The sequence below is a fragment of the Alkalihalobacterium chitinilyticum genome (assembly GCF_029028005.1).
GTDB lineage: Bacteria > Bacillota > Bacilli > Bacillales > Bacillaceae_F > Alkalihalobacterium > Alkalihalobacterium chitinilyticum.
The window spans coordinates 58447-144183 of sequence record NZ_JAOTPO010000014.1 but is presented as its reverse complement, the minus strand read 5'-3'; the positions used below and the strand labels follow the sequence as shown (position 1 = coordinate 144183).

General features: G+C 37.5%; 69 protein-coding genes, 1 rRNA gene and 3 pseudogenes. 11 read left to right on the top strand and 62 right to left on the bottom strand.

Features of this window, described 5'->3' with window-relative positions:
- The 3 genes from N7Z68_RS18190 to N7Z68_RS18180 form a co-directional block, all read right to left on the bottom strand.
- Positions 1-312, bottom strand: a 16S ribosomal RNA gene (locus N7Z68_RS18190); the annotation flags it as partial.
- 367 nt (positions 313-679) lie between these two features.
- Complete coding sequence (locus N7Z68_RS18185) at positions 680-1291, bottom strand: YitT family protein (protein ID WP_275119900.1); 612 nt, start codon at positions 1289-1291, stop codon at positions 680-682.
- Positions 1288-1674, bottom strand: coding sequence for an OsmC family protein (locus tag N7Z68_RS18180; protein WP_275119899.1), 387 nt, complete (start codon positions 1672-1674; stop codon positions 1288-1290). Before N7Z68_RS18180 ends, N7Z68_RS18185 begins: the two co-directional genes overlap by 4 nt.
- A gap of 173 nt (positions 1675-1847) precedes the next feature.
- On the opposite strand from N7Z68_RS18180, the gene N7Z68_RS18175 reads away from it, so the two are divergent.
- Positions 1848-3053 carry an MFS transporter gene (locus N7Z68_RS18175; protein WP_275119898.1) on the top strand — a complete coding sequence of 402 codons (1206 nt, stop codon included), beginning with the start codon at positions 1848-1850 and terminating at the stop codon, positions 3051-3053.
- A 125-nt stretch (positions 3054-3178) separates the two neighbouring features.
- On the opposite strand, the gene N7Z68_RS18170 is transcribed toward N7Z68_RS18175, so the two are convergent.
- The 6 genes from N7Z68_RS18170 to N7Z68_RS18145 form a co-directional block, all read right to left on the bottom strand.
- Positions 3179-3955, bottom strand: coding sequence for a VLRF1 family aeRF1-type release factor (locus N7Z68_RS18170; protein ID WP_275119897.1), 777 nt, complete (start codon positions 3953-3955; stop codon positions 3179-3181).
- Positions 3956-4889: 934 nt separating this feature from the next.
- The gene (locus tag N7Z68_RS18165; RefSeq protein WP_275119896.1) at positions 4890-5264 is read right to left on the bottom strand and encodes a YtxH domain-containing protein; all 375 of its coding nucleotides are present in this window, start codon (positions 5262-5264) and stop codon (positions 4890-4892) included.
- Between the two features lie 90 nt (positions 5265-5354).
- The gene (locus N7Z68_RS18160) at positions 5355-6326 is read right to left on the bottom strand and encodes an MBL fold metallo-hydrolase (RefSeq protein ID WP_275119895.1); all 972 of its coding nucleotides are present in this window, start codon (positions 6324-6326) and stop codon (positions 5355-5357) included.
- A complete protein-coding gene (locus tag N7Z68_RS18155) occupies positions 6313-7491 on the bottom strand; it encodes a CaiB/BaiF CoA transferase family protein (protein ID WP_275119894.1) in 1179 nt (392 codons plus the stop codon). Before N7Z68_RS18155 ends, N7Z68_RS18160 begins: the two co-directional genes overlap by 14 nt.
- Before the next feature lie 184 nt (positions 7492-7675).
- Positions 7676-7822 (bottom strand): hypothetical protein, encoded by a 147-nt coding sequence (locus N7Z68_RS18150; protein ID WP_275119893.1) that lies wholly within the window; start codon positions 7820-7822, stop codon positions 7676-7678.
- A gap of 367 nt (positions 7823-8189) precedes the next feature.
- Complete coding sequence (locus N7Z68_RS18145; RefSeq protein WP_275119892.1) at positions 8190-8609, bottom strand: hypothetical protein; 420 nt, start codon at positions 8607-8609, stop codon at positions 8190-8192.
- A gap of 375 nt (positions 8610-8984) precedes the next feature.
- Here N7Z68_RS18145 and N7Z68_RS18140 point away from each other — a divergent pair, with 375 nt between their 5' ends.
- Positions 8985-9140, top strand: a complete 156-nt coding sequence (locus N7Z68_RS18140; RefSeq protein WP_275119891.1) for an FbpB family small basic protein — start codon at positions 8985-8987, stop codon at positions 9138-9140.
- A 57-nt stretch (positions 9141-9197) separates the two neighbouring features.
- On the opposite strand, the gene N7Z68_RS18135 is transcribed toward N7Z68_RS18140, so the two are convergent.
- Positions 9198-9527: an SCP2 sterol-binding domain-containing protein gene (locus tag N7Z68_RS18135; protein WP_275119890.1), complete on the bottom strand. Its 330-nt coding sequence runs from the start codon at positions 9525-9527 to the stop codon at positions 9198-9200.
- An 89-nt stretch (positions 9528-9616) separates the two neighbouring features.
- Positions 9617-10561 (bottom strand): alpha/beta hydrolase, encoded by a 945-nt coding sequence (locus N7Z68_RS18130; protein WP_275119889.1) that lies wholly within the window; start codon positions 10559-10561, stop codon positions 9617-9619.
- A 297-nt stretch (positions 10562-10858) separates the two neighbouring features.
- Here N7Z68_RS18130 and N7Z68_RS18125 point away from each other — a divergent pair, with 297 nt between their 5' ends.
- A complete protein-coding gene (locus tag N7Z68_RS18125) occupies positions 10859-12187 on the top strand; it encodes a cytochrome ubiquinol oxidase subunit I (protein ID WP_275119888.1) in 1329 nt (442 codons plus the stop codon).
- Between the two features lie 14 nt (positions 12188-12201).
- Positions 12202-13239: a cytochrome d ubiquinol oxidase subunit II gene (locus tag N7Z68_RS18120; protein ID WP_275119887.1), complete on the top strand. Its 1038-nt coding sequence runs from the start codon at positions 12202-12204 to the stop codon at positions 13237-13239.
- Between the two features lie 119 nt (positions 13240-13358).
- Here N7Z68_RS18120 and N7Z68_RS18115 read toward each other — a convergent pair whose 3' ends face one another.
- Positions 13359-13736 carry a hypothetical protein gene (locus tag N7Z68_RS18115; protein WP_275119886.1) on the bottom strand — a complete coding sequence of 126 codons (378 nt, stop codon included), beginning with the start codon at positions 13734-13736 and terminating at the stop codon, positions 13359-13361.
- 694 nt (positions 13737-14430) lie between these two features.
- On the opposite strand from N7Z68_RS18115, the gene N7Z68_RS18110 reads away from it, so the two are divergent.
- On the top strand, positions 14431-15069 hold the full coding sequence (locus N7Z68_RS18110) for a vitamin K epoxide reductase family protein (RefSeq protein WP_275119903.1): 639 nt from the start codon (positions 14431-14433) through the stop codon (positions 15067-15069).
- 239 nt (positions 15070-15308) lie between these two features.
- Here N7Z68_RS18110 and N7Z68_RS18105 read toward each other — a convergent pair whose 3' ends face one another.
- The 9 genes from N7Z68_RS18105 to N7Z68_RS18065 all read right to left on the bottom strand — a co-directional run bounded on the left by N7Z68_RS18105 (position 15309) and on the right by N7Z68_RS18065 (position 27202).
- Positions 15309-16781: a type II CAAX endopeptidase family protein gene (locus N7Z68_RS18105; RefSeq protein ID WP_275119885.1), complete on the bottom strand. Its 1473-nt coding sequence runs from the start codon at positions 16779-16781 to the stop codon at positions 15309-15311.
- 204 nt (positions 16782-16985) lie between these two features.
- Positions 16986-17702, bottom strand: a complete 717-nt coding sequence (gene treR, locus N7Z68_RS18100) for a trehalose operon repressor (protein WP_275119884.1) — start codon at positions 17700-17702, stop codon at positions 16986-16988.
- 23 nt (positions 17703-17725) lie between these two features.
- The gene (treC, locus tag N7Z68_RS18095; protein WP_275119883.1) at positions 17726-19408 is read right to left on the bottom strand and encodes an alpha,alpha-phosphotrehalase; all 1683 of its coding nucleotides are present in this window, start codon (positions 19406-19408) and stop codon (positions 17726-17728) included.
- Positions 19409-19421: 13 nt separating this feature from the next.
- Positions 19422-21086, bottom strand: a complete 1665-nt coding sequence (locus N7Z68_RS18090; protein ID WP_275119882.1) for a glycoside hydrolase family 13 protein — start codon at positions 21084-21086, stop codon at positions 19422-19424.
- Positions 21087-21256: 170 nt separating this feature from the next.
- Positions 21257-22672: a PTS system trehalose-specific EIIBC component gene (gene treP, locus N7Z68_RS18085; protein ID WP_275119881.1), complete on the bottom strand. Its 1416-nt coding sequence runs from the start codon at positions 22670-22672 to the stop codon at positions 21257-21259.
- 461 nt (positions 22673-23133) lie between these two features.
- On the bottom strand, positions 23134-23517 hold the full coding sequence (locus N7Z68_RS18080; RefSeq protein WP_275119880.1) for a hypothetical protein: 384 nt from the start codon (positions 23515-23517) through the stop codon (positions 23134-23136).
- A 112-nt stretch (positions 23518-23629) separates the two neighbouring features.
- The gene (locus N7Z68_RS18075) at positions 23630-24253 is read right to left on the bottom strand and encodes a hypothetical protein (RefSeq protein ID WP_275119879.1); all 624 of its coding nucleotides are present in this window, start codon (positions 24251-24253) and stop codon (positions 23630-23632) included.
- Positions 24254-24438: 185 nt separating this feature from the next.
- The gene (locus N7Z68_RS18070; RefSeq protein ID WP_275119878.1) at positions 24439-26052 is read right to left on the bottom strand and encodes a long-chain fatty acid--CoA ligase; all 1614 of its coding nucleotides are present in this window, start codon (positions 26050-26052) and stop codon (positions 24439-24441) included.
- 256 nt (positions 26053-26308) lie between these two features.
- On the bottom strand, positions 26309-27202 hold the full coding sequence (locus N7Z68_RS18065; protein WP_275119877.1) for a DNA-3-methyladenine glycosylase family protein: 894 nt from the start codon (positions 27200-27202) through the stop codon (positions 26309-26311).
- A 280-nt stretch (positions 27203-27482) separates the two neighbouring features.
- On the opposite strand from N7Z68_RS18065, the gene N7Z68_RS18060 reads away from it, so the two are divergent.
- On the top strand, positions 27483-28853 hold the full coding sequence (locus tag N7Z68_RS18060; protein ID WP_275119876.1) for a hypothetical protein: 1371 nt from the start codon (positions 27483-27485) through the stop codon (positions 28851-28853).
- A gap of 315 nt (positions 28854-29168) precedes the next feature.
- On the opposite strand, the gene N7Z68_RS18055 is transcribed toward N7Z68_RS18060, so the two are convergent.
- The 7 genes from N7Z68_RS18055 to N7Z68_RS18025 all read right to left on the bottom strand — a co-directional run bounded on the left by N7Z68_RS18055 (position 29169) and on the right by N7Z68_RS18025 (position 42560).
- Complete coding sequence (locus N7Z68_RS18055; RefSeq protein ID WP_275119875.1) at positions 29169-30542, bottom strand: aldehyde dehydrogenase; 1374 nt, start codon at positions 30540-30542, stop codon at positions 29169-29171.
- Between the two features lie 90 nt (positions 30543-30632).
- Entirely contained in the window at positions 30633-31271 is a 639-nt protein-coding gene (rnhA, locus tag N7Z68_RS18050) for a ribonuclease H (RefSeq protein WP_275119874.1), read from the bottom strand.
- Positions 31272-31320: 49 nt separating this feature from the next.
- A complete protein-coding gene (locus tag N7Z68_RS18045) occupies positions 31321-32679 on the bottom strand; it encodes an MATE family efflux transporter (protein WP_275119873.1) in 1359 nt (452 codons plus the stop codon).
- Between the two features lie 155 nt (positions 32680-32834).
- Complete coding sequence (locus N7Z68_RS18040; protein ID WP_275119872.1) at positions 32835-33554, bottom strand: lysophospholipid acyltransferase family protein; 720 nt, start codon at positions 33552-33554, stop codon at positions 32835-32837.
- 88 nt (positions 33555-33642) lie between these two features.
- Positions 33643-36048 carry a penicillin acylase family protein gene (locus N7Z68_RS18035; protein ID WP_275119871.1) on the bottom strand — a complete coding sequence of 802 codons (2406 nt, stop codon included), beginning with the start codon at positions 36046-36048 and terminating at the stop codon, positions 33643-33645.
- A gap of 286 nt (positions 36049-36334) precedes the next feature.
- Positions 36335-39535 (bottom strand): UvrD-helicase domain-containing protein, encoded by a 3201-nt coding sequence (locus N7Z68_RS18030; protein ID WP_275119870.1) that lies wholly within the window; start codon positions 39533-39535, stop codon positions 36335-36337.
- Positions 39528-42560: a PD-(D/E)XK nuclease family protein gene (locus N7Z68_RS18025; protein ID WP_275119869.1), complete on the bottom strand. Its 3033-nt coding sequence runs from the start codon at positions 42558-42560 to the stop codon at positions 39528-39530. The genes N7Z68_RS18030 and N7Z68_RS18025 overlap by 8 nt, the downstream gene beginning before the upstream one ends.
- Positions 42561-42777: 217 nt before the next feature.
- Here N7Z68_RS18025 and N7Z68_RS18020 point away from each other — a divergent pair, with 217 nt between their 5' ends.
- The 3 genes from N7Z68_RS18020 (at position 42778) to N7Z68_RS18010 (ending at position 46632) form a co-directional block, all read left to right on the top strand.
- A complete protein-coding gene (locus tag N7Z68_RS18020) occupies positions 42778-43593 on the top strand; it encodes a methyl-accepting chemotaxis protein (protein WP_275119868.1) in 816 nt (271 codons plus the stop codon).
- Positions 43594-44139: 546 nt separating this feature from the next.
- The gene (locus N7Z68_RS18015) at positions 44140-45021 is read left to right on the top strand and encodes a hypothetical protein (RefSeq protein WP_275119867.1); all 882 of its coding nucleotides are present in this window, start codon (positions 44140-44142) and stop codon (positions 45019-45021) included.
- 276 nt (positions 45022-45297) lie between these two features.
- Positions 45298-46632, top strand: coding sequence for a hypothetical protein (locus tag N7Z68_RS18010; RefSeq protein ID WP_275119866.1), 1335 nt, complete (start codon positions 45298-45300; stop codon positions 46630-46632).
- Between the two features lie 88 nt (positions 46633-46720).
- On the opposite strand, the gene N7Z68_RS18005 is transcribed toward N7Z68_RS18010, so the two are convergent.
- The 20 genes and pseudogenes from N7Z68_RS18005 to N7Z68_RS17910 all read right to left on the bottom strand — a co-directional run bounded on the left by N7Z68_RS18005 (position 46721) and on the right by N7Z68_RS17910 (position 70239).
- Positions 46721-47203: a DinB family protein gene (locus N7Z68_RS18005; RefSeq protein WP_275119865.1), complete on the bottom strand. Its 483-nt coding sequence runs from the start codon at positions 47201-47203 to the stop codon at positions 46721-46723.
- 126 nt (positions 47204-47329) lie between these two features.
- Positions 47330-47764 (bottom strand): hypothetical protein, encoded by a 435-nt coding sequence (locus N7Z68_RS18000; protein WP_275119864.1) that lies wholly within the window; start codon positions 47762-47764, stop codon positions 47330-47332.
- Positions 47748-48155 carry a hypothetical protein gene (locus N7Z68_RS17995; RefSeq protein ID WP_275119863.1) on the bottom strand — a complete coding sequence of 136 codons (408 nt, stop codon included), beginning with the start codon at positions 48153-48155 and terminating at the stop codon, positions 47748-47750. The genes N7Z68_RS18000 and N7Z68_RS17995 overlap by 17 nt, the downstream gene beginning before the upstream one ends.
- Before the next feature lie 66 nt (positions 48156-48221).
- Entirely contained in the window at positions 48222-48650 is a 429-nt protein-coding gene (locus N7Z68_RS17990; protein ID WP_275119862.1) for a hypothetical protein, read from the bottom strand.
- Between the two features lie 72 nt (positions 48651-48722).
- Positions 48723-49058, bottom strand: coding sequence for a hypothetical protein (locus N7Z68_RS17985; protein WP_275119861.1), 336 nt, complete (start codon positions 49056-49058; stop codon positions 48723-48725).
- Between the two features lie 80 nt (positions 49059-49138).
- Positions 49139-49537 (bottom strand): hypothetical protein, encoded by a 399-nt coding sequence (locus N7Z68_RS17980; RefSeq protein WP_275119860.1) that lies wholly within the window; start codon positions 49535-49537, stop codon positions 49139-49141.
- Positions 49538-49913: 376 nt separating this feature from the next.
- Complete coding sequence (locus N7Z68_RS17975) at positions 49914-50468, bottom strand: aspartyl-tRNA synthetase (protein WP_275119859.1); 555 nt, start codon at positions 50466-50468, stop codon at positions 49914-49916.
- Positions 50469-50683: 215 nt separating this feature from the next.
- Complete coding sequence (locus tag N7Z68_RS17970) at positions 50684-51454, bottom strand: nucleotidyltransferase domain-containing protein (protein WP_275119858.1); 771 nt, start codon at positions 51452-51454, stop codon at positions 50684-50686.
- Between the two features lie 11 nt (positions 51455-51465).
- Positions 51466-53373, bottom strand: a complete 1908-nt coding sequence (locus N7Z68_RS17965) for an ABC-F family ATP-binding cassette domain-containing protein (protein ID WP_275119857.1) — start codon at positions 53371-53373, stop codon at positions 51466-51468.
- Positions 53374-53987: 614 nt separating this feature from the next.
- Complete coding sequence (locus N7Z68_RS17960) at positions 53988-54890, bottom strand: aldo/keto reductase (protein ID WP_275119856.1); 903 nt, start codon at positions 54888-54890, stop codon at positions 53988-53990.
- Between the two features lie 398 nt (positions 54891-55288).
- The gene (locus N7Z68_RS17955) at positions 55289-57367 is read right to left on the bottom strand and encodes a sigma 54-interacting transcriptional regulator (RefSeq protein WP_275119855.1); all 2079 of its coding nucleotides are present in this window, start codon (positions 57365-57367) and stop codon (positions 55289-55291) included.
- A 254-nt stretch (positions 57368-57621) separates the two neighbouring features.
- A pseudogene (iadA, locus tag N7Z68_RS17950) lies at positions 57622-58790 on the bottom strand (beta-aspartyl-peptidase).
- A 39-nt stretch (positions 58791-58829) separates the two neighbouring features.
- Positions 58830-61553 carry a cadherin-like beta sandwich domain-containing protein gene (locus N7Z68_RS17945; RefSeq protein WP_275119854.1) on the bottom strand — a complete coding sequence of 908 codons (2724 nt, stop codon included), beginning with the start codon at positions 61551-61553 and terminating at the stop codon, positions 58830-58832.
- Positions 61522-62550: an ABC transporter ATP-binding protein gene (locus N7Z68_RS17940; RefSeq protein ID WP_275119853.1), complete on the bottom strand. Its 1029-nt coding sequence runs from the start codon at positions 62548-62550 to the stop codon at positions 61522-61524. Before N7Z68_RS17940 ends, N7Z68_RS17945 begins: the two co-directional genes overlap by 32 nt.
- Positions 62547-63533 (bottom strand): ABC transporter ATP-binding protein, encoded by a 987-nt coding sequence (locus N7Z68_RS17935; RefSeq protein WP_275119852.1) that lies wholly within the window; start codon positions 63531-63533, stop codon positions 62547-62549. The genes N7Z68_RS17940 and N7Z68_RS17935 overlap by 4 nt, the downstream gene beginning before the upstream one ends.
- Before the next feature lie 15 nt (positions 63534-63548).
- On the bottom strand, positions 63549-65111 hold the full coding sequence (locus tag N7Z68_RS17930) for an ABC transporter permease (RefSeq protein WP_275119851.1): 1563 nt from the start codon (positions 65109-65111) through the stop codon (positions 63549-63551).
- Between the two features lie 20 nt (positions 65112-65131).
- A complete protein-coding gene (gene nikB, locus N7Z68_RS17925) occupies positions 65132-66055 on the bottom strand; it encodes a nickel ABC transporter permease (protein ID WP_275119850.1) in 924 nt (307 codons plus the stop codon).
- A gap of 168 nt (positions 66056-66223) precedes the next feature.
- Positions 66224-67834 (bottom strand): glutathione ABC transporter substrate-binding protein, encoded by a 1611-nt coding sequence (locus N7Z68_RS17920; RefSeq protein WP_275119849.1) that lies wholly within the window; start codon positions 67832-67834, stop codon positions 66224-66226.
- A 308-nt stretch (positions 67835-68142) separates the two neighbouring features.
- The gene (locus N7Z68_RS17915; protein ID WP_275119848.1) at positions 68143-68850 is read right to left on the bottom strand and encodes a hypothetical protein; all 708 of its coding nucleotides are present in this window, start codon (positions 68848-68850) and stop codon (positions 68143-68145) included.
- Positions 68851-68910: 60 nt separating this feature from the next.
- Positions 68911-70239, bottom strand: a complete 1329-nt coding sequence (locus tag N7Z68_RS17910; RefSeq protein ID WP_275119847.1) for a polysaccharide biosynthesis protein — start codon at positions 70237-70239, stop codon at positions 68911-68913.
- A 184-nt stretch (positions 70240-70423) separates the two neighbouring features.
- Here N7Z68_RS17910 and N7Z68_RS17905 point away from each other — a divergent pair, with 184 nt between their 5' ends.
- On the top strand, positions 70424-71725 hold the full coding sequence (locus tag N7Z68_RS17905) for a globin-coupled sensor protein (RefSeq protein WP_275119846.1): 1302 nt from the start codon (positions 70424-70426) through the stop codon (positions 71723-71725).
- 51 nt (positions 71726-71776) lie between these two features.
- Here N7Z68_RS17905 and N7Z68_RS17900 read toward each other — a convergent pair whose 3' ends face one another.
- Together N7Z68_RS17900 and pgmB are read right to left on the bottom strand one after the other, a co-directional pair.
- Complete coding sequence (locus N7Z68_RS17900) at positions 71777-73120, bottom strand: aspartate aminotransferase family protein (protein WP_275119845.1); 1344 nt, start codon at positions 73118-73120, stop codon at positions 71777-71779.
- Positions 73121-73237: 117 nt separating this feature from the next.
- Positions 73238-73915, bottom strand: coding sequence for a beta-phosphoglucomutase (pgmB, locus tag N7Z68_RS17895; protein ID WP_275119844.1), 678 nt, complete (start codon positions 73913-73915; stop codon positions 73238-73240).
- Between the two features lie 93 nt (positions 73916-74008).
- On the opposite strand from pgmB, the gene N7Z68_RS17890 reads away from it, so the two are divergent.
- A complete protein-coding gene (locus tag N7Z68_RS17890; RefSeq protein ID WP_275119843.1) occupies positions 74009-74428 on the top strand; it encodes a VOC family protein in 420 nt (139 codons plus the stop codon).
- Positions 74429-74481: 53 nt separating this feature from the next.
- On the opposite strand, the gene N7Z68_RS17885 is transcribed toward N7Z68_RS17890, so the two are convergent.
- From N7Z68_RS17885 to N7Z68_RS17830, 12 genes and pseudogenes are all read right to left on the bottom strand, one after another.
- Entirely contained in the window at positions 74482-75681 is a 1200-nt protein-coding gene (locus N7Z68_RS17885) for a class I SAM-dependent rRNA methyltransferase (RefSeq protein ID WP_275119842.1), read from the bottom strand.
- A 274-nt stretch (positions 75682-75955) separates the two neighbouring features.
- The gene (locus N7Z68_RS17880; protein ID WP_275119841.1) at positions 75956-76399 is read right to left on the bottom strand and encodes a DUF5085 family protein; all 444 of its coding nucleotides are present in this window, start codon (positions 76397-76399) and stop codon (positions 75956-75958) included.
- Positions 76396-76854, bottom strand: coding sequence for a hypothetical protein (locus N7Z68_RS17875; RefSeq protein WP_275119840.1), 459 nt, complete (start codon positions 76852-76854; stop codon positions 76396-76398). Before N7Z68_RS17875 ends, N7Z68_RS17880 begins: the two co-directional genes overlap by 4 nt.
- 20 nt (positions 76855-76874) lie before the next feature.
- A complete protein-coding gene (locus N7Z68_RS17870) occupies positions 76875-77678 on the bottom strand; it encodes a hypothetical protein (RefSeq protein ID WP_275119839.1) in 804 nt (267 codons plus the stop codon).
- Between the two features lie 197 nt (positions 77679-77875).
- The gene (locus N7Z68_RS17865; RefSeq protein ID WP_275119838.1) at positions 77876-78697 is read right to left on the bottom strand and encodes a hypothetical protein; all 822 of its coding nucleotides are present in this window, start codon (positions 78695-78697) and stop codon (positions 77876-77878) included.
- 23 nt (positions 78698-78720) lie between these two features.
- Positions 78721-78903, bottom strand: a complete 183-nt coding sequence (locus N7Z68_RS17860) for a hypothetical protein (RefSeq protein ID WP_275119837.1) — start codon at positions 78901-78903, stop codon at positions 78721-78723.
- Positions 78904-80433: 1530 nt separating this feature from the next.
- Positions 80434-81234 carry a hypothetical protein gene (locus N7Z68_RS17855; RefSeq protein ID WP_275119836.1) on the bottom strand — a complete coding sequence of 267 codons (801 nt, stop codon included), beginning with the start codon at positions 81232-81234 and terminating at the stop codon, positions 80434-80436.
- 269 nt (positions 81235-81503) lie between these two features.
- Positions 81504-81806, bottom strand: a complete 303-nt coding sequence (locus N7Z68_RS17850) for a DUF4176 domain-containing protein (protein WP_275119835.1) — start codon at positions 81804-81806, stop codon at positions 81504-81506.
- A gap of 94 nt (positions 81807-81900) precedes the next feature.
- The gene (locus tag N7Z68_RS17845) at positions 81901-82542 is read right to left on the bottom strand and encodes a DUF443 family protein (RefSeq protein ID WP_275119834.1); all 642 of its coding nucleotides are present in this window, start codon (positions 82540-82542) and stop codon (positions 81901-81903) included.
- Positions 82543-82547: 5 nt separating this feature from the next.
- Positions 82548-83843: pseudogene (locus N7Z68_RS17840) on the bottom strand (T7SS effector LXG polymorphic toxin); the annotation flags it as partial.
- A 23-nt stretch (positions 83844-83866) separates the two neighbouring features.
- Positions 83867-84511: a DUF443 family protein gene (locus tag N7Z68_RS17835; protein ID WP_275119833.1), complete on the bottom strand. Its 645-nt coding sequence runs from the start codon at positions 84509-84511 to the stop codon at positions 83867-83869.
- Positions 84512-84516: 5 nt separating this feature from the next.
- Positions 84517-85737, bottom strand: a pseudogene (locus tag N7Z68_RS17830) (hypothetical protein); the annotation flags it as partial.

Here is an 85737-nt window from a genome sequence, read left to right as displayed (position 1 = left end):
TCACCCTCTCAGGTCGGCTACGCATCGTCGCCTTGGTGAGCCGTTACCTCACCAACTAGCTAATGCGCCGCGGGCCCATCCTGTAGTGTTAGTATCCCAACTTTTACAATGACACCATGTGGTGTCATTGATTATCCGGTATTAGCTCCGGTTTCCCGAAGTTATCCCAGTCTACAGGGCAGGTTGCCCACGTGTTACTCACCCGTCCGCCGCTAACCTTATAAGAGCAAGCTCTTATAAGGTCCGCTCGACTTGCATGTATTAGGCACGCCGCCAGCGTTCGTCCTGAGCCAGGATCAAACTCTCCATAAAAGTGTTTGATATAGCTCACTTCCACAGGATGTGGTGGCTTCGATGTTGGCGATTGTCATCGCGTTCTTAATCGAAGATCATTCATCACTGTGACGTTTTAAAACATTGACGAGATATCATGTATCTCATTTATTTCGCTTGGCTTTTTGTTCAGTTTTCAAAGAACTTTATGACTGCTGTTTGAACAGCGACAAGATTAATCTTACCAAACTTAGAATTCAAAAGCAAGTCTTTTTTAAAACTTTTTTTGAAATCATATTTGATAAGTAGTTATCGCCTTAGCGACAAAAATTATTATATAACTTATTAATCGTTACGTCAACTATAAATTATATAAAGTAAAATTCAAAGCTACTCCTCCATCATACTACTTTGAAACAGCAGCTTGTCCATCCAATATATAATAATGAAACAATTTATAGAAAAGGTCAATAATCTTCGCAGAAATAAATTGTGTGATCAGCGCATAGAGCAAAATTACCCAGTCAATTGTAATTGCCAATGACAGAAAAATAGCTGAATTAAAAAGAAATAATAACTTCCCCGGCATGACATTGATCTGCTTATGAAGAATATGCACGATAATAGCAATTCCACCTGAAGAAGCTCCACTAATAAATAATAGACTAACACCAAACCCAAATATTAATGCACCTAACAACATATCAATATATACGGAAGATAAAGGACCAAGCGATAAAGAACTCATCAACCCAATTGTCAATGAAGTGACACTTACTGAGTATAACGTTTTGATTACACTAAACCAACCGATCCACTTATAAGCGATAGCAAGCAAAAGAAAATTAAAGGTCCATAATGATAATTCATACTTAATAGAAAAAAGATGTTCAAATAAAATGGCTATTCCGGCTGCTCCACCTGAAGGGATTGCATGCGGAAATAAAAAGAGGGACATCGCTAACCCTTGCAAGATCGATCCAATGGTTAACGATGCCCCTACAAATCCTTTACTCACCCTTCAATGATCTCAAAGGATTCAGTAATTTCAATACTATCTTTCACCGATTGCACCATTGAACAATTTTTTCTAGTAACAGCTAAGGATTTTTCTATTTTCTCTTCGCTAATATTAGAGCCCGTAATAATAAAATGCATATGAACTTTTTGGATTTCCTGCGCTCCCTCTGGATTTCTAGTCACGTCAGCAGTTACTTTAACATCTTTATAAACGATTCGTTTCTTTTCTAATACTTTACGTAATACTCCGCCACTGCAAACCGCAATCGAAGATACTAATAATTGATACGGCCTGAAACCAAATTCTTCATTCCCTGAGATATGTAATGTTCCATATTCAAAATTTGCTGTAAATCCATTTTCCTTCATTATAAATTCCATACCTTCACATCCCTTACCTATTTATTAGTTTAATTGTACAAAGGTTTCAACTTTACGTCACCTTTTATGTTAGAAATATTATTTCCACCTAAAACATTTTTCTTGAATATCTATTGTTGAGCATTACAATAAGTAGGGTATGAGTTTTAAAATCTCTTCTCTGGAGGACGCTTATGAATACAAACATAGAAAATAAGCAGAATCACCCTGGTTACCGATTTGCTGTTTTAATACTAATGGTTTTAATTGCTGGTTTTTCGCAAGGAATGTTACTTCCCTTGTTAGCCATAATGTTAGAGCAAGCAGGTACTTCATCTTCATTAAATGGGTTAAATGCTGCTGCATTATATATCGGAATACTTTTAGCATCCCCCTTTATCGAGAAACCGGTTCGCAAATACGGATATAAGCCTGTTATTACGATTGGCCTTATATTAATTATTTTTTCATTATTTCTGTTTCCTTTTTGGCAAGTTTTTTGGTTTTGGTTTATTTTACGGATGATTGTCGGAATTGGAGATAACATGGTTCACTTCGCAACACAAGTTTGGATTACATCGACAAGTCCTGTCCATAAAAGAGGACGAAATATTTCATTATACGGTTTGGCATTTAGTCTTGGATTTAGCGCCGGTCCTTTTATGACAAGGTTATTAGCTATTAATGAATACTTCCCTTTTATTATCGCTGCTTTATTTAGTTTAGTTTCCTACGGATTTGTGCTTTTTCTTAAAAACGAATGGCCAGAAAATGATCTCGAAACGGCAAAGCAAACCGGAACATGGGGGCGTTATAAACAAGTAATTAAATTAGCTTGGTTTGCTTTATTGCCTGGCTTTTGTTATGGATTTCTCGAAGCTTCAATTCACGGAAATTATCCTGTTTATGCATTACGATCTGGATTTACGATAGAGTGGGTATCAATCCTATTACCAGCGTTTGTTATTGGTGGACTTATCACCCAACTTCCCCTTGGATTATTGAGCGACAAATGGGGGCGGAAAAAGATACTTCTTACTGTCACATTCCTTGGCTCCCTTTCTTTTTTTAGTATGATTTTTGTAGAACAGTCGCATTTACTGCTTCTATTCATTTTTACTATAGCAGGAGCATTAGTTGGTTCTTTATATTCTCTAGGTGTAATGTATCTAGCCGATTTATTGCCGAGAAATTTACTTCCGACCGGAAATGTAATGACTGCAGTAAGTTTTGGCTTAGGAAGTATTCTAGGTCCACTCACTGGCGGAATACTAATTGATGTTATGGAGCGCGGGAGTATCTACTTTGCTGTTGGAGGAATTTTGTTTATCGTTTTCATTTTAGGAGTTGTTTTTAAGGAGAAAGCACCTGCGAATGTAAAAAAAGCAGCAACAGCATAACGATTTTAAAAAGGAGGCTGACATTTATAATTCAGCCCCCTTACATAATCCCTCAGGTGTTACCTTCATTTTCAAATCAACACTTCTGTTAGCGGCCGTTCAAATATAGCCAAACCAAAAGATTTTTATCCGATCACTTCCCCTACTACCCTATGGCTTGGGAGTGAAGCTAAATTTTTCGGTATTACTCTTATAATTTTCGTTTGTAAGTATTTCCCTAATTCTTTTGCCAGTTCCTGTGAACCAACAATATAAACTCCCTGCCACTGAAACTCCTTGGATTCCCGGTCAATTAACGGTGCCAACCTTCTTAACCAACGTTGCTGATTAACTTCTAGCCTTTCTTGATACTGGTCCTTATGATTAGCACTCGATGCCATTCGTTCTCCAGCGGCCGTTCCCTCATACTTTCTCCAATTGTCATCTTCTATGTTTAGTGTGTAACGGATTTGTTGCGTTACTTCTCCAAGACGTGTGTCTAAAGCAAGCATTTCCATTTGTTGCAATACTAATACACCACTGGCTGGATACTGCTGTTGGATCGCCTCCAGTTGATCAAGCACTGGTTCTTTTTCCCAGCAAAAGCTATTTTCTACAGAAAGCTGCAGATGGTGGAACTCCCATATGTTTTGATCCGGTGAAGCAAAGATCACTACAGCTTTTAACATATCATGTTGCCTTTCCATGAGTTGCTTTGTAACTTTCTTTTTTACATCCCGAAAACTTTTTAGTTCCTCTTTGTCTTTTCTTGCCATTACATATTGCTCTAATTTCTTCAAACCATTCTTAAATTGTAGCTTCCAATCATCTTGACCACTACGCAGTGTGTTTAAATAAATAGTTAATACACCCTTGTCACACCGGGCTTCCTTTAATTCCTTGATCCGTTTTGTAAAAGCCAAAAAAATTCCCCCTTTAGGACAAGATATATATCCCTATTACCATTTATATTCTTCATTAAACTAAAAAAAGAAGCACTTTTTTAGTGCTTCTCAAGAAATTAATGATAACCGTTTGATTTATTTGCTGAACTGCTCGTTTTATGGTTGTTTGAATGTTTATGGCTTGTATTGTTTTTATTCTTTTTATTGTGTTTTTTGTTACTCATCGTTTACACCTCTCCTTTTTTAAAAAAGAAGAAGGCGACCAACGATAGTGGCCACCTTCCCTTTCAAGTCCCACATCGTTATTCGAAAAAATTACACTCTGGGGCCGTAACGATTTTTGTCCTTCATAGACACCTCTTTCAACGAACTTGTTGGATTAACGAATTACACTTTCCGCATAATTGTTCAACGCAATTCACCTCTGAGGTAGTACTGACAAAATGTTATTACCGTAATTTTAATCTTCTTTGATGTGGACTTGTTGGTTGAGGATAGCAACCGCCGTCCTCGTTTATTATGATGTCCCGCTTACAAAAAAGTATGTACGCTTATTTTAATTTTTTTCGCTGTTCATCTTAAATATGTTATGAACCCTAATTAAATTAAGACAATGCATATGAATTCACTCGAGACTCCACCAAATCTTTCAAAAAAATTGTACTTCAACCTAAAAAAGGTGACCCCTAAAGGTCACCTTTTTTGAAAGCTTCACCATTAAATGCTTCTGGGGCCGTAACGATATTTGTCTTTCGGTAACACCTCTTTCAATGAAGTTACTAACAAATTGCACTTTCTGCATACTTGTTCAACGCAACCACCTCTTGAGGTACTGATCAACAATCGTTATTTCCTTCAGCTTGGGTGAAAACTTATTTAGAGGATTGCAACTGCCTTCCTCACTAATTATGATGTCACAACTTCGTTAAGATATGCAGATCTTTTTTAGGAATTATATTCCTTCGAACGGATCTTCTTTTTTGGGTTCCTTGATCTTTTTTATATCCTCTACTACTTCACGAGCTGCATCAATGACTTCAACCGAGCTCGTTTTAATGTGCTGCGCACTTTCTGATATTTGTTTTACATCATGACTAACAGATTTTAGTGCATCAGAAATTTGTGTACTCGTATCCCTGATCTTCTCAATTAGTTCTTCCCGATTTTCTTTAATATACGATGTAGCACCTTGTGCTGCATGCCTCATTTCTTCAGCACCTTCAACGATTTTCTTTCGCGTTTTGGGGTACGTTAATAATGCAGCAACAGTAACAGCACTTCCTATAATGATCCCTTTGCAAACTGAATTGCATTGTTTTTTCTCCATTGGTGCCCCTCCTCTGGAAATACTTTCATACTTATAGTTTAACAATAATCTTTAAAGGAAAAAAGGACAACCTTCTGAATGAACGCCCAGTCAGTTTGCTTTATAAAAAATTGTTTCCCCAGCATTTATGCATTTGACATGCCCTTTACTTTCAAGTAAATCTATATGTCCTAACGTTTCTGAAAAAGTAAGTTCGGGTTGTTTTTCATACATTTTCGGGAACAGTCGTTGCGTTATTTCAACAGCAGTAAGAGTTTCACTTCCGAGCAATTCCTCAATATGAGTAGCTCGAAGGTCTTGTTCTTTTATTCGTTCGTCCACTAATGATGGTATATCAACAACTGGGAGCCCATGCCCAGAATATGACACTTTTAAATGATAATTTTTTAACATCTTGAGGGATTCGCGGTATTGCAATAACGATCTTGAACGTTCTTCCCCTTCATTGTACGGCGCTTCGATAATCGCGTTGGAGGAAATGTGCTTAATAAGGTGGTCACCTGAAATGGCCTTTTGTTCTTCCTCATGCATAATCATGATTTGAGTTTGTGCATGTCCCGGTGTTTCAAGTACTTTCCAACCCGTAAGCCCAGGAATTTCATTACCATGACCGACAATATAATCGATGCTGGCTTTACTCGTAAACTGGCGATAGTTAGAACTACGTTGATGAATTTCCAATATCACATGTTCATCCATTCCATGTTTCTTATAAAAACTAGAAAGGAAATCACTGCTTTTCCTTAAAAACACAGCATCCTGTTCAATCCACGGTACAGCTTTTACATGACCCGTCCTTTTTGCATTCACAAACCGATCCAATAGACCAACATGATCAGGGTGATGATGAGTGATAATGATTTGCTCAATATCACTCGGTACATACCCTCTTGCTTTTAATTCATGAGTCAGTACATTCCAGCCTTCTTCTGTTTTGGGTCCAGTGTCTACGAGGGTAAGTGCTTCATTTCCTTCTATTAAATAGACGTTTACTGGACCTACTAAAAAAGGAGTCGGAAGCGTAATGGCAGTTATTTTTTGCTCACATTTAAGATACGCCATGATAAACCCCTTCCGTTTTAATCACTTTTGTCGTCCTTAATCTGCTAACCTTTTCATTTGGATATTTCAGCACGTCTTTCAAAATCATTTCGGTATGTTCTCCTAAACGTGGTGCCGGGTGTAAATCAGGGAACGTATGGCTGTCTTTATCATATGTAGTTGCCACCTCGGGGTACCCCTCGAAAGGAGTAAAAATCAAACGGCGTTCCTCTACATACTTAGATGAAGTTAACTCACCCGGTTCTAGCACAGGCGCCATACAACAATCCACTTTTTGTGAAAAACTCATCCATTCATGCATCGAGTACGATTGAAATAGTTCTTTCATTTCTCTGTAAATTGGATTTTGATCAGTTGTTTCAGACATATGCGCAGGTACCCACTCATCCTTCCCAACTGCATTACAGAAATTAATCCAAAACTTAGGTTCTAGTGCACCTAAACTCATATAACGATTATCTTTCGTTTTATATACATGATACGATATCATCGCTCCTGTCAGCTCCGCAACCCCTTGTTGCCGCCCTTTTTCACTGGCTATCAACACGTGATTGTTCATAAGAGATACCATGACATCTGTTAATGATAAATCAATATAGCTTCCCTCTTTTTTAATCGACCGTTGAACGAGCGCAGCTAATATTGCTTCTGATGCAGCCATTCCACCGGCTAAATCAGCTAGAGTGATCGTTGGGTGAACCGGTTCAGATCTCTTATCCTTTAACTGACTTAACATGCCACTTAACGCAATGTAGTTAATATCATGACTGCCAAAATGACTCAAAGCTGTATCTTGCCCGTAACCCGTGAGAGAACAGTAAATGATATCCTTATTCTCTTTTTTTACTACTTCATAATCTAAACCCAGACGCTCCATTACCCCTGGTCTGAAGCTTTCAATAACAACATCGGACTGTCTCATTAGATCAAGAGCTATTTGTTTTCCTTCATCCTCTTTTAGATTGAGCGCAATACTTTTTTTATTACGGTTATTCGCTAAGAAAATCAACCCTGTGCCCTCACGCTTATCTCCAAGCGCACGGGCAGGATCACCCGTTAACGGTTCCACCTTTATAACCTCTGCTCCCATATCTCCAAGCCTTAAGCTGGCATAGGGTCCTGGCAAATACTGCGAAAAATCTAAAATACGTATTCCCTCAAGCATATTATTCTCTCCCTGCTTCGTTTTTTCTCTGATGTTTACCGACAAAAAAGCTGACTTAGACAGCGCTTTTCCCTCCTAACTTTCGATATAATGGGCTTCGAAATCCGCAGCAACTATATCTGTAGTTGAGGTGTTAGACACTTTACTCTAAAAGTCAGCCTTATAGCAGTAAGTTTAATGATAATTAGTTATAGACTTCTGTTAAAAACATATCTGTCTCTAATGGTTCAAACCCATTTTCAACTTTTCGTAATTCTCGGATCTCCATCGTTAATCTTTCAATCTTCTTTTCCATCTCTTCTAATACTCTCATTTCAACTGTTACTGTCATAATTAACTCCCCCTAAATAAAATTAAATGAATATTCTGATAATTAATTACATAAACAAGGTTGCTCTCAAGTCTCCACTAACAACAATCACTTGACATCAGTTACGATCTGTCTCTCTTTACTGTAACGCTTTAAATCGTTTTAAATCGTTTTAAATTTATGAATATTCTATCAACGTATTTGGTGTTTGTAAACCTCTTTTTAAAATGTAATCGCTTACAGTTGTAAAATAATTTTTTTGGACTTTTCCACAGAACTTATCCACAGATTGTGAACAATGTTAGTAACTTCTAAAACTCCATTTTTACTAATTAACACATATAGTTCAATTGTGGATAAACTTGTGGATAATAATAGATAACTATTTTTATCTCTTTACGTACTGAAGCACTTCGTAGACCCAATCTTCTTCTACAATAATATTTTCAACGACCGTTTGGAGTCTATTTCCTGTTAATTCGGAATGCAACTGTCTTAAACGAGTTATTCTTCGTTGTTGTCGTTCAACCTTTTTTTGAATGCCTTCTTGGTAGGTATATGGACGTTCAAATACATCTTGATCGACGGCGACCATTTGTCCTGTTAATTGAAAATACACCCTTTTGAGCTGCTCATCACTTCTTCGTCGAATTTGAATAACTTGTCTTAGTAATTGCTTATTTTCTTCTGCTTCAGCAATAACCATTAAATAATCATAGGTGATAATCGAAGTACTCTCCCTTGTTAGCAACTGTTCTATAACCGTTGCAGCAGCAGTGCTCCTATACCAGTTTTCATAGTAATTCATGATGCGCCCCCCTGCTTTGCCTTTATTCATCTTTTATAAATATGAATTGACAGCTTGCTCTATACGGGAGGTACATTTCACCTCTTCTTACAAACTTCACCAGAAATAAAATAATTATTTGAAAAATTGTAACAATTTATTAATATATCCCTAATAAAAACAGATTATAATAAATTTATAAATAGGTTTTGCTAATGCTAATGTTGTTAAGTATTAAGACTTAAGCACAGAAACAGTAAACCGCAAATAAAAAATTGGACTTCCCATAAAATATAGCCAAAACCATTCATCTGAATAACCCTTCGATGGCGATGAAAAACAGCAGCATTAACCATTAACATATCCTATAAATAAAATATAAAGGTATGATGAGAGATGAGAAAACACGCACCATCGTTTGAAGAGTTAGTTCTTGAAAACAAAAAGCAACTACTTCAGGATCAGGACGCATTAAATATAATAGAAAAGCGTATTGAAGAAAGAAAAGCAAAAGAGTTTGACCTCGTAACTACAAATAAAAAATCAAACTGAAATATTTGATTTATACAGCAAACAGGGGACCGCTTTAGCGGTCCCCTGTTTTTTCTATTATTGATAGTTTTTTAGAACGTTTTGTAATTTTAATGCTAATCCCATTTCACCTTTGATCTTTAACTTACCACCCATAAAAGCCATTGTTGGGTTTAACTTACCAGCTACTAGCTTTAAAAAGTTAGCATCTGATAACGCCAGTGTACATTTTGGCTCGTAGGTTTCACCTAAAACATATTCTACTTGACCATCTTCAAATTTAATTTGATAGATTCCTTCATCAGTGCCTGTTAAATCAAACTGATACGTTGTATTTAGCCCTTGAATTCCTTCAGGATTACTGTTCATTTTTTCTTTTAAAGTTTCTAATGTTTCTTTTACTGCCATTTTCATTCGCTCCTTTGCTTTAACTATTCAAAGTGTACCACAGAATGAATGGCCATTCATTATTTATTTTATAATTTTCATATAATTGTTTATTTTAATTCATTCAGAATTTTTTCATATACATTTGAACGAATCCCATCCACTTCATTCAGTAAATGGTGTCTGCCTTCATCAAATAAAATAACTTCACTATTGTAGAATAGTCTAGCAAGAAACTGACAATTATATTTCCAGTCCACTGTTTCATCTTTAACTCCCTGCAGGACAAGGATACGATGTTCTTTTTCTTGCATTGCATGAACTTCAGCGTTCCAATCTATTAATGCTTTCAACCATTTTAGAGGAACCGTCGATGATTGAAACGGATCATTTTTTAAGAATTGAACAAACTGCTCATCTCCACTACTCTCACGAACAACCCGCTTTACTCTTTTTAAGACAGGTTTCATAAAATAGTATCCGAACGTTGTAATGGTCCACATATTTGAACGAATTAAAGGGGCAATTAAAATAATAGATTTACACACTTGTTGATTTCTTGTGAGTAAATCATTGATAACGACAGCAGCGCCTGTACTGTGGGCGATTACATGAGGTATACAACCACATTGCTCTTTTATTTCACGAAGTACTGTTTCGTACACCTGTTGATATTCTTCAAAGTGATTAATTTCTGCCTGTTTCCCACTTGATAAACCATGTCCAGGCCAGTCAAACGTAACAACTGAGTATCCTTTGTTTGTTAAGAAGCGAATCGTAGAACTTAATATTCCCACATGATCTAGATAACCATGGAGTAATAAGATGATATCTCTTTTTTTCATTAGGTGTGACGCTTCAAACATTTGAACTTTAATAGTATAGCTGTCTACATATAAGTTACCAAAATGGTAGCTTCCATTTTCAACTGGCAGTTTATAAATTTCCAAGTATTTTTTCAGCTCATTGGTTTGATCTGTAGGTGTCTTCATATCTAAACGATCGGTTTTGTTTCTTAAATAATTGATCATCTTTTGGAGTTCAGTTTTTCTCATCGTCTTCTCTCCTACTAGAGTTACTCACTACTTTATGTACCATTATAATTCCATTAAACACGCTGATATAGTCTTATTCCTTGTTTTTCATTATTGACTCCACATTAAACAACAGGTAAGTCCTAACTAAAGAAAAGAAACTATTTTTTGAAAGAGTTATAGCCTTGTCATTATCCTAATTAAAGATACTCTCCTAATAATCCATTTCGATCGCATATTATTACATTTCCTAACAAATAGTAAGAGAGGTTGGAAAAGCCTTTATTAATGGTAATTATATGGAAAGGGAGAAAATCAATGGATAACGTACTACTGGCAAGAATGCTTTTTGGTTCGTCTATGGCTTTTCACATTATTTTTGCAACACTTGGTGTCGGAATTACACTCATGATATTAATCGCAGAAATTGTTCGTGCAATAACAAAAGACAATGATTACGGTCTATTGGCCAAACGCTGGACAAAAGGTGTAGCGATTTTATTAGGTGTGGCTATTCCGTCTGGAACAATCGTTGGTGTTATGCTCTCCTTGTTGTGGCCTGGTTTTATGGAGATGGTCGGTCAAGTTATTGCCCTGCCTTTCCAAGTCGAAATTTTTGCATTTTTTATTGAAGCTGTATTTTTATCGATTTATATTTATGCTGCTGACAGACTCTCGAGCACAATGCGCCTGATCAGTGTATTTTTTGTTGCCTTTGGAGCCACGGCATCTGCGGTGCTCATTACAGATGCTCATGCTTGGATGAATACGCCGCGTGGTTTTGATATTGTCGGCGGTCAAGTTGTGAACGTTAGACCTTGGGAAGCTGTTTTTAACCCAAGTATTTATGTTACAGCTTTGCATGTAGTGAGCACCGCTTATCTAGCTGGCGCTTTTGCTATTGCTGCTGTAGCTGCCTATCGCCTCCTTCGCGGGGGACTCTCCGACCGTGAACGGATGTATCACCGCAAAGGCATGATCCTTTCACTAATCGTTGCTGCAATTACATCAGTATATACTTCCGTTAATGGTCACGATGTTGCCGTAATGCTTCATAATTATTTACCTGTTAAGCTAGCTGCTGCTGAAGGATTGTTTGAAACCCAATCCAATGCTCCACTCGCCATTTTTGGTGAACCAGATCCTGAAGCCGGGCGTGTTGTTGGTGGAATTGAAATACCTGGTATGCTCAGTTGGCTAGCAACAGGTTCTACTGACGGCGTAGTCGTAGGTCTGTATGACTTCCCAGAAGAAGAGTGGCCCCCATTATTTGTTCATACGCTATTTAATATAATGGTCGGAATTGGCACGATGTTAATCGGTATATCATTCCTCGCTTTAGCTTACCGGATATTTAGGAAGGATAGGCCCTTTCCCGCTTGGATTTTAGTTCCGGTCATTGCCGGTGGTCCGCTGGCCATGATTGGCATTGAAACTGGGTGGATATTTAGTTGTACCGCTAGACAACCTTGGACCATACATCAAGTGATGACTACGGCTGATGCCGCTACACAATCCGGAAATCTCGGCATGTTGTTTTTCTTGTTTATCACACTTTACGTTATGCTTCTCGTCTTAACATATTTAGTGATGAACTTCTACTTTAAACGAAATCCGGTTTCTAAAGATCTCGAAGTGACTCCTTAAGGAGGGAATGTTCCTTGAATGAAGCATATATTGCAATTGTAATAATTTGGGTGTTTTTATTTGTCTACTCTATTGGAGGATCTATTGATTTTGGAGCTGGATTTTGGGCGATGTATTATTACGGTCGAAAAGATACGAAGGCTTCAAGTATCGCCAATCGGTATCTTTCCCCGTCTTGGGAAGTAACGAATGTTTTCCTCGTCTTATTAGTCGTTGCTCTCGTTGGCTTTTTTCCAGGTGCGGCGTTTTCACTAGGTACCATTATGATTGTTCCTGTAAGCTTTGTTTTGCTTTTGTTAACGATCCGCAGTGCCTTTATGGTCTATTCCTATACCGTCCAAAAGTATACGAAAATGTTGACCGTTATTTCTGGTATTACAGGTCTTTTAATCCCTGCGCTAATGGTCAGTATGCTACCTATCGCCATTGGCGGTTTTATTGAAACGGTTGGAACGCGCCAATATATACTATATAACGAGTTACTAACGAGCCCTACTCTATACGCTCATCTAGGATTTGGGTTAAGTACAGAGTTATTTCTCTCTTCGCTCTTATTAAGTGACTATGCACGGGAAGCGAATTCAGAAAGTACATATCATGTCTATCGAAGAAATGCGATCATACTTGGTCCGATTACGTTGTGCTTTGCTGTCGCAGCTACTTTGACACTGATACCAGAGGCACAGTGGATGGTAGAAAATATGGCAAGAGAATGGGAGCTTTTTGCCCTATCGTTAATTGCTTTTGCCGTTGGTTACAGCGCACTATGGTGGCCATCAAAGAAAGTCGATATTGGACAACCTCGTGTAGCCGTACTTGCGATCGTAACTCAATTTGGTTTAGCAAGCTTTGCCTACGGTATGGCTCATATGCCTTATATTTTATATCCGGATTTAACTATTTTTGATGCGTTTACCAATGAGACGATGTTCTACTCATTATTAATTGGATACGGGATCGGTTTAGCTATCTTAGTGCCTGCTTTTTACTTCTTCTGGCGACTGTTCATGAAAGATAAGCGTTATTTGCAGGCAGAGAAATCATCCAAGTAACAGCTTGTGTCTATCTATTTTTGAGATCGTAGTTAAATGAAAATGGAGAATGAACTCTTTACGAATTCGTTCTCCATTTTGTAGCATATTTGTAAGCTCAGCATGATAGTACCATTTAATCATTCGCTTATTTCAGTTATTGAAAATACACCATCTTCTATAATAAACCACACTTTTTTGTCTTCTTTTTTAAAGACATTCTTTACTCCAAACCTTTCTTCTTCAAGCTCTATCCAGCCCCAAGCTTCTATTTCTTCTAAGTAACGCTGCGGCAGGATCAACTCTTGCCTTCCACTAGTTAATTTATATAACTCATACTTTTCAATCTTTGGATTCGTAGGTGTTCGATTCGTTGTCATCTCAGCATTCTCTGGTATTGGAAAGTTCTCTATTGTTGAAGACTCTATGAATGTAACGTTTTCATGGTAACCATAATTACAAGCTGTTAGAGCAATAATTGATATAAATATAACAAAGTAAATTCTACTGGTCTTCAAAATTCTCCCTCCAAACTTTCGCCTATCATAATACTGGTAAAACAGACTATACTTTAATACTTCTTTTTTCGTTATGTTACAAAAAGTAAAATCCAACGTTGTTGTGGTGATCGAATAAGAATACTAAAAATGGTGTAATCAAATTCATCATATTAATAATATTCGACAATTGCATTGTTTGTAAGTGAAATTCGTACCTTTTCTTCAATATCCGCCATAATTTGACTTGACTGTATATATGGTTGATTTCCCCAATAAATCCACGCTTGTTCTTTGTTTTTTCAAATTCCTGATAAGATAACATTTAGACAAAAGTCCCTGTATCTTTCTCACTATTGTTCTCTATTATAGTTGTCTGCCCTAACTACCTCACATGTAAAAGGGTCAACTTCAAAGTGACATGTATCTACTAGCACTGAAATCAGAGGATGGTAGAAAATATGGCGAGAGAATAGGAGCCTTTTGCCCTATCTTTAATTGCTTTTGCCGTTGGTTACAGCGCACTATGGTGACCATCAAAGAAAGTAGATAGTAACATCCGTTAACATAATAGATTTAGTTAATGATGGGCGCACTATCCTCCTTATTTTATTTTCTTTTTTTGAACCCCCTTGACATACCCCCTACCCTATACTATAATTCAAATATACCTTGTAGGGTATCTAAATTGGATGGAGGGATTACTTTGAAAGAGATGTTACATGAAAGAACGATAAATTTTAAAAGTCAAGAAACAACAGTTACTTCCGCGCATTCGTATGGATCGGCTGTACCGAAATTATTTGCGGCCTTTACGGCCATTGCCGTAATTGGTTGGGCTGTGAGTATTTTCTTAACGGGAGTTCATTTCTGGGTACTTCCATTACCTGCAGACTTTGATGTAACCGGAACACCATGGGCGGTTATGACGAGTGAATGGGCGTATGTGATGGGGATTCCACTTGCTTTAATGGGAGGATTTTATTACCTTACAACTCTCGTACTTTCTGGATTGTGGTTTCAAACACGTCATCCTTTAGTACTTAAAGTGTTAACACCATTAACAATCATTGGTGTGATGTCTTCTGCATTCTTTGTATATTTACAATTATTTGTCATTGAAGCGATTTGTCCTTTCTGTCTCGTATCTGCGGTCGCTACAGTACTACTTTTAGTGCTCGAACTTGTAATGCTACGCATGAGTAAATTACCACCACTTCGCGAACTTGTTCGTGATGCTCGTTCTGCATTGGACCGTAAAGGCTTAACTTGGATGTTCCTTCTGTTTATCATAGCCTTACTTCCTGTGATCAGCTTCTGGTTCGCGACAATCATCCCAGCACCAGGTTCATAATAATTATACACGGATCAAAAAGGCGACCGAAATCGGTCGCCTTTCTTATATTTAATGTTGCCTCAATATTAATTACTCCAATTAGTAATTCCCATCTTCAGCTATTTGCTCTTTAGCATAAGAAAGAAATGAGGGTTTGACCATCCAACCTTCTATAACATAATTATCCCTTACTGTCAGACCGTTTAACTACAAAAATATAATTACCCGTAGCACAATATGTTACTTAATTTTATTTACTAACTCACCGACCGAAACAACAAATGGCCTCTTTTTTCAGGTGATCGTTTCAAGAAGACAAGAAATGGAACTAATGTTAAAACAACTGACAATACGCCAACTGGCCAGTAAATTGAGATAAGGAAGATCGAACCAAATAAGCTGTTGTAGAAGTAATGACAGAAGATCGCTGTCACGAATCCATACCTTTTGTACACATAATAAAAGAATGGTCCGACAATAATCATAAACTCAAATATACGAATATGCCATGGAACCATATGATAGCCCATATGACCAATCCCCCATAAGAAAGAGGTTGCTATCACTGAGAAAATTACACCCCAGCGGTCAAACGCAGGTATTAAATAACGCCTGAAAATGGTCTCTTCACTAATTGATGCACAAATTCCTAACGATAAAGCAAACACAGGTAAAGCCCATAGCGGTGTATTTAAAAAGATGGAGTAATCCATAACAGGTGACGTCCATGCCCCAAACTGTGCCCAAATCCCATAAAAAATGGTGACTAAAACCGTTGAGACGAGCATGAGCAGAAATCCATTCCAGACGGCAGGTTGAAGCTTAATGGCTATTTGGCTGAACGGCTGCACGTAGTCTGCTTTCTTCGCCGTTATCAAAAGGATGATAAATGTCGTATATGTGAGTACACCTGTAAATAGTAAACTAAACACATCAACGGTACCCATTGCTAAATATAGCCCAAAAAACCATCCGATCCCTGCTAAAAGAGAAATCAAAAAGGGACCTAAAAAGGTTTCTATTTCGTTTTTGTTCAGCCTTTTAATCAGTTGAACAGTTGCAACAATCGCAATAATGACTATCGTAACCATAAAGATAAGGATTAAGAGTATTTCCCAAAAGTTAAATAATGATGTTGATAGCTGGAATTCACGAACTTCGCCATACTTATGAAATCCAATAATTGCATGATCGGTAAGAGTAATACTTAGCTTTTCCTCAATATCTCCGATCACTTCACCACGGCTGTAAATTTGCTCTACCTCTCCAAAAAAGGTTTGCTCCTCATCTACTTTTTCAAAGCCAGCTCCAAATACCGTCTCAATAAATTCACTCACTTCTTTTTCACTATTAATCTCGTAGAAGATATTACTAGCACGAACCACTTCGGCTGTGAAAGGGTCGACTTCAAAATGTTCCATATCAACTAGCACAGAAATCGTATAGATCGGTATTTCACTTGTCAGATTTTCGATTTCTTCAGGAGTCCATTTGTGTTTAGCAATATATTGACCAATACTTTCATTGGCTCTGGTTTCATAAGTTGGCGCTTTTGATTTAATGTCGGTATTCAGGTCAAATTGTTTACTGAGCTGCTCAATCGACTCGGTTATGTCTGCTTTAGTTACGGTTTGGAGCGGGTAAACGGGTTCTGTATTTACAGAATAATAGATGATTAGAAAAACGACAGAAACGATCGATAAAAGTACTAACGGTCTAAGCCTGTTCAATGACGTCACCTCTTTATATGTAGTTATTCATTTATATACGAACAACGACTGATTTAGTTTCACTCTCTCCATAGTTGCGGAAATGCACTCTTCAAAAGCCAGTTCCCCCCACTCTCTAAAACCACTGATAAAACCAAACCTAACCGTTGAAAAACAAAAAAACACCCCTGCTTCTAACACATTTAGCAAGAGTGCACGGTTTTTTTAATTAATTTTTCGTCTCGCAAAATCGACGAACCGAAATTTATCCGGTCTGTGTCGGGACTCTGTATATTGAAATAAACTCGCATCATCTAAATACACAAAGTTTTTAACAACAACGATATTAACAAAACCGTCCAGATCAAGATAACGTCGATCTTCTTCAGTCGGTTCTTCAACCGTAATTTCTTTTTTTGCAAAGCTAATCGTTAACCCTAGATCGTTTTCAATGTATTCATAAATCGAGTTTTCACAAATTGATCTTGTAAGGTTAGGGACATATTTTTCTAATAAATAGTCTTTGTCTAAAATAATCTTCTCTTTTGAGATTTCTCGGACACGAAGGACCTTCCAAACCTTATCTTCATCAGCTGCCTTCAATTGTTCCTTTAAAAAAGCATCTGGTATTATTTCAGCAAAGTCTTCTACAGTCGTACTTGCACGACCGCCCATTTTTTTTGCCAGTTCCTTGAAACTGACAAGCCCTGAAATCGGAAAGTTGAACTTCTGGACATCCAGCACAATGGAACCTTTTCCTTGCACCTTTTGAATATACCCATGCTCAGACAGTAACTTTAGCGCTTTACGAATTGTTTCCCGTGACGTCGCATAAAGGTCAACTAGTTCGTTTTCTGAAGGAAGAAGACTATTGACCGGATAGTCTCCTTCTTCAATTTTTATTGATAGTTCTTCGTATATTTTCACGTACTTATTTTTCACGGATATCACCAATTACAATTGTATCACTTTTTCGTAAGGTGATAAACGACCGATTCATAAGGACGCATGGTTACGGCATTGGCTATAGATACAGAGTCATTGTAATTTGAAATAAGTAATTCAGAATTGAACGAATCAACTTCAATAGATGACGGTAGTTCATACGCCACTTCGTTTGCAGAGAAGTTATTGATTACAAGGAGCTTCTCATTATTATAAGCTCGAACATAAACAAAGAGCTCGTCATGGTCGCGGTCTAACAACTCATAATCTCCATACGTAATAATGTCATATTCTTTTCGCAGCTGGGTTAGCTTTTGATAATGATAAAAAATTGAGTTTTCATCTTGTACCGCTTTTTCTGCATTGATTTCCTTATAATTGCTTGCTACATCGATCCAAGGAGTTGCCGTTGTAAACCCTGCATTTTTTTCATCATTCCATTGAACTGGAGTTCTTGAGTTATCACGGGATTTCCGCTTAATGATTTCCATGATTTCCTCTTCTGCCATCCCTTTTTCCTTCATGATTTCATAATAGTTCAAAGTTTCCACATCACGATATTCCTTAATGTTTTCAAACTTAGGGTCAGTCATGCCAAACTCTTCACCTTGGTAAATGTACGGTGTACCTTGCATCATATGGATCGTTGTTGCCAGCATTTTCGCTGATTCATTATGGTATTTTTCATCATTTCCATAACGAGTAACGACACGAGGCTGATCATGATTACACCAGAACAGCGCATTCCAGCCGCCTCCTTTATGCATTTCCACTTGCCATTTCGAGAGAATGTCCTTTAGCGCATGGAAGTCCATATCACCGATTGCCCACTTTTCTCCGTTTGGATAATCGACTTTTAAATGATGAAAGTTGAATGTCATACTTAACTCATTACTGTCCGGGTTCGTATATTGAATACAGTGATCAATTGTCGTTGAAGACATTTCACCAACCGTCATACTGTCATATTTCGAAAACACTTCGTTATTCATTTCCTTCATATATTCATGAACACGCGGTCCATCTGTGTAAAATTTACGACCGTCTCCCGGTGCTACAGATCCATCATCATCCGGGAAACGTTGATCTTTTGAAATTAAATTAATTACATCTAAGCGGAAACCGTCTACCCCTTTTTTAAACCAGAAGTGCATCATGTCATAAACTTGTTTACGTACTTCTTCGTTTTCCCAGTTGAGATCGGCTTGAGTTACATCAAAAAGATGTAAATAATATTGACCTGTCTGTTCATCTAACTTCCACGCGGAACCCCCAAATTTAGAAACCCAATTCGTTGGTTCTTTTCCTTCCACCGGATCTTTCCAAATATAAAAATCACGGTATGGATTATCCTTCGATTGCTGTGATTTTTTAAACCACTCGTGTTCAGTGGACGTATGATTAACGACAATATCCATAATAATTTTAATGTCGCGGTTATGAGCTTCCGTTAACAATCGGTCAAAGTCTTCCATCGTTCCGTACTCTTCATGAATTGAGAAATAGTCACTAATATCATAGCCATTATCAATCTGTGGCGATTTGTAGATTGGTGTTAGCCAAACCACATCAATACCGAGTTTTTTTAAATAATCTAGTTTATTAATAATGCCTTGAATATCACCTACACCATTTCCGGTCGTATCATTAAAACTCTTTGGGTAAATTTGATAAACTGTTGATTTTCTCCACCATTCATTCATTGCTGCACCATCCTCAACGTTGATTTTCTACCAAATAGACTCTAGCTTCATATGGTCTTAATTCCTTAGTTTCTGTTTCTTTATAATTACTGATTAGCAACTGGCCTCCGCTTACTTTATCGAGATCAATTGTCGCAGGTTTACCATAAAAGTTACAAATGACATATAACTCTTGATGACCTAGCGTTCGTTTGTAAGCAAAAACCTCAGGATGATCTTCAAGAAGTAAATGATATGAGCCGTAAACGACAACCTCATATTGCTTTCTTAGCTGAATTAATTTTCTATAAAAATGAAAGATTGAACCTGGATCTTCCATCGCTTGTTTGGCATTCACTTTTTTATAATTAGGATTTACTTGTATCCATGGTTCTCCTGAAGTAAAACCCGCGTTATCACTATCGTCCCACTGAACCGGGGTTCTTGCATTGTCACGGCTTTTTTCATAAATACTAGCCATGATTTGCTCTTCCGACTGGCCCTGTTCTTTTGCCTCAGCGTAAAAATTTAACGTTTCAATATCCCGGTAATCATCAATCGAGGCAAAGGAAACATTCGTCATTCCAAATTCTTCGCCTTGATAGATATAGGGTGTCCCTTTCATCATATGTAGTAAAGTGGCAAGCATCGTTGCAGATTCACGGTGATATTGTTTATCATCTCCAAACCGAGAAACGGACCTAGGCTGATCGTGATTGTTAAAATATAAGCTGTTCCATCCACTATGCTCGAGTTCCGTTTGCCATTTGGACAAGTTGGCCTTTAAGTCCTTCAGGTGAAGTTCTTTTAAATCCCACTTGCCGTTTGCACCATTGTCGAGTCCCATATGCTCAAATTGGAAGATCATATTCAATTCGTGTCGATCATCATCCGTATAAAGCTTAGCTAACTCGGGTGTTACTCCTGGCATTTCCCCGACCGTCATGATGTCATACTGCGAGAGCACTTCCTTATTCATTTCTTGTAAGTAGTCGTGAATTTTCGGACCGTTCCGATAGTATTTACTACCTGAAGCATATTTTTTACCTGGTTTTACTTCGTCATCCGGCAACCCTTCCACTTTACTAATAAAATTAATAACGTCCATTCGGAAGCCGTCAATTCCCTTTTCTAGCCACCACGTCATCATTTGATAAATCTCTTTTCGCACTACAGGATTTTCCCAGTTTAAATCAGGCTGCTTTTTAGAGAAAAGATGTAAAAAGTAATCATCCGTCTGTTCATCATATTCCCAAGCCGAACCACCAAAGTTGGAACCCCAGTTATTTGGTTCCTTTCCATCTTTTCCAGATCTCCATATATAATAATCTCGATATTTATTCGCTTTTGAAGACCTTGCTTCAACAAACCATTTATGCTCATCTGAACTATGATTAACAACAAGGTCCATAATTAATTTCATGCCACGATTATGTACTTCTTTTAAAAGTTGTTCCCAATCTTTCATCGTTCCAAATTCATCCATAATGTCTTGATAATCGCTAATATCATAACCATTATCATCATTTGGTGACCGATAGACAGGTGAGAGCCAAATCACATCAATGCCAAGTTCTTTTAAATAATCAAGCTTCGAAATCATTCCTTGAAGATCGCCGATTCCATCACCATTCGAATCCATAAAGCTTCGAGGATACACTTGATAAACAACACTTTCTTTCCACCATGCTTTTTGCATCACTAACCTCCACCACCTTAACTTCTGCGCAAGTGCTAATCTTCATTTTGTCTGTCTAAAAAAATTGCTCATATGTTGAAAAATACCATTGGCTGCAGTGTGGCAAACCAATGGTATTTTTTTGTATTTAGTAAATGTGATACGAGGTTTCCTATTTTTATTTGACCCTACTACTGTAGCTTTTTATATTTTGCATAAAAATACGTTAATGTAAACGGAATGATGATTGCAATTCCCATACCGATAAAGAAAGGTACCCATTTATCAGCAACAATAGAGAAGAATGCAGGCAGACCACCTACACCGATAGACGGTGCAATAACGTTACTAATCGTAATAAACATACCTGCCGTGGCGGCACCGATAATTGCGCAAATGAATGGATACCTAAATCGTAAGTTAACCCCAAACATCGCCGGTTCGGTAATTCCTAAGTATGCTGATATGGATGATGATAATGATAACCCTTTTAATTTATCTTCTTTTGTTGCAAAGTACATCGCTAATGCCGCTGAACCTTGTGCGATATTAGAAAGAGCAACAATCGGCCATAAGAATGTTCCACCAATGCTGCCGATTAACTGTAAATCAACGGCTAAGAACGTATGGTGCATACCTGTAATAACTAGCGGTGCGTAAATTGCCCCGTAGAGTAAACCACCAATGGCTGCAAAGTTTCCAAAAGTCCAAACAAAAAGATCTGTTATCCAGTTACCAATTGTAAAAGTAACAGGTCCAATCGCAACGAATGCAATAAAACCAGTAACAAGCAAGGCAACAGGTGCTACGACTAAAAGCTTGATGGTATCAGGAACCCGTTTGTTTAGTGCTAATTCCATTTTGGCCAACACGTAGGATGCAACAAGGATCGGAAGTACCTGCCCTTGATAACCTAACTTCGCAATTTCTAATCCAAACAAGTTCCAGTACGGAATTTCGCCCGCTTCTAAAGCTGCCCCGTATGCCCATGCATTCAATAAATCAGGGTGAACGAGCATTAATCCTAGAACAATACCGAGTAATGGATTACCGCCGAAACGTTTTACAGCGGACCAACCAATCAAACCTGGGAGGAACACGAAGGCGGTATTTGCAATTAAATTAATTATTCCAGCAAAATCGGCCCATTGTTCATGAACATCAACAATTCCTTGTCCAGTATAGAAAATGTCTGGAGCCGTAAGAACATTGTTAAGCCCCATTAATAAACCAGCTGTAACGATGGCCGGTAGAATAGGAATAAAAATGTCAGCTAACGTTTTAATTGCACGTTGAAGCGGATTTAAGTTTTTCTCCGCGGCACTCTTCGTATCATCCTTTGACGCTTCTCCAATCCCCGTTATATTGACGAGCTCTTTATACACTTTGTCTACAAGACCTTGTCCAATAATAACTTGGAATTGGCCGTTTGTTGAGAATGACCCTTTTACCATATCAATATTACTTAACTTTTCTTGATCGACTTTACTTTCGTCGTTTAACGCAAATCGTAAACGGGTTACACAATGACTGGCAGAAGCAATGTTTTCTTTTCCGCCAATGGCTTCAATTATTTCTTCGACGGCTTGTCTGTTAACATCGGCCATAACCAACTCTCCTTTAGATTGATATCGTTTTCATTTCGAAATTAAAAATGAGGATCTATCCTATTATTCCTACCATTTAATGTTTCACCACAACAGTATCTTATTCTAGTTTTGAGGTACTTTATGTAATATGGATAAATCACCCAAAAATACGCTTTCATGAAACTTGTATATACAAGATAGCTATAACGAAATAGTAGCTTGTATATACAAATGTGTCAATTGTTTTTTAGGTGCTATATTAAATCCAGAAAAGTGTAGCAATTCCCCATCCGACGCACCTTAAACGGACATTGATTGAACAATAAAAAAACTGCACCTCAACTGTCAGTGAGTACTAACAATTAAGGTGCAGTTTAAGAAGGGCTGCGTTTTTATTTTACTACTAGGGAAAGTATACTTTTGTCTTTCGTCATATCCTTCCAACAACTATTTTTATTTAGCTGAGCCATAGTACCTTTCTATATTCTCCATCTTCGTCTGCGTTTTAACACTACCAAATTTGATCCCTTTACTTTTACATAGGGACGGACAAAATTCCGGTACGTGACAGCTGCTAGAACATAAGTAATCGCAATAAAAGGAATTGGGAACACGAGCGCCTCTAATAAAACACGAGCAAAACCACCGTGGTCACTGTATGTTGAAACGGATCCATACAATGCTAATTGTGACGTGCTGTAAAACATAAGCATGACGAGTGCATTAATACAATGAAAGAAAAGTGACAGCTTCCGTTCTTTCGTTTCCTTTTCAATATTCCATTGCAGGAGCAACACAAGGATCATCGATATTAAAGCAGCCGATACTGAAATTGTGTTAATTACACCGTTTGATAGTAACATTACTAATCCCTCTTTATTAAAGATTTTCCTGTTATTATGTGCAATTTTTAATTTCTATGAGTGATTTTGCAATTATTTAATAAATTTCTTTCCGAACCTATTAAATAAACGTTTAATTAACTAGAAGTAAAAACGTCATTAACGCCGTTAAACCCGTGACTACACCGGCAATTTGAAGCCATACTTTTGTTGAAAAGGACCTGTCCCCTAAGTCTAAACGTAACTGTTCAACAATATCTTCTCTTAAAACTTCAGCATCTGGGTATTTCCAAGCTTTTTTAAAATGAACCTTCACCGTTGTAAAAACACTTTCTGATTCCGTCCATTCTACACTAATCATTAATTGGTTGTCAGGTAATGTAAATGTAATTTCACAGTAATCAATGGTATGCTCTTTTTCAGTGAAGCTGATATGTCTAGCTTGTAAAACTTTCCGAATGACATCTGCTGTTCGATGCCCAGTTGATTTATAAATTGTAATATAGCCAATATTAGCTATTTTCATTAATAAAAACAAAAGTGAAACACCAATAACCACAATATACATGGTTAAAAGAAACTGATCATCCAGCCCTTCTTGTAGAGGAAAAACAAGTAACGTAGGCAGGATCGAGAGCCATATTGAAAACTTCGATTGAACAAATACCCCGTTATTTTTATTCAAACTGATCGACTTTATAAATTCTCCAATTAATAGTAAGACTAATACTCCTAAATAAACATAGACCGCTATCAACTAAACACACTCCATGATCCAAAATTATGGGTTGGATAATTTTACAAACCTTTACTTTTATTTTACCAATTGTACACAAATGGTAAAGAAATAAATTAATTATTTCTTCGCAAACCACTAAGAGCCAAGCATGTGCTTGGCTCCGTGAACGGTTTATGGTCCGAATTTTTTCTAATTTTACAGTCTTATTGAATTTGATAATGCTCTTTCAGCTGATCACGCAATGCTCTTTTTAGGAATTTACCAACTGAAGTCTTCGGAATTTCATCTAAAAAGACCACATCGTCTGGCAACCACCATTTGGCAAATTGCGGACGTAAGAAGTCCATAATATCATCTTTAGATACTTTATCTTTGAATTGGTCATGAAGAACAACGCATGCTAGCGGTCGCTCTTGCCATTCTTGGTGTGGGATCGCAATTACTGCAGCTTCAAATACAGCTTCATGCGCCATAATACCATTTTCTAAATCTACAGAAGAGATCCACTCTCCACCACTTTTAATTAAATCCTTTGTACGGTCAACGAGCTTGATGACCCCTTCTTCATCCATTGTTGCTACATCACCTGTATGCAGCCATCCGTCATAAAAGGCATCTTTACTCCTTTCATCGTTGTAATACTCGCTGGCAATCCAAGGTCCACGAATGAGAAGTTCACCCATCTCTTCTCCATCCATTTTCACTTCACCGTCTTTACCGACGATTTTTACCTCAAGTCCTGGCACGACAAGACCTTGTTTTGCACGAATAGATAACTTTTCTTCTTCCGGTAAATCCGTTTCATAGCTTTTTAACCTAGAAACGCTGACGAGCGGGCTCGTTTCCGTCATTCCATAGGCATGTAAGAACGGAATTCCGTACTTCACTTCAAACGCCTTAATCATAGAAGGAGGTGCTGCTGAACCACCGCAAAGAACTGCTCTTAAGCTGCTCGTATCGTATTCACCCGTCTCAAGCTCCTTAAGGAGACCGAGCCAAATTGTTGGAACACCTGCGGTTACTGTTATTTTTTCACTCTCTATAAGCTCTGCTAGAACTTTCGGAGTAAACTGTGCACCTGGCATCACTTGAGTCGAACCTAGCCAAGTAGCGATAAAAGGCATTCCCCAAGCATTAGCGTGGAACATAGGAACGACAGCCATACAACGATCTGACTCTGACAGACCTCCTGTATCGGCCATTCCTAGTGCCATACTGTGGAGAAAAATACCACGGTGACTATATACGACCCCTTTTGGATTTCCTGTTGTTGCTGATGTATAACAAATACCTGCTGGAGAATTTTCATCAATATCTTTCACAAACTCAAACTCTGGATCTCCCTCAGCTAATAATTCTTCATACGAATACACTGGAGATAAACTCGTTTCCGGCAATTCTCCATCGGTCATTACGACATAGGCTTGAACGGTTTTAAAACTATCTTTCACACGTTCTACCAATGGCAGGAGGTCACTATCGATGAGAAGTACTTTATCTTCAGCGTGGTTTACAATGTAAGAAATATGCTCTGGAGCTAAACGAATATTGATCGTATGTAGTACCGCCCCTATTCCTGGAATACCAAAGTACGCTTCTAAATGACGATTAGAGTTCCATGCAAATGTCCCTACTCGGTCACCTTGCTCTACACCTAGCTTCTGTAACGCACTTGATAATCGTCTCGTTCTTTGAGCAATTTCACGGTACGTATGTCGTTTGTTTCCTGCTGGTGTTCTCGTAACCACTTCTTTTTTCGGAAAATACTTTTCTGCTCTTTCCATCATAGAAGAAATGTTTAATGGTACATTCATCATAAAAAACGCCTCCTAAATAACCTAAAATATTTATAATTCGGCTAGAGCCGTATTACACGTATGAAAGAATAGTTTCTGAGATTAGGCTGCTTCTAGTAGCTTTTATTTTCTAAACTAGTAATCACTAAAAAACGAATGAAGTTGTAATCAGTAGGTCTATTTGTAAGCGCTTACTTTTTATATAAAACTAGAGTCAAACTAAATGTTTTACTTCTAGTTTTTCACACTTTACATTTTTATGTTCGAGGGTTTAGTATCATTCTATTTTTTGGTAAATTTCCTCTACCAATTGTGGACGCTCAGTACTCAGCCATAAATATAGACTCGCATAGCTTGAATACGGCTCCCATTCAGCTGCTAAATCTAAAACTTGATCCAGCTTCGGTTTTGTTTCTAAATCATACAGTCGCTTTAGTGCATTTTGAATTCCAATATCAGCGGCAGGTAATAAATTAGGACGCCCTAACCCAAATAATAAGAAGTTTTCAGCAGTCCACTTACCGATCCCGCGAATTTTTACTAACTTCTCGATAATCTCTTCATCTGTTTTGAAATGAAAGGCTTCCAAATCCAGTTCACCGTTTGCTATTTTCTTAGATGTATCAATAACATACTCGGCTTTTCGTTGACTAAACTGTAATTGGCGCAGCTGTTCGGGCTCTAGCTTGCTTACAACTGAGGGTTCAGGATAAAAAGGAACGCCACCCACTTCAAACCCAAACGTTTTGACAAACCGAGAAGTAAGTTCATGGGCAAACTTCATGTTCAACTGTTGATGAATAATCGTTTTCATTAAACAACCATATAAATCAAAATCACAAACGATAGGTGTACCATAAAATATATCAAATATAGGTGCTAGTTTCGTATGTTTAAAATGATCGGATATGTCTTGTAAATCGACATCCCATAAAAAAATCTGCTTTAATTTTTCAAGAACCTTCTCCTCATCTTCAACATCGCCGGTTATCGTAAGTCTCGTTACTCCATTGTTTTTTTCAAAAGAAACAGACACGACTTTGTTTTCAGTATAAATCGGAACTTTAACCTCATGATTGATACGATCGACAACATGCAGTGGGTCAGCAGATAATCTTTCTAACAAATGAGAGGCGGCATAAGGTGTGTTTATTTCAATGATTGTTTTCAATTTATTTGAGATGCTCCTTACTAATTTTTAGAAGATGATTTAATTATCTAAATTTTCACAAATATATAAATACGCTACATTTAGTTTATTTCCTGCCACTTCACATAAAAACTTCTAAATTTTTATACCTCATAATCTAACAAACTTCATCATGTAACGACATAGGTACTAAGTTATAACTAGTCCAACAGAAAAAACAGTTCCCTATACCTAGCCTTTTTATGCAATAATGGTTAGGGTAATTATTTCCAATATTTATTATTCAAGGAGGTATATGGAATTGGAATCGAAAGGTACTAAAATTGGGATTGGGATTGGTTCACTGCTTATTTTAATTATTGGTGGGATTTTATTTTATTCATTCTCATCATCGCCAGAAGTTAAATTGGCTCGTGCCATTATTAATTTATCTGAAGAAGACAAAGTGCAAGTAACAAGTGGTATGAATATGAGTGTAGATGTAGATTGGAATGCTCATGAGCTTGGTTTGTATGGAGAAGAAGAAATTTTCTTTGAAATCATGCAAAGCTTGTTAAAAAATATCTCTGGAACAAGTTCAATGATTTGGGACAGTGAAAATAAAGTGATGGAAATGAATGCTACCTATGGGATCTCAGGAGACATTCAAGGTGAAACTATTGATTTGCAAATGCCCTTTTCACTTTATATAGATGAAAATAATGATGAAATAGCATTTGACCTAGATCCATACGTTAATTTCACATCTGATATTATTGATATTATTTCTTACAATATCTTACCGAACATTCCAGATCTACAGGAAGAATTAGCTTACTTCACGGATGGGCAGGATATTGGAGAATTTGTTTCAACAGAATTAAATACTTTCATTGTACCGATTATCGAAGATGCGATTCGTGGGAAGAAATATACGGAGCCTCTAGATATTGACGGAAAAATGTTCCGTGAAGACGATGAACGTTACTTATATACTTTTGTTTTTGAAAAAATGCTGGAATATATGAAAGATAACAGCGAAGAAGAAATCGTTACCGAAGAAGACAACTGGATTTCTCTAAGCTTAGAAGAAGAATTGTTGTTTGACTCCCTTATATATGCCATGAAAGAAGTAGAAAAAGATGAAGAAGCCAAAGCAGCATATGAAGAATCTGGCGAGCAAGATATTGAAACAACCATTCGTGATTTGGAAGACACGAGTAAGGATTTAGAAGATGTGTCATTACTTCTAACTGGAAGCTTCTTAGTCGAAAAAAATATCATTAAAGAGAGCAAATTCGACTTCTCGCTTACTTTTGAAGAAGACGGCCAAAAGATTAACATGTCTGGAACTGTAAACAGTGAATATGTTTATGGAGTGGATACTGAGTTTAGTTTCTACGGTAAAGACCGCCAAGCAATTACAGAAGCTGAACTTGATGATATAGGCTATCAAATTGAATTAGCTTTAGAAGATTATATGATGGAACTTATGGCGGACAATTTTGACTATGAACATGACTTTGAACTAACAGATGAAGAAAAGGAATTGATCGCTGCTCTTGAAGCAAGCGAAGTCACTCATACAGACTTCGGTATGACTTCTGAAGAGATGTACCAATGGGTTTTAGCCCTTGAACTAGAAGGTTTAGTCAAATCAGGAACTTCAGATTTGTATATGCCCGATCTATAATTTTTTTTAAAAAACGAACCTTCTATTTCACAGAGGGTTCGTTTTTATTACGTTACATAACTGTGATTCCCCTTCTATCTAGTCGTTCTTTTCGAGCTTTTAGTATCATCATCTGAAGAAAGCCGACTTCTTCTATACCTCGTCATTTCCATTTGATTTGTTACTGTCGTAGCGAGGACGCCTATTTATTTTACCGGACTGAGTGGACCCGGCAATACACAATGTAAGCTCAATAAATCAAACCGAAAATACCGTCGCCTCTGTTACATAAAAGAAGCTGACGTAAAGTCAGCTTCCCTTGTATGTTTCTGTTTCTTATTTCATAATTCTTTTTATCAGTTTTAATCCACCTTTAGCTTTATGATACCTCAATGGAATATCCATCTTAGTAGATTGGTGTAATATCCCTTTATCGTGTGAAAACGCATCAAAGCTGTATTTTCCATGGTAAGCGCCCATACCACTTGAACCTACTCCGCCAAATGGTAACTGAGACGTTCCGACATGGTAGATGACATCATTGATACAACCGCCGCCAAATGATAAGTGAGTGACTATATTTTGCTCGGTCTTTTTGTTCTCTGTAAAAAGGTAAAGAGCCAATGGATTCGGACGTTTCCGTACCATCTCAATGACCTCTTGCTCCGTTTCATATTCAAACACAGGTAAGATTGGTCCAAAGATTTCCTCCTCCATTACTTTAGAGTCCCATGAGACATGATCCAGTATCGTCGGCTCGATAAAGCGCCGTTCTCTAATGGCGTTTCCTCCATAAAGAATCGTCCCATCTTGCATATACCCAGTTAGACGATCGAAATGCCTTTCGTTAACGACCATCGGAAAATCTGAATTCCGAGAAACATCTTCACCGAATTGGTCCTTAATTTGTTCAATCAGTTTCTTTAAGAAGGTTTCTTTTACACTTTTATGCACGAGTAAGTAATCTGGAGCCACACATGTTTGCCCGGCATTTGTAAATTTCCCCCACGCGATCCGTTTCGCTGCTATATCTAGTTTTGCATCTTCATGTATAATCGTAGGACTTTTCCCGCCTAATTCAAGAGTAATTGGTGTTAAATGCTTTGCTGCGGCTTCCATAACTACTTTTCCAACTGCAACGCTACCTGTAAAGAAGATGTGGTCAAAGTTAAGAGCAAGTAACGCTGTGCTCGTTTCTACGTCTCCTTCAACGACTGCTACATATTGTTCCTCAAACGTCTGTTGTAATAAGTGTGCCAGAACAGCAGATGTGTGCGGTGTTAATTCTGACGGTTTAATAACGGCACAACACCCTGCAGCAATTGCCCCAATTAACGGTGCTATTGTTAATTGCACCGGATAATTCCACGGTGAAATAATAAGCGAAACCCCATACGGCTGCGGATAAATATAACTATCTGAACCGACATGGGTCATTGGCGTTTTTACCTTACGTGGCTTTACCCAGCCTTTTACATGTTTAATCGTTTCTGATATTTCACTGTAAAGGACGCCCATTTCAGTAAGGTACGCTTCAAAGTCTGATTTATTGAGATCCTTGCGAAGTGCTTCACTAAGCTTCTTTTCATTAGCTTTAAGAGCTTTTTTTAATTTCTTAAGTTGTTTAATTCGAAAATTGACATCATGGGTTACACCGCTATAAAAATAATCTTTTTGCATTTGAAGAAGGTTTTCGTACGATTTGCTCATTTGTTAAACCCCCAATCCAATTTTTATCGCTACCTTTATGTTATCATCTCTCATTCCAAACTGCTTCTGTAACAGCTTGGAATAAATCGATTATTTACGACCGTAATCGGCTTTAATTTCGCCCCATAATTCTGTATGCCATTTGAGGATTGGGTTTTTGTACGTATTTGTTTTCAGCCATTTTTCAGCGCGTTCAACTAGAGACCAGATATACTCTGTGTCTTTATCACGCTTTAAGCTCGAGTTTACTTTTTTATCTCGTACCCACTTCATCGCTGTTTTCGAGTCAGAGTAAATAGGCGTTGTATCTTTTCCTTGTTGTTTTAACCACGCAAGTCCATGTACGATCGCTAAAAACTCACCCATATTGTTCGTACCTATATGTATTTCTGGATGAGAAAACAGAATTTCCCCTGTTTTGGTATTCACACCTTTATACTCAACAATACCAGGATTGCCTCTGCAGCCCACATCGACTGATACACTATCCCATACAACATCACCAACTGCTTCTTCTTTCCCTTTGGCAGCGGGCTTCTTAGAAGCAGAAGACGTTTTTTTTGCCTGAACCTTCCCACTAGAAAGAGCAGCTTCTGCGTCTGCTTTACTTTCAAATGACTTAAACCTAGCGCCTTGAAATCCTTTTACTTGCGCTTCGCATTCCGCCCACGTATTGAATATTCCAGTTTTTCTCCCGCTCCATACCACATAATATTTCTTTTTTGCCAAGACATTCACTCCAGACTAAATTTTATCAATTTTCTATTATTCTTATGATTTATGAACTCACTATTACAGCAAACTTTCTTTGAACGACTACTAATCGATACAACAAGGCCGCCGCACAACAACCAAGACCCGTAATTAACCCGACCCAATATCCATATGGTCCGAGTGGTGTAAAGTTAGCAATGATATAACCCGTTGGAAGACCAATGATCCAAAAAGAAACTAAAGCCATGACAAACGGAATGTTAACGTCTTTGTATCCTCTCAAAGCCCCTTGAATTGGGGTCGCTAGCGCATCTGAAATTTGGAAGAAAATTGCATACAATAGAAACTGCTTAATTAACAGTAATACCGTTGGATCATTTGAGTATAAACCAGCTACCGGTCCTCTTGTCACATATAAAATTAAAGACGCCACAAGGGAGAACAAGACGGCAAACCCTATTCCTAAATAGCTGTATTGTTTAGCATCCTGTAATCGTTTCGCCCCCACTTCATAGCCGACGGCAATCGTTAAAGCAAATGCGACACTCATCGGTATCATATAAAGCAACGATGCAAAATTAATCGCCGCTTGGTGAGCTGCAATCGTCTCAGTATTAAACTGACTCATCAGTAATGTGACTGCAGCAAAAATACTCGTTTCAAAAAAGATTGTAAATCCAATCGGTAAGCCTAATAAAAGTAACTCTTTCCACGCGGAAAAGGAAACACGGAAAAACGTTTTGAATATATTGTATTCTGAAAAGGGGCGAACTTTTATAACGAACAACAAGGAAATCCCTAATATAAACCAATACGTGATTGAAGAGGCATATCCTGCTCCGACTCCCCCTAATCTTGGAAAACCAAAATGACCGAAAATGAGAATATAGTTAAAGAACACATTAATCGGTAAGGCTAACAATGTAATAATCATCGTAACGCGCGTTTGACCGAGTGAGTCAAAAAAGCAACGCACCACGGTATATAAAAATAACGGGAGAATTCCAAAAGACAATCCGATTAAATAATGCTTAGCAATTCTTCTTACCTCATCGGTTAAACTCATGGCGTTAAGAATTGGATTAAGAGCAATGACCCCCGCAACAATAATGACAATGACAATTGCAATTGATAAGTACGTCGCTTGGATAACAGAAAAAGGGACCTTGTCGTATTTTTCCGCTCCTATATCCTGCGCCAAGATTGGTGTTAAAGCCATTAATATCCCAACAAGCCCGGTAAATACCGGCAGCCAGATACTTGAACCGATCGCAACACCGGCTAGATCATCAGCGCCTGCTTGCCCTGACATCACGGTATCAAAAAAGTTCATCCCATAAAGACCTAACTGCGTAATTAGGATGGGGATTAGTATATACATTAACAGCCTTAACTTTTCTTGCCATGTGTTTGTTTGTTTCATGATGTGACCAACTTTCTCTAATCGAACATTATGTACCTATACTATTACAACGAACTTACTCCTTAATGTCTAGCAATTACTACTTAATTATTTATAAATCTTAATAAAAAAGGGTAGCAGGTACCATCAGCGCTTTAAAGTGCTGATGGTACCTGCTACCTATTTAATTGCTGCTCTTGAATAACATCCCTAACATAGTTAGCGATTTCTTTTACATCCATATCTTTATACTGTTCAGCATAGATAGGCGCTGCAATTTTTAAGTCAACAGCTCCGGGTCGAATCCGCTTTTTTTCTTCGAATAATTGATAGGAGCCATTAATTGAAATTGGCACAATCGGAACACCAGATTGTAAAGCAAGCCTGAAACTCCCTGCTTTAAAGCGTCCCATTTCTTTGCCTTTACTTCTCGTGCCTTCTGGAAAAATGACTAAGGAATGACCTTCTTGTAACAGCTTTGCACCTTCATCTATTGCTTGAAGTGACTGTCTGCGGTCTTTTCGTTGCATAAATACGCAATTGATTACTGTCATCCATTGACCAACAATCGGTACTTTTTTTACTTCTTCCTTTGATATAAATCCTTTTGGCTTATCGATATAACCTAGCAATATTGGAATATCAAAATTACCTTGATGATTTGAAACAAATAATACTGCACCTTGTTTCGGTACATGTTCTAATCCTTCTACATTCACTTTCGCCCCTGCAAGCTTAACGAGCGAACGAGACCAACGCTTTGGTAGCGCACCTGACATTTGATCTCTTGCTTCAACGGGCATAGAGTTGTCTAGTCGCTTCATTTTCCACAACGTTGGTAAGCTATAAATTAAATAAAGGGCTAAGTAAATCACCCAGATGATCGTTCGTATCATGATGTACCCTCCACTCTATCCTTCCGATAGTAATTATAGCAGAAAAGTAGAGTAAGAGAGTAGTTCTAAAAAATGTGTAAATTCTTTCTTATTCAGCGGGATGTAATTCTAGTTTTTTACTCGTCTTATGATAAGTTTTTGGATTAATATTAGTTGAATGATATTTGCCATTTACCCAATCCTCTATTTGATTGTCGTACCAGCGACTCGTTACATGCCCGGATTGACCTGGTACAACGACGTGGTAGCTTTCCGATAAATCGGATAGATCCATGACACCACGCCAGCCTGCACCATGATTGACTTCTCCGCTGTTTACATTCCACGCTGCTGCCATAACTGTAATCGCACTTCCACCTACTGGTTGTGGCGTTGGATTGAAAAGTATATGCAACGGTGCAATAGCACCTAGTGGATGTTTAAGTTTAACTTGATGGAAATCTCCCCATGACCACTTCTCCATTCTAGGTCCTTGCACCTCAATCCCGCGGTTTACTGCTCGCTGAAAGGCTTCGAATACCACTTCTTGATATCCCCCCTGATTTTCTATCCAAAGGCTGTCTTCACCGTTAGCTGCCAGGCGGATTAGTTCATCGACAACACTACGTCGCTCTCTAAAATGTTTAAATAAATCTGGGTCAATGCGTTCCTCAAACAAGACATCGGATATCGAAGCAATCCATAAATGATGAATAAGTGGTGCAACTAAATTAGGATCATCTTTAAAATTCCACTCTTCTAGCAAACGAATGGCTTCTTGATCAATATACCGCAACATACTGTGTGATTTTAGCGTTGGTAAAAGCAGTGGCAAAAGCTCCTCGGCTTGCAAATTTCTTTGATCAAATTGTAATGCCTTCATGTCATCAGTTGACATTACTTCTTTACTCGATAGGACATCAACAATTCGCTGTTGCCGGAACGGTTGCGCCCAGCTGTGAGCAATATGGTATGGGTAGTTATCATCGACAATTTTATTATTTGCGGTCGCAATAAAACCTCCATCTGGATTAATAATAGTCGGTAGCTCTTCCCACGGAATATATCCTTGCCACTCATGTTCGTCTGTCCATCCTGGAACAGGTAACAGGGCCTCGTTTGTTTTACGAATGGGAATAAGTCCGTTCGCACGATAAGCAATCGTTCCATCTGTTGATGCAAACACAAAGTTTTGAGCAGGCGCATGGAAATACCTTAAAGCGTCCTCAAACTCTTCCCAATTCGTCGCTTTATTAAAACGAATTACAGCATCTAATTCAGGTGTTGGATCATGCGCTGTCCACCGGAGAGATAACGCACTGTCTGGCTGATCATCATGAGCGAATTCCGAAATGATTGGTCCATGTCGTGTAATGACGACATCAAACTCTATTGATTCTTCCCCCTTAATCTTCAACTCTTCTTTAATGATTTCAGCTTTCTCCCAATTTCCCATGTACTCAAATTCATATGGATGATCTGGATTACGCTTCTCAATATATAATTGTTGGACATCTGGACCGACATTAGTAACTCCCCACGCGATATGTTCATTGTGACCTACAATAATCCCAGGGATTCCTGCAAAGATGACCCCTGTTACATTCACTTCAGGTGATTTTAAATGCGTTTCATACCAAATCGATGGTGTCGCTAATCCTAAATGTGGGTCATCTGCGAGTAACGGCTTTCCTGTTACTGTTTTTTCTCCAGATATCACCCAGTTGTTACTCCCATTTTCTAAATGAGGGCTGTCCGCATAGCCAAAACTTTTGGAGAAATCCAATGTATGCGCTTTCAATAAATCCAATACGTGTGGACCACCTGCAGGATAGGTTGGGAATAACTCAAGAGCTTCCTCTTCTGAAAAGTTTTGAAGTAAATAATGTCTAAACATCTGACTTTCCCAGTTCCCGCCTAAATCATAGGCCATATACTTTCCTAGAGTAATAGAATCTATTACTGACCAAGGGTTCGGTTCATAACCCATGAAACGAAACTCTAGAGGTAACGTTCCTGCCTCTTTGGCTTCACTAATGAAGGCATTTACACCGTCTGCATAAGCTGTTAATGCCTTCATGGCATCCGCTGATAAGTGATCAATCGTTGCTTCAGCAGCTCTTCTTAATCCAAAGGTTCTAAAAAATTTATCATTTTCTACAGTTGCTTCCCCAATCACTTCACTTAACATTCCCGAAGCTTGTCTTCGGCCTAAATCCATTTGAAAGAGTCGATCCTGCGCTGTCACATACCCTTGTGCAAAATAAAGATCATTTTCATTTAAAGCTTCAATATGAGGTACACCGTTCTCATCGCGCCAGACTGTTACAGTTTCTTGTAATCCTGAGAGATGTATCGTTCCTTCAATAACTGGTAGAGGCTTTTTCATTTGAAGGTATCCCCAAATAATAACAGAAGTGACGATTAATACTAAAACTAGCGCTCCAATTAATGCAATCTTTTTGAACAATTGTTGCTTTGTACGACTACTCTGGCTTTGAACGATCGTTTCCAAATAAGTTCCCCCGTTTCCATTTTTACTATTGTATTGGTGGAAATAACTATTTATATATTATATCGATATATATCAGAAAATTCTATATTTTAACAAAAATAAAGGGTGTTTCGTTTATTACCTACCTCTCACCTTTGATTTACTCTTCTATCCTTCCGTTATAAGGAAATCATCTGTCCTAAATCATCGCTCAGCGTAACACTCTGTAAAATTACAGAAAACCCCTCCTCCAACAATCAGCTGAAAATGCCCTTGTTGAAGAAGGGGGGGTGTATCTTTCATTCATTTAGATCTTCACACAATCCTGCGTCTGAACAAAGTAGATATTCATTTCTCCTACTTGTTCCTTCGTTATTTCTTCCCATGCTTGTTTATAAACATTAAGCTGCTTGGCGTAATGATCTTTTAGCTTTTCTATATCTTCTTTTCTTGTAAATCGGTCCGTCTTGTAGTCGACGATAATCCACTCATCATTTTCTTTAAAAATAAGATCGATGATCCCCGTTAATATCGTTTCACCTGTTTCTTCTCGGTACAATGGATGGCCTTCTTGAACCATGACTGTAAATGGCATTTCTGCATACCACTCATCTGATTGTTTGCACCGCTCCCATATAGGTGACTGTAAAAAGGCATCAATCGCATCGTTTACTTCTGGAGCACGTTCTACTGGAATATCATATTTCACTAGAAGCTCCTCAATGACTTCACTTCTAGTTTCATTTCCTTTTAAAATTGCTTCAAACGCTTCATGAATGACACTTCCCCAGTCCTTGCCACCGCCCGTTTCCCTAGCGATGCCTAGTAAGGAATGGTCGTCTCCTGTACGGTCCGTCGGTCGCTCCATCTCGTACGTCTTCTGTTTTAACGGTTCGGCCCAGTTCAAGACTTGCTCGCGGATCTGATTCCACTCGACTGCGCCAATTACGTTTTTATCAACCACTTCAGGTTTAACGATATCTTCAGGCACTTTAAACTCTTCCAATTCAAGTCCCTCAAGCAGATCATTCCACGGATTATTTTTTTCATTGCCTTTATCCATACAACTAATGACAAGCATCTTCTCAGCACGAGTCGCTGCCACATAAACGAGTCGCATTTCTTCAGCTTTTAAATACTCATACTCTTCTGCTTGCAGGCGTTGCCAGTTCGGCGGTTGTGCCATCATCTCATCTTTTTCATTGGTAAAACAAAAGTAACCAATCGAACCTTCTTGCTCGCGCTGGATATGACGGCCAATTTTATCTTTTTGATCGACAAACTTCTTCGGATGAACTAAAAACACGATTGGTGCTTCAAGCCCTTTTGATTTATGAACATTCATGACACGTACGGCATTTTCTTCATCCGGTAAGGTCATTTCTTCTATCGTTTCGTCAACAATTAGTTGCTCTAATCGTTCTACGACAGCGTAAAACTCAGCATGTCCGCTTGCTTCATAAGCTCTTAATTTCTCGAGTACTTGGTAGGTGCGTGTATAATCACGTTTATTTTTTTTCAAACTCATATACTTAGGTAATAAACCGACATCTAACAAGATTTTCTCGATGGCCGCAGTCGGAATGTCTTGTCTGCGCCACATATAGTATTGCTTCAGCTTGTCATATACTGTTTTTAATAATGCTTGCTCTTCTTCAGCTAATGGTTCAGGGATGGCTGTAAATAATGCGAGCCTCCCGCCATGAGTCGTGAAGTTATATAAAAGCTTGTCGCTAATGCCGAATAGCGGGCCTCGTAATACAGCTGCAGCATAAAGAGAATTCGTCGGTTCCGCTAAGAGCTTGAACAGATAGAGCGCCGCACGAAGTTCTTCATCTTCAGCTAAGCTGACCTCTCCGGTTGTCATCACAGGAATACTATATTCTTCTAATTTTTTAGCGTAATCATCGATACCGCCGTTGTACCGGGTCAGGATCATAAAATCTCTTGGTTGCGCTTCACCATTCGTTAGCTTTTCACGAATATACTTTGCAATACCGTCAGCATCAGCTTCAATCACTTCCGCTGTTTTTCTTGCATTAGGAACCATCCATTTATAAATGCCCAATTTCTGTTCTTCTTTCGGGTCATCTCTTTTGACAGAATTTAACGGTCTGTATGCGGCTTGATAACTCGTTTCTTGTTCAGGTAAATGTTGAACAAATACTTCATTTAATGGTTCCGTAACAAGGCTCGTCGTTCGGAAGTTCATCGTTAGGTTCAGCGCTTCCCCGCCCGTACTCGCAATCATCTCCTTTACGCGTTGATAAATATCAATATCTGCGCGCCGGAACCGGTAAATCGACTGCTTCGGGTCTCCAACTACAAAGAGAGATCCTTGACGAGGGGTTAACTTCGTCCAATTCTTTTCTTCAATTTCTTCACCCGTTAGATACAACATTAATTCAGCTTGGATTGGATCCGTATCTTGGAATTCATCAACGAGTAAGCACTTATATTTCTGTTGGAAATACCGACGAACCTCACTGTTTTCCTTTAATAGTTTCGCCGATTCAGAAAGCAAGTCTTGAAAGTTTAATGAAGATCGCTTCTTTTTTAAGTTTTGGTAATAAGCTAACGCTGGCTTTAAAAATGGAATTAACCGACTATGGCAAAATTCAAACCAACTTTCTAATACAGGAGCAACAGCTTCTGCAAGAATGATTTGGCGCTCATCTCTTATTTCTTTTGCTACATCGTTATCTTTCCAACGATTTAAGGTGACCGTTGTTTTCTTTTGATAGGGTCTTAACATCGCCACTTTCGTCTTATCTTTCGCAATATCAAAATACTTTAATTCCCGCATCGTGCGAAGAACTTTCTTCTGAAGCGAGTCATAACCTTTATCAGGCTCTTCTTCTGGTAGATTTGTTTTTACATACTCTATGAATGCTTTTAGCTCAGAGAACACTTCACCTAAATCCGGTCTTTCTGTTTCTTCATAAAACCAGACTACATCAGCATACTCGCGCAACTCATGTAAGTTTGCTCGCAAAGAAGCGACATCAATGCCTAATTCGGATAGCTCATCCAAATGTTCTGGAGATTTTAAGCGAATATCATTAATGTAACGTTCCCACGCTTCATCGGCGATCAGTTTATCTTCTTGTTCATCTAACTCTTTAAAATCAAAATCAAGTCCAGCCTCTACTGGTCGTTCCCGTAACAGCCTGGCACAGAACGAGTGAACCGTTCCAAGGTAACATTGATCAAAGTCCGCTAAGGCACGTTCAATTCTTTCTTTCACATTAGCATCCGTTATTTCTTTTCTTCTTTTCTCTAGTTCGGTTTGAAACCGTTCCTTTAACTCGTCTGCCGCTTTTCGTGTAAACGTAATCGCAACAATTTCTCGGATTTCATATGTTCCTGTTGTCACGAGATTGGCCATTCTTTGAACAAGGCTAAAGGTTTTTCCAGAGCCTGCGCCTGCTTCCACGAGAAAGTTCGTGTTCAAGTGTTCCATAATCTTGTCACGTTCAGATTTATCCATTAATACAACATCAGTCATACGAGCGCACCTCCTTTAACCGTAAAGCTCCTGAAGCTGTTTCTTCTTCGTGTTTTTTTGCAAGTACCTCTTCTTCGTACGTGTGTCTTTGACAAACTATTTTATAATCACAATACTTACAATCATCAGCTGCATCGGTGTAAGGAAAATGCCCTTTAGCAAGGAGGTCACATAAGTGCTCGACGATCGTTAAAAATTGCTGCCGTTCCTCATCGTTATGCTTTCGTACAATTCTCTCACCTTGCCCTTTCAGCGTTGGAAAAAGGTAGGTACTTGAGCTGACTTGTGCATTTTGATGCGTAAAAAGCTTTTCAAATGCAAGTGCATACAGACTGTGTTGAAGTTTACGTCCCCCGTTAAAATAAGCTTTTTCCGTATAGCCATAGGAACTTCCTGTTTTATAATCAATAATTGCATATAGTCCATTCTTCAAACGATCGACACGGTCAATTTTTCCGCTTAATCGGATCGACTCCCCATTGGCGAGATCAATCGTTGCTGGGTCTTGTCCACTAATTCCAAAATTAAATTCAAAGAATAACGGGTCGCCTTCACCACTTGCCTCTTCCTCTGCCTTCAAAAAGACCGCACATGACTCTAGAATTTCCTGGCGCTCTAATAAATAAATGATTTCACTTGGGGGCGGATTGCTTTCTCGTTCGAAAGAGAGCACTTGATCAGCAATTTCAATAATCAGATCTAGATGCTGTTCTACTTGCGGCTTTTCTTTTGCTTCTTTTAAACGTCCATAAAAACGCTCAAACACTTCATGCATTAAACTTCCTCTAGTTGGAGGGTTGAGCCAGCTATACATATCGAATTCTTCTATTTGTTCTTCTTCAACATATAAAATATGCTTTAAAAAATATTTATACGGACAAGTCCCTAGCATCTCTAACTTACTCGTTGTAATCGTAAGCTGTTCATTTTTTCTAGGATCAAGCTTGTCGTGATCATATTCTACTCGACCGTCGAATTCAGTAAACACCTCATTACGACGCGCTTCTCTAGCCAGCTCAGCTTGTTTTAAGTGCATAAATGAAACTTCGTTAAAGACCTCTTTATCTAACTGGCTCTGATCCCATACTTGCTTGGCCCACCATTCATTTTCATGAAGTACATTTGCAGTTTCTTTTTGGATAAAATGAACATCATCTTGCAGAGCAAGAACAAGCTCCTCACCTGTTACGCTAGGTTGTTTCGTCAATAATCGATACGCTTGTAAAAAGATATGCGCTGGAGCAGATCGCCGATTTTCAACCGTATCCATAAACGGATAACTCATTTGCACATGTCCTTTTGTCGTTAACAATAGCTGAACAAATAAATAAAAGTTTCGTTTAACAAACTCACGGCCTAACGTCATCTCAGGATGAATCGCTTTTCTTTCTAGATCAAGAAGAATAGGGTCTTCTTTTTGACGGCCAGGAAATCTGCCGTTATCTAAACCTACGATATACACATGAGGACGATCTAAATACAATCCAATCCGATGAGGCGAGATATGGAGATGACCCGGCTTAGGCATAGATGCTCCAACTGTAAGCTTCATTAACCACTGTTCTGTATCATTTAGTGCCTCACCTAACGTCATGTCTCCATCAGCTAAATGTTCAACTTCTGTTATCGCTTCAATTAGTTGATTTTTGGCAGACGTGTTTAGTGCATTGTTTGAGTTATCCTCTATTGAAATTAAATCTTTCAAAGCAATTAACCACTGTTTATACGAGATAGTACTCCACGTGCTGTCTCCCTCAAACCGTTCCATCCATGGGGTTAACCATTTTTCTAATTGTTTGTATCTCTCTAGCTTTTGAACGACCCGTGTATTGGAAGGATCTTCTTTTATTTTTAGCGCTAAATCGGTCATCTTTTCATGAAGCTTCTGTATATACCTTTCCTTTCCCCAATGAATGTCTGCATCTTGAAGAAGCTCAATGACTTTTTCTCCTGACAGTTCTATTTGGTTTAATGATATACAGCCTTCTCTAATTAATTTAGCCAGCATCTTGATGCTGTAGTTTTCACGCATCCACTGAAATACACCTTTTATAAGCTTTCCAGGTTTTGTCAGATTAACTGGGACGCCTTCAGCAAACGTGACACACTCCTCCAGCTTTTGTTTTTGCACAAAGCGAAGAACACTTTCTACGTATGGTCGTCCACTTGTATAGAAAATGACGGATTGATCAAAAGGCAATTTCTTATTCTTCAATTCCCTAAATACACCATGAATTTCTTCATCTTCACTGATGGCTGCTTTTAAAACAAGATCCGGTTCACTAGGGGCATTTTCGATTTGATATAAGAAACTAAATGGATGATGCGATTCGATATTCTTGGTCGGGGGCACCATCGACGGCAGCGGCTCTAACCCAACAACTGCTGGAAAGTCTAGTGCAACAACCTCTTCGCCTTTTGTATAATGCAAGAAAAATTCTTTCTCGATTCGGTAATAAGCTTCATGAGGAAAAAAGATATAAAGTGACTGTTTTTTTGGCGCGACAGGTTGTTGCATGGCAAGCTCGAAGATATCAGCCGTATCCAGCAATCGATTTTCTTGGCGTTTTTGTTCATACGCTTGAAAGAGCTGGTATAGATCTTCTCCTTTCTCTCGCTTTAGAAATGCTTGTGTTGGAAAAGTTTGTACAGATACTCTCGCTTGTTTTAAATCTAATATCGCTTGGTAAACAGCTTGGCTAAATGCAGGGGTCAATTGAACAGTGTTAAAATAATTTAACTGTTTATTGGCTTTCAGTTTTTGCAGTTCTGAAAAAATATATTGTTTGCCAATTTGGTATGGCATTTGTTTATAATCGGCTTTTTTCATAACAGGTTTAATCGACTCAAGAGCTAAGTCCATAAACGTTTTGACCTTGACATTAAGAACAGGTTGGCCGGCTCTCGCTAAAGCTTGTATCACGAGTTGTCCATCACGGTGTGAAGGAACAACAAAAATCTTTTCTGTTAATTTATTGTTTGTAACAATTTCAATGAGTTGCTCAATAATAGAATGAGGATTCATATTAACCTCCTAGCTTTTAGTAAATCACCCTTTAATTATACAGAAATCACCAGAAAAAAGCGAATGTTAGTTCTCTTTTAAATATTTATTGACACAAAATCTATTTATCTTTGCTACCTCGGTCTCTATCTTTTTAAGCTACAATAAAGTTGACATCTTCAGCCAATTCATCCAGAGTACTAATACGCTTGTTTACATGAATGTGGAGGGGAAAAAATTGAATAAATTAGACCAGTTAATTGAAGTAGCACCATTACTAAAAGAATTGTTTTTAGAAGAAGACAATATGATTGCAATAAGCAACTTAAGCGAAATTGTATATTATGTTCCCGGTAAAACTCTAAATACAGCCAGAATAGGAGATAGGCTTGTAGAGGGAGACGGGCTGTTTGACGCGATCAAAGCCAAGCAGACGCTACGTGTTAATATACCTAAAGAGGTAAAAGGTGTTCCCTTTCGTGCAGTTACAATTTCTATTCGTGCTAACAACGGAGAAATTATTGGTGCTTTCGGAATTGGCTGGAGTCTAGAGGAAGTGTATAAAATAAATGAATTATCAGAAACGCTAGCTGCTTCTATTGAAGAAATATCTGCCAGCCTTTCAGAGATTTCAAATACAGCTTTAGAATCATCTGCTTCTCAAGAAAAAATTACAGAATCTGCTCATGATATGAAAAAACATGCTGATGAAACACAAACAATTACGAGTCTAATTAAAAAAATTGCAGGACAAACGAACCTTCTTGCCTTAAACGCTGCCATTGAAGCTGCTCGTGCAGGCGATCATGGTAAAGGCTTTGCTGTAGTAGCTAACGAGGTTCGAAAGCTCTCAGTAGAAAGTAATGACGCTGTCAAGGGAATAGAGCTTTCTTTACACGAAATGAAGGAAGGCATTACTGCTATACAAAACCAAATTGTTCAGACTTCTCAATATGTCCACTCACAAACCGCCGCTACCGAGGAGATCACAACTGCTGTTCAATCGTTACATTCTGTTGTTGACGACTTATTAAAACTTTCCAAAGTAAATTAAAGCTATAAGATGAAAAGGGTTCCTGCGCAAGGGCCCTTTTCAATTTTACCTCTTTTTCTTCTCCAGCTCACGATTTACAACTATTCGTTCACGCTTTCTCCTAATTCCTCCCTGATCGCTCACGATTCACAGCTTTTCGTTCACAATATCTCCTAATTTCTCCCTCTACCGCTCACGCTCCACAGCTTTTCGTTCAAGCCTCCTCCTAATTTCTTCCTCTACCGCTCACGTTTCCTCCCTTTCCGTTCACGCTTCCTCCTAACTTTTCCCTTAACCGCTCACGATTCACAGCTTTTCGTTCACGATATCTCCTAATTTCTCCCTCTACCGCTCACGATCCACAGCTTTTCGTTCACGCTATCTCCTAATTTTCCCCTCTACGGCTAACGGTTCACGCCTTTCCGTTCACGCTCCAGCGTACGCCATTCCACTCTCTTAGTTATAAAAGCAAACAACATTTCACTTTTCATACAAAAACATTTACAATAGTTGGTAAGGAGAAAGATGGCGAACAAAAAATCTCTCCAGCGAAAGGAAGGTTATTTTATGACTCTACCTGCTTGTCTGCTCGGGAAAACTGTTAGTTTAAATAACAATTCCCACTATCTTATCAAGTATCAAGAACCTACTGACAAGGATAACCATGTCATTTTATTTGAAGAGGACCGTCCGAAAATTTATGCCCGTATATCTCATACAGGTGAATTTTTACAATCTTTTTTTCTAAATAAAACACATGATCCACATGCTGCACGCTGCCTTGAACAATGTAAGCAAATTGAAGCTGCTAGAACGAATAGTCCACTTACTCAAGCTGATATTAAAGATGCTTTAAATGACGAAGAACATGCTAAATTCCATAATAAAAACTTAGAAAAACTTCTTTCGGATGAACATTTACAAGACATTAAAAATTGTTGGCCTTCCCGTTTATTATCTTCTCAATCCATGAACCACAAGACTTCTAACTCATTGATCCATTCCACACTAATAACAGCACTCTCTACTGCAAATCCAAAAAAATCCATTGATTTCTTACTACTACATCGTTATGACCGTTTTTTAATCCATCTTATGAAACATTTTGAAAAATCCCCCACTTTAGTGACTGATATTTTATCGTACTACTACAAGCATCATGCGTATGATGAAGCGAGTACTTTTCTCACTCGATTAGCTAAAAAAGTGTCCTTAGAAGACGTCTCTTTTTTGAATTTTGTTTTAGATGAAAGTCGTAAGTTAAATAAAATTTACAACCAATCATCTGTTTTCAAACAAGTATTTTTAACCATTTACCAACGCGGAAAAAGAAAATACGGAAAAGATGTCACTTCATGGTTGAGTTCCATAACCAATGAAAAGAGAAACCACTTAAAACAGGACATTCTTCAATTAATCAAAGATAAGAAAAACAAGGAAACAAGTTAATGTATAGCAAACAGGGTTTTCTATTTCACACAAAGCATTATTTGAATAAATTGAGAAAAATAAATAAACACTATTAACGCTAGGAAAACAAATTTACCCTAGCGTTTTTTTCTGCTCCCAGCATTAAATTTACTAGTCGAGTCATTAATAAAGTATTTTCTTATAGATAGAACGATACTTTAGCCCACCCTCTAATTACTCATTGACGCTTCAGGAAAATCCTTCCTATAATATAAATCGTAATAATTACTATTTACAAAGGGGATAATTTTACAAATGAAAAGTTATGTACACACCACAAAGACACTTGTTTCAGTATTGTTATTAGCTGTATTTTTACTTATTACAGGATGCAGTTCAAACTCAACTTCAACTGCAAACGAAGAAACGTCTTCTAGCGAAGATATGTCCGATGAGCTTCTATCTGAAAATGATGAGGCTGATGAGGAAGAACATAAGGAAGAAGAGGCAGAACAAAGTGATAAAGAAGAGAAAAACGGAACACGCATTGCCGTCAGCTATGATGCAGGTGTAATCATTTTAGATGGAAACTTTCAAGTCATTGAAACTCTAGAAACAACCACAAGTGCTATGGGTCTAGCAGACGACAATCGTCACTTGTTTCTCAACAACCGCGAAGAAGGTATAGTAAAGCTTCTTGATTTAGGTGTATGGGTAGATAGCCATGGCGATCATGGACATACATATGCAGAGGCACCTGTTGTGTCAGACTATGAAATACATGGTGAAAAGCCAACACACTTCGTAACTCACAATGGAAAAACAGCCATCTTCTATGATGGTGATGGTCTTGTAGAAGTTTATACAAACAAAAGTTTAAAAACTAGTAAAAAGCCAGAGCCTATGATTACGATTCCTGGCATTGGACATCACGGCGTTGCAGTACCATTATCAAATGGAAATTATGCTGTATCCTACACAGATGAAGAAGATCCACAGCCACTTCCAGAAGGTATCGTTATTTATGATGAAACAGGCGAAGAAGTATCCCGCTATGCCTCTTGTCCTCGCCTACATGGTGAAGCTTCTCACGGGTCGAAAGAAAAAGAGATGGTTGCCTTTGGTTGTGAAGGGCAGGTTCTCTTGTATCTTCCTCATACAGATGAAGCGATAGAAATTTCGTTACCTGATGAAGAGGCACGAGTGGGAACGATTAAGAGTCATAATGACAGCCGTTATTTCCTAGCAAATTACAGTAGTAAAGAAAAACCAGAGCTCGGTACCAATGTTAGTGTCATTGATACAAATGAAAAAACACTTAATACCATTGATATCTCAACACCTTATATAAGCTCAATGGCAGTTAATGCAAATGGAGAAGGATTTGTCCTAGGCATAAATGGAACCCTCTATCAGCTGGACTTAGCGAATGGAACGATTATATCTGAACTTCAGGTGATTGATCCATTTGAGTTAGCTGAGGGACACGGTCATGATCATGTCTACCCAAGTCTAACATTAGTCAATGATCAAGTCGTCATTACAGATCCAACTAATAACACACTTCTACATGTACATGATGACCACGTGGATACAGTATTAACTCTAGACGTGCAACCAACAGGTATATTATCAGTCACTGCTTTTTAATATTAACGGTCATGCTTCTCAAAACTAATCTAGGACCAAAACTAAAATGGTCCTAGATTAATTTTTATTCAATAAAAGCACCTTTACTTCAATAAGTATGAATCCCTTTTCCAATAAAACTAGCAGATACAGGTTGTAATCCTAGTTCTCTTGACCAAACTGAGAGTTGACCGATATGATGAATTTCGTGTGCAATTATATGGTGAAGTATTTCATCGACAGTGTATTTTTCTTCATCCCAAGAAACACTTATAACTTTTCCCTTTAAACCATCTAAATTTGATTGTAAAAACTTAGCTATTTCATTGCGTAATTCATCTGATAGAGGTTTAACCTTTCTAAGTGAATTATAGTCTTCAAACTGAAATGTTACGTCTTCCTTCTTCTGAATACCACGAATCCAGCTATATTCGACATCAATAATATGAAAAAAGGTATATAAAATACTTCCCACTCCACCTCTGCGTTCTTTTATCAACTCTTCAGTCGCTACTTGGGCGCACCAGTCAAACCACTCATCTCTTACTTTCCAGTTATATTCAAAGAATTTTATCAATAAGAACACTCCCATATGTTGTATTCCTAATAAGATCGAGCACTGCCCCCTACATTCTCCATCGCCTTCTTATATATGAAAGATAGCCAACAAGGAACGGAATTGCCCCACTTCCTTCTTAAAGAAAAACATCCGTTTAGTTTAAAAAGGTTGCTCTTTATTGGATTTTTTTAATTTACTCAATCTTCCTGAAAGTAAAACTGAAAATAGCAATGAAAGACTAGCTATTCCGATTGCAATATAGATCAAATAAGTTGGAGTTGTATTTGGTCTTACTTGATATGCTAGCTCTAAATCAACGCTATCAGCATTTTCGAAATCTATTTTTCTAACAAAGTCATCTTCATTTATAAGTTCATCTTCATTAGTCATATACCAACTGTCCATCGGCAACTTTCCCTCAACTCTGCTAGGGGTAAATCTTTTCATTTCCCCCTTAAGATTTGTTACATTTAAACTAGAAAAATCAGTAATTTTATAAACATCTGCAGGGTAATTAAATTTGATAGTAAAAATGCGGGGCAAAATATTTTCTATGCTGCTTAATAGCAGAAAACGATCACCGTATGTAGTCACTGTCGAGCTGCCACCTCGACTTAAACCCATCAGTCTGCTTATAAATTGTAATTGATGCTGCTTCTTTTGGTTGTAACCTACCTGAAATTTGGTATGAACCGTTGCCCAAGTTCTCAAAAGTTAGTTCATCAGCTAAATTAACTAGCTGAACAAAACCAACATTTAGATTATCATTAACTCCTAATTGAAAGCTCTCTGAAAAGACTTGTATCTCATTTGTCTTGTTAGTATAGGTACGCACCATCTGATATTGAAATATTCCATCGTAACTACCATTACCAGAAAGAAAAACATCAAGAGACACATTATTTTCTTCCGCATAACCCTTGCCCGTATAACTAATGGTAAAGATAATTATTACTAGTACTATTATCTTGTCGCGGCTCCTCAACTTTTCCCTCCCCTTTTGGCACTAAAGCTCTCCGTTACTTTAAGAATATTACGTTTTAGATTATGATTATTGGTATTCCTGAATATAATTATTGACCCAATCCATATCGATTGGTCCATTTAAAACATTATAATACTTACCTTCATTTAAAAAATGTACACGCCTTTCATAAATGGAAGCCATTATAGGTTTATTTTTGGAGTAGATAGTAAGCATAAAGCCTTCTTCTTCTGAAACATCACTATCCCACTCATTATCATTCATCCTTTTAACTCGATATTGACTTAGAAAATCGTCTAGCTTTTCTGCATGTTCCTTTTTATCAGTTCTTACTTCTAAGTGCTCGTGACCCTCATTAAAGACAAACGAATCGAAATCAGTAGAATTAAAACTAATTAAATCGTCTAATCCCTTTGCTCTATAATCATTAAAAATGTTAATAGAGAAAAAGATTATTATTACAAGTCCAATAATTAGAAACCATTTTCTTTTCATTTAACCCCCTCCTAGTTTTATTAAAATTCATAATCACTGAAGACTGGTGTCACAATGATCATTATGAACCTATCATTCTATATCTTCTTTAAAAAAAATCCATTTTTCTTGTATTAACACTACAAGACCTTCATCATATAAAGCATATTGTGCACCTTCGTAACCAAAGTTACTTTCCCCATTCTGTGCGGGTTTTTCTGTGCTTTTTACCGATGATGTTATTACTCCGGATATTGCATGATCACCAATTTCTAGTGGTATTTCTTTCCCAGTATCCATGTAGATCCTTTCATTTACCATAATCATCGGTCGTCTATCGGACAAACTTTCCTCTTTTTCGTTGTGGGAACAACCGAAAATACCTAACAAATAAAAGGTGCATAGAATAAGAGCAAAAAACTTCTTCAAAATAGCACTTCCTCCATTTCTATGTCGCGTACGATATACATTTTCTATCTACTCTTTTTTACCTTTTATTAAAAAAATATTTATGGAGCCAATTCAAGAAAATAATTTCTTACTTCTGGTGGTACCTCTTCAATTGCATGAACTTTTAATTTTTGAAAACCTCGTGTACCTGGTGAAGTTTTAATCAGATACGTTTTCTCTTCATATTCAAAAAGAGTAAATTGGTTTATACTGTTTGCTTGATTATCTATACTCGTGATAAATTCATAATCTTCTTCCTTAAAATTAGCCTCATACCCATCTAACATCAAACTTTGCGCCTTTTCAAAACTTTTCGCAAAAGATAATAATTGATATAAGTCTAATGAATTAACAGGTTTAAATAGTTGAGTATAGTAACTGAACGAAATAAAAATAACAAATACAACGGCTCCAGATATTACCCTTTCTTTTAATGGCACTTTCTTAAAATTGGCCACTGACTAATTCTCCCTTCATTACCCATTTCACCTTATGACACATCTTTGCTTTTCACCAATAATTTTCGATTTGCTATGAATGAAATCAAGAAAGAAGCAATGATAGAACATGTAATGATAAGTGCTAAATTAAGAAATGCAAGTTCTGAGTAGTTCCCAAATAGCAAAAGAAAAATGAATGGTATACCAAACCACCTTGATTTAAAGAGTCCAGCCCAGCCAATAGATTCAGTGCTATCTTTCTGCTTTTTTGAAAATAGGATCGGTGAAAAAATAAGTATAAAGAGTCCTAACGTTAAGAGAATGCCAAGGATATCAAATTTCAAAAACTCCCCACTCCTTTCAGTAAGTACTATAGATCACAGTTAACGCTTTTCTACTTAGAAATTGTATATTCATCGACAATCTTTCCGGTGTTAAGGTCCCGTAAATAAATCGTGCCGCCTCTAATCGTGTCACCACTTTCGTAATACCAAAGGTAGAAACCTTCGAGGCCTAATTCTTCCACTTCGTCTTCCGGCAGCATCGCTAATGGCAATAGTCCAGCTGGTTCCTCCTCGACAATTACTTCATAACGGGTTCCATCTGGAATTAACCCGTAGATTAAGTGACCACCATATCCTTGATACCCTGATAGCTTATCGTAGGCATCGACATCACCTAAAGGACTGTACGTAATCATTGGCGGTTTCCAGCCAAGTAATCCTTTTTTTAATTGAGCTGCACCTAAATGTTTCCCTTCTTTAAATAAGAAGAATAAAGCCTCATTACCGATCTTGTAGGCAGGAATTAAGATTAGATTAGGATCGGTGGCAAATAACGCTTGTTGAGGTTCTGGATACGATTGCTGGTATTCATCATACATAAAACCACCAATGACAATCGCTATGACAAATAACCCTATCATGAACATCATTTGTTTCTTATTCACGCTTACACCTCTCCTCAGATTTTTTTAATACTAAGTTCTCTTCATAACTAAACCATATATACGTTTGCATTACTAATAAGTTTCGATTTTTTCTGACTTCTTTTCATACTCCTCTAACCGTTACACAGTAACAGCGAACAAACGAAAAAGCCTGACCCATTTATTGTACTCTGGATCAGGCAGCTTTTGTTATTAATAGTATAGTTTTAGATTAATTAATTCCAAATCTTACCTAAAGTTGTTTGGAAAAATTGGTCTAATGCTTCTGTAAAGTTTTGTTTATCTTCCTCTAGCGCTTTTATATAATCGCTCAGTTGAACTATTCGTTCAGCCACATATTCTTGTGTTGCAATCAATTCTTCTGTTTTTACTTCTTCAACTTTTTTTAATTTGTTCGCCAATAACCCATCTATTTCAGATCGAAGTGGACTTGGAGTTAGTTCTGCATTCATTAAATGTTGAAGTTGATTTGGCGGAATGGAATGATTTTTCTCTATCCAACTACAGGCTAGTAATGGTTTTACAACATTTAAGACGAGCTTGACGTTAGCACTGGGGCTGTTAAACGCTCCTTTTACATTACGTTTCGCCATATTGAGGTAATGATACAAACAGGTTTTAGCGGAAAACGTACTATGTGAAAGCAAACGCAGTTCATTCACAATCTCGTCCTTTTCATAATAAACGATGCTCGATTGTAACCACTCCAACAGCGTAGGGTTGGACTTGTTTAATAATGCTAACGCTTTTCTTAGATCCCATCCGACCATGTCTAGTTCCTTCGTGACGGGGAATTCCAATACCTCTCGCTTTTGCTCAATCGATAGATACCAGTTTATGGGGTGGATATAGATAAAACGAACATCGTAATCACTGTCAGAAGAAGCCGTACCCCAAGCTCTACTGCCTGCTTCACACGCATAAATAATTTTTATATGATGTGCCGCTTCCATCTCTGAAAGAATGTTTTTGATTTTTTCTTTCATTTAACCACCTGTTATTTTTGGCCTTCGATTTCCTCAACTAATAGGGAAAGCTCTTCCCACCGTTCCATCGCTTGTTCCAACTCTTCTTCAGTTTGTTTCTGTTCTTTCATTAAGTCATTAATTTTCCCGAAATCACTGCCTGCTGCCACAATATCCGCTTCAATTTGTTCAATTTTTAATTCCAGCTTTGAAATGCGCTCCTCGATGGTATTCCACTCTTGTTGATCTTTATACGATAACTTTTTTCGTTGTTCCTTCTTTTTCGGTTGTTCTTTCGTTTCTTGCACTTTCGCTTTTCTTTCTTGAAGTTCCAGTTCTTTTTCCAGTCGCTTGTCTTCCATAAATTCCGAATACGCCCCTTGATAACGGCTGATTGAACCGTTCCCTTCAAAGACGAGCAAGTGATCAACTACACGATCTAAGAAGTAACGATCATGGGATACCGTTAAAACAACTCCTGGAAATTGATCTAAGTAATCTTCTAATACACTCAGTGTCTGTGTATCAAGGTCATTCGTCGGCTCATCGAGAAATAAAACATTCGGCTCTTCCATCAGGACACGAAGTAAATAAAGGCGGCGGCGTTCGCCTCCAGACAATCTGCGAATATACGTCCATTGCATCGCCCGAGGGAACAAAAACCGTTCTAACATTTGCTCAGCCGTAATAATTTGATTATCCACCGTCCGAACGATCTCAGCACCTTCTTTAATGTAATCAATGACTCGTAAATTCCCATCGAGTTCTTCATCATCTTGCGTATAATAAGCGATTTTTACGGTTTCACCGACTTCAATTTCACCTTCACTCGGTTCAATTCTACTCGCTAAAATATTTAATAAGGTAGATTTCCCTGTTCCATTTGGCCCAATAATTCCTAATCTTTCCCCTGGAACGATTAAATAATTTAGGTGCTGAAACAGCTTGTGGTCCCCGTAAGACTTTGATATATCTTTTACTTCAATTACTTTTTTTCCAAGTCGGGTGGAGCCGATTGCAAAATCAACATCACCTCTTTGTGAAAGGCCTTTTTGATCTCTTAACTCCTCGGCACGCTGGATTCGGGCTTTTTGTTTCGTCGTTCGTGCTTTAGCCCCTCGTTGTAACCACGCCAGCTCCCTTCGTAATAAGTTTTGACGTTTCGCTTCACTTTGTTCTGCGAGCGCTTCACGTTCCGCTTTTTTCTCTAGGAACGTCTCGTAATTTCCCTCATACGTATAAAGCTGCCCTTGATCTAATTCATAAATCCGATTGGTCACTCGATTAAGAAAATAACGATCGTGCGTTACCATGATGAGCGACCCTTTATACTGAGCTAAATAGCCTTCTAACCATTCAATCGTTTCATTGTCTAAATGGTTCGTCGGCTCATCTAATATAAGTAAATCTGCAGGTTGAATTAACGCTTTCGCAATTGCTACACGTTTCTTTTGGCCACCAGATAGATATTTTACTTTTTTCGTAAAATCAGTAATCCCCAGACGAGTCAGTACCGTTTTGGCAACGGTGTTAGCCTCCCATGCCTCACACTCATCCATCTTCGCTTGAATTTTTAAAAGACGTTCTTGAAGTTGATTACTTTCTGGCTGATTTTGAAGTTCATGCAGGGCTTGCTCATACTCCCGCATCACTTTCATGATCAGCGAGTCACCGTAATAAATTTGCTCTAATGTTGTTAGGTTGTCGTCTAAATCAGGTTGTTGCGGAAGATATTCAACCTGCAACTGGTTGGAATGGGTGAGCTTCCCATCTTCCATCCCTTCTTCTTTGGAGAGTACCTTCAATAATGTCGATTTCCCCGTTCCGTTAACTCCAATTAGACCAATTCGTTCCCGTTCACCAATGGCAAAGGAAATATGGTCGAATAATACTTTTTCACCGAATGATTTATATAAATTTTCAACTGTAAAAATGCTCATCTTCTCAATCCTTACGTATCATATTGTTTCTTCTATTTTAAATGAAAAAAAGAAGATGTGCGAAAAAAAGTAAAAGACGCCTGATCATTAAGGGTTTGTGCTGTCGACTGACGCTGTAAAAACAGGGACCTGCTCCTGGCTGCGTTTCACCGAACAAAGCGACTTCGAGCAAATTATGCCTGCAACTATTTTGAAAAGTGAAAGCGCCGGCATTCCGGCATATGGTAGACTTGAGCCCCCACTGATTTCGTTAACAGCACTAGCTTAAAGTGTAGCTTTTCGACTACTGATACTCTTTGGTGGACTGAGAGGACCTTATTTTAATAAAAACCACCATATTTAGGCGTTTGGCGGACTGAGAGCACCCTATTTGCTTAAATTTATTCGAAAACAACACGAAAGGTAGTAAATAAGAGCCTCTGAGTCCTTCAAATTAAAAAAAGAGCCGTTTTTACAGAAATAAGGGCCTGTGAGTCCGCTCATTTCGTATGTCAGCATTAACATGCAGGCGACCACCACTATTCACCCGCACTGCTGCTAGATAGCGAAAATCCGAAATATGCCAGGTTTATCAACGACAAGCGCTAAGAGGCCTGTTTTTGGAACACATTTGGTTAAGGTACCTCATGGCCAAGGGAAGACTCCCAAACGTCAAACCACTGTTGTCTCGTCAGCTTGATGTCTAATGCCTCTATCGAACGTTCAATTCTCTCTAAATTCCCTGTTCCAATTATAGGGACGATATTGGCTGGATGTTGCAGCAGCCACGCTAACATGACTTGATCAATGGACACCACATTTAGCTCATCTTTCAATTTGGTTATCGTTTCACGAACTCGTACTGATTGGTCATCTTCTCCTGTGAAGACTCGGCCTCCCGCTAACGGTGACCACGCCATCGGTGACATCCTTCTTTCTAGGCATTGGTCAATCGACCCATCAAGAAATGGGGTTGTATGTAAAACAGACAGTTCAATCTGATTGGTCACTAACGAAAACGGTAAATAGGAATCGAGCATCGCAACTTGAGACGGGGTAAAATTGGATACGCCAAATGCCCGCACTTTACCATCAGCCTTTAATTGGATAAAAGCTTCCGCTACTTCACTCGGATCCATATATGGGTCCGGACGATGAATTAACAGCACGTCGATATAATCTGTAGCAAGATTGTTTAACGATTGATTGACCGACTTTATAATATAATCTTTACTCGTATCATAATGCTTTATGTAATGGTCTGGATGCTTGTTTGATAAAAGCTTAATCCCGCATTTTGTAACAATTTCTATGTTAGAGCGCAAACTAGGCTCGAGTTTTAAGACTTCGCCAAAACGCTCTTCACAAGTATAATCCCCGTATATATCGGCATGATCGAACGTCGTTAATCCTTTTTCTAGACAAGCATGAGTTAAATGAAGAAGCTCTTTTGTCGTTAAGTTCCAATCATTTAATCTCCAATGCCCATGAACGATTTTCGAGAAAGATAAATCCTCTCCCATTTTAATTCTATCCATTCTGTTCACTCCTCGTTAGTACAAATACCAATAATTTAATTTACTGCCTTAGTATCTCACATCTACTCAACTTTTACATAAGATAAAATTGAAATGTCTAACTGACTTCTGCTCCTTCTAGCCTATTCTAATAAAAGCTAGTAATCTCATTTTCCTATTTTTACAGTTTACTAGTTTAATAATTAGAAAATTGGAAATAATATTACTGAAACAAAATTCTTGTTATTTATTAAAGGGAGGAATACCAAGATGAGTTTGTATGAGTATATTGAAACGATTAATGAAATGTTAGAAGAAGCGAAAAAGGAAACGAATGAAGAATCATCATAAATAATAGTAAATAAATACAAACGAAGAGCTCGAATTTTAGTGTTCGAGCTCTTCGTTTTATTCGTCTGTTAATACACGGTTTGTATATATTTTTGACCTAATCTAGTTAAGCGGGTACCTAATCTACCTTTCCTTTTTTCGATATATCCTCGTTGCTCTAATTTATTTAATCTTAATCGGACTTGTTGTTCCGATAATGGTTGTGCTTGCAGTTGAGTTTCCCTAGCTATTTTCTTACGACTTACACTTTCTCCTTGTTGTTGCAGTTGATCAATTATTTTTAGTAGCGTTGTTAATTCTTGCTCATCCTCGTAGTGGAAATAAGGATCTACTGTTGGTTCATTTATAGGGGCAGAATATCTCTCTTCGCCCTTGTTTAATTGGGGCGCTTTTTTTTGTTGGAAAAACCCCTCATCAGGAATATCATGTAAACGAATAATATCGTCTTCACACACTGCTAACATATAATCAATCGTATTTTTCAATTCTCTTACATTACCGTACCATTGATATTCTTTTAACTTATACAAAACTTGCGGCTCTATTTTCACATGAAATCTTCCACTTTGATTTATAAATTCTTGAACAAGCAAATCAATATCTTCTTTCCGTTTTCGCAACTCAGGTAAATGTAAGAAAAGTACTTTTAACCGGTGATACAAGTCCTCTCTAAATTTGCCTTCTTCAATGAGCGCTAACAGATCTTTATTTGTAGCCGCAATAACACGGACGTCAATCGGAATAATTTTATTTCCGCCAATACGCAGCAATTCCTTTTCTTGAAGAACTCGTAATAATCGGGCTTGAACTTTCAGGCTGATATCTCCTATTTCATCTAAAAAAATGGTTCCACCATTTGCTTGTTCAAAAAGACCTTTTCTGCCGCCCTTTTTTGCTCCAGTAAAAGCCCCTTCTTCGTAACCAAACAATTCACTTTCTACTAAGTCTTCAGGAAGGGCACTAAAATTCACTGCTAAGAAGGGGCCTTTATTTCTGAGGGAAGCATTATGAATTGAGCTTGAAAACAACTCTTTGCCCGTTCCACTTTCTCCTTCAATTAAAATCGTCAAATCCGTCCGTGCAAGCTTATTTGCAACTTTTTTGACCTCTTGTAATTTAGGATGAAGTCCGATAATATCGTTAAATGAATATTTTGCATAATACCCCTTTTTTAACAATTCTTTTCGTAACTTCTTTTCTATTTCAACCGTTTCTTCAGCATCTTTAAAAGTAACAACAACAGTCTCCTCTGCTTCAATCGTAAACCGATGAACAATTACACTCCGATCTTCAATTGTAAAATAACGATCTTCTTCTTCCTGCTCATTTAATATGAACTGAACTAATTCTTTATGTGAAATAACATCTTGTATATCGCGATTGACGGCTTTTTTTACAGGCATACGTAAGAAACGTTCTAAAATTTCATTAAAAACAGTTATTTTCCCATTACAATCGACGGCTAGAATACCATCGTTTACCCCGTTTACCACTTTTTTAAGGTGTTCGGTCCTAATTGTCGCTTCCTGACTTAAACTGCCTAACTTTTTACTTAATTGAGTAATCGTTTTTATGTACTTTCCAGAGACTTGTTCTTGTCTCGCTTCAAGAAGTCCTAGACGATTTAAAATCGTAATTAACGTCGTAATATCAATCAGACGCGGTCCAATATTAATAACCTCTTCAACAAAAGAAGGGACAAGGTCTAATTCACCAGGTGTAATTGCAAACTTTACCGGTTCTTTCTGTTTTTTCCCTGGATAAAATGGAATGAAATCCAAGTGGTCAATTCCTAATTTTTCAAATGAAGAGATAGCTTCATTCACAGTCTCTAGATAATCATTTACATATAGCACCTTTTCTCCCTTTGGGATTGAATAGATTTTTTCTATGTTTTGGAAATTAACGATACGATGTGCAACGAGAACCGAGCAGTTTTCGCCGATATAAGGCTTTGATTCTTCTTCTATTAGGTAAGAGGATAAAATTACGAGCTGATTATGAACCGTGATTACTTCGTTAGCATCGACTGCATAGCTTCTCACTCGGATAAAATCTCCTAAGATTTCATTTAATTGGTCAGATAAAGTCCTTCTCGTTTCCTCCGAACCAGCTAATAATGTAATTTCTTTAGTTTCAATGGCCATTCCCTCACCTCTCTCCTTTGATGAAAGCATACACAATGCTTAAACTTTTGGTTCAAGTTTGCGTTATACAAAGAAACACTGAACCATTTAAGAACAGTGTTTCTTTGTTTCTACTATTACTTTATTATAATAATATTTTGAATAATAATGAACTTTTATCTTGTAGTCTTATAGAATGTAGAATGATATTTTTTCTAATTTTTTTCATTCAACACCTATAAAACATCTTTGTGTACTATTGTATTAGTAATTTTTCACTCAAAAGTTCCTTTTACAAGTAAGTCTCGATCCCACAACATCTTCTGCCCTAATGCCATAACCGAATTTATTTCATAGCTTTCTTCATCCAACAATACTAGATCTGCATCGCGGCCAACCTCAATGTGTCCTTTTTGCGTTAGCTTGAGAATATCAGCTGGATTAGAAGTAATTACTTTTATGGCATCTTCCACTTTCACTCTTTCATTTATAATCGCATCCCTAACTTCCTGATAAAGAGAGGTTACCTTCCCAATTTGCAGGCCAATCAGCAGGCCGTCTTCATCGAACTCAGGGAGGCTCGCTTGACCATCTGAAGTAAATGTAATCCTTTCAACAGGTACACCTGCACTTAACATTTCTTTTAAACCTGTACTGCACTTTACTTCTCCTTGTTCAAAAAATTGTGGAACACTAGAAGTCGTTAAATCTACATACCCCCCTTGATTAGCATAAAGAATTCCAGCTTCAAACAATTGCCGGTTTCGATTGATATGAGTAGGTATAAACTGACGAATCGGAATATCTTTGTTTTCAACAATTTCATGAAGTAAAGATAGTTTAGAAGAACTATCACCAATATGCACATTTACAATACCTGCTTTACCAGATAACATGCCGCCTACACGAGCTGCTGCTGCAATTTTAGCTAACTCTTCACACGTTGGCTGTGAAGAACGGTGGTCTGAAATTGCAATTTCTCCTACTCCTATGACTTCTTCGATTAAAATAAGGTCATCCTCAATTTTCCCTGTTAATGTTTTAACAGGAACCTGATAGGATCCAGTGTGAACATAACAAGTAATCCCTTCTTCCTTTAACGCTTTTGCCTTTGCTATCAGACTTGTCATCGTTCTAGTTGTTCCATCTGTTCCGATCACTCCAACAACTGTTGTAATCCCACCTAACAGTGCATCGGACAACTGTAACGCTGGTGTTCTCGTCCGGTAGCTTCCTTCGCCACCCCCACCGATAATATGAACATGATGATCTATAAAGCCAGGGACCATTACTTTACCATTACCGTCTAAAACCTCAACAGAAGGTAAACCATCACTGCGATATTGTCTTCTATCGCTCCAATTTTACGATCTACAATTAAGACATCCTTTTTTCCAAGATATTCAGGGGTGTAAACCTCAGCGTTCTTAATCAATTTAATCATTATTTAATCCACCTTTTATCCAATACTATCTAATAGACTCTACTGCGATACTTTCTCCCAATCTGTATTTACATCATTTACTTTTCTCCACGTCTCGGCAGGTAATGTATTTCCGTTTATATCATTCAAGTTTTGGATGGTAATCTCGTAACCAATTTGTATATCTTCTGTTGCTCTAACTTCAATTTCCAAGCTTTCGGGTAAGTAATCAGGTGACCAAGAAACGTGAGTAAGCCCCTTTAGATCAATCGTTTCTTTCGTAACTGATGCAGGGTCAATTGGTCCTGTAAATTGAATAAAGAACGTATCGTTATACGAATATGTTTTCACACTTTCAATAGAAACTGGCTTTGGTTCTACTTGATCATTACGAGGAATTAAATCTAGGATCATATTCATAATGGTTGGTTTCTGGTAGGCTCTTAAATCTCTTGTTGTAAAACTTTCACCACTCGTGTAGTTCTTAGTAAGCTCATCTCTTGACCACGTTAGCTGGTAGTTTGGCTGGTGGTTGATTTCTGTAACGAACTCTTCTTGTAAACTATTCGCAAAAGCAATAAGCGACTTTGTCGTCTCATAATTTCCACCGAACAAATTTTGACTACTATACGTGTCACTCTCAGCTGAATTTACAACCCTTTTATCTTCAGCTGGAATAACTTCCTTTGTACTAAAGTTATACTGGTCTCCGGAAGTTAAATAGTGTACGCGAATTCCTGTCGTTTCAAATCCTGGCTTAACACCTGGACCATTAACAGTAGCAGCTGAGCGGTCTAAAATAAATACACCATTTAGTCCAACAACTTCACCGATATTTCCTTTCATTTGCAGACCTGTTCCTTCATCTAACCCGATTCCCAATGTATGACCAGTATCTCTCATCCCTACTAAAAGGCGTCCTAATCGTCCACGGGCATCAAAATGAGTATCAAACAGAATATCTTCTGCTAGGCCAATGCCAGGCATAAATATGTTGTTTCCGGCGGTTGTCGGGTTTAAAAAACCTGTTAACGGAACATCATTTAACGTTTTTTCTTCTGTTTGATTAATGGTAAACGAAGTCAAGCTGTCTCCTACACCAAACATCGGTTGACTCATTACATGAGCACCTGCACTTGTCCCTGCTACGACCCCGCCATTTTCATACACATATTTAATTGCTTCTAATAAAGGTGATGGGGAACCATCATCATTTAGCAAAGATCTCGCATGTTTTACTTGATCTCCACCTTGCAGCATAACAGCATGACTGCTTTTTACTAAGTTCACAAAGTAAGGGTCATGGGCAATAAACTCATACGTATCAATAGCCAGTGGGATATAAACAGGCTCAAACCCCCAGTTTTCAAATTCTTTCTTTAATGACTTGTACGGCGGGTCATCTAAATGAAAGTGATCATATGCCACATCGACAGAGTCTCTTGAACTATTAAAAATAGCAATTTTCGGTTTATCTGCTGAAGCTGCTAATCTAATGGCTTCGAAGTAAGCGCTCACATTACTTGTTGAACCACCAGCTGGAATTAAAGTTCCTTTTCCATCACCAATGGTACCTAATGGATTTTGCATTGGATTAGTATTTATCATTTGAAGTGACTTGGCTATACCAAAGTTTTGCGCTTCGCCAACGGCCAATACATAAGCGTAATATAGTCCAGTACCTAGTGATTTTCCGTCAATCGTTAGTTGGTTGTCCTTAAAGTTAACGGCACTGCTACCAACCTCTTCTCTTGATACAAGCTTGCCTCTTCCCTGATTGACCAACTCTTTTAAATGGTCTTTAGTTTTCGCTTCAAGTTTCGGTTCGACTAAGCGTGTTAACCCATCTTCTGAATAAAAAATAAAGTAATCTGTTACTCGATTGTCTTGTGGATGATTGAATGTTACCGCATAATTCTCAATCACTGTACCTTCCCCGCTAACTTGGACATTCACAGGAAATGGCATGATTTCAATTTTCCGATCTGCTTCTGACATTCCTAAAACCCCATTTGCTCCTAAAGTTGCTGCATACGCGACATACTCACCTACTTCTAGCGACTTTCCGGTCATAATATCAAGTTGCCCTTCTCGAAACGTATTTCCGACTCCATCTGCATAACTTAAATTACTAATTTTATAGATTTTATTTTTCTGTTCACTACTTGTGTTGGAAGTTAAATGAGCTTCAATCTCAGCAGTCGATAAATGACGAACATAATTCCAAACATCCATATAGGCTTCTTTCGAATAGAACAGTAAGTAAGCTTCTACACCGTCCATGTTTCGTGCCGGGAAAAAACCTAATTGATAATGATGAATGGATGAACCTTCACCTGTTTGGATCAGTTTAACGTCCTGTAATTTATATTCGTTCTCTTTTTGAACAACAACCGTATACGTTTGTTTTATTCCATGTGGAGTTGCTACTTCAATATCAATTGTGTTTGTCTGATTAGGTATTTCTACCTCCACAGCTCTATTCGCATTGACTTTTTTACCATTAATAGAAACCTTAGCATTTTTAGCTGTTGCTTCTATATTTAAATTAATTTGGTCTTGATTACTTACCGTTGCTTTATAGTTTAATATTTCTTTTGAAAAGGGAGGATCGAGTTCAGCCCCTTGTATGGATAAAGATTGAAGTGTGACCTGATGTACATGATCTGGCATAGAACTCTTTTTCTCTTTTTCATTCGCTAGAAAGCTAGCAGGTGCGAGTAGACCTAACACAGCTACAAGTACCAATACTTTAGCCGATATTTTGATAAACGCTATTCTCATCTTTACTCTCCTCCAATTGTAAGCCTTCATTTTCATACAAATGACAAGCAACATGGTGTCCACCTTCTATTTCCTTTAATTCTGGCCGTTGTTCATGACAACGATCCATCACTTTTGGACACCTGCCAACAAAGGCACATCCTGCCGGTGGATCTACAGGAGACGGGACATCGCCTTGTAAAATAATTCGCTCTTTCTTTTCACGTGGGTTAGAAATAGGAATGGCTGATAATAAGGTCTCTGTATATGGATGTAGCGGGTTGTCGTAAATTTTATCGGTTTCCCCGATTTCTACAATCCTTCCTAAATACATAACAGCCACTCGGTTACATAGATGACGAACTACACTTAGGTCATGAGAAATAAAAAGATAAGTTAATTTAAACTCTTCTTGTAAATCTTTTAATAAATTTAAAATTTGTGCCTGGATTGAAACATCCAATGCTGCAACAGGTTCATCTGCGATAATCATCTTCGGCTTTAATATTAAGGCTCGGGCTATTCCAATTCTTTGACGTTGACCACCCGAAAACTCATGTGCATAGCGGTTGATAAAAGCCTTGTTCAACCCGCAGACTTCCATGATCTCTTCTATCATTTTTTTTCTTTTATTTCGATCTTTTATCCCATGGGCTTTTAACGGTTCAGCTAAAATATTCTCAACTGTTAATCTAGGGTTTAAAGAAGCATAAGGATCCTGAAAAACCATCTGAAGCTCTTTTCGCTTTCTGCGCATCTCTTTAACGGATAAATCATTCAAATCACAGTTATCAAACATTATGCTTCCAGCTGTCGGTTTTACCAACTGAGTAATTCCTCTTCCTGTGGTCGATTTACCACAGCCTGATTCTCCTACTAAGCCAAGTGTTTCACCTTCACGAACGGAAAACGATACCTGATCGACAGCTTTGACATAGGATGTTGTTTTCTTTATTAATCCTTTTTTTATAGGGAAATAAATTTTTAAATCTTTAACTTCAAGTAATGTAGCTGTCATACTTCAACACTCCTATCTTGATAAAGAAAACATCGACATGAATGTCCTTCTTTCAGCTGTAGTAATTGAGGATCGTGTTCCCTGCAATGATCCATTACTTTGTCACAACGGTCTGCAAAGCGACAACCTGTTGTAATTGTGCCTGCCGGTGGTACTTGACCAGCAATCGAATAGAGTCGGTCCCGTTTCTCATGAATGTTTGGTATGGAACCAAGCAAACCTATCGTATAAGGATGCTTAGGATCATTAAATATCGTATCTACATCTGCTTGCTCTACAATTTCACCTGCATACATAACAATTACTCGCTCACACATTTCCGCGACAACACCTAAGTCATGTGTAATGAACATGATAGACGTGTTTGTTTTTTCTTTTAACCCTCGCATTAAATCAAGGATTTGTGCTTGAATCGTCACATCCAATGCAGTTGTCGGTTCATCCGCAATTAGTAGTTGCGGCTCACATGCAAGTCCCATTGCAATCATGACCCTTTGTCTCATACCACCAGACAGTTGATAAGGATAGCTGTCATATATTTGTTCAGCTCTTGGGATCCCGACTAACTTCAGCATACTAATCGAATGCTCTTTCGCTTCTCGCTTTGTGATTTCCCGATGCAGCAGAAGCACCTCATCTAATTGTTTTCCAATCGTAAAAACAGGGTTGAGCGATGTCATCGGTTCTTGGAAAATCATTGAAATGTCATTTCCACGAATACGCCTCATGTCTCGTTCTTTTAATTTCAATAAGTCTTTTCCGTTATACTTTATTTCCCCGCCTGCAATTTTTCCTGGCGGGGAAGGAATTAATCTCATAATCGATAGAGAAGTTACACTTTTCCCACAACCAGACTCACCTACTACCCCAAGCGTTTCACCTTCGTTAATATGAAAGGAAATACCGTTGACTACCGTTATTTCCTTACCATCACTTTTAAAATTAACTTTTAATTCGTTAACTTCTAACACTTTCTTAGTCATGTTGTCGTCATCCTCCTATTCTTTTAACTTCGGGTCAAGGGCATCTCGCAATCCATCTCCTAAAATATTAAAACTTAACACTGTAATCACAATAGCCAGCCCTGGAAAAAAGGTAGGATGAAACAGATTTCCACTATTATCTTTGGCTGCACTTAACATGGATCCCCATTCAGGTGCTGTAATGTCCCCTCCTAAACCGAGAAAGCTTAATGCTGCTCCTATTAATATCGCTACACCTATCCTCATCGTTAAGAAAACCATAACGACAGATAATGTACCCGGGAAGATATGTCTTAAAATAATTATTCGATCTTTAACACCAATTGATTTAGCTGCTTCAACATACGTCATTTCTTTAAGTGCTAAAGTACTTCCACGAACAATTCGTATAAATATTGGAATGGTAAAAATAGCTACAGCAAATATGATATTTACTAACCCAGCTCCAAGGAATGCGATAACAGCAATAGCAAGAAGGATCCCTGGAAAAGCAAGTAATATATCCGTAAACCTAGTAATAAAACTATCAAACCTTCCTCCATAGTATCCTGCGATCAGGCCTAATGCGGTTCCAACAAAAGCACCGATAGCCACTGAAACAAAACCAATTAATAACGTTTCTTTAGTTCCGATAATAACTCGGCTAAAAATATCACGATTTTGATGGTCAGTACCAAAGTAGTGAAGTTGCGATGGCGGTTGGTGCTTATAGATATCGACTAGATTTACTGCAGTAACGGTTGGAACAATGGATACGAGGACCGGGTTAATTTCCGTCACATTTGTTGGCAAGTGGACGACTGTAGAGGCATTTTCAGCTGATACTTTCACAAGTCCATCTCCCTCTCCCCTGACCGTTACAATACCTTCATTCGTTACTGATGCGATGTCGCTTGTTAAAGAGACAATTGATAAGCCTCCAGTTTCTTTCGTTTCTTGTCCTCCTGAAACGAACCCGCTGCTTGTAGATGTTTTTTCCTCTTCACTTAAACTTTCAGCTAAAAAGGAACGGATGGTTTCAATTCCTTTTATTTCCTCCCCATTCGATAAAAAAGCAGTTAATTGAATTTCGTAGCGATCACCTGACTCTAAAATTCGGGTTGGTTGCTCCGCCTCTAACCTGATAATTTTAACTTCGCCATCGTTAACGTCCTCTCCCGAAACATTCACTTGGATGATGGCTGATACATTTTCACTTTCAAGAATGGCATCAGTGGCGCCTCCAGTATTTGCACTGACGATGACTCCGTCACCAACTCTTCTAACAGAAGCAACTCTACGATTCTCGCTTTCTACCTGTAATGTTTCAAACTTATCACTCTCTACTACAGTCCCGTCACTTAAAATGCCTCGAAAACTGACTCGCTCACTCGTCAATTGATCACTGTCTATTCCTCTTTCTTCGTATTGCATCGTAACTGGACGATACGGATCGTAAGGAGCCAGCCAGTTTCCAAAGAGACCAATAAAAACAATAATGGTTACAATGATTGAGGCAATGACTGCGAGGCGTTGTTTTAAAAATTTTGTTACAAAATTTTTGAAAGGAGAGTACGACGAATATATTTTTTTGCTCATAGATCAATCTCCTTTTTCTTTTAATCGTATCGAATTTGCGGATTTAAAAATCCATAGCTGATATCTACTAATAAATTAACGACTAAAAACTGCATGGAAAATAATAAGATTAGAGCTTGAATAACTGGATAATCTCTCGATAGTATGGCATCAATTAAATACGAACCGAGACCAGGCCAAGCAAAAACTTGTTCCACAACAACCGCCCCGCCGATTAAGAACCCAAATTGCAATCCTGTCATCGTAACAACTGGGATCAGGGCATTTCTAAGTACATGACTCCAAATAACAACAGACTCCTTTTGTCCTTTTGCCCGTGCCGTTCTGACATAGTCTTCTCTCATTACCTCTAGGACGCTTGAACGAGTAAAACGGACGATAGTTGCCGCAACCCCAAATCCGAGAGTAATCGATGGGAGAATAATATGCTGAAACGTGCCGCTGCCACTCGTCGGAAACCATCCAAGCTGAACAGCAAAGATCTGCATCACCATTAGACCAAACCAAAATTCAGGTACACTTAAAGCACTGATTGTTGAAACCATCCCTAATCGATCCCACACCGAATTTCTTTTTGTAGCGGAAATAATTCCAACAAACACCCCAATTAAAATGGCCCAAAACATCGCCAATATCGTTAAGACAAATGTATAACCAAACCGGCGGATGATTTCTGAAGATACATCCGTTTTCGTACGATACGAAGTACCAAAATCAGCATGTACAACCATGTTATACATATATCTTCCATACTGAACGTATAAAGGGTCATTGAAGCCTTCTCTCTCACGCAAGGACTCATAAGCTTGTTGATCAATCTCTGCTCCGTACATAATGCGGATTGGATCACCTGGAGTCAGGTGAACAAATAGGAACGCGATAATCGTTATGATAAATAAAATAGGTATCATGCCAACTAATCTTCTAATAATATAATTTGCCAATACTTTTCACCTCTTCAATCTAAAGGCGAACCTTTGAGTTTTGAGAGTGACTCATAAGTTTCTTGGGCTCTCCTCCTACACAATTAAACTGCAGTTGCGGTTGAAGCAGTCCGATATAACCTCATGAGTCACCACTCTAGTAAAAATAAATCGATGTTACTGTTGCTATTACTTCTTATCTGCTTGGTTTAAATGAACAGCTCCTGACGGTAATACATAAATGCCTGTAACATTTTTACCTTTTGCAATAATCGTATCTGGGATGTGCAAGAATACCCACGGTGCATCTTCATAAATCTTCTTTTGTAAATCAGCATAAACGCTTAACGCTTTTTCTTGATCCGGTGTACGTAATGCCTCATCAAATAATTGATCTAATTCCTCATTAATATAATAACCAGAGTTATTAAAGTTCGGCGGGACTCGGTCGGATGCAAAGTTAGGGCGTAACCCATAGTCAGCTTCACCAGTTCCAGGCGACCAGCGTCCGATCCAAAGGTCTGTATTCTCACCAGCATCCAGCATGTCAAACAGTGTTCCGCTTTCATATGCTTGAACTTCAACATCTATTCCAATCTCACTCAGTTGAATGGCTACATACTCTGCAACAGAAACAAACTCGGTTGTATTTCTTGTCCAAAGAGTTGCCTTAAAGCCATCCTCCATACCTGCTTCAGCCATTAACTCTCTTGCTAAATCTTTGTCGTGCTCATAAATGCTTTGACCCGAATATCCATAAACGGCTGGTGCAATAGCGGAAGCAGCGATTTGACCATAACCATCAAGGATTTGTGCAATCAAACCATCTTTATCCACTGCATGGTTCATCGCTTGACGCACTTTTAAATCTTGATATTTATCTTCCTTAAAGTTCATGCCAATATAAAACACATCTGTAGAAGAGCCTACATATAAGTCAATATCAGCATCGTTTTCAAGCTCTGCCGCATTAAGAGTAGGTATTGGATAGATTAAGTCGACTTCACCTGTTTTTAACATATTGACTCGTGTACTTGCCTCTACGACAGGTCTGAAAGTGATGCTTTCCACTCTAGCTGCTTCACTGCTATTCCAATACTCTTCAAATTTACGAACAACAACGTGTTCACTATCTCTCCATTCATCAAAAACAAACGGTCCAGTTCCCACAGGATTACGGTCTAAGTTGTAATTTTCGTCTTCTTTCTTCTTAGCAATTTCATCGATTGATTTAAACGAAGCTGAAGCATGCGCCATGTAGGATGCCATTGCTGAGTTTGGTTCTTCTGACTTAATCGTCACACTGAATTCATCATTAACCACTACTTCGCTAATAAACGAGAAAAATGATGCACGCGCTAAACCATTGTCACGATCGCGGACAAAGTCTAGATTTTCTTTTACTACTTCCGCATTAAAAGCAGTACCATCATGGAAGGTTACACCTTCTTGGAGGGTGAATGTAATCTCTGTTGCATCTTCGTTATAGGTATAGTCTCTAGCTAACACAGGAACTAATTCCATATTTTCATCAAACCTTAGTAAGCCTTCAAACATCGTACTTTGAACTGTTGCTGAGTTACCATCTGTTGTATTAAAAGGATCTAACGATGTCGGTTCTGCCTCTATACCAATCGTCAGCTCTATTCCTTCAGCTGTCTCCTCTGTTATACTTTCTTCAGTTTGGTCATCCGTTTCAACACTTTCCTCCGTCGTCGGATTGGAGCTGCATGCTGCTGCACTGGCTAACAACATAAATACTAATAAACAAAACAATAGCCATTTACTTTTTTCAACCACTTACTATCTCCCCTTTTTCACTTAAATTTTCTTTCACTATTGTTTATTGCAAAGGTTGTGCCAAATTGATTGCAGATTTTAAATCTTCTGAAAAATAAAGAAGAATTTATGTTTTGTCATGCTCGTATAGTTGCTGATGATTTTTATAGATACATATTTTAAATTACATTTGCTCATTTAATGGTTCTTTTAGGTTGAATATGGGTTGTCGATTAATAACCATAAGAACCCGAGTGTCTTATTGTTATAATTTCCAATTCTAAAAGAAGCCAAAAAAGACCGTCACCGATGTGACAGTCTTCTTAAAGTTACTCTCCTTCTATTCGCTCGGCTACTCGAATTTCTCCAAATAGCTCCTGAGCTAGTTCACTTTGATAATGAATTTGGATAAGTCCTTTGCCTTTTGCAAAAACATACTTTTCATCACCGTCTTTTAATTCGACTTCAATCGCTTCCCACTCTTGATCATTCCAAGTTGCCGTTGTCGTGTTTGGCGGAATGTCGGATGTAAAAAACAGTTCATTGTAATTCGATTCTTGTGCTTTCATCCATTCAAAAGCAGCCTGCTCTCCCTCTTCTTGAACCTTCGTTTGTAGTTCTTCATATATTTCATACTGTTCCTCAGAGAATTGATGAGTAACGATGACCTTTTGTTGTTCGTGATCGACTTTCAATAACCTAAAATGCCCTAGCGCATGTGCTTGGTGTCCCGAAACAAAAGCAAGATCTTCTTCTTTATAAAGGACATTCATTCCTAGTCCTAGACCTGTCCCCGGACCATCCGTTTCAAAACTGGAAAGAACGTCATATTCTTCAATAATATCTTTAAACGTCAGCTCATCTGCTTCAGCAGCCGGCTCTTCTATTTCAGTCGGTTCTTCCTCAACGAGTTCATCCTTCGGTTCTTCAATCGGCTCTTTTTCAGCCGGCAATTCCTCCCCAGGTTCCTCTGCATTACCGCACGCTGCAAAGAAAAAGATCATACTTACACTGAGTAGTATTTTTATCCAATTCATGTTACCTCTCCTTCCTTTCATACTACCGGTATTGCCTAAATCTATAAAAGAAAAACATCATTAATACTTAAAATGAGATGGTGCCCGCAACAGTAATGTTGATCCTATTTTATTACAAATGGTAACGTAATGCATCAAAGTTAATAATACAACCCCTGTGTTCATTCCTATGATGATACCTTCCATTTGCAGTTGCTCCATTGAACCAAGGAAATACATTAAAGTAAATGAAATAATTGTTGCCCAAACTGCATGAAGAAACGCATCCTTTACCAGTCCAAGACCAATTAAATATGCTTGCATCGGCATCACGAAATAGTGAAATAAAAAGTAAAGACATAATAGCTGCAGGTATCCCGATGCTCGAGACGACTCAAAGAACAAGGTCGTTAGCGGCTCAGCATACACATAGAAAATAATGACTGCTACGAGTCCATAAAAGAAAGTAAACAGCATTACTTTCTGTAATAGTGTTTGTAGTTTGATAAAGTCTCGTTTGGCATAGGCTTCAGAAACCGTCGGAATAAGAACAATTAATAAGGAATGCGCAATAAATGCAGGAAAGAAACCGATCGTAAAGGCCACACCTGCTAATTTACCATATTGGGCCATTGCTACTGCCTCAGTTAACCCTGAATTAAGTAAAGCAGCTTTAATTAAAAAAGGTTTTATAGCAAATGTTACCGCATGGAAAATTCGAACCCCAGTCGTTGGAATAGAAACGGCTAGCAATTGCTGTCGTACGGTCTTTCCACTTATCTTTTCACTAGGCTCTTTTTTCAAAGAATTTAACTGTAAAAAATAGGCGGTTATTAGATATAGAAATACAATTAACTCACTGCCAATTAACGTACAAATTGCTATGAGAATCGCTAATTCATGTTCAAAATTAAACCACTGGAATAAGATCACTAATAATATCAGTTGAGCTGCGCGTCGTAAAAAATTAGATAAGGCAATCTTCCCCATTCTATGCGAGCCCATAAAGTATCCTCTAGCTACTGAGGACAAAGAGATGATGGGGATTAATAAGATAATCAGCCAGCGGATCATCGGATGATAACGATCGAACACAGGAATAAACGGTAGAACAACTGTAACAAGCAGGACAAAAATAATCGTGAATAACAACGTAAATCTTAGTGTATGTTGCAACATGTTGAGATGATATTTTTTATCTTGCTCTGCAATAAACTTAGAAATCGATATTGGCAGTTCTATACTAGCGAGAACCACAATTAAAATGATCGTTGGGAGAATGGACATATAACGCCCTAGCGCTTCATCCCCTAATTCCCTGGCCAATACCATGTTAATAATAAACTCAAGGCACTCACTCAAAAATGCCGCAATAACTAACAGAAGTGCACCTTTAAAAAATGTTCTCATGAGACTCTCCTTATCTATACATACTTCTATATAGATATGAGACAAGTCTAGATAATATCTTATTCTATTTATAATTTTATCTTTTATATAAAAACTCTTATTTAACCATAGACAAAACTTATACATATGTTATATATTTATATCACAAGACCTAGTACGATAAACCTAGAAAGGTTGGGATGGGATGTTATTTCAATTAAAAAAGAAGGAAGAATATCGACCAAAACTAGAACTTCCATCAGGGGAATCTTTTAAACTATCCGATAAACAAAAAGAGTTACGCCTTCAGTACATGACATTTTATAAAGAACATGCTCTCTTATTAAAAGAATTACAGCCAGTCATCTTACAATTATCTGATGAACTACTGAACAAGACATTAGACCATGTGTTAAAATTTCCAATGCTTGAAAAAATAGCAACAACTCATTCTTCACGTGAACGATTATTTGAAGTGTTTCAGTTTTACTTAAGGTCCGTATTCTCCGGAGAAATAAACGATCAATACATATTACAACGTGAAAGAATTGGCGGGGCTCATAATAAAGGAGCGCTTCCTATCGGGTGGTTTTTAGCTACGTACCAACTATTTCAAACCTTGCTGATCCCCCAACTGGTAAAGCATCTCGAACATGAACCGGAAAAACTGGGCAGGGCTATTATAGCTGTAACACATGCCATTAATTTTGACTCTCAAATGATTGTTGAAACATATATTCAAAGCCGTATCAATGAAATCGAATCTCTCAATCACGCAAACTACCAGCTTCAAGAGGAATTAACAGCTATCAGCCAAGAGTTAGCTGCGACTATTGAGCAAACTGAAGCAACAACGACGGAAACGGCTGAAAAAGCTGTGAGGATTGGGAACGACACTGAAAGTACCGTTAAAAGCAGTCAAAACCTTAAAAACTTAATGACAAAAAGTGAACATGATATGGTTGAGATGGAGAATTCCTTTTCTACTTTAATGACAGAAGTGAATGTCTCGTTAGAAAAAATTGAGGATATGAAATCGATATCAAATCAAATTAACACGATGACCGCTGAAATTGAAAAGATTGCCGATCAAACCAATTTACTCGCTTTAAATGCCTCTATTGAAGCAGCACGTGCAGGGGAACACGGGAAAGGCTTTTCTGTTGTTGCAACCGAAGTACGTAAACTAGCTGAATCTTCTAAACAGCTTAGCAATGACATTATTACACTTGTAAAAGAAAGTAACGCAAACATCACTAGTTTAACGAATACAATGAACCTCATGACCGAATCTACTGAAACATCAAATAGCAGTCTAAAAATCGTCAAAAACGGCTTAACAACTGTTGGAATGGAAATGGATCAATACTCAACAATGTTTCAAAACAACAAAAAAGATATTGATGAAATCGTTGCTGCCATTCAGGAAATTAATACAGCTACAGGAAGCCTCGCCTACTTATCAACGTCGTTAACGGAAAAGGCTGAAAACCTAAATGCACATTAGTAAATTCTTAAAGAAAAAACAGGCGCTATGCCTGTTTTTTTTACTCTCTTTTTACCATTGACCAATCGCCTTTTTAACGGTTGAAATCAGGAAATCAAGATCTTTTTCTTCAATAGTTAGTGGAGGTGAAATGGAAATCACATTATTATACCCTGCTACCGTTGCTCCGTTTTTCGCTAAGATAATTCCTTCTTTCTTACAAGTACTTAAAATTTGATTGACTCGTTTTACATCAAGAGGCTCTTTCGTCTCTTTGCAGGTTACTAGCTCGATACCCATTAACAGACCTTTTCCTCGAACATCACCAACATTCGGGTGATCAGCTATTGCATTTCTGAGCTTTGTCAGCGTTTGCTCTCCCACTTGCTTGGAGCGCTCAAACAGGTTTTCTTTTTCCATTATTTCTAGATTTTTAAGAGCAACTGCACAAGAAGCTGGACTCCCGCCAAACGTATTCACATGACGAAGATAATCATATTCCTCCGAGCCTTTAAATGCTTCATAGATTTCCCGCTTCACCGCTGTTGCTGCTAATGGCAAATACCCACTTGTAATGCCTTTGGCCATCGTTATGATGTCTGGTTTGACTCCATAATTCATAAAACCGAATGGCTTACCCGTTCTTCCAAAACCACAAATTACTTCATCGACCATTAGCAGAGCGCCATGTTCTTCACAAACTTCTTTAACCCCTGTCATATATCCATCGGGTGGAATTAAAATACCGCCGCCTGTAATAATCGGCTCCATGATCACAGCAGCAATCGTTTCACTTAGCTCCCAAGTCATGACTTGTTCTATAGCTTGAACCGACTTTAATTCTCTTGGTCTGGCAGAAGAATCTTCCGGCCAGCGGTACGAGTCTGGCGGCGGGACATGGATAAAGCCCGAAGCTAACGGTTCATACTTATATTTACGTTGAGCCTGCCCTGTTGCAGCTAAAGTCGCAATCGTATTCCCGTGGTACGAACGATATCGAGAAATGATCTTAAGTCGATGATGATCTCCTTTTTGTGCATGATACTGTCTCGCAATTTTAAAAGCCGTTTCATTCGCTTCAGATCCACTGTTCGAAAAGAAGAAAACATAATCATCCTCAAGCATATTATTAAGCTTTTCAGCTAATTCAATCGCAGGCAAATGACTTTGTGTTAACGGATAATACGCTAACTTTTTCAACTGGTCATGGGCTGCATCGGCAAATTCCGTTCTCCCGTACCCTGCATTAACACACCATAATCCGGCCATCGCATCTAAGTACCTTTTTCCATCTGTATCTGTTATCCAAGCCCCACTTGCTTCCTGAACAACCATTGTAGCCTCAGGGTTATACGGCTTCATTGCATGCCATACATACTTCTCATCCTTAGCTAACACTCTGTCCTTCTCAGTCATGTAAACGTCGCCTCCTCAATTTTTTATATCGTTTGAGGGTGTTGCCGTTTGGTTTACAAACATGCTTTTTCTAACGTTTATTTGAAACTACCCTTATTAGAAGCTATGTAACATAAACTAATTGATGACTGGATAAAGGAAAATGTTCCGTGTCAGCTTTTCATATGTAATTTCACTCGTGTCATTCACATGCCAATCGGCTGCTTTTACCGCTGCATGAGTACCTACCCCAATTGAAAACATCGGTGTTTGTTTAATTGCCTTAATTCCAGCTTCACTATCTTCAATAGCAATACAATTCTCGTATGGAACTCGCAGAGCATCAGCTGCTTTTAAGAAAATTTCCGGGTCAGGTTTCATCTTTTGGACATCTCGAATATCGACGATGTGCTCAAAAAATTGGCTGATTTCTAAATGGCTTAACACGGTTTTTGCGTTCGAGCTAGCAGAGGCGATGGCTAGCTTTATGTCATTTTGTTTTAATTGTTCGAGAAAGTTGGCCATCCCTGGTAAGATGTCTTCACGTGTAATGCGTCCAATCAGTTGTTGATAGTATTCATTCTTGCGATTGCCTAGTTTTTCTTTCTGCTTTGCAGTAAATGAATATTCACTATTTTTAACAAGTGCTTCAATCAACGAAGCTCGACTCATTCCCTGCATTTTTTGATTAAGCGCTCTATCAAAAGGGATATCTAACTCGTCGGCTACTCGTTTTGTTGCTAAGTAATGGTATTCCACTGTATCAGCGAGTACTCCGTCTAGGTCGAAAATTACGGCATGATAAGTTTGCTTCATAAAAACCTCCCTCTCTAACAAAAATAGAATAAATCGATTATACTAAACAATACATTAAATCGTGTCAAACTTTAAATTATAGGAGTGGAACAAGTGGAAAAAGTAATTGACCATATCGGTATAGCTGTAAGAGATTTAGATAAAAGCATTACATTTTACACGAACATATTAGGCGGGACACTAATAGACAGATATAGAAGTGATGCCAAAGGTGTTGAGAGTGAAATTGCCATTTTCGATATAAATGGCGATAAAGTCGAGTTATTAGCTCCAACAAATAATACGACTTCACCTATTGCCCGGTTTATTAAACAAAAAGGCAAAGGTGTTCATCATATCGCATATCGAGTAAATAACCTTGATGAGGCTTTAATAGAATTGAAACAACACGGAATTCGAACATTAGAAGATACGCTAAGGATCAATAAGCATGGACGAAGATTAATTTACTTAAACCCTGCTGATACAGAAGGAACTATCTTAGAATATTGTGATTATCCAGGTCAATCATGAACAACTTTCATAAAATGAAGTACCGTGCCCAAATACATGCACGGTACTTCATTTTAACCTTTTATCTTTTTAAGAAATACGACTTTTAAATAGTTCCCTTCTGGAAACTCTTTTATTGTCTTAAAATCACTTGGTAGCGAATACTCTTCCAAGTACTTAAACTTCCCATTCATTTCTTTAAATGCTTTTTCGATCATACTTTTAAACTTACCCATTCCAAACGAACTGCAATTAGTAGAGGCTACAATAATACCATTATCTTCTGTAATGGCAATCGTTTCTTTCAATAAGTTCGTATAATCTTTTGCAGCACTAAACGTATGTTTCTTGGACCTTGCAAAACTAGGAGGATCTAAAACGACCATATCAAACTTTAAATGTTTCTTTCCCGCATATTTAAAATAATGGAAAACATCTTCGACAATAATGTCCTGTGCTTCATAATCAATATCGTTAATACTAAACTGTTCAATCGTCTTACTCATACTACGATTAGCTAAATCGACACTCGTCGTTTTCTTAGCGCCCCCAAGAGCGGCGAAAACGGAAAAGGCACCCGTATAGGAAAAGGTATTTAACACCGTTTTTCCTTTCGCATACTTGTCCCGAATGGCTTTTCTCACGTCACGCTGGTCTAAAAACACTCCGACCATTGCTCCTTCATTTAAGTAGATCGCAAAGCGTACGCCATTTTCTTTAACAAAAATAGGGAATTGACCTTGTTCACCTGTAACAAAATCATCTTCCTCAATGTATTTACCAGCTGTTGCAAATCGCTTTTTTTGATAAATCGCCTTAAACTCTACAACCGTTTGAAGCGCTCGAATAATTTCATCCTTAAATTCATAAATCCCTTGATTGTACCAATGAATTAAGTAGTAACCGTCAAAGTACTCGATCGTTAAACCACCGATGCCATCACCTTCCCCATTGAACACTCGGAATGCCGTCGTTTCTGGGTCATTGAATAAGTGACTTCGATGTTTCAATGCTTCAGAGAGTTTAGCTTCAAAAAATGTTTGATCGAAAGTTTCATTTTGATCTTTTGAAAGAACCCAGCCAAACCCTTTGTTTTGTTTTCCGTAATAACCTTTAGCAATAAATCGGTTTTTCTCATCAACTAGTTGAACAATTGTTCCTTCAACTTTAACGTCATTCAAGTTACTAACGGCTTCTTTTGATAGCAACGGATACCCGTTTTTATATTCATTAACAAACTTTTGTTTTATTTTCAATTTCGTTTCCTGGCTCATCGTTTCATCCTTTATTTTATGGTCTATTTCAATTATAACACCGCAACACTCTCGTTAAACAACGAAAATCACCTGCGTTCATAAGATACATCTACCTTTACACAGTAAAGATGAGCAACCAACTGATTGCCCATTCTTTCTGTTACTTATTCCTCTACATCCATTGGAAATTAAAATTATCGATAAACACCGTATCCAGTGAAAGATTGATAATATTCCTCTATCCTTGGCCATACTAATTTTCACTCAAATAATTATCAACCTCGTCAAAGGATTATCGATATCCAACACTCATCTCAATATATGATTTATCGGAATGCATTCTTTTATATTCTACGAAAATAGGGGTTGCTTGCTCTAACCCAAGTTGGTTCAGACGCTCGATTAACTCCCAATACTTGACCTGTGCTTGCTCATCAATATTCCCTACTACTCGTGTCATTAACATTGGACTTACCGAAAAATAGCTTCGAAAACGCAAATAATCATCTGAATCAACACTAAATTGTTCTTCCTCAATTGAAAAAAAGATTTCCGCTGTCATCACTTCATCCGTAGGCTCACTCATAATAGAGAAGAAAACTGTACCCGTTGGATGATAGTTATACCTCTCCAAGAATGCTCCAAAGTCATCAAACGCTAGTGCAATTTCTTCAGGGATGAATTGATAATACTTCGAGACTACATTGCGATAGGCGATCTTATGGTTTTCTATCATGTTTGATCGCCTCGCCGTTGAATAGGAACATACAAATCAATAATTATATCGCCATACACCTCGAGTAACACACAATAAAAGGTCTCTTCTAACAGAATGCCTTGTTCACTCGCATACTCTCTTACTTTCTCGTATGCAGCTTGAAAATCAACCTCTTCGTTCGCTTGTCGTAGCACAAGGGCATCCTCTACCTGGAAAGTAGGCTCAAACCGGAACTGAGGTTCATTCTCCAAGCGAACTGCTTCATTAATCGGTAAGTAATATGTAAAATGCCCATACGAATTTTCCCCTTCTGTAGGTGCAACAGAGAAAATAACAGGTCCTGTTTTATAAATCCCTCCCGAAAGCAATAAATCTTCCATCATAAAAAAACCTTCCTGCCAATCCGTACGCAACTGCGTTTTTTCATAAACTAATAGATTATCAAACTGAAGCGCTCGTTTTTCAATTATCATTCAGCTCATCCTTTCTATTATCATTTTGTAAGAGAAAACTCTTCATCTTCCTCCGTTTCTTGCAGAGAATTAAGAATTAAACGCTTACCACTCACTCTATAATTGAAGCTTTTAAAGCGGTATTTACAATAAAGAATGACGAGCTGTTCTGGGAGGATAAAAATCATTGTGTAGAAAATTAATAAACCTATAGCAACTATTAACACATCTCCAGAATTTACAAAATCAAGCGTTCTTATTACATATTGCATAATAAATCCAAAGCCAACACTGCCTGCAATAATTGCAGACATATTTAATCTTCCTTCAAATTTTTGACGCAACTGGTCTCTTGAAGACCCTTCTCTGTACTTTCCTTTTATCAATAGAATATAAAAACGAATACACGTCACAATAAACAATAAAATTCCTACTATTAACGTGATGTATATATACGTCATTACATTTTCCAAACGGGAGTCATAGGGTATTGAGGCTCCTATTATTAATAATGCTAAAACATACCATGAAAATGTCATTAAATTTTGAATTACTAAAATACTTATAAGGTATTGTGTTTTTTGAAAATTGATATATATATATGGAACTAAGAACACTATCGTTAACGCTATTAAAATGACCGTTACCCATAGGTGAATGTTGACTAGGTAATTTGTGAAAGGTAACTTAGAATCCCTACCTATATCATGAGTGAAGTAAACCATCAATCCTTGACAAAAACCCCCAATCATCATAGCACCTGCTAAAGATCCAGGTGCCTGTCTACCAGATTTCAATGGATCTCTAAGTACTACAAAGTCTTTTTCTGATGGGTTCTTTAACATCTAGATCACCTCTGATGAGTTATTATACATCCTGCGAACCAATATCTCATCGGTACCTAGCAAAAGTAAATCTAATCAATATTACAAGAAATCATTTTATGTCGATACAAGTATAAATCATAGGCTGAGAAAAACATTAGACCAATAAAACTTTAAAATTTATGTTATTTAGAACAATCTTTCTATTCTTGACATTATTATTGCCACTTCTTTTGGGAAGACTTTTCATCTTCCGTTGCTGTTTCTTGTAAGGAAATTAAGTACGTACCATTTGAATCGAAATTAAAGCTATTAAAACGAAACTTACAATAAAGGATAACTAACTGTTCAGGAAGAACAAATACCATCGTGTAAAAAATCAATAATAGCAAAGTCACTATTAAAGCAGTATCAAAGTTCTCTAAATTAAGAGTCCTTAGAAGGTATTGCATAATCAGCACAAGTGCGGTACTCCCAATTATAACTGCCGGCAAATACGACTTTTTTTCGAACTTTTTTCGAGTTTGATCTTTATTTGATCCTAAGCGATAAGCTCCCCTTTTTAACAAAAAATAAAAACGGATAGATGTTAAGATTAAAACGATTACTCCAACAGTGAGAGTCACATAGGTAAATACTAGTAACGATTCTTTAATGTTATCTGTAACGATAACTGGCAAATCTGCCCCTATCATAATTAGAACTAATAAATATGGGGATACACCAAATAAATTTTGAGATATTACAATAGAAACAAAGTACTGTGATTTTTGAAATCTACTGTAAATAGCTGGTATCGCATACAATATTGAGATAACAGCAAGTATCAGAGAAACACCTAAGTGAATGTAAAATATTTCTCTAGCATATGGATAAATCGAATGTTGACTTATTTCATATCCTAAAAATAACAATATAGCTTGGCAAAACAAACCAGCAACTAAAAGAATTACGCCAATATTCCTGGGACTTTGTCTTCCTGATTCTAATGGTCTACGCAATACGGCAAAATCTCTTTCTTCAAAGTTTTTTAACAACATAAATTACATCACCCCTTAATTACTTAACGAAACCCTCCTTTTATTTTATCCATTATTGACTTCTCACTAGTACCCCAGTTTTTATTTAATGCCCAGTTTACAGCTATTCCAAGTCCCGCACCCACAGCTGTCCCAACACCTGGGATTGGAATCAATACTGTTCCAGCTACAGTTGCTGCACCTTGTATCCCTCCGCCTACTACCAAATCAATCGCCGTATCTACGACTACTCTCTTTGTAGTAGCACCTTTCCCTGTTACTCCATCTTCTTTAGCAGTATCGTAGTTTGAATATACACTTAAACCGATACCAAACCCCCTGCGCCTTTCGCTATTTTTGATGCAGTAGATGTGCTCTTTTTTAATAAATCTGTAAATGGTCTATTACCCCACTTTTCGCTCCAAGTGAGACAGGGGCCTGCCTACCGGATTCAAACGGTCCTCTTAGTACTACAAAATCTTTTTCTGTTAGGTTATTTAACAATATAGATCACCTTTGATCAATTATTATGTATCTAGTGCCTTTACCCCATAGGTAGCAAGTAAAGAACCTTAACCCAATAGTTCAAGATAAAATACATATAATAAAGAATTACGAGCTATTTCAAGAGAATAAAGATCTTAGCAATAAACATTAGACGCTAATAGCGGTTAAACTCTGCAAAATTTGTATCTGCAGAGTTCTATCCTTACTACTGTCAATTGTTGAAGGACTTTTTATCCTCCTGTGTTTCTTGTAAGGGTATTAAGTACTTACCATTTGATTCAAAATTGAAGCTTTTAAAACGATGTTTACAATAGAGCATAACTAGCTGTTCAGGAAGAACAAATATCATCGTGTAAAAAATCATTAAAAAAATAGCAATTATGAAGATGGACTCATACTGTACAAAGCTTGTATTTCTAAACAGGTATTGGAGCACTAATACCAGACCTGTACTATATAAAAGGACCATCGGGAGATATGATTTAGTTTCAAACCTACTCCTAAGTTGATCCTTAGATGTACCTTTTCTATACTGTCCTTTCTTAATTAATATGTAGAAACGAATGCACGTGAATAAAAATAATAAAACTCCTACCGATAAAGTAATAACCGTGTAACTAATTAAAAATTGTGTAGGCAGTGGATACATATCAGAAACACTTTCTCCTAAAAGCATAATCGTTAGAATAAAAGAAGCTACTAGGCCAACGTTCTGAGATACTAAAATACTTAACAAGTACTGCGTTTTTTGAAAGCGTAAATATACTTTTGATATTGAAAAAATTATTGATAAAACCATCAGAATTCCAGTTATAGTGAAATGGATAAAGATTATCTCATCTGTATACGGGTAAACAGAATATACACCTAAATCATATTCAAAAAATAGGAATAATGGTTGAATAAAAAGAAATAAAAGTATTGCTACTCCTAAGGGACCTGGGGCCTGTCTGCCGGATTCAAACGGTCCTCTTAGCACCACAAAATCTTTTTCTGATAGGTTCTTTAACATCTAGATCACCTGTGATGGATATTAACAGCTAAAAAGCCTTTATCCCATCAAATCCTTGTAATAGTAATTCTTAATCCTTAATCTTATACTTTTCTAAATTTCATAACCAAAAATGGGGGCTAATTAAGTACTTTATAATCCATAATGATGAACATAGTGGCCTCGTGGTTCTGGTTTTCATAATTCTAAATTTCACTTCAGCACTCTTTTTCAAATACTGCTCCAGCCTTTTATATTCTCATTTGTTAAAGGAGGATTTTTCCACTTCCTGTGTGTCTTGTACGGAAATTAAATACTTGCCATTTGACTCAAAAATAAAACTCTTGAAACGATATTTACAATATAGAATAACTAGTTGCTCTGGAAGAACAAATAACATTACATAAAATATGAGTATTAAAATCACAATAATAAATAATAAATCCATTTGAGCTATGTCAACCTGTCTAAAGAGGAATTGCATAATATAAAAAAAGCCTAAGCTAATTATTATAACAGTGGGTAAATAAGATTTTGTATCAAATTTACTTCTTAATCGATCGTTAGCAGAACCTTTTCGATAATGACCCTTTTTCAATAAAATATAAAATCGAATACATGTAACTAGGAATACTAGTAAACCTAACCATAGCATAACGGTTGCTAGGACTTGTAACTGAATAGCATCATTATTGCTTGTAACCATAGTTCCGAGACAAGCAAAAAGCAAAATAAAGGTCGATATAGTAAAGAGATTATGTGAAATAAGGATACTGATTAGATACTGACTTTTTTGATATTTATTATAGATTTTGGGAACAGAAAAGAAAATTGAAACAACTGTCAATAAAACAGACAAAACGAGATGCAACCATACAATCTGATCTATATGGGGAAATACGGAATACCCAGCTACATAGAACTCTAGAAAAAGTAATAAAGCTTGACAGAAAATACATAATACAAATACTCTTCCTAGTGATGATGGACTCTGTCTATTTGTTTCAAAAGGTATTCTTAATACTAAATAATCCTGCTCATTAAATTTTTTTAAAATCATTTAACTAAACAACACCCTCATACGATCTTGTTCTTTATAAATTTCCAAATTACACAATTAATTCACCATTTATAATTATTTCTAAACCAGCAACAACAATTGCTCCTATGCAAGTTAATTGATATCAATACTGTTCCTGCTACAGGCAATGCACATGACAAGGCTCCTCTATATGCACCTGTAGCACCATCACCTGATCAATAATTTTAAGATAAGAACTCATACCCTATAAATCTTGTATTCTAACCAACTAAATAAAACACGGTGTATTAAAGAAGTGGTCCATCTACTTTCCCCTTAACATAACTACCTTTATTTTCTTCTTTCCAATCATGAAACAACCTCTGGAAACGTTGCTCCTCCTCATCTTGATATCCTTCAAATATAACTTCATCGACATTTTCATGGTTAAAGTAGAAAACTTTATCATGAACTAACCCCTGTGGGTAAAAACACCCGGAATAATCAAACATTTTATTCTCTCCATCTGCTTCGAGAATCGGACCTCTATTTAAAATCATAAGCTTACTTGTGCCTTCTTTAAGATATACAATTGAACCGATTGGTAACATACTAGTCTCTCCTTTTTATTCTTTTATTTTTGATTTTTTTAAGTGTGATCCAACTGGCATTCATTTTTTCTTTTTCAATTTGAATTGATTCACATTATTTTCTCTTGAATTTCACTGTAGTATGCCCCACAAATACATATAAAACATTCGTAACTGATAATGCCATTGCAAAAATAGTCGCAGAAACGATTAACATCAGATTACCATCTGTAATAAACAGTATAAATGTAGCTATGAAAAATACTAGAAAAAAAATGTATACAAACAAGCATTGAATAAAATGTTTAAGTGACATTGGTCTTATAAAAATACGATCCTTCGATAATAAATTTGGTGCAACAAGTTTATAAAATTGGTTTTTATTCCTATTACTTAAAAGCGAGCGTACTAAGATGATCAGCAACATTACAAATGTGGCAATTATACTATTAACCAAAGTTGTACTTGGAATATAAAAATAATCTGTCAAATCGGTTAGTAAGTTCCCTACGAAAATTCCGATCCCTGCTATAAATAAAATACTTATGTTCATTTTTTTTTGAGAGCCTCTAGGAAATTCTAACTTCTTATTAATCTCCTCTTCATCGACTTTATAGATGGTATGTGGAAGGATCCATGTTAAAAATGGAAATACAATTTTCCAAATGGATTCGCTCATATCTAATATATAAGTGTTTCCTTCAATTTTTAAAATCCTAAACCTTATGTTCGTAGCTTTTTGCACTTCACACTTCATAGAATTTACCATCCCCAATTCATCGGATTAATCGCATTTAATCCACTACTGATAGTCTCTCCAGCACCCTTTACTATAGCTCCAATAGATTCATTAATATCATCTATCTTTCTACCTGCAACATCTAACCCATCTTGAAGCCCTAAAATATTGTTATCATACATATAATTAAAACTCCATGTTGCAACTGCCCCAACTGCAACACTACCTACTACTGCCCAACCAATAGGATTGCTAACTGTGACAAAAGTTGCTAAACCAGTCACCAAAATTGTCCCAGCTGCCCCTCCTGCTAAACCTGCTACCGCACTTGCTCCATTATGCGCTATAGCCTCTCCAACTGTCTTACCTTTTTCAGTCACGTCTTCATAAAATCCGAAACCAGCACTAACAGCTATAAATCCTCCACCTAAAGATCTGCCTGCATTTTTCACGAATTTACCTGTTTCCGTGATAACGTTAGATGTTTTCGTTGTAAAGTTCCCAACAGTTGTTACAGCATTACCTACATTACTTGAAAGCTTACTAAATAAATCCCCTATACTCTTTATTTGCGTTGCGATTCCTCCTACTGATTTTCCTATCTCTTTCGTTTGATACCCAATATATTTTACTGCTCCTGCGGTAGTATTCACTGCTAAATCAATACCGATCTTGCCACTATTATTAAAAATATATTGAATAACGGCTTCTGGTACTTCTTCCTTTAGTTCTCCTTCACTTAAATTTTTAGTAGACTTTTTCATCGTTGTGAAGATACTATAGTAAGTCTCCCGATCAATTTCTCCATTTTTCAGATCAGTAAAAGCACTATTTAAAATCTTTTGAGTTGTCTCATCCATATCTTTTAATGCAGCGTCCTTTAATTGCTCAATCTCAGATATAGACATATTTTTAATAGAATATTGCTCTATTTTTTTATTATACTCTTTAAGCATTGCCAATCCTGAAGTTGCTGATGTACCTTTGTAATCCGTAAATCTAGCACTACCACTTACAGCACCCGCATGATTTAACGTTGTTTTGATTTCTTGTAATAGGCTCTCTATTTGCGAAGTGCTACTTCGACCTATGCTTGTGAAAGAATTTAAATCGTCAAGTAAATTCTCAGCTGCATTAACCCCCGTATCATTATCATTCCTAACGAAACTGAAAGAGGGAGTTGTGGCACTGCTAATATCTGAAACACTGCGAATGGTGTTATTCACTGTTTCATGCTGTACTTCTAGTGCTTCATATCGTTCAATAATATCTTCCATGGTGTCCCTAACATAGTCACTTTTTATAATTGTTTGACTACTTTCATCTACTTCTTTTTATTAACTTAATTGCCTTTCTTAAATTTCACTGTAGTACTTCCTTCTAATACTGTCATTGCATTAGCTACGAGCATTGTTAACAAAAACGTTGTAGCAACAATTAAAGGGACCAAATTACCATCCTGAATAAATACTAGGAAAAACAATAAACTAATTCCTAAGGAAAATACATAATAAAAAAAACATTGCATAAAATGCTTCAGTGACTTTGGGTTAATCCAAATACGTTCTTGTAAAGTTTTATCTAGTGTAATAACGTTATAAAACTTTTGTTTATTTAAATTGCTAAGATATGAACGAAGACCAAATAATAAAATGATTACAATCCCAGAAAGAGCTACGTTAAACACAGGAGTACTTCCAAGCTCAAGGTAATCTGTCAAGACAGTAAGTAAATTTCCTAAGAATATTCCAATCCCTGCTGTTAATAAAATAGGTATGGTATTTTTCGATTTGTCTTTTCCTAACACTTGCAATTTACTAATCTCTCCTTCATCCACTTTATATATTTTATTTGGAATGACCCATGTTAAAAATGGGAATATTATTTTCCATATGGACTGGCTCAAATCTATAATGTAGGTATTCCCTTCTATCTTTAAAATTCTAAACCTTGGATTATTTTTTACTCTTTGCACTTCACACTTCATATATTTTACCATCCCCAATTCATCGGATTAATTGCATTTAATCCACTACTAATAGCCTCTCCAGCACCCTTTGTAAAAGTTCCTATCGATTCACCGATATCGTCCAACTTCCTACCTACAGCATCTAATCCACCTTGAAGCCCCAAAATATTGTTATCATACACATAATTAAAACCCCATGTTGCAACTGCACCTGCAGCTACACCAGCTACCGTTGCCCAGCCAACTGGATTAGAACCTAGCACTAGTACTACAGCAACTGAACCTAACGCACTCCCCCCAATTCCAAACGCGACACTTGCTCCATTATGCGCTATAGCCTCTCCAACTGTCTTACCTTTTTCAGTCACGTCTTCATAAAATCCGAAACCAGCACTAACAGCTATAAATCCTCCACCTAAAGATCTGCCTGCATTTTTCACGAATTTACCTGTTTCCGTGATAACGTTAGATGTTTTCGTTGTAAAGTTCCCAACAGTTGTTACAGCATTACCTACATTACTTGAAAGCTTACTAAATAAATCCCCTATACTCTTTATTTGCGTTGCGATTCCTCCTACTGATTTTCCTATCTCTTTCGTTTGATACCCAATATATTTTACTGCTCCTGCGGTAGTATTCACTGCTAAATCAATACCGATCTTGCCACTATTATTAAAAATATATTGAATAACGGCTTCTGGTACTTCTTCCTTTAGTTCTCCTTCACTTAAATTTTTAGTAGACTTTTTCATCGTTGTGAAGATACTATAGTAAGTCTCCCGATCAATTTCTCCATTTTTCAGATCAGTAAAAGCACTATTTAAAATCTTTTGAGTTGTCTCATCCATATCTTTTAATGCAGCGTCCTTTAATTGCTCAATCTCAGATATAGACATATTTTTAATAGAATATTGCTCTATTTTTTTATTATACTCTTTAAGCATTGCCAATCCTGAAGTTGCTGATGTACCTTTGTAATCCGTAAATCTAGCACTACCACTTACAGCACCCGCATGATTTAACGTTGTTTTGATTTCTTGTAATAGGCTCTCTATTTGCGAAGTGCTACTTCGACCTATGCTTGTGAAAGAATTTAAATCGTCTAGTAAATTCTCACCTACATTAACCCCCGTATCATTATCATTCCTAACGAAACCGAAAGAGGGAGTTGTGGCACTGCTAATATCTGAAACACTGCGAATGGTGTTATTCACTGTTTCATGCTGTACTTCTAGTGCTTCATA

Excerpts from the sequence above, each read along its gene's own strand:
- N7Z68_RS18110 (WP_275119903.1), top strand. The coding sequence starts at position 14,431 with ATGTTACATGAAAGAACGATAAATTTTAAAAGTCAAGAAACAACAGTT.
- N7Z68_RS18025 (WP_275119869.1), bottom strand. The coding sequence starts at position 42,560 with ATGAATCCTCATTCTATTATTGAGCAACTCATTGAAATTGTTACAAAC.
- N7Z68_RS18015 (WP_275119867.1), top strand. The coding sequence starts at position 44,140 with ATGACTCTACCTGCTTGTCTGCTCGGGAAAACTGTTAGTTTAAATAAC.
- N7Z68_RS18135 (WP_275119890.1), bottom strand. The coding sequence starts at position 9,527 with ATGGCAGTAAAAGAAACATTAGAAACTTTAAAAGAAAAAATGAACAGT.
- N7Z68_RS17910 (WP_275119847.1), bottom strand. The coding sequence starts at position 70,239 with ATGAGAACATTTTTTAAAGGTGCACTTCTGTTAGTTATTGCGGCATTT.
- N7Z68_RS17930 (WP_275119851.1), bottom strand. The coding sequence starts at position 65,111 with ATGAGCAAAAAAATATATTCGTCGTACTCTCCTTTCAAAAATTTTGTA.
- treC (WP_275119883.1), bottom strand. The coding sequence starts at position 19,408 with ATGAATGAATGGTGGAGAAAATCAACAGTTTATCAAATTTACCCAAAG.
- N7Z68_RS18005 (WP_275119865.1), bottom strand. The coding sequence starts at position 47,203 with ATGGGAGTGTTCTTATTGATAAAATTCTTTGAATATAACTGGAAAGTA.
- treP (WP_275119881.1), bottom strand. The coding sequence starts at position 22,672 with ATGGCCGATGTTAACAGACAAGCCGTCGAAGAAATAATTGAAGCCATT.
- N7Z68_RS17835 (WP_275119833.1), bottom strand. The coding sequence starts at position 84,511 with ATGAAGTGTGAAGTGCAAAGAGTAAAAAATAATCCAAGGTTTAGAATT.
- N7Z68_RS18180 (WP_275119899.1), bottom strand. The coding sequence starts at position 1,674 with ATGGAATTTATAATGAAGGAAAATGGATTTACAGCAAATTTTGAATAT.
- N7Z68_RS17955 (WP_275119855.1), bottom strand. The coding sequence starts at position 57,367 with ATGGCCATTGAAACTAAAGAAATTACATTATTAGCTGGTTCGGAGGAA.
- N7Z68_RS18055 (WP_275119875.1), bottom strand. The coding sequence starts at position 30,542 with ATGAGCAAATCGTACGAAAACCTTCTTCAAATGCAAAAAGATTATTTT.
- N7Z68_RS18160 (WP_275119895.1), bottom strand. The coding sequence starts at position 6,326 with ATGGCGTATCTTAAATGTGAGCAAAAAATAACTGCCATTACGCTTCCG.
- N7Z68_RS18150 (WP_275119893.1), bottom strand. The coding sequence starts at position 7,822 with ATGACAGTAACAGTTGAAATGAGAGTATTAGAAGAGATGGAAAAGAAG.
- N7Z68_RS17915 (WP_275119848.1), bottom strand. The coding sequence starts at position 68,850 with ATGAATTGGATAAAAATACTACTCAGTGTAAGTATGATCTTTTTCTTT.
- N7Z68_RS17905 (WP_275119846.1), top strand. The coding sequence starts at position 70,424 with ATGTTATTTCAATTAAAAAAGAAGGAAGAATATCGACCAAAACTAGAA.
- N7Z68_RS18045 (WP_275119873.1), bottom strand. The coding sequence starts at position 32,679 with ATGAAACAAACAAACACATGGCAAGAAAAGTTAAGGCTGTTAATGTAT.
- N7Z68_RS18090 (WP_275119882.1), bottom strand. The coding sequence starts at position 21,086 with ATGCAAAAAGCATGGTGGAAAGAAAGTGTTGTTTATCAAGTGTATCCT.
- N7Z68_RS18040 (WP_275119872.1), bottom strand. The coding sequence starts at position 33,554 with ATGATACGAACGATCATCTGGGTGATTTACTTAGCCCTTTATTTAATT.
- N7Z68_RS18130 (WP_275119889.1), bottom strand. The coding sequence starts at position 10,561 with ATGAGAAAAACTGAACTCCAAAAGATGATCAATTATTTAAGAAACAAA.
- N7Z68_RS17970 (WP_275119858.1), bottom strand. The coding sequence starts at position 51,454 with ATGAAAGAAAAAATCAAAAACATTCTTTCAGAGATGGAAGCGGCACAT.
- N7Z68_RS17850 (WP_275119835.1), bottom strand. The coding sequence starts at position 81,806 with ATGTTACCAATCGGTTCAATTGTATATCTTAAAGAAGGCACAAGTAAG.
- N7Z68_RS18175 (WP_275119898.1), top strand. The coding sequence starts at position 1,848 with ATGAATACAAACATAGAAAATAAGCAGAATCACCCTGGTTACCGATTT.
- pgmB (WP_275119844.1), bottom strand. The coding sequence starts at position 73,915 with ATGAAGCAAACTTATCATGCCGTAATTTTCGACCTAGACGGAGTACTC.
- N7Z68_RS18030 (WP_275119870.1), bottom strand. The coding sequence starts at position 39,535 with ATGACTGATGTTGTATTAATGGATAAATCTGAACGTGACAAGATTATG.
- N7Z68_RS17880 (WP_275119841.1), bottom strand. The coding sequence starts at position 76,399 with ATGATAGAAAACCATAAGATCGCCTATCGCAATGTAGTCTCGAAGTAT.
- N7Z68_RS17935 (WP_275119852.1), bottom strand. The coding sequence starts at position 63,533 with ATGACTAAGAAAGTGTTAGAAGTTAACGAATTAAAAGTTAATTTTAAA.
- N7Z68_RS17875 (WP_275119840.1), bottom strand. The coding sequence starts at position 76,854 with ATGATAATTGAAAAACGAGCGCTTCAGTTTGATAATCTATTAGTTTAT.
- N7Z68_RS18165 (WP_275119896.1), bottom strand. The coding sequence starts at position 5,264 with ATGGAGAAAAAACAATGCAATTCAGTTTGCAAAGGGATCATTATAGGA.
- N7Z68_RS18010 (WP_275119866.1), top strand. The coding sequence starts at position 45,298 with ATGAAAAGTTATGTACACACCACAAAGACACTTGTTTCAGTATTGTTA.
- N7Z68_RS17990 (WP_275119862.1), bottom strand. The coding sequence starts at position 48,650 with ATGAAAAGAAAATGGTTTCTAATTATTGGACTTGTAATAATAATCTTT.
- N7Z68_RS18155 (WP_275119894.1), bottom strand. The coding sequence starts at position 7,491 with ATGCTTGAGGGAATACGTATTTTAGATTTTTCGCAGTATTTGCCAGGA.
- N7Z68_RS17965 (WP_275119857.1), bottom strand. The coding sequence starts at position 53,373 with ATGAGCATTTTTACAGTTGAAAATTTATATAAATCATTCGGTGAAAAA.
- N7Z68_RS18125 (WP_275119888.1), top strand. The coding sequence starts at position 10,859 with ATGGATAACGTACTACTGGCAAGAATGCTTTTTGGTTCGTCTATGGCT.
- N7Z68_RS17960 (WP_275119856.1), bottom strand. The coding sequence starts at position 54,890 with ATGGATAGAATTAAAATGGGAGAGGATTTATCTTTCTCGAAAATCGTT.
- N7Z68_RS18140 (WP_275119891.1), top strand. The coding sequence starts at position 8,985 with ATGAGAAAACACGCACCATCGTTTGAAGAGTTAGTTCTTGAAAACAAA.
- N7Z68_RS17885 (WP_275119842.1), bottom strand. The coding sequence starts at position 75,681 with ATGAGCCAGGAAACGAAATTGAAAATAAAACAAAAGTTTGTTAATGAA.
- N7Z68_RS17940 (WP_275119853.1), bottom strand. The coding sequence starts at position 62,550 with ATGACAGCTACATTACTTGAAGTTAAAGATTTAAAAATTTATTTCCCT.
- N7Z68_RS17900 (WP_275119845.1), bottom strand. The coding sequence starts at position 73,120 with ATGACTGAGAAGGACAGAGTGTTAGCTAAGGATGAGAAGTATGTATGG.
- N7Z68_RS18080 (WP_275119880.1), bottom strand. The coding sequence starts at position 23,517 with ATGTTACTATCAAACGGTGTAATTAACACAATTTCAGTATCGGCTGCT.
- N7Z68_RS17870 (WP_275119839.1), bottom strand. The coding sequence starts at position 77,678 with ATGTTAAAGAACCCATCAGAAAAAGACTTTGTAGTACTTAGAGATCCA.
- N7Z68_RS18145 (WP_275119892.1), bottom strand. The coding sequence starts at position 8,609 with ATGAATTACTATGAAAACTGGTATAGGAGCACTGCTGCTGCAACGGTT.
- N7Z68_RS17855 (WP_275119836.1), bottom strand. The coding sequence starts at position 81,234 with ATGATTTTAAAAAAATTTAATGAGCAGGATTATTTAGTATTAAGAATA.
- N7Z68_RS17945 (WP_275119854.1), bottom strand. The coding sequence starts at position 61,553 with ATGAGAATAGCGTTTATCAAAATATCGGCTAAAGTATTGGTACTTGTA.
- N7Z68_RS17845 (WP_275119834.1), bottom strand. The coding sequence starts at position 82,542 with ATGAAGTGTGAAGTGCAAAAAGCTACGAACATAAGGTTTAGGATTTTA.
- N7Z68_RS17865 (WP_275119838.1), bottom strand. The coding sequence starts at position 78,697 with ATGTTGTTAAAAAACTTTGAAGAAAGAGATTTTGCCGTATTGCGTAGA.
- N7Z68_RS18070 (WP_275119878.1), bottom strand. The coding sequence starts at position 26,052 with ATGATGAATGTACCATTAAACATTTCTTCTATGATGGAAAGAGCAGAA.